We start from the raw sequence: 114623 nt of genomic DNA, 5'->3' as shown, positions 1-114623 counted from the left end.
CCATGCGTCCCATTCTTCTCACACCGTGGGTTGAGGAGCGACGGAGGAGCGTCTCGAAGCCCTCCCCCTGGGGTTTCGAGACGTCGCTTCGCTCCTCGACCCGCTTACTGCGGAAGCGTCCGCGGGTCGTCTTCGCCGTGCTCGGGGATGTCATGGTCGTCGCCGCCCGACAGGGGGTCGTGGTCGACGACCGCATCGACGTCGTCGGTCGGCACGTTGTCGGGCCTGGCGTTCTCGACGGACAGGGCTCCGGCTGACGCGTGCGGCCCGCGGCCCGAGGCATCCGCGTGCAGCCCCAGCCGTCGCCGCAGCCCGCGCACCCAAGCGGGCGGCGCGGCGACGATGCCGCGCTCGAGCGGCTCCTCGACCTCGAGCCCGTAGTACTCGCCGATGTGGTCGATGAACTGCGCCCGCTCGGCCTTCGCGTAGGCGCGGCGCTCGCGCGTGAACGCGATGATCGTCGACCAGCAGATGAGGAGCATCACGACGCTGAACGGCAGGGCGATGATGATCGCCGCCGTCTGCAGCGCCTTCAGCCCGCCCGAGAGCAGCAACGCGATCGCGAGCGCGGCGGTGATCGCGGTGAAGAAGGTGCGGATCCAGCGGTGCGGATTGAGCTTGCCGCCGGTGGCGATCATGCCCATGACGAGAGCGCCCGAGTCGGCCGAGGTGATGAAGAAGATGCCGATCAGCAGGATCACGCCCACCGTGAGCACCTGCGTGCCGGGGATGTGCTGGAGCATCTCGAACAGCGCTCCCTCGACGTTCACCGAGCCGTCTGCCTGGGTGAGCGTGCCCGGTTCGGCCAACTCGAGCGCGAGCGCCGAACCGCCGAGCACCGCGAACCAGAGGATGCCGAGGAGGGTCGGCACGAGGATCACGCCCATCACGAACTGGCGTACCGTGCGTCCCTTCGAGATGCGCGCGATGAAGATGCCGACGAACGGCGCCCACGAGATCCACCAGCCCCAGTAGAAAGAGGTCCAGCTCGCCTGCCACGCCTCGCCCGCCTCGCCCTGGAATGCGCTGACGTTGAACGACAGCCCGATGAAGTCCTGCACGTAGTTGCCGATGGACTGCACGAACTCGCGCAGCAGGAACTCGGTCGAGCCGAACACGAGCAGGTACAGCACGAGCAGGCCCGCGAGTACGAGGTTCGCCGTCGAGAGCCACTTCATGCCCTTCGTGACGCCCGAGAGCACCGACATCAGCACGAACACCGAGATGACGAGGATGAGCACGACCTCGGTGGTCTCGTTCGGCTCGAGGATGCCCGCCGAGTCGAGCCCGGCGCTGATCTGCAGCACGCCGAGGCCGAGTGAGGTCGCGACGCCGAAGAGCGTGCCGACGAGGGCGATGACGTCGATCACGTGACCCCAGCCGCCCTCGACCCGCTTGCCGAGGATCGGCTCGAGGGTCCAGCGGATCGAGATCGGCCGCCGACGCCGGTGGATCGCGTACGCGAGCGCGAGCCCGATCACGACGTAGATCGACCAGGCGTGCACGCCCCAGTGCAGGTAGGTCTGGCTGAGGGCCGCCTGCGCCAGTTCGGACGGCGTGCCCTCGACGCCGGGGCGCGGCGACACGTAGTGGCTGAGCGGCTCGCTGACCCCGTAGAAGACGAGACCGATGCCCATGCCGGCGGCGAACAGCAGCGCGAACCACGAGAGCAGCGAGAACTCGGGCTGGTCGTCGTCGCGGCCGAGGCGGATGTCACCGAAACGGCTGAAGCCGACGAAGAGGCTGAACGCGACGAAGAACGCGGCGATGAGCACGTAGTACCAGTTGAAGGCGTCGACGATGCTCGACTGGATCGCGCCGAACATGGTCTCGGCGGCCTGCGGCGCGATGAGCGCGAAGGCGACGAACAGGGCGATGACGATCGCGGCGGGCCAGAAGACCCATCGCTGCACGGGTGGAAGGGTCTTGCGGTCGAGGGTCGGTCGTTCGTTCGATGCGCCGCTCATCTGCCCACGGTACCGGGGATGCCGGTGGTCTGCCATGATCGGCGGTGTGGCCGACCGACTGATGCTCCTCGACACCGCCTCGCTCTACTTTCGCGCCTTTTACGGCGTGCCCGACTCGTTGAAACGTGCCGACGGCACGCCGGTGAACGCAGTTCGGGGGCTCCTCGACATGATCGCGCGGCTCACGACCGACTTCGAACCCACCGAGCTCGTGGCCTGCTGGGACGACGACTGGCGGCCCGGCTGGCGGGTGGCCCTCATCCCGAGCTACAAGGGCCACCGGGTCGAACGGGCGGTGCCCGGCGGCGTCGACGTCGAAGAGACCCCGCCCGGACTGGTGCGCCAGATTCCGCTCATCCGCGAGGTGCTCGGCCTCATCGGCGTGCCGGTCGTGGGAGCCGCCGAGCACGAGGCCGACGACGTCATCGGCACCCTCGCGACCGGTGCGCGCCGGCCCGTCGACGTCGTCACGGGCGACCGCGACCTCTTCCAGCTCGTCGACGACGAGGCATCCGTTCGCGTGATCTACACCGCCCGCGGCATGTCGAAGCTCGAACTCGTGACCGACGCCGTCGTCGTCGGCAAATACGGCGTGCTGCCGCAGCAGTACGCCGACTTCGCGGCGCTGCGCGGCGACTCCTCCGACGGGTTGCCGGGAGTCGCGGGCGTCGGTGAGAAGACGGCGGCCGGTTTGATCCAGCAGTTCGTCGACCTCGACGGCATCATCGAGGCGGCCGCGGATGCCTCGGCGCCGATGTCGGCCGGCGTGCGCGCCAAGCTCGCGGCGGCCGCCGACTACCTCGCGGTGGCGCCGCGGGTCGTCGAGGTCGTGCGCGACCTCGAGCTGCCCGAGGTCGATGCGCGGCTGCGCCCGGTCACGGGTGAGCGGCGCGCCGCGCTCGAGGCGCTCGTCGACGACTGGAACCTCGGCGGCTCGGTCGCGCGCGTGCTCACGGCGCTCGACGCGACCGCGCCCACTGCTGGTTGAGGAGCGAGCGCGGCGAGCGTCTCGAAACCGTGCTGCTGGTTGAGGAGCGAGCGCAGCGAGCGTCTCGAAACCGTACCGCTGGTTGAGGAGCGAGCGCGGCGAGCGTCTCGAAACCGTACCGGGCGCTCCTCAACCAGCGGTGCGGCTCACGCGGTCACCCCGAACGGCACCCGTTCGGGCGTGAACCAATGCACGGGGGCCGGCAGTTCGACGCCGCCCGATGCGAGCCAGATGGCGACGAACGCGTAGGCGGCGGTGAGCACGGCGAGCCCGCCGAGCACCCACGCAGTGCGTACCGCCCATGAGGTCTTGACGCCCGCTGCCCGATACCGCGGCACCGCCATGGCGGCGACCCAGATCGCCGCGCAGCCGAAGCCTGCGATCCATACGGTGCGCAGTGCGTCGCCCTCGAGCGGTGCGAACACGGCGATGACGAGCGCGCCGGCGCCGAGCAGCAGCCCGGTGTACGCGAACATGCGCGCGAAGCCGAGGCCGCCGAGGTCGTCGTCGCTGTTCCACCACGGCTGCGTCGGCTCGCTCATGCTCCGATCGTATGGCCACCCGCCTCGGTCTCGCGGGCTCGGGCTCTCCTGAGCCTCAGCCCTCGGATGCCTCGCCGCGCACCCGTGGCGAACGACCGAGCAGCGCGCGGCCGACCAGCCCGACCCCCGCGACGCAGACGGCGACCACGAGCGGCGGCACGACCAGGGCGGGGTCGGTGAGCGCCATCCCGAAGACGCGCCGGGCGTAGTCGAGCATCTCGGCTGGTTCGCGGGCGAGCACCCGCGTGCCCGCGGCGGCCGACACGGCCGTGATCAGGGCGGGCCCGACCCAGAGGATCACGAGGCTCGCGAGCGCGGCGGCCACCCGGCCGACCGTGCCGACTCCGCCCCACGCGATCGCCGCCCCGACGAGCACCGAGGGGACCCAGCGCACCGCCGCCCACAGCCAGGCGGGCTCGCCCGTGAAGACGGGGTCGGGAGCGAGCAGCGGGTGCAACCACCCCGAGATGAGCACGGCCGCGACCGCGAGGCCCATCATCGCGCCCGCGCGCGGTGCCCGCGCGATGAGCCAGAGCACGAGCACGGCGACGCCGAGCGCGAGGACGGCCACGGCGAGCACGGCCGCGAGGTAGAACTGCGACCACGTGTCGTCGCGGAGTCCTGCCGCGACGACCGTTGCGGTCTGCACGATCGCGACCACGTCGACGAGGAGCACCCCCGAGAGCAGCAGGGCGAAGCCGCCGCGGGGGCTGCGATCGCGCAGCGAGCGTGCGGTGATGCCCGCGGCCGCCGCGCCGACGACGAGCAGGGAGGCGATCATCGACAGCCGGTACTGGCTGAACGGCAGCAGCACGAGCGGCATGTCGTCGGGCATGGTCTCGCTCGCCCACAGGTTCTGCAGCGGCAGCCGCATGCCGGTGATGAGCCATGGCAGCAGACCGATCGCGGCCGCGGCGACGCCGATGAGGATGAACGGCCAGCGGGGCAGGGTCGCCGACGGCGGCGGGGTGGATGCCTCGTGGCCGTCGGCGCCGTGGGGGCCGTCGGGTACGGGGTCGGGCGTTGCGGGCGTCGTCGTGGACGGTTGCATTGGCCACCTCGTCGATCGATCGGGTCGGCCGACGCCGGCCGATTCGCCCACCCTACGCCCGGCCTCCGACAGCGCCTCATGGGTCGCGGTGCACCTAAGATATGGATTCCGGCTCGATGATTCGCCGGCTGTTCGGAGGGGTGGGTCTGGGCTTGTCGGGGTTGCGTCTGGTCGATGGCGGTCTGGTGTTGCGGATCGGGCTGCTGGCGGCGTCGGGGCCGGTGCGTGACCTGCACCTGCCCTTCGCAGCGTCGGGTTCGGTCGAAGTGGACGAGATGCTTCGCTCGGTCTCGCGTGGCCGGGAGGCGGCCGCTGAGGGTGTTTCGGGCGTGCTCGGGGTGGCCGGGCGTCGTTGACGGGGCTGGATGCTTCGTTGCAGGATCTGGATGCTGCGTTGGCTGCCGGGGTGGGCTGATGCCATGGTCGCGTGAGGCTCCGGGTGCTGGTGACCTGGAACAGATTATGCTGGCCGGTCGGGTGCGAGGGCGGCTGGCCGAGGACTTGTGGGCACACACGGTTGCCGGGATCGACCGCGTGATCGCCGAGACCCCGACGGTATGGGAGGGGCAGACCGCAGACGTGTTCGTCGGGTTGCTCGCGGGCGTTCGACCGGATGCAGTGGCGTTGGGCCGTGCGTCGGCGTCGGACGCGGACGTGTTGGGTCGGTACGCGGCTGAGGTGGCTGACATCCAGGAATCGGATCGGCTGCTCGCGACGCGCGCGGAGGAGGTCGAGTCGCGGTTGCGTGGTGCCCGGGCCGATTGGGCCGACGCGAGCGGGGCGTGGGCCGAGGTGTTCCCGACTGCGAGCATCGTGCCGGGCAGCGAACTTGAGCAGGCTCTGGCACGGGAGCGGCTGGCGGAGGTCGAGGCAGAGGCCGCGGTGCTGGAGCGCGAGCGCGATGTGCTCGTCGAGCGTCGAGAAGCGGCGGACCGGCGGTGCGTGGCCGGGCTGAGCGACCCGGCGCAGGGCGGGGACGTGGGTCGGGTGCTGGCCACTGCGGTTCCAAGTACCGGGTCGGTGCTGGGGATGCTGTCGGGGTTGAGCGCCTCGGAGCTGCTCGCGGTGCTGGAGGCGCGTCCAGGCCTCGTGGAGCGGTTACGGGCTGAGAATCCTGACGCGGTGCATGAGTGGTGGTCGGGCCTCGACCGGTCGGCGCAGCATGCGTTGGCGTTGGGGGTTCCCAACGTGATCGGCGGCCTGGGCGGGGTGTCGTACTGGGCGCGGGACCGGGCGAACCGGATCTTGTTGGACCGGGCGATCACAGATGCACGCACGGCTCCGGAGCAGGTCGGCAGGCTGACGGCGTTGGAAGAAATCCGCGACGCCCTGAAACCTCGTCGCGGGGTGGTGCGTCAGTTGACGGTTTTCGAGAACGGGGACCGACCCCTGGCTGCCGTGTCGGTGGGGGACTTGGACCAGGCGGTGAACGTGACGTACAGCGTGCCGGGGATGAATACCCGGGGTGCGGATATGCAGTTGTGGGCGCGCGGCGCACAGAACCTGTACGACGAGCAAGGCCTGGTCGGTGGGCCTTCGGCCCGGGCGGTGGTGGCGTGGATCGGGTACGAGACCCCGACCGAGGTCACGGTCGGGTCCGGGGATCTGGCGCGGGCGGGCGGTGACCGGTTGGTCGACGAGCTCGAAGGGTTCAACGCCACCCGAAACGGCCGGGACGTTGAGTTGCATGTGGTCGGGCACTCGTACGGGACCACGACTGCCGCGAACGCGCTTTCGGCCAAAGACCTTGGGGTGGCGTCGTTCACGATGCTCGGCTCAGCCGGGATCGAGCCGAGCATCGGCGGAGCCGACGGGCTGCATGCCGGGCAGGTGTTTGCTGGTCAAGCGCAGAACGTGTTTCCCGTGATCGAGGCCGGGAAGGGTGATGAATGGGCGCACGTGGGGCGAAGGGTCAGCGGCAGGGACAACCCGATGGAGCCCGGGTTCGGGGCCACATCGTTCGGGGTCGACGGCGAACCAGACAAAGACCTGCATCAAGTCACCGCGCATGATCCCCTCATGCCCTACGGTGCCGAGAACGGCTGGGGATACCTCGACAAAGACACCGAATCCCTCCAGAACACCGCATTGACCTCGACCGGGCAACCCGAACGACTCACCGGGTATGCCTGGCCGGGGTTGACTCAGGTGCAGGAAGGCCTGATCTACGGGCCCCCGAGTTTCGGCTCCCCCACGGAAGGCACCAGATGAGCACTCCCCGCCCCTGCACCCTGACCGCTGCGGCCGCCACCCTGACACTCCTACTGACCGGCTGCGCCGGCCCTACCGAACAGGAAGAGTCCATGACACAGACCGAATCGGAACATGCTCTCTCTGAGCTGATGACCTCGTCACGGGAAGTACTGGCGCTGCCGTCTGAAGGCTGGGACCAGGGTTACCCGCTCGTGCCGGACCCGTGCATCCTGTCGAACGGGGACCTCGGGGTGGACTACGTCGACCTCCGCACGTGGACCGGCGACACCGGCACTGAAGCGGACACCGACGCACTCCTCGAACGGGTCCGTGAGCACTGGGAAGCCCAAGGACTCACCACCAGCCTTGATGTGCGCGAGGGAAACCCCGGTGACGAGCCGTACCTGTTCTTCACGGGGCGGGGCGGTCCGGTACAGAACATTCGGGTATCGGTGATTCCGGGGCAGGTCACGCTCGATGGCGAGTCGATCTGTGTGGTGGACGCGGACGATCTGTTCCCCGACTGATCAGCCCAGCAAGCCAGCGCCCGAATGGCGCTTCACTTGCGAAGCGTGGCATTCTGGCCGGATGACTCGTCGCCATCATCGCGTCGCCGTGCTCGTGCTGCCGGGGGCGAAACCGCTCGACGTCGGCATTCCCGCACAGGTGTTCTCCACTCGCGCGAGCATGCCCTACGAGGTGCGCGTCTGCGGCGCCGCCCCCGGGCTCGTCACGGGCGGCGACGGACTCTCGTACCACGTGGCCGACGGCCTCGACGCGCTCGCGTGGGCTGAGACGATCTTCATTCCGGGCTACCGCCGCCCCGACCTCGACGACCCGCCCGCCGCGGTGGTCGAGGCGCTGCGCGCCGCGCATGCGCGTGGGGCCCGGCTCGCCGCCATCTCGACGGGCGCGTTCGCGCTCGCGGCGACGGGGCTCCTCGACGGCCGCCGCGCCACGACGCACTGGCACTACACGCGGGCGCTCGCCACGAGGCATCCGCTCGTGAACGTCGACGCCAACGTGCTCTTCGTCGACGAGGGCTCCGTGCTGACGAGCGCCGGCGCGGCCTCGGGCCTCGACCTCTGCCTGCACCTCGTGCGCCGCGACCACGGCGTCGCCGTCGCGAACCACGCCGCCCGGCGCCTCGTCGCCGCGCCGTACCGCTCGGGCGGGCAGGCGCAGTTCGTGCCGCGGAGTCTGCCGCCCGAGCTCGGCGCGGTGTTCGCCGACACCCGCGAGTGGGCGTTGCGCCGGCTCGACGAACCGCTCACGCTCGATGTGCTCGCCCGTCACGCGAACGTCTCGGCCCGTACCTTCTCACGCCGCTTCGTCGACGACACCGGGTACACGCCCATGCAGTGGGTGCTTCGCGCCCGGGTCGACATGGCGCGCGAGCTGCTCGAGCGCAGCGAGCTCGGCATCGATCAGATCGCGGCCCGGGCAGGACTCGGCACGGGGGCCAACCTGCGGCTGCACTTCAAACGCATCCTCGGCACCTCGCCGAGCGACTACCGCGAGACCTTCGCGCGGGGCGAGTAGCGCCCGCGCGGCCCGGTCACGCCAGGTCGAGCACGGTCCAGACGATCTCGCCGGCCTCCTTCTCGATCGCCGTGCGATCGCGCCGGAACCCGAGCTTGTCGAGCACCCGGAACGACGGAGCATTCCAGCTGCCGACCGTCGCCCAGAGGCGCTGCCGACCGGTCGCCCGCGCCGCCTCGACGACGGCCGCCGCCGCCTCGGTCGCGTAGCCGCGTCCGTGCGCACTGCGCAGCAGCTCGTAGGCGAGCTCGGGTTCGTCGATCGTCGAGCGCCCGATGACGAGTCCGCAGTAGCCGAGGAACTCGTCGCTGCCGCGCGGGTGCAATGTCAGCAGGTGGATACCGCGCGCCGGTGCGCTCTCACGTGCGCCCCGGATGTCGGCGAGCGCCTCATCGAGGCTCATCGGCTCGTCGACGTGCTGCTCGAGCCCACCCGTGCGCTCGGCGTGATCGCGCAGGCGCTCGACGACGAGCCGCCGGTAGCCCTCGGCGTCGGCCTCCTCCCAGAGCTGCAGGGTGAGGCGCTCGGTCTCGAGGGCGAAGGGCAGTGGCGCATGGGGCATGCGATCACGCTATCGGCAGCACGGACTGATCTTGGCGAGATCCTTTCGGGTACTGGCTTACGTGCCACTCGCGCGCGAGGCATCCGATCGCGAGAGTGGAACCATCGCGGACTGAAAGGACCCACCCCCGCCATGACCACCCGCATCGCCATCAACGGATTCGGCCGCATCGGACGCAACGTCGTGCGCGCACTCGTCGAGCGCGGCGCCGACTTCGAACTCGTCGCCGTCAACGACCTCACCGACCCCGCGGGCCTCGCGCGCCTCCTGAAGTTCGACAGCACCGCCGGCCGCTTCGGCTACCCCGTCGAGGTCGAGGGCGATGTGCTCGTCATCGACGGCCGCCGCGTGAAGGTGCTCGCCGAGCGCGACCCCGCGAAGCTGCCCTGGGGCGAGCTCGACGTCGAGATCGTGCTCGAGTCGACCGGTCGCTTCACCTCCAAGGAGGCGGCCTCGGCGCACCTCGCCGCGGGCGCCAAGAAGGTGCTCGTGAGCGCGCCGGCCTCGGGCGCCGACGTCACGCTCGTCTACGGCGTCAACACCGATGCGTACGACGCCGAGCTGCACACGATCGTCTCGAACGCGTCGTGCACCACGAACGCCCTCGCGCCGCTCGCCAAGGTGCTCGACGACCTCGCCGGCATCGAGCACGGCTTCATGACGACCATCCACGCGTACACGCAGGACCAGAACCTGCAGGACGCCCCGCACTCCGACGCCCGCCGCGCCCGCGCCGCCGCCGTCAACATCGTGCCGTCGTCGACCGGCGCCGCGAAGGCGATCGGCCTCGTGCTGCCGAACCTCGACGGCAAGCTCAACGGCGACTCGATGCGGGTGCCCGTGCCGGTCGGTTCGATCGTCGAGCTCAACGCGACCGTCTCGAAGGACGTCACCCTCGACGAGGTGCTCGCCGCGTACAAGGCCGCAGCCTCCGAGGGTCCGCTCGTCGGTGTGCTCGAATACTCCGAGGAGGCGCTCGTCTCGAGCGACATCGTCGGCAACCCGCACTCGTCGATCTTCGACGCCGAGCTGACCCGCGTCGACGGCCGCCACATCAAGGTCGTCGCCTGGTACGACAACGAGTGGGGCTTCTCGAACCGCGTGATCGACTCGCTCGGCCTGCTCGCGCGCTAGTCGCAGCGGCGCAGACCCCGCCGCCGCACGGTGCGCGGAACTGCGGCGCACCCCTGCCCCGCGCCGCAGCAGAACGGGCCCGCCTCTTCTCCTTGTCGGAGGAGGCGGGCCTGTTCGCGTCGCCGGCGTCCTGCGGCGCATGCGGCGCCCCGACGGTGGGCGTCGCTTCGGCGTCGACCCGGCCGCTCGAGTGGAGCACGCCTCTCGCGTCTGCCGGCGCCGCGTGACGAGTCGTCTGCACGCCGGTGCGACACGCCGCGAGGACCGGCGCGGCCTCGGCGGGTCGCCGCGGAGTGCTGACGACTCGTCACGGCAGCGTCGCCCGAGCGCTCAGTCGCCGACGACGATGCGCGTCGTCGGCACCCACTCGACCGCGACGGTCGCGGGGTCGATGCCCTCGGCCTCGAGCGAGGAACGGAGCGCGTCGATGTCGGGCACCGCGTCGCCGCCGGTCACGCGCACGACGTACCCGGGTGAAGCGGTCGCGATGCCGATGACCTCCAGGCCGAGGTCTTCGGCCCACGCTCGCGCGGCGCCGTCGACGTCCGACCCCTGAGTGGTTGTGGTGACGCTGCGGTACGTCGAGATCGTGAGCGGGATCGCGATGAGCACGAGCATGACCGCGATGGTGATGTGCGAGCGGCGACGGTTCACCACCCGTGTCGTGGTGGCGGCGCCCGCCGCCACGGGACCGGCCGCTCGAGGCCCGCCTGCGGCGGTACCGCCCGCACCGCCGGCACCGCCGGCGAACGAGCCCCAGCGCTGCACGCGGTAGAACGCCATCACGACGACGCCCGTGCCGAGGATCGCCGCGACGTTGGCGACGAAGAGCAGCAGGGCGCCGATCGACGCGGCGTAGTCGGCCGACTCGGCCGCGACGCCGACGACGACGAGGGGCGGCACGAGCGAGATCGCGATCGCGACGCCCGGCAGGGTGTCGGAGATGTCTTTCCGCACGAGCGCGATCGAGGCGACGGCCCCGGTCGCGAGCGCGCCGAACAGGTCGATGAGATCGGGCGTCGCTCGTGCGGCGATCTGCGAATTCGTGGCCGCGGTTTCGGGGACGAGCGCGAGCAGCGCGCAGGCGTAGCCGATGACGATCGCCGCGGTGGCCCCGGCGATCATCGTGATCAGCGACCGCACGAAGTTGACCCGTTCGCCGAGCACCGTCGCGAGCATCGTGCCCTGGATCGGCAGCATCATCGGGGCGACGATCATGGCGCCGATGACGGTCGCGGTCGAGTCGCCGATGACGCCGCTCGCGGCGATCGCCGACGAGAGCACGAGCAGGATCCAGAATCGCTGCAGACGACGCGCGCGGCCCGGATCGTCGAAGAAGACCGCGTCGCGCATGTGCTCGATCGTGTTCAGCGCGTCGGACGGCGGCGGGGGATACACGGGCTCGGCCATCTGCGGCTCCTTCTCGTTGCTCATGAGAGCGTAGAGCCGCAACGGGGTGATCCCGGGCACCGACGCGACCGGGCGCCGGCACCCCACCGGGGAGGTGCCGACACCCGGTTTCGTGCGCGTGCCGCCCGCCGCTCAGACGGCCGCGCGGAGCCCGTCGACGAGCGGGGTCGTCGGCCGGCCGATGAGGCGGGCGAGCGTGTCGTCGGAGTTCGCGAGCACGCCGCGACGGATGCCGTCGTCGATGCCCGCGACGAAGGCGGCGGTGCCGGCGTCGAGGCCCGCCGACTCGAGCGCCGCGACGTGCGCCTCGGGGGTGAGCGCCGTGTACACGACCTCGCGCCCGGTGATCTCGGATGCCGCGGCCGCGAGCTGCTCGTACGACCACGCGGTGTCGCCGGTGAGGTCGTAGGTCTCGCCGAGGTGTCCGTCGTCGGTGAGGAGCGCGGCGAGACCCGCGGCGAGGTCGGCGCGGGTGGCGCTCGCCACCAGGCCGTCGCCCGCGCTCGCCGTGATCACGCCCGTCTCGGCGGCACGCGCCACATCGGTCGTGTAGTTCTCGGTGTACCAGTTGTGCCGGGCGATGACCGCGGGAACGCCCGCGGCGGCGATCGCCTCCTCGGTGGCCTTGTGGTCGGGCGCGAGCACGAACTCGGCCGTCGTCGCCTGTGGCACGCTCGTGTAGACGAGCTTCGCGACACCCGCCGCGGCCGCCGCGTCGATGACGTTGCGGTGGCCCTGCACGCGCGAGCCGGGGGCGCTGCCCGAGATGAGCAGCACCGTGTCGACGCCGTCGAGCGCCGCTGCGATGGTCTCGGGGCGGTCGTAGTCGAGTTCGGCGGTGCGCACGCCCCGCGCCGAGGCATCCGCGAGCTTCGCCGTGTCGCGCGCGGTCGCGACGAGCTCGGCGGGGGCGACGCCGCGTTCGAGCAGTGCGTCGATGACGAGGCGGCCGAGCTGGCCCGAGGCGGCGGTGACGAGGATGGTCATGGGTGTTCCTTCCGTTGGGTTCACCGAGGGGTAACGGGATGCTGCGACCGCACCTTCCCTCGAAGAGGTACCCACTTTCGAGTAAGGTACCAACATGACGGTAAGTCTTGCGGAGATCCGGGAGCAGTCGGGTGAGGTCTTCTCCGACGGCTGCCCGACTCGCGTCGTGCTCGACCACATCATGAGCAAGTGGGGCGTGCTCGTGCTGCTCGCGCTGACCGACGGTACCCACCGCTGGGGCGAACTGCGGCGCGAGGTCGAGGGCATCAGCGAGAAGATGCTCGCGTCGACGCTGCGCACCCTCGAGTCCGACGGGCTCGTGGTGCGCACGGCGCATCCCGAGGTTCCGCCGCGGGTCGACTACGCGCTGACGGCGCTCGGTCGCGACCTCATGAAGCACATGCTGCCGCTCGTCGGATGGGTCGCCCGGGAGGCGAACGGCATGATCGGAACCCGCACGGCTGGTTGAGGAGCGAGCGCAGCGAGCGTCTCGAAACGCCGCGGTGCGTCTCACGGACCCGGCATGCGGCAGGATCGAGTGGTGCACTCCTTCCGCAGAACGATGCTCAAGTCCAAGATCCACCGCGCGACGGTGACGCACGCCGATCTGCACTACGTCGGCTCATTGACGGTCGACCTCGATCTGCTCGACGCGGCCGACCTGCTGCCCGGCGAGCTCGTCACGGTCGTGAACGTCAATACGGGCGACCGCTTCGAGACCTACACGATCGCGGGCCGGCGCGGCTCGGGCGTCATCGGGGTGAACGGTGCCGCCGCCCGGCTGGCCGCCGCGGGTGACCTCGTGATCGTGATCTCGTGGGCGTCGGTGAAGAGTTCGAAGGCGGCCGACCTCGTGCCGAGCATCGTGCACGTCGACGGCCGCAACCGCATCGTCGAAACCGGCGTCGACCCGGCGGAGGCTCTCGTCGGCGACGTCCTCTCGCCCCCGAACGCCATCGTCGGCTGAGCTCGGCGGCCGCTACTGCTGACGCCGCAACTGCGCCAGGAGCTCGGGCCCTCGCCGGTCGAGGGTCTCGCCGCCGTCGCGCACACCGATGACGAGCAGCACTGTTCCGAGCACGACGCCGAGCGCGAGTGAGACCCACCCGTCGACGACCTGCCCCGTTCGTGAAGCCGATGATCGCGAAGACGAGCTCGGGCAGCACGAGCACCGCGAGGATTCTCCACGTCGTGAGCATCGAAGGGGTCGGGCCGACCCCGCCGCCGGGCCCTCACGCCCGTCTGCGGGTGCAGTGCGGAAGCGGTGTTGTCGTACGACACATCAGTGGAGAGCAGGGCCCGGTGACCATCGGCACCGCACAGGCCCGCCGGCTGAGGGTGCAGCCGGCAGCGCGCCGCCGGCAGCGCGCCGCCGGGAGGTGCAGCCGGCACAGGCCCGCCGGCTGAGGGTGCCGCCGGCAGGGGCTCTGCCGGCGGGCCGTCGCCCGCTCACCCCGTGGTCGCCTGCTCGTCGCGCGGCGCGATCGCCGTGCCGATGAGGCCGAGCACCGCCGCAACGATCATCATCACGGCGATCGGCCACCAGTGCCCCGACCAGGCGAGCAGCGCGGTCGCCGCGAGCGGCGCCAGCCCGCCGCCGACGATCGCGCCCGCCTCGCGCCCGATCGAGATGCCCGAGTAGCGCACGCGGGTGTCGAACATGGCGGTGAAGTACGCCGGCTGCACGCCGTCGCTCGCCGAGTTCACGATGCCGATCGCGGCGACCACGACGCCGATGATGAGCGCCGCCGACCCGGTGTCGAGCACGAGGAAGAGCGGGGCGGCGAGCACGGCGAACGCGACGAGCGAGCCGACGACGAGCCGGCGCGGGCCGATGCGGTCGCCGAGCGCTCCCCAGAACGGGCACAGCACCGCGGCGACCGCGGCCCCGGCGAGCAGCGCGGTGAGGGTGACCTCGCGAGGCATCCCGACGACCGTCGACGCGTAGCTCAGGCAGAACACCGAGACGACGTAGAAGGTCGTGTTCACCCCGACGCGCACGAGGAACACGGCGAGGATGCCGCGTGGTCGCCGCAGCACTTCGGCGACGGGTCTCCGGGCCTGCCGGCGAGCCTCGAGCACCGCGGCGAACTCGGGCGACTCGTCGACCCCGCGTCGCAGCCACCAGCCGATCGCGACGAGCACGAGGCTCGCGACGAAGGGCACCCGCCAGCCCCAGTCGAGGAGCGCCTGCTCGTCGAGCACGGCCACGAGCACGACGAAGGCGAGGTTGCCGAGGATGAGCCCGACGTAGACCGCGCTCGAGATGAACGCTCCGCGGAACCCGCGGCGCAGCGGCGACTGCTCGAGGGCGAGCAGCACGGCGCCGCTCCACTCGCCGCCGGTCGCGAGGCCCTGCACGAGCCGCAGCGCGACGAGCAGCACCGGCGCGACCGCTCCGATCTGCGCGTGCGTCGGCAGCACCCCGATGAGGGCGGTGGCGACGCCCATCGTGAGCAGCGTCGCGACGAGCACCCGGCGTCGGCCGAAGCGATCACCGAGGTATCCAGAGACGAGTCCGCCGAGGGGGCGGGCGACGAACCCGGTCGCGAACACGGCGAAGGAGAGCAGCAGGCTCGTGAGCGCGTCGTCGCCGGGGAAGAACAGCGTCGGGAAGACGAGGGCCGCCGCAGTGCCGTAGAGGAAGAAGTCGTACCACTCGAGCACGGTGCCGAAGGCGGCGGCGCCGAGCGCGCGGCGCGCACGGCGCGGGTCGGCGGGCGGAGCGACGTCGGCGGCGGCCCGCTCGGCCGAGGCGGTGCTCATGCGGTCACCTCCTGTGCGGCCGAACCGGCGGCGGGTGCGGTCGCGACCTCGGTCTCGCCCTCGTGCTCGACCGGGTGCGCGACCCCGTCGGTGATGAGCGGCGCCGCGAAGAACGCCAACTCGTGCTCCGACGAGATGCGGAAGGCGCGCAGCATGAGGGCGCGCACCTCGGGCGTCGCGCGTGACGCCGCGTCGGTCACGATCGCGATCGCCTCCCGCGTGGCGGTCGCGAAGGCGGGGTCGCCATAGGTGGCGAGCCATGAGGCGTATGGATGCTCCGGCGCGAGCGCCTGCTCGCCGAACTCGCCTGCGGCGAGCCTCACCCCGAGATCGGTGTAGAGCCAGAAGCACGGCAGGAGTGCGGCGGCCAGCACGGCGTAGTCGCCGCGCGCGGCGGTCGCGAGCAGGTGGTCGAGGTACGCGGTCGTCGCGGGCCCCGGGGAGACGCGCGCGCCGTCGAGCCAGCTCTCGTGCAACTGCAACTCGCCGACGATCGAGCCGTGCGCCGAGTTCGCCCAGAAGGCCTGCGCCGAGGCATCCGGTGCGAGGCTCGCCGCCGCGGCCAGCACCCGGGCGTAGTCGTGCAGGTAGAGCGCATCCTGCGCGAGGTAGTACAGGAACGGGGCGCGCGGCAGCGTGCCGTCGGCGAGGCCGCTGATGAACGGCAGTGCGTCGATGCCGTCGCGGATGCCGCGGATCGACGCCCACCACTCGCCTTCGACCTCGGCGGGGGTGGGTGCGGTGCGGGTGCCGCCGCGCGACCAGAGCCCCGCGAAGTGGTTGATCGGGCCGTGCCCGCCGCCGACCTCGAGGGCCTCGCCGTGCCGCAGCGACTCGCGCAGCCAGCGGCGGGCCTCGGCGACGGCCGCGGGCCACGGGTCGACGGCGCCGGCGACGGCGCGGCTCACGCCGGTCGTTGCAGCTGCCCCGCCTGCGAGCGTCGCGATCGCGGAGGAGAGGGAGCATCCTGTGCCGTGCGTCGCCGTCGTGTCGATGCGATCGCCGCCGAACTCGACGAGCGTCGCGGTCGCGGCGTCGATGAGCGCATCGGGCGCGGTGTCGCCGCCGAGGTGCCCGCCCTTCGCGAGCACGCGAAGGCCGAAGCGCGCCGAGACCGTCTCGGCCTGGGCGATCGCCTCGGCCCAGCTCGTCGCGACCGGCTGCCCGGCGAGCACCGCGAGTTCGGCGAGGTTCGGCGTCACGAGGTCGGCGAGCGGCAGGAGCTCGAGCATCGCCTGTTCGGCGTCGGCGTCGAGCAGGCGATCGCCGCTCGTGGCGATCATCACCGGGTCGAGTACGACGACCGGCGGCCGGGTGCGGGTGAGCCACTCGGCGACGGTCTGGATGAGCTCGGCGTTCGCGAGCATGCCGATCTTCACGCCGTCGATCACGATGTCGTCGGAGACCGCGTCGAGCTGGGCCGCGAGGAAGGTCGCGGGCGGCACGTGCACGCCGCGCACGCCGCGCGTGTTCTGGGCGGTGAGCGCCGTGATCGCGGCCATGCCGTAGCCGCCGACGGCCGCGATCGCCTTGAGGTCGGCCTGGATTCCGGCTCCGCCCGACGGGTCGCTGCCGGCGATGCTGAGGACTCGTGCGGTCATCGTGCGTTCTCCTGCTCGGTGATGAGGTCGGTGAGGTCGGTGAGGTCGGTGAGGTCGGTGAGGTCGGTGCCGGACTCGGCGCCGAACTCCTCGGCGAAGGCGCGTGCGGCCGTCTCCGGCGAGTCGGCCGCGCAGATGGCCGACACCACGGCGACGCCCGCCGCGCCCGCGTCGCGGAGCGGTGCCACGTCACCGAGCCCGATGCCGCCGATCGCGACGCACGGCAGCTCGCTCGCGGCGGCGAACCGGGCGAAGCCGTCGACGCCGATCGCCGCCGGGTGGTCGGGCTTCGTCGCGGTGGGCCTGATCACGCCGACGCCGAGGTAGTCGACGGTGCCGCGCGGCAGCCGGGCGACGGCGTCGAGGTGGGCCTGGCTGTTCGCCGTGAGCCCGACGACCGCGTCGGCGCCCAGCCGTCCACGCGCGACGACGGCGGCCGCGTCGCCCTGGCCGAGGTGCACGCCGTCGAGGCGGACGCCCGCGGCGCGCACCGCGAGGGCGACATCGAGCCGATCGTTCACGAGCAGGGTCGCGCGCCCGTCGATCGCCTCGGCGACCGCCGAGATCAGGTCGAACAGGGCGGATGCCTCGGCGCGCTTGTCGCGCAGCTGCACGACCCGCACGCCGCCGTCGACGGCCCGGGCGACGACGTCGACGACGCCGCGCTCGCCGCAGAGCACGGGGTCGGTGACGAGGTAGAGCGAGAGGTCGAGCGCGGTGCGGGCGGTCATGCGCGGGCTCCGGCGCTGGCGGCGGGCAGGGCGTCGGTCGGGGCGGACGGTGTCGGTGCCGCGGCATCCGTCGGATCTTCGACCGATCCGGTGACCCGCGCCCGCTCGACGAGCGCCGCGGCGTCGACCGCCGCGAGCGCGTCGAGGAAGCGCGGCGCGAAACTGCCGGGGCCGTGCGCACCCTCGGCGGCGAGCTCCGCAGCGACCGTGTAGACGAGGTTCGCCGCGACGGTCGCCGTGAACGGGTCGTCGCTCGTCGCGAGGAACGCTGCGGTCACCGCGCCGAGCGCGCAGCCGCCGCCCGTGACCCGGGTGAGCAGGGCGTCGCCGTTCGCGATGCGCACGGTGCGCGCGCCGTCGGTGATGAGGTCGACCGGGCCCGACACGGCGACGATCGCGCCGAAGCGCTCGGCGAGCACGGCCGCGGCGCCGGCCGCGGCCTCCGTCGAGTCGGCGGCGTCGACCCCGCGACCGCCGGCCCCGCCGCCCGCGAGCGCGATGATCTCGCTCGCGTTGCCGCGGATCGCCGTCGGCCCGAACTCGGTGAGCTCGTGCGCGAGGGCCGTGCGGATCGGCAGCGCGCCGATCGCGACGGGGTCGAGCACCCACGGCGTGCCCGCCTCGCGTGCGGCGGAGACCGCTTCGCGGGAGGCATCCCGCTGCCCTGGATTCGGCGTGCCGAGGTTCACGAGCAGTGCGCCCGCGATACGCGCGAACGCGCCCGCCTCGCCGACGATGTCGACCATCGCGGGGGCGGCGCCCGTGGCGAGCAGCGCGTTCGCCGTGAAGTTCGTCACCACCGTGTTCGTGATGCACTGCACGAGCGGCGGGCTCGTGCGCAGTCGATCGAGCAGCAGTGCGCTCGTGTGGGCAGGGTCGTGCAGGCGCGCGCTCATGGCGACATCCCTTCGCTAGTCCGAACTAGATCAGGTTCGACGGGTGTGATCTCAGCCGCGCGAGTGCGGCACCCCGTGTCACTGCGAGCGAGCCTAGTGCAGCCCGAGGATGTTTCGGCGTGGATGTCGATCGCGGCCGTTCCCGTTCGACGTCAGAATGAGACGGAAATCCCGTCGCCACGAAAGGACACGTCATGCGCACCCTCATCGTCAGCGAGTTCATCAGCCTCGACGGCGTCGTCGACTCTCCCGGAGGCGGTTCGCACCCGCGTGCGGGCTGGACCTTCAAGGAGGTCCCGTTCGTCGAGGAGGCGTACGCGATCAAGGGCTCGGAGCAGCTCGAGGCCACGGCGATGCTGCTCGGCCGGGTCAGCTACGACGAGTTCGCCCCGGTCTGGCCGACCATGGTCGACGACTTCGCCGAGTACAACGCGATGCCCAAGTACGTGGTCTCGTCGACCCTCACCGAGGAGGCGCTCGTGCCCGAGTGGCAGAACTGCCACGTGCTGCGCACCCTCGACGACGTCGCCGAGCTCAAGGCGGGCGACGGCGGCCCGATCATCGTGCACGGCAGCGCGACGCTCGCGCAGGGGCTCGCCGCGGCGGGGCTCGTCGACCGCTACCACCTGCTCGTCTTCCCCGTGCTGCTCGGCAGCGGCAAGCGGCTCTTCGGCGACGACCCGGGGCTCACCACCAAGCTCGACCTCGTCGAGCACGAGGCCTACTCGAACGGCATCGTGAAGGCCGTCTACGACGTGGCGCGGCCGGTCTCCTAGCGAGGTCGGAGCGCCCCGAGGCGCGAGGGCCGGACGGTGCATCCCGCCCGGCCCTCGCGTCGGTTTCGAGATTTCTGCTGCGGCGACCCCCCTCTTCTCGCTACGTTGGGGGAATTGGTCGGCCTTCCGGGGCCGCGCGCGAGCACGGGTTGCGGCCGCGCGTCCATCGGAGGGCTCGATCGTTCTGTTGCAACGACGTAGTTCCAGACGAGATGAGGGCCAGCGATGAGATTCCACCACCGACCCCCGCGAGGGCGAACACGCGCGCTCGCCGCCGCCGGAGCGCTGCTGCTCGGCGCATCACTGATGACCGCCACCGCGGCGGTCGCCGACGACGACCCCCGTGTCGACCTGCCTGCGGGTCTCTTCGACGCCGGGCTCGCGACGAGCGGCATCGACCTGCTGTCGAGCTCGCCGGGCACCGGCCCGTTCGCCTCGGGCTCCATCAACTCCGACCTCGCATTCACCGGCGACCACGCGATCGTCGGCAGCTACAACGGATTCCAGGTGTACGACGTCTCCGAGCCGGCGGCGCCCGTGCTGCAGAAGTCGTTCCTCTGCCCGGGCGGCCAGGGCGACGTCTCGGTGTACGGCGACCTGCTGTTCATGTCGGTCGAGCAGACCCTCGGGCGCATCGACTGCGGCACCCAGGGCGCCGCGGGCTCGGTGAACCCCGAGCGATTCCGCGGGGTGCGCATCTTCGACATCAGCGACATCGACAACCCGGTGCAGCTGCCGGGTGTGCAGACCTGCCGCGGATCGCACACGCACACCGTGGTGGCCGATCCCGACGACGCCGAGAACGTCTACATCTACAACTCGGGCACGTCCGGCGTCCGCTCGCCGCTCGAGCTCCCGGGCTGCCAGAACGCAACGCTGACGGCCGACCCGGTGACCACGGGTGACCCGACGCAGTGGCGCATCGACGTCATCAAGGTGCCGCTCGACGCCCCCGAGACGGCCGCGGTCGTCAGCCAGCCGAGGATCTTCACCAACCCCGACACGGGCGCGTACAACGGTCTGCAGAACACCCTCGGCGGGCAGATGCACCCGAGCGGCACGGTCTACAGCCCGACGCCGAACACCAACACCTGCCACGACATCACCGCGTACCCCGAGATCGGGCTCGCGGCTGGCGCGTGCCAGGGCAACGGCATCCTGCTCGACATCAGCGACCCGGTGAACCCGGTCCGCATCGACGCGGTCGCCGACCCGAACTTCTCGTACTGGCACTCGGCGACATTCAACAACGATGGCACGAAGGTCATCTTCACCGATGAGTGGGGCGGCGGGTCCGGCGCTCGCTGCCGTGCGACCGACCAGCCCGAGTGGGGCGCGAACGCGCTGTTCGACATCGTCGACGGCAAGCTGGAGTTCGCGAGCTACTACAAGCTGCCGGTGCCGCAGACGGTGCAGGAGAACTGCGTCGCGCACAACGGCTCGCTCATCCCGGTGCCGGGTCGCGACATCATGGTGCAGGCGTGGTACCAGGGCGGTCTGTCGATCATCGACTTCACCGACACGGCGAACCCGACCGAGATCGCCTACCTCGACCGCGGCCCCATCAACGGGTCGTCGCTGGTGCTCGGCGGCTACTGGTCGACCTATTGGTACAACGGCAACGTGCTCGGCAGCGAGATCGCGCGCGGCTTCGACACCATGGCGCTCACCGCGAGCGACATGATGAGCGAGAACGAGATCGCGGCCGCCGGTGAGGTGCAGCTCGGTGAGTTCAACGCCCAGGCGCAGACCGCGATCGTGCACGAGCCGAGCTTCGCCGTGGCACGGTCGTACGTCGACCAGGCCGAGCGCGCCGGCACGCTGAGCGGCGCGGCCCTCGCCGAGGTGCGCAAGCACATCGACAAGGCCGAGAAGCTCGCCGACGGCCCGGCCGCCGGCCGTGCGGTCGCGGCCCAGCTCGACAACGCGGCCCGCAAGTCGGGCGCTCCGGCCGACTCGAACGTCGTGCAGGGGCTGACCGCGCTCGCGGCGACCTTCGGATGAACCGGTGAGGGGGCCGGGTGACGGCCCCCTCACCCCGAATGAGGCCCGGCGGTCGACGACCGCCGGGCCTCATCGCGTCAGGATCGCGTCAGCCCGCCCGCTCGGCGAGCATCTGCTGCATGCGGGCGATCTCGATGCCCTGGTCGGATTCGACGTGGCGGGCGAACTGGTCGGTCGCCGACTCCTGCCCGCCGCCCGCGGCGTAGAGCTCGTCCACCATCTGCACCGCGCCCTCGTGGTGCTGGATCATGTACACGAGGAACAACTGGTCGAACGCGTCACCGTCGGCACCCTCGAGTTCGGCCATCTGCTCGTCGCTGAGCATGCCCGGCATCGCGCCCTCGCCGCTCGCGTGCGCGTCGTGCCCCTGGTCGTTGACCGGCACGCCGCGGTCCTGCAGCCAGCTCACCATCAGCGTGCGTTCGTCCTGCTGGCTCGCCGACATGCGTTCGGCGAGCAGTTGGATGTCCCGGTCGTCGGTGCGCTGCTCGACGAGGGCGGTCATCTCGATCGCCTGGTCGTGGTGGTGGATCATGTCGAGCATGAAGTCCGCGTCGAGCTCGGTGTGCTCGGGCGCGGCGATCGAGCCGGCCTCGTCAGGCGCGAGGGTGTGGTTCGGCTCGCCCGGCGCGCCGAGCTGCACGACGGGGCTCGTCGGTGCGGGGGAGTCGGGCGTCGTCGTGCACGCGGCCATCCCGAGCGCGAGCGCGAGCGCCGTTCCGACTCCGAGGGTTCGCCGCATCGCCGTCATGTATCGACCTCGTCTTCGTTGAAGGGCACGTGGCATCCATCTAATCAGGTGCCTCGCCGATGTCGACGGTCGAGATTCAGCGAGCTGCTGTTACTCGGCGGCCGACGCCCGGGTCACGCGCGGCTTCTCGCGCACGTACACCTCGCGGCGCACGCGGGCGACGACGTCGCCGTCGCGGTCGGTGATCTCGGTCTCGAACCACTCGAGCACTTTCGCGCCGCCGCGGGCGCGCTCGCGCAGCTCGTCGGCCTTCGTCTTCGGCACCTCGAAGTGCGCGGTGAGCACGCGCCGGCCGGGCTTCACGAGCTCGATCTCGCCGCGGGTGTCCCACACGACGTAGTCGCGTCCGAGCTGATGCATGATCAGCATGAAGTAGTAGGGGTCGGTCATCGCCGACATCGAGCCGCCGAAGGCGGTGCCCACGTAGTTGCGGGTGATCGGGTTCACGTGCAGCTCGACGGTCGCGCTCGTCCAGTCGTCGGCGAAGCGCTTGACGCGGATGCCGCTCCACAGGTTCGGAGCCCACAGGCTCATACCGATGGCGAGTCGTCGGGGAGTCATGCGCATGCCCCGATTGTGTGCGATTCAGGATGCTTCGGGCGAATCACTTGTCGGAATCCTCAGGTCCAGTCACACGGTGCAAGCCGACGCCGTGCGTGCGGGCGAGATCAGTGTGCGTAGCGCACAATGGGAGGCGAGCGAGCAGTGCTCGACGCCCGATCGCTTCGGTTGCGGATGCCCTACTGTGCCACCACACCCCCAACCGCAGACCGAGGAGTCCCCGTGAGCAGCACCGTGGAACCAGCTGAGCGCAGCGTCGCGCCAGCGACCCTGGCATCCCTCTACGACCGTATGAGATTCGGCGGCGCGCACGTCAAGATCGCGATCGCCCTGTTCGTCGTCTTCGTGATCGAGTCGTGGGAGCAGCTCGCGCTCGTCTACGTCTCGGGCGACATCGCCGAGAGCTTCGACATCGACCCCGTGCAGGTCGGCTGGGTGCTCTCCGCCGTGGCGATCGGCATGATCCCCGGCGCCCTGATCTGGGGCCCGCTCGCCGACCGGTTCGGACGTAAGCCGATCTCGGTGGCGAGCCTCATCGCCTACGGCATCGTCGCCGCCCTCGTCGCGTTCGCCCCGAACTACGAGACGCTCTTCGCGCTGCGCGTGATCTCGGGCTTCGCGCTCGCCGGTGCCTACACCGTCACCTTCCCGTACTTCCTCGAGCTGATGCCGACGAGCGTTCGCGGGCGGGCCACCGTGCTGCTCTCGATCGGCTGGCCGATCGGAACCCTCGCCGCGCTCGGCGCCACGGTCGCCTTCGGCGATCTCGGCTGGCACGTCGTCGCCCTGGCCAGCGCACTCGCCTGCATCTGGGTCTTCGTGCTTATCGCCTGGGTGCCCGAATCCCCGTACTACCTCGTGCGGCGCGGGCGAGCGGACGACGCGCGCGCGGTGCTCGCCAGGCTCGGCGCCGAGACCGAGGCCGGTGCCGAGATCGTCGTCGACCACGATCCGAAGTCGGGTTCGCCGCTCGAACTCGTCAAGAAGCCCCTGCTCGCCCGCACGCTCCTCATGCTCGTCATCAACTTCGCGTTCAACTGGGGCTACTGGGGGCTGCAGGTCTGGCTGCCCACCCTCCTCCAGGAGCGCGGGCTCTCGCTCGACGCGTCGCTCGGCTTCGTTGCCATCAGCGCGATCATCATGATCCCCGGGTACCTCGTGGCCGCATGGCTGACGAAGCGCTACGGCCGCAAGAAGGTCTTCCTCGCGTTCGTCCTCGGCGCCATCGCCGGCGGCATCCTCTTCGCCTACTCGTGGGACCTCGGGTCGCTCTACACCGCGAACTTCCTGCTCTCGTTCTTCATCCTCGGCGGGTGGGGAGTCTGGAACACCTGGAACGGCGAGTTCTACCCCACCCGTGTCCGCGCGGCCGGCTACTCGTGGGCGACGTCGGCGCAGCTGCTCGCCAACGCGATCGCACCGTCGGTGGTCGGCGCGCTGCTCGCCGGCTCGGTGGCCTTCACGGTCACCGTGCTCTTCATTACGGCGTTCCTCGTCGTGACCTTCGTCGCGGCGCTGCCGCTGCCCGAGACCGAGGGCAAACCGCTCGACTAGGACGGCCGTCATCGGCCACGGAGAATGAACTCCATGAGGATCGGCATCGACGTCACCGCCGCACGACTGCGCGCGGTGGTCGTCGATGCCGATTCGGTCGTCTGGACGGGGCAGGTCGATCGGCCGCGCACGATCGCAAGCGGATGCCGCGAACTGCTGCGCCGAGTCGAAGCGGGAGTCCGCCGCGAGCTGACCGGTGCGACCCTCGCGCTGACGCCGTCCCCGGCCGACCTGCGCCTCGGGCGCATCGGCCTCCTGCGCGTCTCGCCGGCGGCGGTCCTCGGGCCCCTGAGCGGTTGGCCCGACGAGCGCCGCGCCGAGCTGGGGAGCCGCGTCGCGACCGTCGAGGGCGGTTCCGACTTCCTCGGCACGACGTCGGTCCATCCCGACGAGCAGGCCGTGCTCGATGTGACCCGGGCGCTCGTCGCCGACGGCGTCGAGCACCTCGTGATCGCCGCCGCCGGATGTCTCGCCGACCCCGGCGTGGAGCGACGGGTCGAACGGCTCATCCGGAGGAACCATCCCGAGCTCGCGGTCACCTCGACGCACGTGTTCGGCGGCATGGGCCTGCGCGAGCGCGAGAACAGTGCGCTCCTCGGCGCGGCGCTGAGACCCTGGGCGGCCACGCTCTCGTCGGAGCTCGTCGCCGCGTTCGGAGCGGTTCCGGTCTCGGTCGCCCGCGGTGTCGGTGGACACGTCCGGCTCGAGTACTTCGCGACGCATCCGTTCGGGGTGGTCGACGGGCGCCGCCGGGCCGCGGCGGCCGGTGCACTCGTGCTCGCGGCATCCGACGACCTGATCGTGGTCTTCGCCGACCACGACGAGGTGTGCACCATCGGCGTGTCCGGTGGGCGGGTCGGCCGGCGGGACGTCGCCGAGGCATGGGGGGTTCCGCACAACCACCAGCCGCTCGAGATGAGCGTCCGAGCCCGATCCGATCCCGCGGGACCATTGCCGGTCGACGACATCGACGCGGCGGTGCAGCGCCGACCGCGGCACGAGGTCGTCGTCGTCGGCGATTCCGACGACGAGCGGGCCCTGTTGCAGGGGGCGTTCGCGGTGGCGCTCGGCGCCGCACGCAGTGAGGTCGTGGTCGAGACCGAGCGCATCGTGACCGCAGCGCCGCAGCAGATGGCGGGCGCCGTCGCGACGATCGTCGAGGAGACCCGCTCGAGGGCGATCGTCGCCGGTGCCGATCCGCGTGCGCCGGGTCGGGTCGCCGTCGACGCAGTGCCGATCTCGTACGTTCCCGACGGCTCGCGATTCGTGCGCGTCTCGATCTCCGGGGAGGGCGCATGAGCCGCGCCATCAGCTCCCGCGACGTCGGAGCACTCGTCGACGGGGCCCGCCCGTTCTCGACCGGGATCGACAGCTCGGCCCTGCACGTGCTGCAGGACTGGGCCTCGCAGGCGGTCGGTGCGGGAGCGGTCGAGCTGCGCGAACTCGGCGAATGCGAGCCGGACGGCGGCTTCGTGGTCGTCAGCATCCTCGGGACTCCCACCGCGGTCGGCGAGAACCTTCCCACCGGCTCGGAACCGGCGCGCGCCCTCGCCGCGCTCGAAACGCACACCGGGCGGGCGGTGAGCGGGATCCTGCCGTTGAACACAGCCGGCGAGAACGCCGTGATCGCGCTGGCGGCGGCTGCGTCGACCGGTGTCGACCTCGTGGATGCCGATGGCTGCGGGCGAGTGCTCCCTCGCGTGGAGCAGTCGCTGTTCGGGCTCGCGGGCATCCCGCTCTCGCCGGCCGTCGCGGTGTCGCCGTTCGGTGAGACCACCGTCCTCGACGCTCCCGCGCACCGGGCTGCGGCGCTGCTTCCGAGGCTCGTCGCGGCGAGCGGCGGCTGGATCTTCTTCGCCGGGTACCCGATGACCGGGCGTCGGCTGACGGCGACGGCGAACCCGGGAACGATCTCGCGATTCCTCGACGCGAAACCCGATCGCCCGCTGGCGACGGTTCCGCATCGCGTGCTCGCGCGCGCGGCCATCACCTCGATCGGGGTGCCGAACGGGGCCTCGGGTGCGCGGATCAGCGTGATGCTGCGAGAGGCGAACGCGTCGGAACGGATCCTCCGTGCCGACGCCCACGACGAGTTCTTCCGCGTGACCGGCGATGGCGCGCCGCTCGCGACCGAGCCCGACGAGATCCTCCTCGTCAGCGAGGACGGCGAGGTGATCGACCCCGACCGGTGCGCGGTCGGGATGCGCGTCGACGTCGTCGTCGTCGCGGTCCCCGCCGCCTGGCACGAGAGAGGCATCTGAGATGGCGCGATCGCTCACCGTCGCCGACCTGGTCGACCGACTCGATCTGCCGGTGGTGCTCACCGGCCCGACCGACGCGCAGGTCGCCGGCGTTCGGATCGTCGACGGGCTCGACGCGCTGCACCTGGTCGAGCCCGCGACGGCCGTGGTGCTCACCGGCGCGGTCGCCGCAGAGCCCTGGTCGGTCGACCTGGCGGTGCGCATCGCCTGGGAGCGTGCAGCATCCTGCGTCGTCGTGACCTCGGCCGACGCGCACACCGAGGCGACGGGCGCGCTCGCCGTGCGACTCTCGATTGCCGTGCTGTCGGTCGATGCGGCGCCGCTCGATGCCGCGGTGCGGGTCGCCACGATCGTCGCGGCCGACGAGGCCTCGGCCGCGGGCACGCTCTCGGCTGCGGCGCGGGCGTTCGGCACGGCCGCGATCACGCCGAAGCGTGCGATCGCGACGCTGCAGAAGACCCTTCCGGCCCTGCGATTCGCCCTCGTCGACGCACGGGGCACGACGATCGCCGGCACGCAGGGCGCTGCACCGCTGCTCGAGGTCGCGGTGCCGTTCCCGTATCGCGCCGGCGCCGCGCGGCTGTTCGCCTACGCCGAGCGCGCCGGACAGGCCGGCGTCGTGGCCGAGCAGGTGATGCGCCTCGCGGTGCCGCCGCTCACCGCATGGGCGGCGCTGCGTCGACTCGACGACCTGCGATCCACCGCGGCATCCGCTGAGGTGATGCGCGAGCTGATCGCCGCTGACGGAGCGCCCGGCGGCAGGTTGCGTGCGGCGCTCGCCGCGCAGGGCTGGCCGATCGCGGGACCGTGGCGGTTCCTCGCACTCCTGCCCGCGCCCGGCGCGGACGCCGAGTCGTTCGGCTCGGCGGTGCTCCGCGCCGGCTCGTCGCACCGGGCCGTCGCCGGCGCGGCACCGTTCCGCGACGCCTGGGTGCTCGTGCTTCCGGAGAGTCGTGCCCGGTCGGAGGGGCAACTCGCGGCACTCGTCGACGCGCTCGTCACGGGCGAGGAGCAGCTCGCGCACGCGACGGCCGGCGTGTCGGCGGTCGTCGCCGAGGGAGAACCGCTGGTCAACGCCCTCGACGCCGCCCTCGCCGCGGCGAAGGTCGCCCGTGCGGGCACCGACCGGGTGCTGTTCGGGGATCGGATCGGACCGGCGGCCGCGTTGCCCGCGCTGCTGCCCGACGGCGCGCTCGACGCGGCGCGGGCGGCGCTCGGCCCGCTCCTCGAGGCCGATCGCGACGGCACGCTGCTGCTGACCCTGACGGTCGCGCTTGACCACAGCGACCGGCCGGCGGTCGTGGCATCCGTGCTCGGCGTGCACCGCAACACGGTCGCGGCCCGTCTCGAACGCGTACGGTCGCTCGGGATCGACCCCGGCGACCCGCAGCAGCGGCTCGCGATCCACATTGCCGCGCGCCGCCTGCTCGACGCGCGCGGTCAGGCCGCCGGCAGCCCGTAACCGCCGCCGCCGCCCGACTCGCAGCGCAGCACGTCGCCGCGCCGCACTCGCATCGCATTGGCCTTGAGCAGCGACTGCTCGTCGTCCCTGCCCGGGTTCAGCGTGACCCGCGGCGTCGCGCCCGCTTCACCGCCGAACAGGCCCCATGCCGGGGTCTCGGAGCGCTCCCACCACAGCGAGAGCTCCTGGTCGGCCTCGAAGACGTACTCGCGCACGACGCCGTCGCCGCCGCGGTGCGCGCCGGCCCCGCCCGAGCCGCATCGCACCTCGTAGCGTTCGACCCGCACGGGGAACAGTGTCTCGAGCACCTCGACGGGCATGTCGCGCAGCGACCCGTTGACGTTGTTGATCAGGCAGCTCTCGCCGTCGCCGTCGCTCCACGCGCCCCAGCCGCCGACCGTGGCCTCCTGCGAGAGGAACGGTCGACCGGTCCGGTGATCGGTGCCCATCATCTGCACGATGAGCGAGTCGCCGTAGCTGGCCGCGGCGACGGCGCGGGGCATCGCCTCGGACAGCGCCTTGGTGACGAGGTCGATCAGCAGCCCCAGGTGCGAGTAGTAGTACTGCACCGCGGCGGGCTCGACGGCGCCGAGCACGGAGCCGGGACGCACGTCCACATCGAGGTGACGGAACGAGCCGCCGTTCAACGGCACGTCGGGACTGAGCAGTGCCTTGTACGCCACGCGGCACGCGGCGACGGCCTGTGCGGCCCCGCAGTTGACGGGGCCGAGGGCCTGGTCGGCCGAGTCGGTGAGGTCGATCCGGATCCGGCCCCCGGAGACGCGCACGCTCACGCGGATCGGGATGGGCGTCGTGAGGTCGATGCCGTCGTTGTCGAGGTAGCCCTCGGCCGAGTACTCGCCGTCGGGCAGTTCGGCGAGCGCGGACGCCTCGAGCTCGGTCGTCTGGGCGAAGTACGCGTCGCGGGCCGCGTGGACCGTCTCGACGCCCCAGCGCGCGAACACCTCGCGAGCACGCTGGGCTCCGGTGCTCACGCAGGCGACCTGCGCGCGGAGGTCGCCGACGAGCGGTTCGGGGAACCGGGAGTTGTCCGCGATCAGGTCGATCACCGGCTGCACGGGCACTCCGCCGGCGACGATGCGGGTCGCCCCGAGGCGCAGGCCCTCCTGATGGATCGAGGTCGAGTCCATGGATCCGCCCGGATCCTTCGACCCGAGGTCGATCCAGTGCGCACGGCTGGCGGCGAACCCGATCAGCTCGCCGCCGTCCTCGCGTTCGAAGATCGGCGCGTACACGGTGACGTCGTTCAGGTGGGCACCCGCGACGTAGGCGTCGTTCAGCACCCAGACATCGCCCGGCTGCCAGACCTCGGCGCCGAAACGGCGCTCCGTGTGGCGGGTGCACTCCTCGAGGTTGCCGAGGAAGATCGGGAGGCCGCTCGACTGGCCGAGCACGTCGTGGTTGCGATCGAGGATCGCCACCGCGCAGTCCTTCGCCTCGTAGATGGTCGGCGTGTACGCCGACCTGATGAGGGTGGTGTTCATGTCCTCGGCAGCCTGCAACAGGGCGCAGCGGATGATCTCGGTGCGGACGGGGTCGATGGTGGTCATGCGTTCAACTCCAGGACGAGGTGGCCGGCGGCTTCGCGGCGGATCGAGGCGCGCGGCGAGACGACGGTCGTGGTGGTCTCTTCGACGACGAGCACCGGGCCGGCGATCGTCTGGCCGATCGGCAGCGCATCGCGGCGCAGCACCGGGGTCGGATGGCTGCGACCGTCGAAGACGATCGGCGCCGAGCGTGCGACGGATGCCGCGGCCTCGTGCCGTTCGCCGGTCAGATGCCCGAACGGGTTCACGCCGAAGCCGGTAACGCGCACGCTGACGAACTCGACGGGCGCCTCGGGGGTCGAATGCCCGTAGCGGGCATTGTGCTGTCGGCCGAAGCGCTCGGCGACGCGTTCGATGAAGTCGTCGCGCGCGGGCTCGGCGGCGTCGTCGAGGAGCACGGTCAGCGTGTAGTCCTGGCCCTCGTACCGCATGTCGACGGCCTGCTCGAACCGGCGCCGCTCGGCGGGCACCCGCTGGGCGCCGAGCTCGTCGCCGGCGCTCTCGATGAGACGCTGCACCGAGGCGGCGAGTTCACGTCGGTCGAGCTCGTTCTGGTGCACGTAGTGCTGGGCGCTGAGGTCGCGGCGCACATCCGATCCGAGCATGCCCCAGGCCGAGAAGGCGCCGGGGAACTCGGGGATGAGCACCTCGGTCACCCCGAGCTCGCGAGCGATCGCCTCGGCGTGCATCGGCCCGGCCCCGCCGAACGCGACGAGCGCGAAGTCGGCGGGTTCGCGTCCGTGCTCGACCGTCAGGGTGCGGATCGCCTGGGCCATCTTGGCGTTCGCGATGTCGAGGATGCCCTCGGCCATCGCCTCCGCCTCCATGCCGAACCCGGCGGCCAGCAGGCCGACCGCATCATGGGCGGCCGAGACGTCCAGGCTCATCCGTCCACCGGCGAACCAGTCCGGGTCGACTCGCCCCAGCACGGCGTTCGCGTCGGTCACCGTCGGCTCGGTGCCGCCGCGTCCGTAGCAGGCCGGTCCGGGCTGGGCCCCTGCCGAACGCGGGCCGACGCGGAGCGCGCCGGCCTCGGCGTAGGCGACCGAGCCGCCGCCGGCGCCGATGGTGTGCAGGTTCACGAGGGGCATGAGCACCGGGAAGCCGTCGGCTGTGCCGTCGCTCGAGATGTCGGGCCTGCCGTCGAGCACCAGCGACGCGTCGAAGGAGGTTCCGCCCATGTCGATGCAGATCGCGTCGTCACGGCCGAGCATGCTCATGAGCGCGGCGCCGCCGGCCGTGCCGCCGACCGGGCCCGACAGGAGCGTCTGCAACGGATGCTCCGCTGCGTAGCCGGCGCCGACGATGCCCCCGGAGGACTGCATCACCTGTACGCCGCTCGTGATGCCCTCGCGCACGAAGCGGTCCTCGATCCGCTCGAGGTAGCGGCGCACGACCGGCCCGGTGTACGCCTCGAGCACCGTCGAGGAGGTGCGCTCGTACTCGCGCCATTCGCGAGCCACCCGGTGCGACAGCACGATCACGACGTCGTCGCCGAGCTCCTCGCGCAGGATCCGCTCGACGGCGAGCTCGTGGGCCTCGTTCGCGTAGGCGAACAGCAGGCAGACCGCGATGGAGTCGTACCCTCCGTCGCGCGCGTTACGAGCGGCCGCGCGCACCGAGGCCTCGTCGAGCGGCCGGAGCTCGATGCCGTCGTGTCGCATCCGCCCGCCGACCTCGAGCGTGTCGTCTGCGGCGACGAGCGGCGTGGGCTTGCGGTAGTGGAGATCGAACATCCGGGTGCGGTTGCCGCGGGCGATCGTGTAGACGTCGCGCATGCCCTCGGTCGTCACCAGGAGCACACGGGCGCCGCGGCGTTCGAGGAGGGCGTTCAGTCCCTGCGTGGTGCCGTGGACGAACGACGCGATCTCGGCAGCAGGCACGTCGAGCTGCGCGATCGCCGCGAGGACCCCCTCGGTGAGGTCGCCGGGCGTCGTGTCGGCCTTCGACGCGCGCAGCACGCCGGTCTCGGTGTCGTGCACGACGATGTCGGTGAACGTGCCGCCGATGTCCATGGATACCCGGTATCGCATGCGATGCCTCCTTGCGTCTGGGGGGTGCTGGGCAGCAGCGTACGCGGGCCCGGACCGGGCCCGATGTGCGAGCTGCACAGGCGCAGGAGGTGAGGTGTGCGCGGCGTCGAAGAGCGCCCGCTATGCGCCGCTCAGACCGGGCGCGCGATCCGCGAGGGGGCCGCCCAGCGGCTGCCAGACGTCCTCGTGCAGGTGTGCGATGACGAGCCCGCCTGGCGACGGTTCGAAGACCGCGCTGTTGCGCGAGAGTTCGGGGAGGACGGGCTCGCCTGAGGCATCCGTGCCGTCGACGCGGAGCCACCACGTCGCGACGACGAGGTCGCTCAAGCGCCGTGTCGCGAGTTGGTGGACGGTCAGCGCGGTCTCGACGTTGCCGCTGTCGGCATCGGCGTGCTCGGCCCGGGCGGCGCGGAGCCGGGCCAGGTCGGCGAGCCCGTCGACGAGGTCGGGCGCAGCGGAGTCGAACATGGTGACCCGCTCACTCAGGTGCACATCGATCGAGTTCGTCGCTCCCGCGAGGTAGCCGCCGTAGATCGCGTCGAGGATCTCCTCGACCTCGGCTCGGGTCGACTCCTCGGTGCCTGGTTCAGTCATCCCCCGAGGCTAGTGGGCCGCGTATCGTGCAGACATGAGCAGTGCAGCAGAGGGCGCGCAGCGCCGGGTCCGTCAGCTCCGTCTCGTCGTCGAGGCCGAGGACTGGGAGGCGGCGGTCGCGTTCTACCGCGATGCGCTCGGCCTCACCGAGGAGGAGGCGTACGACGGCGACGACGGCGCCCGGGTGATGATCCTCGACGCGGGGCGGGCGACGCTCGAACTCTCGAACCCGGCCCAGGTGCGGCTGATCGACCGGGTCGAGACCGACGGGGTGCAGAGCCCGCACCTGCGGGTCGCGTTCGAGGTCGACGACACGGCCGGGGTGACCGACGAGCTCGTCGAGGCGGGCGCGGAGCTGCTCGCCACGCCGCGCGAGACGCCGTGGCGATCGATCAACTCGCGGCTCGCGGGGCCGGCAGGGCTGCAGCTCACGGTCTTCCAGGAGCCCGCCGAGGGCTGACGCGCCGGGCCGATTCGCACATCCTTCGCCGGGTTCCTCGTTTCCCGGCGGCGAACCGCTTAGCATCGGAGAGGCGTGCCGCACCCGAGCGCTCGCCGACCCCCGCCCGCCCCGGCGCCCACCCCCAGGAGCCAGATTGACGATCCCCGCAGACGATCAGTCCACGCCCGGGTCGCCTGGGGCGGCCGAACCCGAGTCGCGCGCGGCGCGTCGCAGCGCCGAAGCCGGCGGAACCCTGCGCCCGCGGCGCATGCCCGATCGTCCGAGTGTGTGGGCCCCGCCCCCGGTCGGGCTGGGTGGAGTCGCATCGCCCGCCGCCACGACGCCCGTACCGGCGCCGGTGGCGCCCGCCGCGCCCGCCGAGGTCGAGCGCTACTACCTCTGCTGCGAGGTGCCGAGCGGCGACTTCGTCGAGGTCATCCTCGCGGTGAGCGACGGCGGTCGTCGCCGCTACTTCACGACCAGCGACGGCGACCGCCTCGCCGAGGTCGACGAGTACTACTTCGTGCGCCGCAGCCTCGGCGACGCCCGATCGATGCTCGAGCTCGACGCCCGCGAGATGGCCGAGCTCGAGGCCGAGCTGAACTTCGTCCGCCCGCTGCGCGGCCGGGATCCGCTCGCCGAGCTCGCCGCCGAGGCGGCGGGCGCGGCGTCCGGCACCGAGACCGCGACGTCGGATGCCACCGAGCCGACGACGCTCGACGCGCAGGTCGACTCCGCAGCCGTCGACGAGACGCCCGCGCCGCTCGCGGTCGCCTCCGAGTCGACCGCGGCGCCCGAGACCGACGCCGAGGCGTGGGTCGAACTGCTGCGTCGTGCCGGGTTCGAGCCGCCCGAGCTGAACCTCGATGAGCTCGATCCCGAGCCGGCGGTCGATACCACCCCGAGCCAGCACCCCGAAGCACTGATGACTGAACCGGTGCTCATGCAGTGGGCGGAGACGATCGACCGTCAGCCCGAGCCCGCACCGGCGGGTGAGGCGCAGCCCGCGTCAAGCCCTGCGGTCGAGCCCGAGCCTGAGCCCGAGACTGAGACCGACCGCGTCGCCGAGTCGCCGCCGAAGCTCACGCTCGTGCCGCCCGCCGTGACGCCGGCGGCCTCGACGCCGCGGCTGACGCTCGTGCCGGGGCCCCCGCCCGAACCAACCAACCCTGCTCCCGCGCCGACCTTCCGGTCGGGCGCGGAGGCGATCCCCGAGGTCGCCCCCGCCGCGCATGCGGCACCGGCCGCCGACCCCGACTCGAACGAGGAGACGAACCCTGTGGCGATGATGACGAACCCGACGGACGCGCTTGCGCCCGCGGCATCCGTGACCCCGATCGCGGCGCCCGCCGCGTTGCATTCCGCGCCGGCCCCCGTGGTCGATGCCGACGCGGCGGCGCAGGTCGCGCTCGCGAAGGGCATCGCCTTCGTGGCGCACCGCGGCCAAGTCGACCAGGTGGGTGCCGACTACATCGACCACCCCGGCCGTGTGGCCGAGGCCTTCGATGCGACGAGCGAGCCGGTCGCGACCGCGGCCGCGTGGCTGCACGATGTGGTCGAGCGAAGCGCGGTCTCCGAGCAGGAGCTGCTCGAAGCGGGCGTGCGACCCGACATCGTCGAGATCGTGGTGCTGCTCACCCGAACGCCCGAGATGAGCGACGACGAGTACTTCGCGCGGATCCGCAGCAACCCGCTGGCTCGCCGCGTGAAGCTCGCCGACGTCGCCGACAACTCGTCGCCGTGGCGGGTGCGCAAGCTCGACTACGACGCCCAACAGCGTCTTGCCGCCAAGTACCGCCACGCCCGCGAGGCGCTCGGGTAGTCGCTCCGCGTTGAGCCTCGACCGTCACGCTCGTTCGTGCTTCGACCGGCACCTGGCGGGAGTTCTCTGCGCATGAGCGAGGCCCGAGGGATCGAACGGACGGACGGCACTACGTCACTGATACGCGCTCGGTATCACTGATACCGGAGACGGATCAGTGACGTAGTCGTCATGGGGTGCGGGAGTTCGGGAGTTCCGAACTGCCGCCCGCGCGATCAGCGCGCCGTCAGGTCCTTCGAGAACCAGTGGTCGGCGTACGGGCCGTCGTTGAACGGGGCCCCCTCGGCGTAGCCGAGCTTCGCGTAGAGCGCATGGCCGCGGCGGCCGCGAGACGCGGCGCGACCGACTCGTCCCATTCTCCACCCGGGATGAGGGCACCGTCACGATCGTCCCTCTGGCGAGGCATCCCCTCGACAGAGGTGTGGTCATGTGGTCGTGTGGTCGCCGCCCGCACAGCCGCCTCCAAGCCGCGCCCGTAAGATCAACGCATGGCCGGATTCTGGGGCAAGCGAAAGCGCGACGAGCAGGAGCTCCAAGCTCAAGACGCCGATCTGGCGAAGCGCGCAGGCACCGCCCTGGTCGCCGCCGACGAGCGCCTGCGCGTCACGGCAGACGAGCTCGCCTTCGCCGAGGCCGAACTCGGGCACGAAGCGACCGCCGAACTGAGCCAGGCGCTCGCCGCGGTGCGCGAGCACCTCGGCGAGGCGTTCCGGCTGAATCAGCTGAACTACGACGAGATCCCCGACTCCGTCGAAGAACTGCGCATGCGCAATGCCCGCATCGTGCAGCTGTGCGAGTGGGCCGAAGATCTGCTCGACGAGCGCACCGCGGCGCTGGCCGACAAGATCGCCCGTGCGCGGCGGGCTCCCGAGATCATCGCCGGGGTGCGAGCGGATGCCGCGCGCCTTCGTGACCGCATCTCGCACACTCGCGACACCATCGGGCGGCTCGCCGCCCGTTACTCGCGTGAGGCGCTCGCCCAGGTCGAGGCCAACCCGGCCGAGGCCGAGCAGCTGCTCGGCTTCGCCGAGCACGGCGCCGTCGTGGCCGAACGCCGCCGCGAGGCCGGCCAGCGCGAGCAGGCCAACCTCGCGCTCGAGGCGGCGACCGAGTCGGCGCGCCGCGCGGCGGCCCTGCTCGACGCGGTGGAGTCGTTCGAGATCGAGGCGCTGCGCGCCGAAGCCACCCTCGCGGCGATCGTCGAAGACTCGCGCGCCGACCTCGTGATCGCCCTGAAGGAGCCCGCGACAACCGGCGTCACCGCCGCGATCGCGACCCTGCAGGGCGCGCTCGCCGCACTGCCCGGGGCGGGCGTCAACACCGACCCGTTCAGTCAGCTGAACCGCCTGCGCGAGGCGAACGCCGGTTTGGATGCCGCGATCGCGGCAGCGCGCGAACGAGCGGCCCGCCCGATTCCCCCGCTCGAGCACGTGCACAACGCGATCGACGACGCCGACCGGCAGCTCGCCATCGCCCGAGATGTCATCGCCGGCCACCGAGGCTGGATCGGCGCCGACGCGCGCACCCGGCTGGTCGAGTCCGAACGCATCCGCGTCGACCTCGATCAATTCCTCGGTGCGCCCGCCGCGGCCGTCACCGTCATCGGCGACGATCACCGCGAACAGGCGATGCTCATGGCGCGTCGCGTCGCCCAGCTCGCGGCCGCGGCGCTGCAACTCGCGCAGCGCGACATCGATGCTTCACGCCCGCAGGGCGGGCCGGGCCAGTGGGGTGGGCAGGGCCAGTGGGGCGACCCCGGCTGGGGCGGCGGCCGGCGCGGCGGTGGCGGCGACCTCATGGGCGGCATCCTCGGCGGCCTCGTCATCGGCAGCGTGCTCGACGGCATCTTCGACTGACGTGCCGTCGGTCGAGTAGCGACGAAGGAGCGTATCGAGACCGTGGTTCGCGGCCCGCCGTGACGAACCCGGCAGCGCCGTAGCGGGGTCTGCGCGCCGATCGTAAGATCACCGCATGGCCGGGTTCCGGGTCAGGCGCCGACGTGCGCGGCCACCTGAGCACCGCGTTCCTCTTGAACCGGCTTCGATCGGATGCCTCGCCGCCCGCTATGCGCGCGAGGCACTCATCACGGTCGAGGCCGACGCTGCAGAGGCCGAGCAACTCCTCGCGTTCGCGGAGCACAGCCTGCGCGTGGCCGAGCGACGTGTCGCTCACCTGTGCATGGCGGTAGGAGTATCGGAGCGGTAGGAGTGGCCCAACTGTCCGCTGAGCCCGAAGTAGTGGCGGAAGTTGTAGATCAGGGGGCTCCATGTCACCGGGTCGATGTGGTTCGTGCCGGGGGCCACGATTTCGGCTGCGGCGTGAACCATGCTCACGGCGACTTCGATGATCACGAACCCGCCCGCGGCCCCCGGGGTGAGGCTGACAGCGGTGCCTTCCAACTGCAGCGGGCATTGCGCCACCCGTGGCGGAGTGACCGTTGCTGACGGCATCGACGTCAAGCCGGCAGCAGCGAACTTGTCTGCCTCGAATCGCATCCCCTTGGGCTTGGACGCCGGCACCGGAGAACGGCCGGTCAGCGGTGCGAGCCGTTCGACCTGCTCCCACATCCCCGGTGAAGGCACGTTCACGACGAGCTCGGGCCGCTCGCGGAGATTCGCAACAGTCTGTCCGTCGGAGCCGAGTCCGAGCACGAGCGTGTGGCCAAGCGCCCACGCTGATGAGATCGGGGCGAGGTTGGGCGTCCTGTCCGAGTTCATGGTCGTGATCAATACGACCGGTGTTCCGAAGTAGAGGATGCTCGGCTCGATTGCCATGAACCCGCGGGTATCGGTTGCTGCGCAGGTGTGGAGCGAAGGAGTCACCGAACGACGATACGGGCCAACCATTTCGGTCCGCACCGAACTATCGACGCGAGGGCGCGCCGGGTGCGGACATGGCAGGTTGAGGAGCGACGAAGGAGCGTCTCGATACCCACCCGAGCCGGCGGCTCAGTCCCCGTCGCCCCCATCACCGAGGTCGCCCGCCTCGACCGCCGACGGTTCCCAATCCTCGACCACCGAGGCGGTCGTTCCGCCGAGCGAATCTCCGGCCCGCAGGCTTGCCGCCTCGAGCGCCCGCTGAATCGCGAGGTCGGTCTCAGACGCCGGGTCGACGTGCTCATCGAATGACATGGTGCCCTCCCTGCGGCCCACCGTAGCCGTCGATCGGCCGCTCGACCAGCCCTCTGCACGAGCGCCGGTACATCGTCGCCTGTTCGATCGCCGAGGCGATGCGTTTCGCGCGGGCGAACGACCTCGAGATCGGTGTGCGATGCGGCGGGCACAGCATCGTCGGCCACGCCGTGCCCGATGGCGGGCTGATGATGGACCTGCGGCCGATGGGTTCGGTCGAGGTGGATGCCTCGGGTCGACGAGCTCGGGTGAAATGCGCTGTTCCGCCATGGGCGCGACCTGCGCGTTGGGGGCCCTCAGCGCTGGAGTTGTCGTTGTTGTGCGTGACGTGCGCGATTCATCGGAAACAAGCTCTGCCATTCGGCGTCGAAGCTTCCAGTGCCAATCACGTCGGCGCCGAGCGACGAAAAGAGCGTCGCCAACTGCCGCATGTCATCGCGCGGCAGCCCGGAGCGGCTTGATGAGCGAAGGCCAGCGATCACCGTCTGGAGTTCGCGCTCGTTCGAGACGACGTGCGTGAAGGTCGAAGCGGCGGTGTCACGTCGCTTTGCATGCACCTGGGCGAGGGGGTGCGAGTAATAGACGCACGTGTTGAAGAAGGGGCGCAGCCCGAGTCGGGTCTCGACCAGTTCACGAAGCCGCTTCGCCTGGAGACGGACCTGTCCGGCGGGTGCTTTGCTCTTCTGGTGGACACGCACCTTGATCGGTCCCGTGCTCGACGGGACGAGTTGAATCGCGAACGGCGATTCGAGCTGGTCCGCGTGATCTTCGCGCGACCGATCAACGAGGAGTCCGTACGAGCGGTGGATCTCGCGCGGGCGAACGCCGTCGAAGATGACCCCGTCCCAGTTCTTGCTCTCGATAATGAGGCAACCCCATTCGGTGAGGAGCACGTGGTCGATCTGGGCGGTGAAGAACTCGTCGTCCAGATCGACAGGCATGAAGACGACGTTCGTCGCGAGCACCGCATCGATCGATGACGCGTCGCACATGCGGACGATCGTCTCCCTGGAACTCGCCTCGTGACGGATCCCGCGCGATGCAAACGACCGGAGGCGCTCAGCCCGAACCCGCGACTCCTCGGCATCTTCTTCGCTGCGGCGCAGCTCGAAGGCGTGCGCGTCGCTCGCGGCGTGCAGGGAAGCGGCATGCGCCGTACGAAGCTCGCTCTCTCGCGCCGCGCGCGCTGCCTCGACGCTTGCGAGCCGTTCGGACCAGCGTGCCGTCGAGCGTCGGTGCGCGACCACGAGCGCAACCGTACTCGCGAGCAGCACGCCGGCAACGATCCAAAGCACTGCTTCCCCCATTTGCATTCGACGAGTAGAACACGTGCCGCCGACACGATGAGAGTGCGCTGACGCCAGCGTCAGCTGTCGTCGCTGAGCCCGGTGGCGAACGCGCGCGTCAGCTCCTCGCGCACGGCGAGACCCCCGACGCGACTGCCGAGCTGCCGAGCAAACATCGAGAGATCGCTTGCATCGAATGCCTCAGCGAGCTCGTCACCTCTGCCTGATGAAAGTTGACGTCGAATATCGCGACCGAGCAGGTGGGCGGTCGACAAGCGCTGGTCGAACTCGTATTGCTCCGTGAGGTGCATGTCGAGCGCGTCATCGAAGAGGCGGTCGGTGATGTTCGGCGAGCTCTCGTACCAGCGCAGCGCGACTGCCGGGTCCGCGGCGTCTTTGTACTCGTGGTCGATCGACCGATCAACCCAAGCCCGCGTCTTCAGTACGCCGTATCCGGGAGGCGAGGGGATGCGGATCTCATGTCCCTGGCCCGGCAGACGGATTCTCATCGCTCGCGCGAACACGTCCTCGAATCCGAACACGACGAGGCTCTCGCCGCGAGAGGCAGGGTTCGTGATCCCGTCAGGGCGCTCGATCGCAGCGCCGAAGGGCATGACATCGACGGGAAGCCCAGCGATGCGAAATCGAATTCCATTGTTCCCGAGCCGTGGAAATGCGTGATCGATTCGCTCGAAGGCCTCCCAGCTGTCGAGGGCCAGTCCGATATCGAGGTCCTCGGTTGCTCGAGTTGGTTCGGGCGCACCGAGTGCCGAGTGGATCGCGTCGCGGCAGCGGGCACCCACGAGCATGACCGAGGCCGGGTCGATCGCCGCGTGCGTCACGAGTGAGTCGACGACGTCGGCGACATCGTCGAGCAATCGCGGGTCAGTTCGCGCGAAGTCGAGCATGTTCGGACCGGTATTGCGCAGCGGCTTCCCGTTGCCGCGAATCTCCGCTGGCCATGAGATCGGCGTACACCAACAATGGCGGAGCGATACGCAAGCCTGAGATTCGTGCCTCGCCTAGCGCTTCAGCCGGATCGGTCCAGAAGCGCTTGCGTACGAAGATGTTCGGCTCGTTGGTGCGAGTGGTCCACCGACCTGCCATGGCTGCTTCGCGGGGAAGTGTGCCGTTCTCCGTGTAGATCGTGAACGTTTCGGGTTGACGGATCCATCGTGCGGCCGCCTCGCCGCTGAGGTCGACGGCGTCACTACTCGTTTCGAGCGCGGTTCGGCTGAGCTCGCCTTCGGCCAGCTTGGTGCGCGCGGGCGCACCCAGGCCGGTCGGGTACGCCGCGACCCAGGCGTCGATCATGGCATCGACCTGCTGAAGGCGTCGGTCTGTTCTCTTGGTGCCCGTCGCCACGATGAACGAAGCCTGCTCCATGAGTTGGAGCGTGGTTTGTGCTGCTCCGATGGAGACACCCGATACCGCCGCGAGGTCCTTGAGCACGGCGTTGACGAGGTCCGGCCACGAGATCAGCGCGAACATGACCTGCGCGCGTTTCGTGCTGAAGAGGTTCGTGCCGGTTGGCGTCAGCGCATACTTCGAGGAGTCGATCTCGCCGGTGCGGCCTCGGACGTCGATGAGCACGCTGTCGAACCGTACGTAGGCATTGCCGTTGGCGTCGAGGAAGTTCATGCCGAGGTCTCGGAGTCGTTCGGCTGTTCGGGTGCTCACGCGCGGAGCCACGATGAAGAGCTTGCCACCCGGCACGTGGTGTAGGAGGAGCGTCGAAGTGCGAACGTTGTCGGCGTAGATCACGTCGTAGGTCGCATGCGCGTCGCCGACTTTCAGAGTGACGTTCGGAACAACTTCGTCGGCACTGTCGAAAGCGTCGACGAGTCGCTCGAAGTCCTGAACGCGGATTCCGTAGTCGTTCGCGTGATCGACGATCTTGCGGATGATGTCGATGTCCACAACGATCCTCTTTTCAGTCGTCGTGTGGTTCTTGGAATAATAGAAACACACAAGTACTGGAAATAGGGGAGGCTGCGCAGAACTGACGAGGTTGTCTGCACGGGCTGACTGCACCCTTCGTCGTCGGGCTCGCTCTTGACGCCAGCGCCCGTCCGCGGCATCCTCAGGCGCGGAGCGAACGGGGGAGATCGCATGAAGACGCTCGAACCAGGTGACGACGGCTACGACGACGCGCGGCGCGTCTGGAACGCGATGATCGACCGCAGACCCCGGTACATCGCCGCCTGCTCGAGTGCTGAGGACGTCGCCGAGGCGATCGGCTTCGCGCGGGCGAACGACCTCGAGATCGGCGTGCGCTGCGGCGGGCACAGCATCGTCGGCCACGCGGTGCCCGACGGCGGGCTGATGATCGACCTGCGACCGATGGGTTCGGTCGAGGTGGATGCCTCGGCTCGCCGCGCTCGTGTGCAGGGCGGTGCGCTGCTCGGCGCACTCGACCGTGCGGCGCAGGCCCACGGCCTCGCCACGACCGCGGGCAACGTGTCGCACACCGGAGTCGGCGGGCTGGCGCTCGGCGGCGGCATGGGCTGGCTCGCCCGGCAGCACGGACTCACCTGCGACAACGTCGTCTCGTTCGAGATCGTGACCGCCGAAGGCGAGATCTTGCGGGTCGACCGCGACCATCACCCCGAGCTGTTCTGGGCGCTGCGCGGAGGCGGGGGCAACTTCGGCGTCGTGACCGAGTTCGAGCTCGTGCTGCACCCCGAGCCGGGCGACGTGCTCTCGGTCGAGTACCTCTACCCCGTGGCATCCGGCGCCGCGGCGATGCGTCGCTGGCGCGACGAGAGCACGCGAGCCGACCGCCGCGCGACCTACAACGCGACCATCTCCGACGGAACGCTGTCGCTCGGCTTCGTCTGGGTCGGCGACCCGGTCGACGGTGAGGCCGCGGCGGCCGCGCTCGCGACGAGTCTCGCCGACGTCGACGCCGCCTTCGAACGGGTGATCGCGCCGATGACGTACCTCGAGCTGCAGACCCGCGAAGACGACATCGAGGCGCATGCGTGGCGCCGGTACTGGAAGGGGCACTACTTCAGCGAGCTCGGCGACGCCGTCATCGACACGGTGCTCGCCCGTGACGGCGACGACGTGCCGAACGTGAGCCTGCAGCAGTATGGCGGGGCGATCGCCGACGTCGCTCCGGGTGAGACGGCGTTCTCGCGGCGCAACACGGCGTTCGAGTTCGTGTGCGCGTCGAAGTGGGTTGACCCTGCCGACGATGAGGCGCGGGTTGCGGAGGCTCGGCAGTACGCCGGGACGATGGAGCCGTTCGCAAGCGGTGCGTACGTGAACGCGCTCAGCGACGAAGGATCGGTGGGCGTGCGACGCGCGTACGCGCCCGAGCACCTCGCGCGGCTGACCGCGGTGAAGGGCGCGTATGATCCGGTGAACGTGTTCCACCTGAACCAGAACATCGTGCCTTCAGTGGGTTGAGGAGGAGCGAAGCGACGTCTCGAAACCCGCCCACGTACTACTCGGTCGACTGCCAGAGTTTGTCGACCGGCATGACATGAAGCCGGTCTTCGAAGGTGTACGAGCGCTCGCCGAGATAGAGGGTGACCCCCGCGGTGAACGTGTCGCCGAGTCGATCTCGGAGCCTGCGGAGCGCACTGAAGTCGCCGCCGCTCACCCTGGTACTCGCTTTCACCTCGATCGCGACAACGGTGCCGTTTCGTCGCTCGGCGATGAAGTCGACTTCGTCGCCGTCGTAGGTGCGCCAGTGGCCGACTCCGGCCACGTCTTCGGTCCACGACGCTTGTCGAGCGAGTTCTCCGACGACGAATGTCTCGAGCAGGTGCCCGAACTCGGTCAGGGCCGCAGGGTCGCGACGAGCGAGTCGTTCTTCGCTCAGACGCAGGAGATGCGCTGCGATGCCCGAGTCGACGATGTGGAGCTTCGGCTTGTTTCCGGAACGGGCTGTGAGCGTGGTGCCCCAGGCTTCGAGGCGTTGCGTCAGGAACACCGCCTCGAGGATGCGCGTGTAGCTCTCGACCGTCGCGGGGGCGAGATCGATCGATTCGCCGATCTCGGCGAGGTTGAGCAGCTGAGCAGTTCGCGCGGCGAGCAAGGTGAGAAGTTTCGGGAGGGCAGCCGCCTGTCGCAGCTTCGCGAGTTCACGCGCATCGCGCTCGAGCGTAAGCCGAAGATAGTCGTCGAACCAGCGCGCCCGCGCCCGCGCCGTCTCACGCTCGATCGCAAGGGGAAAGCCGCCCCGAATGATCCGACGGATGTACTCATCGCGAGGCGTCGTCGACCGCTCGGTGGAGATGAGCGACCGGGCATCACGATGCAGGAGGTCGAGGAAGTTGTTCGTCACACCATCGATCTCGGCCTGAGTGAATGGGCGCACTGCTACGCGGCTGAGCCGGCCGGTGAGGGACTGTGCAGCTTGCGGCAACGTTTCGTACCGCGTCGAGCCGGCAATGACGAACCTGCCCGGAGTCGTCGATCGGTTGAGCTCGGCCTTGATGGCATCGAGTACGAGCGGGACCTTCTGGTACTCGTCGATGCAGATCGGGGGTGCGCCCGAAACGAACAATGCGGGGTCGGCGGCGACGGCGTCGCGTGTGGCGAGGTCGTCGAGATCGAAGACGGAGGCGCCCGTCGCTTCCGCGATGTGACGCAGGAGGGTGGACTTGCCGACGCTGCGTGGGCCCTCGAGCAGGAGAACCGGCTCGTCGAGCATGAGCTCGGCGATGAGTGCCGAAACGCGCCGTTCAACGGGATGCATGTCGGCAAGCCTACGCCAAATGGAGATTTTCGAGGCTGTCTATTGACGATTTTCGAGGCCATCTATTGAGGATTTTCGAGGCGCTCTATCGACGATCTTCGAGGGAGCCCGGCCGCACGCCAGCAAGCCTGGCGCTGGAACCAAGTTCCGGCGCCTGAGCCAAGTACGAACTCGGCTCTGGCGACAGAACGTGGGTACGACTTGGCCTTCGCGGCGGCCTGCGCGTTCCAGTCGGGAGCGACGTGGTCGACCGCGAACGCGACTCACAGATCGCCCGGACCTAACTACGGGGGCGGCCCACCGCCGTCATCTGTTGCCGGAATGGAGGAGACGGTGACGGGCCTCGAGACGCTTCGCTCCTCGACCCGCGAACAGGGGCCGCCGGCCCGCCTGTCGGCGCTCTGTGCAGCGTTCCACTACCGTGGCTCGAATGGGGGAGACCTGGGGAAGCGTCGCGGAATGGATTGCCGCCGTGGCAGCGATCGGTGCGCTCGTCGCCGCCGTCGCGGCAGGAGTCAACGCCGGCAAGCTGTTCGGAATCGAATCCGGCCGCGACACGGTGAGCCGCAATTCGCGCGAGCAATCCCAGGCGGAGGCGGTCTCCGTCTGGATCGCCGCGTGCATCGGTGACCGAGCACCAGGCTCATATGGCGTCGTGATCAAGAACGCGTCGACGAACGTCGTCTACGACGTCGAGGTCGCGGTGCTCGGGGCGGGCGGTGCCGAGTTGCCGACGATCACCCTGACCGTCCTGCCCCCGGGCTCGTACTACTTGGCGGAGTCGGCCAGCTCCTACGGCTGGGAGTTCGCGTCCGAAGTCTCGAACTTCGACGCCGAGATCAGGCCCGTTGCGAAGTCCAAAGACCGACGGGTGATGGTGCTTCGATTCCGCGACGCAGCGAACCTCCGCTGGGAGCGATTGAAGAACGGGCCGCTCCAGCAACTCGAACGGGTCGAGGCGCCGATCGGCTGACGGCGGTGCGGTATTCGCCCAGTCGGATCAACACGCCGCAACCTGCTCAGCCCGCACCCCGAGCACCGCCTCCGCGAATAGCCGCCCGCCGCGGTTCGGCGCCCCGTTCCCGCCGATCCGCGGGCGTGCGGGGTCGTCGTCGAAGCATCCGAGTGCACCGAACAGTCGCCACGTGTCACGCACCAGTTCGATGCCGTCGCGGCTGTCCAACGGCAACCCGTTGCGCAGGCCCCAGCCGAGCGCGTCGAGACCGGTCGCGACCGCGCGGCCGTACGCGGACAGATTTCCGGGAGTGCCGCACGCCACCTCGATCGCGGCCAGCAGCACGGCGTCGTGCGCTGATGCCGAGCCGGCGCGGTCGACGACGGCGCCAACGAGGTGCCGCCAGAGCGCGACCGGGTCGCGCTGCAGTCTCGTGCCGAGCGCGGTGCGCAGCAGGCGGCCCTTCGCGACGCGCACGAGCCCGAAGCGGCGTGCGGCCGCCCGCAGTTCGCGAATCGGCGTGGTGATGTCTTCACGGTTCGCCTTGCCGACCCAGTCCTCGATCCAGCCGAGCTCGGTCATGCCCTCGGTGACGGCGGCCGGCGGCATCCAGCCGGCCTGGGTGAGCGCCAAGCCGCGGTCGCCGATGCGCTCGCCCAGCCACAGGAACGGCCGCACCATGCGGGCCGCCTCCTGCTCGATCTCGGCCTCGAGCATCTGCGGCGCAACGACGTCGAGGGCGCCGGCCGTGCGCAGGCGTCGCAGCACCGGCGCCCGGTAGGCGGGAGGCATCCGTTGGAGAAGCGTCGCCAGCGGGACATCGGGCGAGACCGGGCGCGCGTCACCCGCAGCGGCACCCTCCTCGAACCGCGCCGCGAGGGCGCGGTCGACGGCGCCGTGGTCGAACGCCTCGGGGTCGAAGCCGTCGCCGAGACCGTACCGGTCGGTGCCGGCGTCGATGCCCGGGTCGCCGGGCCATGCCGTCTCGCGCACCCACTCCAGGGCGTCGCGATGGCCGGGCGCCGATTCGTCGGCGAGGCGCTCGCAGAGCTCGGCGTAGCCGTGCACCCCGCCCGAATCCTCGAGCGGCCCGCGACGCTCGCCCCGAACGAGTTCGACGCGCCGTCGCCACGGCGGCTGCGAGGCATCCGGCGCATCACTGCGCTCGCGTTCGATGAGGTCGATGCGATGCCACCAGTCGTCGCCGAAGTCGTACCAGTAGTAGAGGGGCGCGTTCATGAGATCGAAGACGGATGCCACGTCGGCGGCCGACTCGTCGAGCAGTTCTTCGTGGTGGTCGAGGTGCTCGGCGCCGTGCGCGGCCTCGTCGAGCTGCTCGGCGGGCAGCCAGCGGCGCTGCGGGCGGCCGATCGTCGGCAGTCGCCGTGCGGTCGGCCACGGCTCGCGCTCGCCGAACTCGTGCAGATGCACGTCGTGCCAGCCGAACGCGATCTGGATCGCGTCGTGCAACTCGTCGAGCGTCAGTCGCCCGTCGACGTCGAGGGTGCGCCAGATCTCGGGCTCGCTCTCGACGAGCGAGATGCGCAGGCGGAAGCGTTCGGTTGCGGTCACCGACCCATTCTCGTTGATCTGTCGTCGCCCTTACGCGGCCAGATCGTCGTGCAGACCGACCTGGGCAAGTTCGATCGCACCATCGGGGCAGACCCAGTAGTGCAGGCGCCGTGCCCCCGGAACCTCACGCTCGATCGCACAGCGCCAGGCCTTCGCGCCATCGCTGCGCTGACGTTGCGGAGCACCCGGCAATCCGTCGCGCAAGGGGTGCAGGTCTCGGCCCGGCAGATCTTTCGCCCGATCGGTCAGCACGTCGACGATCGCCTTCATCGCCTTGTCGAACTGCGCGGCATCGAGCTCGAGCAACGACTCGGCGAAGCGATCGCCGACGCGGTGCTCGCGGAGCGGATGATCAGTCTGCTCGTAGGGCTCGACACGGGCCGCCCACGCGGCGGAGATCTCGTGCGCGAGCCATGCCGTGCGACTCGCCCATCGCGCGGCGCGGTCGCGCGGCGACGTCGTCTGCACATCGCTTCGAGGTGACTTCGACCGGGCGCGCAGCAGCCGTGACGATTCGCGCCGGTCGCGTTCGAGATCGGCGACCCGGTGGCGCAACGAGCCGAGCTCCGCAAGGGCCTCACGGGCGCGCAATTCGTGGAACTCAGCCTGCGCGCGCAACCGCGCAAGATCGGAATCGCTCGACGCGCTTTCGTGCAGTCGACGCTCGAGCTCGGCCGCGCGGGCCCGTTCTGCGGCGAGGGCGAGCTGCGCCGACTGCAATGCGCTGCGGCCGCCGTGGCCCGCTGCCGGCGTCGGCGCAGCCTCAGCGGGGCCGCCTGCCACCCGGTGGGCTCCGGGCCCGGGTTTCGGTGCGGGGCTGGGGCCCGCGCCGGGCACCGGCCTGGGTGCGACCGCCACCTCGGGTGCGACCGCCACCTCGGGTGCGACCGCCACCTCGGGTGCGACCGCCACCTCGGGTGCGACCGCCGCCGGTGCGTGCCGTGCGACCGCGGCCCCAGCGGAGCGTTCGTCGGTCTCGTCGTCGCCGGCCGATTCGCACGACCGACCCTCGATGAGCCACGGGTCGCCGCCGTCGAGCAGCGCCACCGCCGGCGCGATGGGCTCGTCGTCATCGACGTCGTGCAGGCGAAGGTGCAGCCCGCCCGTCGAGAGGTGCACGACGCGCACGCGCACCACCTCACCCACGCTGAGCAGCAGGTCGACGCGGTCGAGCGGATTCGGCGAGACATCCTCGCGCGATACCCGCAGCCGCACCGCCGGGTGCAGCGCCAGCTCGCCCCGCTCCGCGGTGACCTCCGTGACGAGCGCGAGCGTGACGACGCCGTGCCCGAAACGTTCGGCGATCTCGGTGACCGAGGTGGTCGCGGCGTCGAGCAGCAGTCGCCGTGTCGACGGGTCGAGCCGGCCCGAGACCCGCTGGCCCGGCGCCAGAACCCAGTCGAGCGGAGTCGGCGAGAACGTGAGCTCTTGCGCGACCGTCGCCATGCCGTCGCCGTCGAGGTGCACGATCGCACGGCCCGCGGTGATGAACTGCACGGTACCGGATGCTTCGCGGCTGGCCACCCCCGCCTGGCTGAACAGGCCCGCCGCATGGGCCTGGCCGAGCGCGTCGGCGATGATCGCATCGGTCAGGCGTTCGCGCTGGTGGGGAAACCGCAGCGGCGACCGCCTCGCGTCGGCCGCGCCGTCGCCCGAAGCGGTGATCCCGGGCGGGTAGACGCGGGCGGCCCCGCCGTACACCTGGAGGAGCGCGGGCAGCAGGGCCTTCAGCTGCCAAGTGGGGTCGCCGGTCTCGATGACCACGATGTCGGCGATGTCGCCCGCCTCGTCGAGCACCCGGTCGACGTCGAGCGGGAGCTCGCCCGGACGGGTGCGATCGCCGAAGGTCGTCGACGCGACGACGATCGGGCGGGTGCGCGCGGGATCGCGCAGGCGCGTGGCGAGCTGCGTGATCTCACCCTCGGTGAGCGGGTGCTCCACCCGGCGAGCCGAGCCCGCAGGAGTTGCGGCGGTCGTGGCGGCGGCGGTGAGTGGCACGGGCTCCTCCGGGCGTCGTCGTCTGGTCTGGTGCGTCGAGCGTAGCCGGGCCTCCCGACGTGCTGACGGAGGCATCCCGCACGCGATCGGAGGTGGCCTTCAAGAAATCGGCGGCGGTGCAGAGTTGCGGTGCGCCTTTGCGGAGCGACGCCCCTGCCCGGGGTGCCGCCGAATCGAGTCGCCGAGCGAGTGTCGCCTACCGGTGCACGTGCGACGGCTCGCCGGTGATGCCCGAGATGTCCTTCTCCGTCGTGTGCCGAAGCCGCTCGGCCAGATCGCGCAGCGCTCGAGCCACGGCGAGTTCGTCACCGATTGCGGGCACGTTAGGGTCGAGCGGATTTCGGTCGGCCTTGCCCACGCCGGTCACTTCCCGGCCGGTGGGCGTGCGGATGTCGGCACGCGCCAACGTGGTGTTCTCTTCTTCGTCGATTTCGACGGTGACGCTCCACTGCTTCGTTGCGGGCATGGAACTCACCACCCTCCTGAGCAGGTTGTGCATCCAGCGTACCGACCCGACGCGCGAGCGGCGAGGGGTCGGGATGCGCTCCACAGGATCGGCGCCGTTGCGGAGTTGCGGCGCGTCGTCCCGAAGCGGAGCCGCTCGCGCTCACGCCCCGGTCGTCTCCCCGATCCAGTCGGCTGCGATGCGGTCGTAGATCTTCGCACCCTCGGTGCGCTCGGCGGCGGGGTTCTCGGGCCACGCAGCGAGCGCGTGCGCGACACCGTCGATGTAGCGCACCTCGCCGATGCCGAGTCGCTCGAACTCGCGAGTCGACTCGATGAACGCCGGCTCGTCGTCGGCCCCCTCGATGACGAGGAGGTGACCGTGGGCGAGCTCGGGCGCCCTGGCGACGAAGTCCATGCGCGCGGCCACCCCATCGGCTGCGGGGTGCCACGAATACGGCGTCGGCAGAAACCCGGCCGTCGCGTCGATCATCGGACGCAACCGCAGCATCGGATTCAGCAGCACGCACCCGGCGATGGCGTGCGACTCCCGGTGGGTCGCGTACACCTCGGCAGCGACGGATGCCCCGGCAGAACCGCCGAGCACGGCGAGCGCCGCGTCGGCCGAGGCGCCGAGCGTGCCGCGCAGCTCGGCGAGGGCCGCCGGAAACTCGGCGAGCGCCTGTTCGTGCATCGGGCCGAAGTACTCGGTCACCATGTCGATGCCGCTCATGAGCAGCGCCTCGAAGTCGGGGTGCAGCGCCCGCTCGCCGCTGAGCGGCAGGCCGAGGTACACCACGTGCCGGTCGAGCCCGTCGAGCGGCAGCGCAGCGGCGAGCGCCGCGGGCGTCGACGGCGGATCGAGCAAGTGCCAGCCGACGACGATCGGCGCCTCGGGGCGGGTCGCGGCGCGAGCCGTGTAAGGCACGCCGGTAGAGGTGGTTCCGTGCATCCAGTCCATGGCCGCGAGGCTAGCGCGTGCGGGCAGGCGCGGCCAGCGGGCGACCCGGCGGGGCACTACGATCGATGCGCAGCGCGACGACGCGCACCCACCCGACGGAGACCCAGTGACACTCGACCCGAGCCCGGCGCCGCAGCCCGCCGCGCCGCAGCCGCAGGCGCCCCAGCCGCAGGCGCCCGCCCCGCAGCATCCCGCCCGCCCGAGAGGGCTCGCCGGCGCGCTCACCGCCGCGATCATCGTCTCGGCCCTGCCGATCATCGGGCTGCCGCTGTTCTTCGTCTGGTCGTTCGCCGTGATCTTCGACCAGGTGTCGACCGACAGCTCCGCGCCCTCGGTCGTGGCCGCAGAGGCAGAGGCCGAGCAGGAGGAGGCGCGGTCGAACAGCACCCTCGTCGCCGACATCCCCATCGACCTGCCGTGGGACGCGCGCCTTGGCGGCGACGCCTACACCTGGCTGGTCGACTCGTTCCCCTCCGACCCCGAATGGGTGCTTGCGGGCGAGCCGAGCGAACCCGACGTCAACTTCACGAACGTCGCGTACGAGAACGTCGAGACCGGATGCAACGTCTGGTTCGCGAACGGCCCGCTCTCAGGTCTCGATGTCACCCACGGCGACCGGGTCGCGAGCGTCGCGCTCGTGCAGTACGCACTCGAGCGCGAGTTCGCCGATGGCGAGGTGATCGACGGCTCCATCGCGACCGTCAGCGCCGACGGCGCCCAGGCCGGTGTCACCGACGCGGTCGAGGTCGACCTCAGCGCCGACGGTTGGTCGGGGGTCGCCGTCGCGCGGGCATTCCCGAGCATCGGCGAGGGGGTCGTCTTCACGGTCGGCTGCCCCGGCGACGTGCAGCTCGACACCGCCCGAGCCCAGGTCGACGAGCTCCTCCAGCTCTCGCTCACCCCGACGCACTGATGAACGGAACGACCGACATGCTCCCCTTCGCTGTGCAAACCCCCGCCGCTGACGTCTTCGCCTGGTTCGTCCCGTTCCTCGCGATGTACGGCTTCCTGATGCTGTGCGCGGCTCTCGCCTACGTGCTCAACGGCATCTTCCTCTCGAAGATCTTCGTGAAGACCGGGGCCGAGGGCTGGCCCGCCTGGGTGCCGATCTACAACACCTGGCGTCTGCTCGAGATCGGCGGGCAGGCCGGCTGGCTCTCCCTCCTCGGCCTCGTGCCGGGCGGAGGCATCGTCACCCTGGTATTCGTCATCATCGCCGTCAACAACATCAACCAGGGCTTCGGCAAGACCACCGGCTGGACGATCCTGTACTTCTTCCTGCCCCTGATCTGGAGCGCGTACCTGGCCTACGGCCGCACCGAGCGCTGGCGTGCACCCGCGCCAGCCGATGCGTGGGCGCAGCCGGTCTGACCCAGCTCAGGTAGCGCCAGTCAGGATGCCTCGCCCTGCGGGCCCGGCGGCCGCTCGCGCAGCACGCGGAACTCGTGCCGCCGCAACAGCTGGAGCACCCATGAGGCCGGCACGCCGAAGGCCCGCAGGCCAGCTGCGGTCTCGATCGGCTCGACGCCCACGACCGTGAACTCGCGGCCCTGCCAGACGACCGTCGCCCGGTTCGCCGCGACGACGTTGCGGTACCAGTTCACCTCTGGGCCGTAGGTGAGTTCGGCGACGAAGCCCTCTGGCACCCGCGCGAGAATGAGGGGAGTCTCGAAGGAGCGCCCGCTCTTGCGCCCGGTGTGCCGGATGAGCGCGAACGGGCCGAGGCCGCGGCGGGCCATCCGGAGCGCGAGCGGGTTGAGGGTGTGCTTGATCAACCCGAGCCAGCCGCGCTTCACCCTTCCCATCGCCATGCTTCGTTTCTACCGATCCGGCGGGCAGGTGTGAAGCCCCAGGCTGTGGAGAGCGGCGATCGCGGGCTCGACGATCTCGTAACCTGTCCGCATGTCCGATCGCTCACCGTTCGATGATCCCGAGTTCCGCGCGCAGCTCGAACAGTTGGGGGTCCGCCACACTCCCGGGCTCGCAGCGCAGATGATGGACCAGCTCGCCCCACTGCTCGCGGCCGAGGGCGTCGACCTCGACAACCTCGACCTCGAGGCCACCGACCTCGATGCCGTGAACAAGGCGCTCGCCGCAGCGACCGAGCAGCACAACCTCATGCTCTTCACGCCGATCGGGGCGCCGCGCGAGTCGGCGTACGGCGTGCTTCGTGCCGTCAGTCGGGCACTCGCCGACGGCGACGCCGAACTCGCACACATCGCGCTCGCCGGGCTCGAACCCGAGCCGGGTGCTGACCGCGCATCCGTCGCGCACGTCACCGGTGTCGCGCTCGGCACCCTCGATCGATGGCACTCCGACCCGGCCCTTCGCGGCGCGATCAGCGCAGCCCGTGTGCCCAAGTGGCGCGACAAACGCTCGCGAGCGGCCGCCGTCGACGTGCTCGCGCTGGCGTCGAAGCGGCGTGCGTTCGACTCGCTGCACAGCCTCATCGTTCGTCACGGCGGGCTCGCACTGCTCGAGGGATCGGCACTCGCCGTCGCGGCCTCCGTCATGGCGCAGGCCGCGGTCGAGAGGCTCGTCGTCGATGATCTGATCGACGAGGTGCTCGCCGGCGAGTCGGGTTCGGCGACGCCGGCTCGGCGGCCGAGCCGACAGTCCGGGTTCGGAGCGTCGTTCGTGCGACCCGCCGGAGCATCGGCGAGCTCGTCGAATCGGCAGCAGCGCCGAGCCGCGGCATCCGGCGACCGGCGCACGCTTCGGGAGTTCCGCGCGTGGATCGAGCAGGACCCTGAGATCTCCGCGGCCGACGCCGCCGAAGACGCCGGGCTGTTCGAGGCGGTGCTCGGGCTGGCACGGAGCCGCGGACTCGACCTCAACGAGCCCGACGACATCGAGCCGCTCGTCGCGGTGCTCCTCGACCTCGGCGAGTCCGGTGACCCCGAGTCGGAGGGGGCCGGCGACGACGCGCTCGCCGTGCTGCACGACTTCGTGCACTTCAAGCTCGAAACCGATCACCGACCCGGCGACTGGGAGGCGGCGCACACGGCCGTCGAGGTCGCGACCGACGACGGCAGCTCGGCGATCGAGCTGCTGCGCGAGGTGATCGAGGAGGCCGATCTCGTCGGCTCAGACGAACGTCGGCGGGCGCTCGCCGCGCTGCCCATCGTCGGGGCGGTTCGCGAGCTGCTCAGCTGGATCGGCACGAGTCGTCCGATCACGTCGTCGGGCGGGCTGCGGCGAGCCGACATCGCACCGGTCGCCGCGATGATCGGTGTCACGGCGCAGGGCGTCGCGAAGCGACCCGTTGGCGGTGACGCTGTTGACGGCGTGGTCTACGCACAGTCGATGTACGACGTCGAGTCGCTCACGGCGTGGTGGGAGGCGCTGGTGACCGCCGACGTGATCGATCGGTCGGCGACCCGGGTGCGCCCCGGTCCCGAAGCGGCCGGCTGGCTCGCCGGCGGGATGCCTCGGCTCGACACCGCCGAGATGCTCGCCGGGTTGTTCGTGGCCGACCTGGTGAGCAGCCTTGCACCGTATGGTCCGGCGGTCGTCAGCGAGCTGTATCGGCGGCTCATGCAGGCACTCGTTCCCGACGAGGAGCTTTGGTCTCCGCCGGTCGCGGCCGGGCTCGACTTCTTCGCGGTGTCGCTCTCCGAACAGCGGATCGCTCGGCTCGCCGAAGCAGGACTGCTCGAGAATCCTGCCTCGGAAGGGCCGGTCGTTCATGAAGCGCTCCGCGGCACCGTCGCGCGGGGTCTCATCATGGCCATGTCCTATTTGGCCGCCGGTATCGTCGACGACGAGTGACCCGACTGATCGTGACCGGCGCGATGACCGCGAATCCGCCCGAATGTCGGACGGTGCCTCTAGTGTCGTGATCTTCGGCTCAGCCCGGAGTCACTTCAGGAGACGACCATGGGGTTCGACTCTTCTCGCACGGTTCCGTTGGCGGAGCACGCTCGCTTGTCGCCGACCGCCGCCGAGCTCGTCGCGACCGCCGCGCGGCTCGCGGCCACTCCGCGCCACCGCGCCGATGTCGCTCGGTTCATCGCCGATGTCGAAAGCCTCGAGCTGCGCCTCGCGATCATCGACGATCGGTTCGAGCGTTTCGCCTCGCGCCCCGACGAGGACTACCGGGTCTGGCGTCGCGACCTCGTCGGGCGGCTCCGCTCGCTCGCCGCGAAGGCCGGTGAACTCGAAGCAGCGGGTGCATTGGAGCCGCGCCACCGCGACCGCGTCGCGGCGCTGCTGCTGACACTGCGCCACCGTCTCGGTGCGGTCGATGCTCGTCGGTCGGCGCTGCGCCGGCGCCGTCGGTGAGGTCGTCGCTCCAGGCTGTGACCTGCCGGTCGGTCGTACCGGAGTCCGCTTGTCGACAGCTTTCACGACGAGCGCATCGATGTCGAGCCGGCCGCCTCAGACGAGCCCGGCGACGAACGCCCGCACGCGGGCTGCGAGGTCGTCGGGCACCTCGGCGGCGGCGAAGTGTCCGCCGGACTCGAGCCGGTCGAACTCGCGCAGGTCGAGGTAGTGCCGCCGCGCGAGCGACTCGGGGTAGCCGGCCTCGTGCCGCTGGATGAAGACCGCCGCAGGCACGCTCGTCGGCGGGATGGGCCCGTCGCTCTGGCCCTCGAAGTACGGCCGGAAGGAGGTCGCGACCGACTGGGTGACCCAGTAGATCATCGCCTCGGTGAGGATGCGCTCGCGCGAGATGCGGCGCTCGACGACGCGCGGGTCGCCCCGCGGGGTGTCGCTCCATCCGACGTACTTCTCGGCGATCCACGCGACGAGGCCCGCGGGGGAGTCGTTGAGTGCGGCCGCGAGCACATCGGGTCGGGTGGCCTGCACGTGGGCGTACCCGCCCTCTGGCCACTCGCGCTCGGCGAGCGAGGCGAAGAACTCCTGCTCGTCGGGATCGGTGAGGGCGGTGCGCTCGTCGGAACTCGGGAAGTGCGCGTGCGTCGCGACGATGCCCGCGACCTGCCCCGGATGATTCGCGGCGATGAGGTCGCTGACGTTGGCCGAGACATCTTCGCCGTAGGTGATGTAGCGCTCGTAGCCGAGCACCTCGGTCATGAGCGTGTGCATCGTCGCCGCCAGGCGCGCCTCGGAGAGTGGGCCGTCGGCGTACGGCGACGAGAACGCGAAGCCGGGCAGGCTCGCGACGACGACGTCGAAGTCGTGAAGCCGGTCAGCGAAGTCGAGCTGCAACGCGAAGGTGTGCGGCCAGCCGTGCATCACGAGGAGGGCCGGGGCGTCGGGCTGCGCCGACCGGAGGTGCGCGAAATGCACCGCGGCGCCGTCGATCGAGGCGATGAACTGCGGGTGCGAGTTGAGCCAGGCCTCGCGCGCCCGCCAGTCCCACGTCGCCCAAGACCCGACGAGCTCGCGCAGGTACGCCGCGCTCATGCCCGAAGTCGGGGTGCGCGGCGAATCGTCGAGGAGGCGTGTGCGGCGGAGGCGATCGTGCAGATCATCGAGGACGGCGTCGGAGACGTGGAGTTCGAATGGTTCGGGGACATTCATGCGCCGAAGCTACCGGCCGCCACCGACGCCGTGAGGTGCGACGGCCTGCCGGGTTCGCCACCGCGCTCGGCCGGGTGTTGTCGCGGCGGCGGCACCCGGTACTTCGGTACTTCGGTACTTCGGTACCGCTCGTGCGGGAGGAACGGTCGCCGCCCGGCCACCTGAGGTACCCGGGCGCCCGCGCCCGACGTGCGGCGCCCGGTACTTCGGTACTTCGGTACTTCGGTACCGCTCGTGCGTGAGTAACGGGTCGCCGCCCGGCCATCTGAGGTACCCGGGCCGGCGAAATAGGGCACTCGCCCGATCTGCCCGCCCCACCTCAGCGAGGAGCCTGAGCGGAGGCAGCCATCACGGCGCCGAACCGAAGGGAACCGGGACATGAACCTCGCAGTCGGCTACATCGCACAGACGCTCCAGACCGCCGACGAGCGCGAAGCCGCGATCGTGAACGAGCGCCGTCGCCGCGCCCTCGAACGTCGCCTCGACGAAGCCGAGCGCTCCGAACGGGTCGAGGGCGCCGAGCGCGCCGGCCGCGCCGGCCGCGCCGAACGCGCGGCGGGGCGCCGAGGCATCCTGCACCGCACCGCCTGAGCCCGACCGCCTGAGCCGACCTCGGGGCTCGACCACGTGAGCGAGCGCGCGCGGTAGGGTCGTCTCGCCGATTCCGGCGCGACCCGACCCGACCCGAACAGGACCCTTCCCCGATGACCCAGCTCATCCTCTCCGGCGACGACCAGCTGACCGTGCCGGTCGTCATCTCGATCGCCGAGGGCCTCGGCTACACGGCGACCACCCCGTCCGAGGGCAGTATCAAGCTCGAGCGGGGCAGCCTGCAGAAGACTCTGTGGCTCGGAGCGATGGCCGGCAAGGGCTTCCACATCTCGTTCACCTTCGCGATCGGCGTCGACCAGTACGGCAACACCTGGCTGCGTTTCGACGAGAAGGGCGGCCTCGGCGCGGTCAAGGGCGGCGCGATCGGGTACGCGAAGAGCAAGGCGGCGTTCGACGAGTTCATCGCGGCGGTCCGCGCGCAGACCAGCGAACGCGGCATCCTCATCGGCGAGCAGTAGACCGGACGAGATTGCACCATCCCCATTTCTCCATCGATGTGACAAACTCGACGGTGGAGCGCTTGCGCGCGCCGACGACGGTGGGAGGGAGCGGCGGATGACCGGTACGGCACCCCCTGCCGCCCGTCGTGGTACCAACCTCCCGCGTATGGGCGACTTCAACCGCTCGGTCATCTTCGATGCCATCAGGCGGGCGCCTGAAGGCTGCAGCCGGGTCGAGCTCGTCGAGATCACCGGGCTCTCGACGCAGACGGTGTCGAACATCGCGCGACGCCTTCTCGACGACGACTTCATCGTCGAGGCGGGCAAGACGAGCGCAGCGGGACTCGGCAAGCCGCGCACCATCCTGCGTCTGAACCCGGTGGGGCTCTACGCCGGCGGCGTCCACATCGACCCGGCCGTGATGACCTTCGTGCTGCTCGACCTCACCGGGCAGGTCGTCGCCCACGCGCGCCACCGCACGCCGAAGGCGAGCGACCCCGAGCACGTGATGAGTCGCATCCGCGACCACGTCGAGCGCCTCGTGGTCGACTCGGGCATCGCCCGCGAGAAGATCGTCGGCCTCGGCCTCGCCGCGCCCGGCCCCATCGACCAGGAGCGCGGCACCATCGTCGACCCGCCGAACCTGCACGGCTGGCACCGCGTTCCCCTGCGCGATGCGCTCGAGGACGCCACGGGCCTGCCGGTCCTCGTCGACAAGGACGTCACCGCCGCCGCCGTCGCCGAGACGTGGGCCGGCGGGGCGAGCGGCACCGGGTCTTTCGTCTTCCTCTACCTCGGCACCGGCATCGGCGCGGGGCTCGCGCTCGGCGACGAGCTCATGCGCGGGGTCTCCGGCAACGCCGGCGAGATCGGCCACATCGTCGCCGACCCCGACGGCCCGCCCTGCGCGTGCGGGCAGCGCGGCTGCATCGCGGTCACCATCACCCCGCAGGCGATGGTCGAGGAGGCCGAGCGGCTGGGCGTGCTGCGAGCCGCCCCGCACGAGTCGGCACCCGAGATCGACGTGCAGTTCGCCCGGTTGTGCGCGTCCGCCGACGCGGGCAACGCGGTGGCCCGAGGCATCCTCGACCTCGCGGCCGACCGTACCGCGCGGGCCGTCGCCGTGATCACGAACCTGCTCGACGTCGACCGCGTCGTGTTCGGCGGTCCGTTCTGGGCGCGACTCGAGGCGCGATACCTCGAGCGGGTGCCGCCGCGACTCGCGGAGTACAGCGCGACCATCGCGCTCCGCGAGCTGGAGGTCGTCGGCACCGGCGTCGGTGACGATGTCGCTGCGGTCGGCGCGGCCAGCCTCGTGCTCGAGCGCACCTTCGCGCCGACGGCGAACCGCCTACTGCTCCAGGGGTAGCGCCCACCGGCTGCGCCTGCCGCGCCTTGCCTTGCCGTGCCGCGCCTTGCCTTGCCTTGCCTTGCCGGATCGGGAGGAGATCGCGCGATCGGGAGGACTCGTCGCGGAGATCGCTCCTCCCGATCGCGCGATCTCCTCCCGGGCGAAGGCGGACCGGCCCCGACCGGCGAGTCACGATCTTTGGGGTTGCCGAGTAACTCCATTCGATTTACTATGTGGAGCGTGGGGATTGCGATCGCCCCGCGGAGCGCGGTTCGGGGGAGCCGGCTTGCTCCGCGGGGCGGATCGCGTCTTCGCCCGAAGCGGAGCACCCGCACTGCAGTACTCGAGCAAAGGAGCACGAGCACCATGCAACGAACCCGCGCCACTCTCTCGCTCGCGGTCATCGCCGCGGCTTCCGTCTCACTCATCGGCTGCAGCGCCGACGACGGCGGCGGTGACGACACGATCCGCATCGTTTACCAGAAGACCGACGCGTTCGTCGCCCTCGACGACCTCTTCACGAAGGTGAAGCCGGCCTTCGAAGAGGCGAACCCCGGCATCACCGTCGAGCTCGAGCCCATCGTCGCCGACGAGGGCGACTACGCCACGAAACTCGCGCTCATGCAGCAGAGCCCCGACACCGCGCCCGACGTCTTCTACGAAGACACCTTCAAGGTGCGCAGCGACGTCGAGGCCGGCTACCTGCTGAACCTCGACGAGTACCTCGCCGACTGGGAGGACTGGTCGAAGTTCAACGAGGGCGCGAAGGAGGCCGGTCGCGCCGACGACGGGTCCGTCTACGCCGTGCCGCTCGGCACCGACACCCGCGGCATCTGGTACTCGAAGTCGGTGCTCGAATCGGCCGGCGTCGCCGTGCCGTGGGAGCCGAAGAGCTGGGACGAGATCCTCGACACGGCGCGGAAGGTGCACGCCGCCGAGCCCGACAAGGTCGCGTTCAACGTGTACGCGGGCAAACCCGCGGGCGAAGGCTCGGTCATGCAGGGCTTCGGCATGTTGATGTACGGCACCGACGACGAGCTCTACGACGCCGACGCGAAGAAGTGGGTCACGGGCTCGCAGGGCTTCATCGATTCGCTCGCGTTCATCGAGACGCTCTACGGCGAGGGCCTCGCGCCCGCACCCGACGTCGCGCTCGACGGCTCGATGTGGCAGAAGCTCTTCGGCGAGTGGTTCCCCGGCGGGCAGATCGCCGGCACGATCGAGGGCTCGTGGTCGCCGTCGTTCTGGATGGAGGGCGGCCAGTACGCCTGGCCCGAGTACGTCGACGACATCGGCGTGGCTGCGTTCCCCACGCAGGACGGAGGGGGCGACGGCGCCGTCAGCCTCTCGGGCGGGTGGACCCTCGCGGTCGGCGCGAACAGCGGCAACCCCGACGCCGCGTTCGACTTCCTCGCGATGGCACTGAACCAGGAGAATTCGCTGCAGTACAACATCGCGAACTCGCAGATCGCGGTGCGCACGGATGTCGCGGAGGACCCGGCCTACCTCGACGCGAACCCGTTCATCGGCTTCTTCACCGACCTCGTGACGTACACCCACTTCCGGCCGGCCACTGCCGACTACCCCGAGATCTCGGCCGAGATTCAGGCGGCCACCGAGGCCGTCATGACGGGGCAGATGACGCCGGAGGATGCGGCCGCCGCCTATGACGAGGCGGTGGTCGGGATCGTCGGCGAAGAGAACGTGACCGGCTAGGGATGGTCGCGGTCTCGTCGCCCCCGATCGAAGGCGACCGGCCGACGCGGGAAGACCCGAACTCCCGCGCCGGCCGGCGACCCCCTCGGGCGGGGCGGCGATCGATCGCACGCCTGCTGCCGATCGCCCCGTCGATCGTGCTGCTCGCCCTGTTCATGGCGGGCCCGGTGATCTGGGCCGTCGTCATCTCGTTCACCGACACCGCCCTCACGGGCCGTTCGGCCCGCGAGCCGCAGTGGGTCGGACTCGACAACTACGTCGACCTCGTCACCGACCGCGACTTCCCCGTGTCGCTCCTGCTCACCGTCGTGTTCGTGCTCGGTTCGGCAGTGATCGGGCAGAACCTCGTGGGGCTCGGCCTCGCGCTGCTCATGGCGAAGGCGAATCGCACGGTGCGCGCGGTCGTCGGCACGACGGTCGTCGCGGCGTGGGTGCTGCCCGAGATCGTCGCGGCCTTCGCCGCCTACGCCTACTTCGCCGACGACGGCACGCTCAACCAACTGCTCGGCGCGATCGGCATCGACGGGGCGAACTGGCTGTACGACTTCCCGATGCTCGCCGTGATCCTCGCGAACGTGTGGCGCGGCACCGCGTTCTCGATGCTCGTCTACGAGGCCGCCCTGAACGACGTGCCGCCAGAGATCACCGAGGCCGCGGTCGTCGACGGCGCGAGCGGCGCGAAGCGCCTCTGGTGGGTGACGATCCCGATGATCCGCCCGTCGATCGCCACGAACCTCATGCTCATCACCCTGCAGACCCTCGCCGTGTTCACCCTCATCTGGGTGATGACGAAGGGCGGGCCCGGCATGGCGAGCTCGACGCTGCCGGTCTTCGCCTACCAGGAGGCGTTCAAGTTCCAGCAGATCGGGTACGGTTCTGCGATTGCGGTCGTCATGATCGTCGTCGGCGCGGCGTTCTCGATCGCGTACATCAGGATGCTCCGCCCGGAGCGCCGCTCGTGAGCCTCGCGTCGCCGCGCCGTGCCGTGGCATCCACCGCTCGAAACCTGGCCCTCGCCCTCATCGGCGTGTGCTTCCTCGTGCCGCTCGCCTGGCTCGTGCTCGCCTCGATCGACACGAACCCGAGCCAACGCACCGAGCTGCCCGAGGGGCTGACGCTCGACCACTACGCCGCCGTGCTCACCCCCGAGGGCACCCTGCTGCCGCTGTGGAACTCGACGCTGCTCTCGACGGGGTCGGCCCTCGTCACGGTCGTCGTCGCGGTGCTCGCCGCGTACCCGCTGTCGCGGTACCGGTCGCGGTTCAACACGCCCTACCTCTACGCCATCCTGTTCGGCACGTGCCTGCCGATCACCGCGATCATGGTGCCCGTGTACAGCCTGTTCGTGCGGCTCGGCTACCTCGACAACCTTGCCGCGGTGACGTTCTTCATGGCGGCGACGAGCCTGCCGATGGCGATCTGGATGATGAAGAACTTCATGGACTCGGTGCCCGTCTCGCTCGAGGAGGCCGCCTGGGTCGACGGGGCCTCGGCCATGGGCACGCTGCGTCGTATCGTCGTGCCGCTCATGCGGCCGGGCATCGCGGTGGTGTTCATCTTCGTGTTCATCCAGGCGTGGGGAAACTTCTTCGTGCCGTTCATCCTGCTGCTGAGCCCGGCGAAGCAGCCCGCCGCGGTCAGCATCTACAGCTTCTTCGGGCAGTACGGCACCGTCGCCTACGGCGAGCTCGCAGCCTTCTCGTTGCTCTACTCGCTGCCGGTCATCGCGCTGTACGTGCTCGTCTCGCGCGGCATCGGCGGTTCGTTCGCGCTGCAGGGCGCGGTCAAGGGATAGGAGCCCGCATGCACGACGACTCAGCCCTGGTCGAGACGCGCATCGCGCGGTTCGTGCGCGAACGGCTCGAGCCCGCACGATACCGCGATCGGGTGCCCGCGACGATCGAGCGATGGGATGCCCCGGGGGAGCCGGTGCCGTTCGCCGAGGCGGTGGCGCAGGGCTTCGAGCCCGTGTTCCCCGGCACGCCGTGGGGGCGCGCGTGGGGTACGACGTGGTTCCGGGTGACGGTGTCTTCCGGTGGTCGAGTAGCGCAGCGTATCGAGACCCGCGCACCGGGTGTCGAGACGGTCGCTGCGCTCGCTCCTCGACCAGCTGGGGTTCGCCCCGAGCTCGTCGTCGATCTCGGGTTCTCGTCGGTGACGCCGGGGTTTCAGTGCGAGGCGCTCGTGTGGCGGCCCGACGGCACGATCGTGAAGGCGGTCGAGCCGCGCAACCGGGCGGTGCCGCTCGAGTTGATCGGGGCGGGTTTCGAGACGCGTCCTCCTTCGTCGGGCGCTCCTCAACCAGCGGTGGTGTACCTCGAGGCGGCGTCGAACCCCGACGTCTCGCAGGGCTGGACCTTCGCTCCCACGCTCCGCGGCGAGTGGGAGACCGCGGGCGACGAACCGCTCTACGTGCTCGGCGCGGTCGAGCTCGCGCTGCGCGACGAGACCGTCGACGAGCTCCTGCACGACGTGCGGGTGCTCCGCCAGCTCGCAGCCCAGCTGCCGGCCGAGTCCTCGCGCCGCGCGCAGATCGTTCGGGCGCTCGAGCGCATGGTCGACGCGATGGATCCCGACGACGTCGCGGGAACCGCGGCGGAGGGCCGCGGCATCCTCGCGCCGGTGCTCGCCGCGCCCGCCTGGGCGAGTTCGCACCGCGTGCATGCCGTCGGCCACGCGCACATCGACAGCGCCTGGCTGTGGCCGGTGCGCGAGACGGTGCGCAAGGTCGCCCGCACCTTCTCGAACGTCGATGCGCTCATCGCGGAGCATCCCGGATTCGTCTTCGCCGCCTCGTCGGCGCAGCAGTACGCCTGGCTCAAGCGCGACTACCCCGAGCTGTTCGAACGGGTGCGCTCGCGCGTGCGCGAGGGCTCGTTCGTGCCGGTCGGCGGCATGTGGGTCGAGTCCGACACGAATCTGCCGGGCGGCGAGGCGCTCGCGCGCCAGTTCGTCGCGGGCAAGCGCTTCTTCATGGAGGAGTTCGGCGTCGAACCCCTCGAGGTGTGGCTGCCCGACTCGTTCGGCTACTCGGCGGCGCTGCCGCAGCTCGTGCACGCGGCGGGGTCGCGGTGGTTCCTCACCCAGAAGATCTCGTGGAACGAGACGAACCGCTTCCCCCACCACACCTTCCGATGGCAGGGGCTCGACGGCACCGAGGTGTTCACGCACTTCCCGCCGGTCGACACGTACAACGCCGAGCTCACCGGCGAGGAGCTCGCGCTCGCCGAGCGCCAGTACGCCGAGAAGGGCGTCGCGAACACCTCGCTCGTGCCGTTCGGCTACGGCGACGGCGGCGGCGGGCCGACCCGCGAGATGCTCGCCTCGGCGCATCGCGCGGCCTCGCTCGAGGGGTCGCCGCAGGTGCGGCTGTCGTCGCCGCGCGAGTTCTTCGAGGCAGCGGAGGCCGAGTACCCGGCGCCGCCGGTGTGGGCGGGCGAGCTCTACCTCGAGTTCCACCGCGGCACGTACACCTCGCAGGCGCGCACGAAGCGGGGCAACCGGCGCTGCGAGCACCTGCTGCGCGAGGCCGAACTGTGGGCGACGACGGCCGCGGTGCGCGGCGCGGCGCAGTACCCCCGCACCGAGCTCGACGAGGCCTGGCAGACGGTGCTGCTGCAGCAGTTCCACGACATCCTGCCCGGCTCATCGATCGCCTGGGTGCACCGCGAGGCCGAGCGGCGCTACGCCGAGGTCGCCGAGGTGCTCGAAGAGGTCATCGAGCGCTCGGTGCGTGCGCTCGCAGGCACGGGCGATCGGATGCTGCGCCTGAACGCCGGGCCGTACGCGGTCTCGGGGGTGCCGGGGCTGGGCGGTGTCGAGGTCTCGAGTGAGCGGGTTGAGGAGGGAGCGCCGGCGACCGTCTCGAGTGAGCGGGTTGAGGAGGGAGCGCCAGCGACCGTCTCGAAACCGGCCCAAGCGAGCGACGAGGTTTCGAGACGCTCCTTCGTCGCTCCCCAACCTGCGGGGGTGACGGGTGGGGTTTCGAGACGCTCCTTCGTCGCTCCTCAACCTGCGGAGGCGACTCGAATCGGCGAGCGCATCATCCTCGCGAACGCTCATCTCGAGGCGGTGCTCGACGCCGAGGGGCTGCTCGTCTCCCTGCGGCATCGCGAGCCCGACGGGCGACTCGGCCGCGAGGCGATCGCGCCGGGCCGCGCCGGAAATCTCCTCCAGCTCTTCCGCGACACCCCCAACCAGTGGGACGCCTGGGACATCGACGCCCATTACGCCCGCAACGTCGTCGAGCTGCGCGAGGCGGAGTCGATCGAGGTCGGTGTCACGGTGCGGATAACGCGGCGCTTCGGGGCATCCGTCATCGTCGAGACCGTGTCGCTGGGTGCCGACTCGCGGGCCCTCGAGCTCGAGTTCGAGATCGACTGGCACGAGCGGCAGAAGCTCCTGAAGCTCGCCTTCCCACTCGATGTGCACGCCGAGCGGGCGACGAGCGAGATCCAGTTCGGGCACATCCATCGGCCGACGCACGCGAACACCTCGTGGGACGCCGCCCGCTTCGAGACCGTCGCCCACCGCTGGGTGCACGTCGGCGAGCCGGGCTACGGCGTCGCGATCGCGAACGACTCCACCTACGGTCACGACGTCCGCCGCGACGCCGACGCCGCGCGCCCCGGCGCGACCGTGACGACCGCGCGGCTCTCGCTGCTGCGCGCCCCGCGCTACCCCGACCCCGAGGCCGATCAGGGCGAGCACCACCTGCGCGTCACGATCATGCCGGGCGCCGGAATCCCCGACGCGGTTGCCGAGGGCTATCGTATGAACTTGCCGCTGCGCGAGATCGACGGCGTGGATGCCTCGTCGATCGCCCCGCTCGTCGACGTCACCGGTGCGGTGGTCGAGGCGGTGAAGCTCGCCGAGGGTGCCTCGGGCGACGTGATCGTGCGCCTGTACGAGCCGCACGGGGCACGTTCGCACGGGCGGCTCGAGGCGTCGTTCGATGCGGAAGCAGTGTCGACCGACCTGCTCGAACGGCCGTTCGACGCAGCCGACCCGACCGGCGGCGGCGTCGGCGTCGCGCTCGCCACGGCCGGCCCGAATGCGTGGGAGTTCGAGCTCCGCCCGTTCCAGATCGTGACGTTGCGGCTCGCCGCCCGCCCCGTGCTCAGCACCCCGGTGGTCGAGTAGGCGGCTGCGTGACTACCGGCTCTCGAAGACCGGTCGAGTGCTCCCCGAACCTGTCGGCGTCGTGACGGGCGCCGCGCTTGACGGGACTACGTCACTGATATGCCGGTGGTATCGCTGCTTCATTACGTCACTGATATGGCGGTGGTATCAGCGAGTCGGTTGAGTCACTTCAGCGAGGCACTACGTCACTGATACCGCTGACGTATCAGTGACGTAACGCTTCGGTACCGTGGGTGCCGTGAGCGGTCGGTCAACGGCCTACCTGAGGGTCGCGGCTGCGATCACCTCGTGGTGCAGCGCGAGCAACGCAGCAGTGCGTTCGGCCGGCCCGCGGCCGAAGCCGCACTCGGTGCCGATGCCGAACGACGCCACTCCTGCGCGGGCGAAGGCCTCGCGGGCCGGGGCGATGCGCGCCAGCGCGCCCTCGACGCCGTCTTCGTGGTGCACGAGTCCGAGGTAGGGGGTCGTCGCGGCGGGCAGTGACCACTCGGCGAGCGGTGCGAAGTAGTCGGCGTCGGTGCGCTCGATCGGCACGGGAAGGTGCACCCAGTCGATCGGGCGCTCGATGTTCGCGTCCAGCGCGTTCGCGACGGCGACGAGCTTGCCGGCGTCGGTCGGTTCGACGAAGTGCTTCTCGCCGACGTCGCCGTAGCAGAGATGGAATCCGAGCTGCGCCGCGTCGGGCACGTGCTCGGCGAGCTCAGCGGCGTGCGAGGCGATTGCTGCGACGAGCGCCGGGGCATCCGCGCCGCCTTCGGTGAAGAACGCCTCGAGCGGGCCGCCGCCGAGGCTCACGCCCTCGAGATAGGCGAACTCGGTCGCGAGGTCGATCTGCACGGCGAGATCGCGCGCCGACACGAGCTCCGCGATGCGGTCGAGCTCGCCGGCGAGGGCCGCGGCGTACGCCGGATACACGGCGGCGCGATCGGTCGGGGCGACGAACGTCGTGATCGGTGCGAGCGGCGACGGCAGACACACCTGGAAACGGGTGCCGTCGACGATGACGCCCTCCTCGCGCAGGCGCACGAAGTCGGCGTAGCTCGCGGCCGCGGCGTCGGCATAGCCGAGCGGGCCGAAGGCGAGCGCCCCGGCCTCGACGGTGCCGTCGAGCACGGTCGGGCGCAGGTCGAACCCGGCGACGACGATCGGATCGATCGGCACTCGGCTGAGTCCGGCGACCGCGTCGAAGGCGGCGCCCTGGAAGAGGATCCAGTGGAACCGCTCGCCGACCTCGCCGTCGGGAAAGCGGGCCAGGTCATCGCCGAGTTCCGCGGCGACGACGCGGAACGTCGCCTCTGCGCTCGGCTGGTTGATCGATCCGACGAGGTGCGCGCCGGCGACGCGGGGGAGTTCGGGCATCCAGCAATCGTAGATCAGTCGTCGTGCACGATGAGCTCGACCTCGATCTCGTCGCCCTCGCCGATCTGCTCGGCTTTCAGCACCGCGCGCTTCAACGGGAGCGCATACGTGCCGCCCAATGGGAAGATCGACGTGCTCCACGTCGTTCCGCCGACGGTCGCGGTGACGCGCGCGGAGTCGAAGCCCCGAGGCATCCGCGGTCGATCGGAGATGTCGGCGCTCGGCTCGGGCGGCACATCGACGAAGAACCAGTTGCGCCTGGCCGACCACTCGTAGATCACGGCGGTGAAGTCGACGCGCATGCCGGCGGCCGGGCGGGGATCACGCATGCGGCCATCCTAGGTCGCATCACCGTCACGGCTCCGAGTTCCGTCGCGGAGCAATGCGCGACGAGGTCCGATTCCCGCTGCCGAAAAGGCGATGTGCATCGGCTTCTCCGGAGGAGGATGGAGGCATGTCCCGCCGCCACGCCACCCTGCCGACGCCGCTCGGCGAGCTGCTCGTGGTCGCGGAGGGCGAGGCGCTGGTCGGCATCTACTTTCCGGGCCACTGGCACCCGCCGGCCGCCGGCACGATCGGCGTCGAAGTCGCAGCGCGCGTCGACGGGCTGATCGCCCGCTTCGGCGTCGAGCTCGACGAGTACCTCGCCGGTGCACGAACCGAGTTCGACCTGCCGACCGCGCCCGACGGCGACGAGTTCCAGCACCTCGTGTGGGGCATGCTGCGCGAGATCCCGCTCGGCGCGACCGTGACGTACGGCGAACTCGCGGTGCGCCTCGGCGACCGCAACCTGGCGCGACGTGCGGGCAACGCCGTCGGCCGCAATCCGCTCAGCATCATCGTGCCGTGCCACCGAGTCGTCGGTGCCGACGGTTCGCTCACCGGATACGCGGGCGGCCTCGAGCGCAAGCGGCAACTGCTCGAACTCGAGGGCGCCGCGGTCGTCGCGCAGGGTCGGCTGTTCTAGGGAGAGCTTCCGCCCGGTACGGCGCCTGACCCTCCATCGGTCGAGGAGGGAGCGCCAGCGAAGCGTATCGAAACCTCTGGCCTCGATTCGCTTCGCTTCTCGGACGCCGAAGCGTCAGTCGAGCAGGTGATCCAGCGCCCGGCCCATCCAGTCGGCTCGAGTCGCGGCATCGGAGATGCCCTCGAAGCCGAAGCCGGTCATGAGCGAACCCGGGGTCGCCACGACCGCCGCCTCGGGGAACCCGGCGGCCGTCGTGATGATGAAGTCGTTCGGGTTCGGGGCGCTGCCCGGCGGCGGACCGGGGATCACCCATCCGCCGGTGTCGCCACCTTCGAACGACGTCGAGCCCTCGCCCGTCGACACCTCGATGTCATCGACGAATACGCCGAGCCCTTGGCTGGACCAGTCGCTGAGGTACGCAATGGAGAGCTCGACCGAGCCGCCGGCGTACGCCGACAGGTCGACCGACCACTGCTGCCAGCCGCCCGAGTTGCCGGAGGCGGCCCACCACTCACCGGTGGTACCGCTGGGGGTGCAGCTCGTGTCATCGACGAACGTCTGGTAGAAGTCCACCTGGGGGTGGAGTTCGTTCCAGCCCGCCGGACAGCTCTCCCCGGTGCTCTGCGTCGTGTTCCCGTTGAGATCCTCGAGCGTCGTCCAGTCGCCCCCGCCCGCGGTGCGGGCCTCGACGGCCACGTGGTCCCAATCGGCTTCGGTGTCGTACGACGTCCAGAAGGACATCGTGGCGCCGCCGGCCGGCACATCGATCGTGTTCGTCAAGCGCTTGTACGACACGTCGCCGATCTGCGAGTACGCGTACGCCTCACCGGTGCGCGGCTCGAACGGTCCGCCCTCGCGATCCCACCTGCCGGCGACCCAGCTCTCGAACTGCGGGTACACCGCCGGGTCGAGGATGCCGCTCGTCGTGATGAACGAGTTGCTGTGGTCCTGGTTGTCGGCACTGTCGGCACCGTTGAAGCTCCAGTCGATGCCGGTGAACGGGGAGTCGACGCCGAGGGCGTCGAGGAGGCTTCCGTCCTCGGCCGTGCCGGCATCGTCGACGATGAGATAGGCGCCGAGCCAGTACTGCAGCGTGTCGTTCATACCGTCGCCCGACCCGCCGAGCGGCCGGCACCGCTCGAGGATGCCTTCGCTCGTGCGGCACGGTGCATTCGCCGCCGTCGGGTCGTACAACTGGTTGCCGGCGAGACCCGCGGCCGCATACTGGGTGCCGGCGTACTTTCCGGTGTAGAGCACCTGGCCGCCCTCGTTGAGGAAGTCGCGGATCTCGAGGGTGTTGTCCATCGCCAGTCGGGAGGCGTTGCCGCCGGCCCAGCCGGGTTCGCGGGTGACGAGGTCCTCGCCGGTGTACCAGATGACGGCGTCGTAGTGCGAGAGCACCCCCAGGGCGTCGGGAGCCGTCCGGGCCCGCGCGTCGACGTCGTAGACGTCATATCCGGTCCCGTTCGCATCGAGCGCGTCCTGGTAGTAGCCGAGGTGGTTCGGTCCGCCGGCCTGCACCGGAGAGGCGCCCGTGTAGTCCTCGGCGGCCATGATCAGCACGTCGTCGCCGGACTCCTCGACGGCCTGGTACGTGAACGAGTCGCTGGTCTCGCCGCCGCCTTCGAACCAGACCTCGACCTCGTCGCCCGGTTCGGTTCCCGTGACGACACCGCTCATGATCCGGTAGTGCACGCCCGTCGTGCCGCCGTAGCGGTCGCCGCCGGCCCACTCTTCGGTGGTCACGCTCACCGCGGGGTCTCCGTTGATCGAGTAGTTCAGCGTGACGTCGCCCAGGCTGCGCCGTGCGATGACGCGCACCTCCTGCGGGTCGCCGTAGGAGTAGTCGAACGTGAAGTCCGCGAGCGGCAGGCCCGCCTTGTACGTGTCATCGCTCTCCAGGTAGAAGGGCTTCGTCTCGAGGCCGAGGTGCGACACGGGTTCGGTGGGGTTCGCCGCGGATTTCGCGACGTCGAGTGAGAACGGCAGGATGCGCTCGAACTCCGCCTGCACCTGCGCCTCGTCGTCGGGGAACACGAACCCGCCCCCGGCCGGAAGGCCTTCGCCGAGCTCGGGCGTCCAGGCGAGCGCGCCCCGCTGGGCGTGGGCGTAATCGGTCGTCTCGCCGTTGGTCACGTACAGCACGTCCGACGACAGTCCCGGCTCGAAGTCGGGGATGGCCGGGTTGTCGCGGTTGCCGGACAGCGTCGAGTAGATCGGGTCATCGGCGGTCGGCGTTCCGGTCTGCCAGCCCTCTGCGTACAGCAGCCACTGCCCGAACGAGTGGTAGTTGATCTGGAACGAGAAGTCGGCGCGGTCGAACAGCGAGATCATCGCCTGCGTCTCGGGTTCGGATCCTGCCGATGGGCCGCGATAGGTGTCGCTCGAGATCTGCGACGACGAGCCTTCCTCGTCGTAGCCGAAGTGCTCGGGGTAATTGCGGTTGGGGTCGACCCCGTCGGCGCGCGTGATCTTGCCGTCGCCGTCGTTGTCGCGCAGGTTCTTGCGCCAGAGCCGCTCGTGGTCGAACGTGTACTGGTAGCCGTCGGGGTTGGCCACGACGACGAACCACATCTCGTTGTTGCGCAGCAGGTCCCGGATCTCCTTGTCGTTGGCCCGCCACCGGTCGATGTACCAGTTCGCGAGCCTGCGATTGACCTCTGTGGAGATCCACTCGCGAGCGTGCTGGGTCGAACTGTGCAGCACGCCAGGTCGGGCCCCGTCGGCGATGCCCCTCGCACCCTGGGTCAGCTTCAACGCGATGATCTCGCGACCCTCGTAGGTGTGACCGAGCACTACGAGCTTGACCAACTGCGGGTTCTCGGACGCGAGTCGGTAGAGCTCGTCGCGGATGCCGCCGTCCTCGTCCCAGGATCGCCAGACGTTGTAGCCCGACGCGGCCTGCTCGGCCGCCAGCTGACGGGCGGACTTGCCGTCCTTGTTCTTCTTGACCGCGACGTCGAGACCGCGGGCCTTGAGGCCCTTCGCCTCGCCGGCCGTGAGGACGAGGTCGACGGTCACACCGGATTCGGTGACCGTGCGGTTCGTGACGTCGAACCCGGCCGCGGCGAGCTCGGCGGCTTCCGTCCCGCTGACCTCGGCCGTGTACATGTCGAGTGCGCCGTCGTCCTCGGCGGCGCTGGCGCCGACGGGACTCAGCATCGTGAGCGTCAACGCGAATGCGGCGACGACGAAGCCGACGCGAGTGCGAATGGAGCGGTTTCCGGGCATGAGCGGACTCCTTCGGCCCGTCTCTCGGCCGAGGTCGGATCGTGATGACCTCGTCGTGCGACGGCCTGATCATCACGCCCCTGGCGCTCTCTGCGGACCCTAGGGCATAGCTTTCCGCGACCCGCGCTCGGCTGTCAAGATGATCTTGAGGATTGCTCGCCAAGGGCTTTCTTGTGCGTCAGTCCGGATCGCGGTCGCGACCTCCCCGACGCCGCCGCGGCTCGTCGAGCCCCATCCGCACGCGCGTGCGCCGCCGCTCGACGACGATGAAGGCCGTCCCCACCATCCACAGCGGCACCTGCATGAGGAACGCGAGACGGAACGCCTCGAGCGAGTACGTCTCGGGGGTTCCGGCGCCCTGCGCATCCATCGCCACTCCGATCAGGAAGATCGCGATGAGCCCGGCGATGAACCCGCCGCCGTTGACGATGCCCGTGGCGGTGCTGAGCCGGTGGCTCGGGTTGTGGGTGCGGGCGTGATCGAAGGCGATCATCGACGCCGGCCCGCCGGTCGCGAGCGCGAGCGCGAGCGCGAACAGCAACCACAGCGGGGCGGGGCCCGGCCAGGCGATGACGACGAGCCAGACGACCGCCTGGATGGCGATGGTCGGCAGCACCAGCATGCGCGAGCGGCGCAGCGGGTGCCGGCTCGAGAGCGCCCCCATCACCGGGCCGACGAGCATGCCGAACACGACGAACGCGCTGAGCACGAGCGACGCCATCGCGGGCGTCAACCCCTCACCCGCGGTCAGGAACGGGAACCCCCAGAGCATCACGAACGCCGTGCCCGCGAACGGCGTCGTGAAGTGCGACCAGAACGCGAGCCGGGTGCCCGGGTGCCCCCACGACTCGCGGAACCCCTGGCGCAGGTCGGCCGAGGAGCGGACGACGGCGATCGCTCCGGTCTCGGTGTTCACCGAGACATCCGCATCGCTCGTCGGCGGGTGGTTGCGCACGATCGCGAACGTCAGGATCGTGAAGAGCACGCCGAGGCCGGCGAGGCTGCCGAACGCGACCGTCCAGCTCGTCGCGTGCAGGAGCGCCGCCATCGGGAGAAGCGCGAGGAGCTGCCCCGTCTGCCCGAGGATGCCGGTGAGTTGGACCATGAGCGGCGCGCGCTGCTGCGGGAACCAGGTCGCGACGACACGCAGCACGCTCGGGAAGATCGCGGCATCGCCCGCACCGAGCAGCACGCGCGCGATGATCGCGGTGCCGACATCGGTCGACAGCGCCATCACGAGCTGGCCCGACGCCATGAGCGCCATGCCGGCCGAGACGATCGGGCGCGCTCCGAAACGGTCGAGCAGGATCCCGACCGGGATCTGCATGCCGCCGTACACGGCCAGCTGGATCACCGCGAACATCGACAGCGTCGAGGCATCCGCGTCGAACCTGACCGCCGCGTCGGCGCCGACCGCCGACAGGGAGGTGCGGTTCGTCACCGAGACGACGTACGCGGCGACGCTGACGCCCCAGACCAGCCATAACCGCCACGGGCGGACCGGCTGGGGAAGGAGCGTCACCGTTCCATTCTCCCCCTCCGCGACGCGGCGCAAGACATGATGAGCGGATGCCCCGTGGGGCACCCGCTCATCGTGTCGCCGTGTTCGGACTACTCGATCTCGTCGGCCATCTCCGCTTCGATGCCCTTCAGAAGACCCGCCTGCGGCTCGGCGTCGGACGCGGTGACGACCGTTCCGTCGCCGAGCGCCTGCTCGGCGTCGAGGTCGGTCGCCGCCTGCTCGAACTGCGAGTTGTAGAGGCGGTAGTACGCGCCCTTCGCGGCGATGAGCTGCTCGTGGTCGCCCTGCTCGACGATGTCGCCGTGCTCCATCACGAGGATGAGGTCGGCGTCGCGGATCGTCGAGAGACGGTGCGCGATCACGAACGAGGTGCGACCCTGGCGGAGCGCGGCCATCGCGTGCTGCAGCAGCAGCTCGGTGCGGGTGTCGACCGAGCTCGTCGCCTCGTCGAGGATGAGCACGCTCGGCTGGGCCACGAACGCGCGGGCGATCGTGATGAGCTGCTTCTCACCCGCCGACACGTTCGAGGCGTCTTCGTCGAGCTTCGTGTCGTAGCCGTCGGGCAGCGAGTGCACGAAGCGATCGACGTAGGTCGCCTTCGCCGCGGCGAGCACCTCGTCGTCGGTCGCCGTCTGGCGTCCGTACCGGATGTTCTCGCGGATCGAGCCGGCGAACAGCCACGGATCTTGCAGCACCATGCCGGTCTTCGCCCGCACGTCGCGACGGGTGAGCTCGGCGATGTTCTGGCCGTTGAGCAGGATGCGCCCGCCGTCGAGCTCGTAGAACCGCATGATGAGGTTCACGAGCGTCGTCTTGCCGGCGCCGGTCGGGCCGACGATCGCGACCGTCTGCCCGGGCTCGACCCGGAACGACAGGTCGGTGATCAGCGGGTGCTCGGGCGAGTACGAGAACGCCACGTGGTCGAACACGATCGTGCCGTCACCGTCCACCGGTGCCGGGGCGTTCTTCGCGTCGGGCTCCTGCTCGTCTTCGTCGAGCAGTTCGAAGACGCGCTCGGCCGAGGCGGTGCCCGACTGCACGACCGCCGCCATGCCGCCGAGCTCCGAGAGGGGCTGGGTGAACTGCTGCGAGTACATGATGAACGCCTGCACGTCGCCCAGTCGCAGCTGGCCGCTCGCGACCATGAGGCCGCCGAGCACGGCGATGCCCACGTAGGTGAGGTTTCCGATGAACATCATGCCGGGCATGATGATGCCCGAGAGGAACTGCGCCTTGAAGCTGGCCTCGTAGAGCTCCTGGTTCTCGGCCTTGAACGCCGCGCGCGAGGTCTCTTCGCGACCGAAGACCTTGACGAGTGCATGGCCCGAGAACGACTCTTCGACCCGGGCGTTGAGCCGCCCGACCTTGCGCCACTGGATGCCGAAGGCCTTCTGCGACTTCGGCCCGATGATGCCGAAGATCACGGCCATGAGCGGCAGTGACACGAGGGCGACGAGCGAGAGCTGCCACGAGATCGAGAACATCATGATGAGCACGCCGACGACGGTGAGCACCGAGGTGACCACGGTCGAGAGCGACTGCTGCATCGTCTGGGTGATGTTGTCGATGTCGTTCGTGACGCGCGAGATCAGCTCGCCGCGCTGCACCTTGTCGAAGTAGCTGAGCGGCAGGCGGTTGATCTTCGCCTCGACCGACTCGCGCAGGCGGTACATCGTCTTCACCATGATGACGTTGATGACGTAGCCCTGCAGCCAGGTGAGCACCGAGGCGAGGAAGTACAGCCCGAGCACGAGGATCACGACCTGGCTGAGCCGCACGAAGTCGACGCCCGCCCCGACCTGGAAGTTCTCCATCGCGGCGACCATGTTCGCGAAGTCGGTCTGGCCGGCGGCGCGCAGCGCCTCGACGACCTGCTCCTGCGAGGTGCCGGCGGGGAACTGCTGCCCCAGCGCGCTGGAGGCGGCGCCCTCGAAGACGAGGTTCGTCGCCTCGCCGAGCACCTTCGGCGCGAGTACGGTGAGCACGACGCCGAGGGCGCCGAGGATGGAGACGAAGACGAACGCGAAGGCGTGCGGCTTCAGGAGGCCGACGAGTCGGCCGAAGCTCTGGCCGAAGTTCTTCGCCTTGCCGGGCGCGACCGCGCCCGACCAGTCGTCGGCGTTGATGCGCGCCTGCTCGCCGAGCTCGATCTCGAGGCGCTCCTCTTCGGTGAGCTCGGGTTCGGGCTTGGCCTTCTTGTTCGCGTCTGCTGTGCGGGAGCTCATGCGCCGGCCTCCACTCCGAGCTGGGATTCGACGATCTCGCGATACGTCTCGCTCGTGGCGAGCAGCTCGTCGTGGGTGCCGAGGCCGACGATGCCACCGTCGTCGAGCACGACGATGCGGTCGGCGTCGGTGATGGTCGAGACGCGCTGCGCGACCACGATCTTCGTCACGTTCGGCAACTCCCTCCAGAGTGCTTGCCTGAGTCTGGCGTCGGTCGTGAGGTCGAGCGCCGAGAACGAGTCGTCGAAGACGAGGATGCCGGGGTTGTGCACGATCGCGCGGGCGATCGCGAGCCGCTGCCGCTGGCCGCCCGACACGTTGGTGCCGCCCTGCGAGATCTTCGCGTTGAGCCCGCCCTCCATCTCCGCGACGAAGTCGCGGCCCTGGGCGATCTCGAGCGCGTGCCACAGCTCGTCGTCGGTGGCATCCTCACGACCGAATCGCAGGTTGGATGCCACGGTGCCGGTGAACAGGAACGGTCGCTGCGGCACGAGGCCGATCGTCGCCCACAGATGCTCGAGGTCGACCTCGCGCACGTCGACGCCGCCGACCTTCACGCTGCCGCCGGTCACGTCGAACAGGCGGGGGATGAGCGAGACCAGCGTCGTCTTGCCCGCGCCGGTCGAGCCGACGATCGCGACGGTCTCGCCGGGGGCGGCCCCGAAGGTGATGCCCGAGAGCACCGGGTGCTCGGCGCCCGGGTAGGTGAACTCGGCGTCGGTGAACTCGATCGTGCCGGGCGCCGGGAACTCGGTGATCGGGTTCGCCGGGCGCATGAGCGACGTGTCGGCGTCGAGCACCTCGCTGATGCGCTCGGCGGAGACCGCGGCGCGGGGGATCATGATCGTCATGAAGCTCGCCATGAGCACGCCGGTGAGGATGAGCATCACGTACTGCATGAACGCGAACAGCGTGCCGATCTGCACGGTGCCCGCGTCGACCTCGATCGCGCCGAACCAGACGACGCCGACGACGGTGACGTTGAGCACGAGCATGAACAACGGGAACAGCAGCACGAACAGCGAGCCGACCTTGCGGCCGATCACCATGATGTCGGTGTTCGCCCCGCTGAAGCGCGCTTCTTCGATGGGCTCGCGCACGAACGCGCGCACCACACGGATGCCCGTGAGCTGCTCGCGCATGATGCGGTTCACGTTGTCGAGCTTGTGCTGGTAGCTGCGGAAGAGCGGCACCATGCGGCTGATGACCACGACCGCGATGAGGAGGAGCACCGGAACGGCGACCGCGATGAGCCACGAGAGTTCGACGTTCTGCCGGAGCGCCATGATGATGCCGCCGACCGCGAGGATCGGGGCGGTCACGAGGAACGTGGCGCCCATCATCGCGAGCATCTGCACCTGCTGCACGTCGTTCGTGTTGCGGGTGATGAGCGAGCCCGGGCCGAACTTCGACACCTCGCGCTCGGAGAAGCTCGAGACGCGCTCGAAGACGTCGTCGCGGATGTCGCGGCCGGCCTGCATCGCGGCCTTCGCTGCGAAGTAGGTGGCGATGATCGACGCGGTGATCTGACCGAGCGAGATGGCGAGCATCAGCATGCCGGTCGACCAGATGTAGTCGGTGTCGCCCTTCGAGACGCCGTTGTCGATGATGTCGGCGTTCAGGCTGGGCAGGTTGAAGGTCGCGATGGCCGAGGCGAACTGGAACACCAGAACGCCGACGAGGAGCAACCAGTAGGGCTTGAGATATTTGAGTAGGAGTCTTCCGAGCATGTGATCTCCAGGAATCGGCGAAACAGCGGATGCCTCGGCCGCGGCGCATTCGTGCGCGCTCGACCGATGCGGAGATGGTGTCTCCTCCGCCCGAACTGCATCGTCGCACCCCCGTCCGACATTGCAGCGTTACAGCCAAACACGGTGCTGATCAGGAATCAAGCGCGCCGGGTCATCCGACCCATGGCGTTCACCGAGGGCGAAATCGAGGCGACTGAGGGCGGCTTCATGGCTGAGGGTGGATGTCTCGGTCGAGTCCACCGCGCGGAAATCGATGTTCCCCGCCAAGGAGCCCGGTACTTCGGTACTTCGGTACTTCGGTACAGACCTTGCCGGGAGCCCGTGCGCTACCCCTGTGGATAACCGACCCGATCGGGTGCGCCGCTCACTTATCGTGGACCCCATGTCGATCCCGAGCACGCGCGTCGCCGCGCTGGCCGCAGCAGGCGCGCTGTCCCTCGTGCTGAGTGCGTGCACGCCCGCGGCCGAGCCCTCGCCCGAGCCGACGCCGCCCGCGAGCGAGTCGCCCATCTTCGCCTCCGACGAGGAGGCCCTCGCCGCCGCAGTCGAGGCGTACGAGCGCTTCTTGGATGTCTCGACCGCAGTGAGCAATGACGGAGGCCGTGGTGCTGATCGATTGATGAGTGTTGCGATCGGGCAGGCGCTGCAGGACGAAGAAGCGGCCGCCAGAGAGTTCGCTGATGAGAAAATTCGCACTCAGGGCGATGCAACTTTCACGGTTCAAGAGCTGCAATCGGTTGAGCAGAGTGAAACGGCAACGGTAACGATCTACGTTTGCGACGACATCGCGGAATTGGATCTCCTTGACGAAGCTGGCGTATCCATTGTGAAAAGAGGTCGAGTCACGGATGTCCCGTACACGGTCGTCGCAACAGGCGAGTCAGGCGACGGCCTAAAGGTCAGTCGGAGAGATCTATGGGAACGCGAAAACTACTGTCTGGCATAGGTGTCGCGGTTGTCCTCTTGTTGATGTGGTGGTTACCCGAGGGCGCGGCATGGGCAAATACAGCACCGTGCAGCAAGGCGGACATTATTGCAGGGAGTTGCACAGTTGAGAGTCTCATCGACGATGGAGGTGTCCGGCTGGGTGCGGAGCAAGAAGGGGACGGCCGTGGAGAAGAGTCAGGCGGCGCAGAGAGCGATAGTGCACCTGCTGAACCAGCCCCACCACCCGGCGAGGCCGACGTCTGGTCAGGCGACGACTGGGCGCGGCTGTGCGACGCGAATTTCCTGGTGACGTGCGAACGCGCCGAGGCGACGCCCGCGCCGGCGCCGCCCGGTGCGCCCACCACGATCACGCTGCGGGACATCGCCTCGTTCCGGCCGGCGAAGCCGGGCAATGAGATGGAGCCCGGCGGCTGGGCGGTCGCGGGGCTTCCGGCAAACTTCGTTGCCGACGCCCCGGCGGAGGTCGTGGCCGGAACACTACTCGGCCGGCGGGCGGAGGTGCGGTTCACGCCGGTCGGATTCCGGTGGGTGCACAGCGACGGCACCACCGTGACGAGTTCGACATCGGGCGCGAGCTGGGAGCGGCTCGGACTCCGCGAGTTCAGCCCGACCGAGACGAGCCACGTCTACGCCGAGCCGGGCGAGTACACGGTGACGCTCGAGGTCGCGCTCGCCGCGGAGTACCGCTTCGGCGGATCCGCGTGGCAGGCCATCGCCGGCACCCTCGCCGTCGCGGGCGAGCCGCAGCAGGTGCTCGTCGGCGAGGTCGACACCGTGCTCACGACGGACGACTGCCGAGCGAACTCCGCCGCGCCCGGCTGCTGACGACGAACGAACTCTCGGCGTCCGACCGAGGCACCTCCGCGGCGCGTCGGCTTGGCCAAATCGGCTGTGCCAGTTCCCCCTCATCGCGGGATCGAAACCCATGGCGCCCGAACGAGACCCGCTCCCAGTCGATCTCCACAGCTCGAAATGGAACCGATCGCAGATCCATCCGCCGTTCAAGCTGCGTACGTTTCCCCTGGGCCGCCCCTCGCGATGAGGGGGAACTGGCACAGCTCGAAATGGAAATACCCTCGCCAGCGCCAGCGCCAGCGCCAGCGCCAGCGCCAGCGCCAGCGCCAGCGCCAGCGCCAGCGCCAGCGCCAGCGCCAGCGCCAGCGCCGGCAGCACCAGGGGCACGCGGCGGGCAGCGGGCAGCGCTACGAGGCGGATCCACCGCCCGCCCGCGCGCTCAACGCCAGAGGAACGGCGGATGCCCCGCGGGCACCTCGCCGGCGGCGAGGAGCCGTGCGAGCCGCACGGCGCCGTCGAGCGGCGTCGCCCGTGCGACGACGAGCGAGGCGTCGGGGGCGAGGCGGGCGAACTCCGCCCTGAACGCCGCCGTGAACTCGCCGCCGGCGGCGAACACCCCGCCGACGCCCGCGGCGCGCGGGGGAAGTGCGGGATCGAGGGCTGCCGCGAGGGTGCCGGCGACGAGGGTGCCGGCCGACGCCATGATCCGTGCGGCGACGGGGTCGCCGAGCGCGGCGAGCCCCGCGACATCCGCGGCGAACCCCGCGAGCACCGAGCCGCGATCGTCGCGGGTGTAGAGCTGGGCGGGCCAGCTCGGCGCCGGCCCGAAGCGCGACTCCGCCGCCGAGAGCAGCGCCGAGGCATCCGCGGTGACGCCGTCGTGGGTCTGGATCGCGGCCTTCAGTGCTTCGATCCCGATCCATGCGCCCGAGCCGCGGTCGTCGTAGAGGTGCCCCCAGCCCCCGACGCGCCGCCAGACCTCGTGCAGATCGGTGCCGAGCGCGATCGTGCCGGTGCCGACCGCGACGACCGCGCCGGGCTCGCCCTCGAGCGCGCCGAGATGCGCCGTCACCGCATCGATCGCGAGCGCCACCGGCGCCCCGTCGGCCGCCGACGACAGGGCCGCGAGCGACGCGGCCGGATTCGTGACGAGGGAGGCGACGCCGGTCGCGCCGATCGCGACCGCGACGATGCGGGAACCCGGCCGTGACGCCTGCACCGCGGCGCGCGCCTCGTCGACGAGCGCCCGTGTCACGACGAGCGCCGAACTCCCGCCCGACGCGATGGTCACCGGCGGTCCGCCGAGCAGCACGCGTTCCGCCCCGAAGGGGGCTGCAAGCGGCTCGAGGGCGGCCCGGCCACCGGTGCCGCCCACGTCGATGCCGAGCACGACTTCCGATCGTTCGGAAGTTTCTTGCAATCTTCGCGCCATTCCCGAATACTACTTCCAGAGAGTCGATCTGTTCGCGGATCACGTCTGTCCAGAGAATCACAGCCAGGGCCCTGCGCCCACGACAAGTTTCAACGAGGAGACCACCCTGATGAACAAGCGCTTCCTCCCGATCGCCGCGCTCGGCGTCGCCGCCGCGCTCGGCCTGACCGCCTGCTCGGGCGCGTCCGGCGATAACGGCGACGGCGGTACGAACGCCGAAGGCCAGACCCTCACCGTCTGGATCATGGAAGGCACCAACCCCGACTCGGACGCCTACTTCGAGGAGGTCGCCGACGCCTTCACCGAGAAGACCGGCGCCGAGCTCGACGTCGAGTTCGTGCAGTGGGCCGACGCCCACGACCGCTTCGTCACGTCGATCGCGGGCGGCACCACGCCCGACGTCGCCGAGACCGGCACCACCTGGACGGCCGAGTTCGCCGACGCCGGCGCACTCGCCCCGATCGACGACTACGTCGATGGCGACGACCTGGCCGCCGACCTCGTCGAGGGTCTGGTCGTCGCGGGCACCTACGACGACCAGCTCTACGGCATGCCCTGGTACGCCGGCGTCCGCTCGCTCGTCTACCGCTCCGACATCTTCGAGGAGCTCGGCCTCGAGGCCCCGACCACGTGGGACGAAATCGTCGCCGCGGGCGACGCCATCAAGGCCGCTCACCCCGACATGATGCCGTTCGCCGTTCCCGGCGACGCCGAGTTCGGCGTCTACCCCTGGGTCTGGGGCGCGGGCGGCGAGGTCTCGACGCTCGAGGGCGACCAGTGGGTCTCCGGCCTCGCCGGCGACGAATCGCAGGAGGGCATCGGCTTCTACACGGGCCTCGCGACCGAGCACGGCTTCTCGTCGGCCGGTGCCACCACGTGGAAGGAGACCGACGTGCTCGACAACTTCGCACAGGGCAACGTCGCCATGGCCCTGATGGGCTCGTGGACCCCTGCCGCGATCGTCGAGAAGAACGCCGAACTCGAGGGCAAGTTCGCCGCCACCCCGATCCCCGGCAAGGACGGCGGCATCGCCCCGTCGGTGCTCGGCGGCTCGCACCTCTCGATGTTCGAGACGGCGAAGAACAAGGACCTCGCGTGGGAGTTCATCAAGCTGATGACCACGGGTGACTTCGCCAAGCAGTGGGGCGACGAGACCGGCTACTTCCCCGGTCAGACCTCGCTCCTCGACGAGGCGATCGCCTCCGACGACCCGCTGGTGCGCCCCTTCGCGCAGCAGATGGTCGAGGGTGGCGGCACCCCGCCGGTGACCCCGAAGTTCGGCGCCGTCCAGGCGAAGAAGACCACCAACACCGCCATCCAGGCGATCCTCTCCGGGCAGAAGTCGGTCGAGCAGGCGCTCACCGACGCCGCCGCGGAGATGGACGAGATCATGAACGGCTGACCTCGTGTCGAACACCCTTCAGGTTCCGACGGCCGCGCCGGGAGCTTCGGCTCCCCGCGCGGCCGGCGGGGCCGCCCGCAAGACCCTCCTCACTCGGAGCCGCCCCTGGCTCCTGCTCGCCCCCGCGCTCGCGGTGCTCGCCGTGCTGCTCCTGTGGCCGCTCGTGCGAGTGCTCCTCTTCTCCCTCCAGGACTACGGCCTGCGCGAGATCGTCTCGGGCGAGCCGAACTGGATCGGCCTCGCCAACTACGGCGAGATCTTCACGAGCCCCGAGCTCTACACCGTCGTGCTGCCGAACACGGTCGGCTTCGCGGTGTTCGCCGTCGCCGGCACCGTCGCCCTCGGTACCGCCGTCGCGGTGCTCATGGCGAGCCTCGGCAGCTTCTGGCGCACCGTCGTCGGCAGCGCCATCATGATCGCCTGGGCGATGCCCGCGGTCACCGGCACCTACGTCTGGATCTGGATCTTCGACGCCGACCGCGGCATCGTCAACGAGACCCTCCAGGCTCTCGGCCTCCAGGACGAGCCCGTCAACTGGTTCACCAACCGCTACACGTTCTACGGCATCGTCCTCCTCAACGTCATCCACCACGGCTTCCCGTTCGTCGCCATCACGATCCTCGCGGGCCTTCTCGGCGTGCCGAAGGAGATGCTCGAGGCGGCGGAGATGGACGGCGCCGGACCCTGGCGCCGCTTCTGGCGCATCATCGTGCCGAACCTGAAGCAGGTCTTCGCGGTCGTCATCATCCTGTCGACCATCTGGGACTTCAAGGTGTTCGCGCAGGTCTACCTCATGCCCGGCGGCGCCGGTTCGAACCGCGAGGCGCTGAACCTCGGCGTCTGGTCGTACGTCGAGTCGTTCGGCCAGAACCGCTACGGCTTCGGCTCGGCGATCGCCGTGCTGCTCACCCTCGTACTGCTCGGCATCACCGTCGTGTACGTGCGCACCATGCTGAAGGAGGAGGAGCTGTGAGCACCGTCACCACGAATGAGCGGTCGGATGCCTCGCGCAGCACCCGCTCCGAGGCATCCGCCGATATCGCGCAGCTGCGCAAGGGCCGCAAGTCGGGGCGCAAGGTGCGCATCGCGGGCGGCAAGGCGGTGCTCGTCGTGCTGCTGCTCGGCTTCACGCTCTTCCCCGCGTTCTGGATGCTCTCGAGCGCCTTCGATGCGCAGGCCGGCGCGGGCGGGCAGCAGATCCTGCCCCGCGAGTGGTCGCTGTCGAACTTCGAGTACGTGCTCACCGAGGGCGGGTTCGACGTGTTCCTCCGGAACTCGGCGATCGTCGCGGTGGTGACGGTGCTCGCGAGCGCCCTGCTCGCGCTCCTCGCCTCGGTCGCGGTGGCGCGCTTCCGCTTCAAGTTCCGCACGGCGATGCTCCTCATGATCCTCATCGTGCAGATGGTGCCGCTCGAGGCGCTCGTCATCCCGCTGTTCGTGCAGGTGCGCGACCTCCAGTTGCTGAACACGCTGCTCGGCCTCATGGTCGTCTACGTCGCGCTGTCGCTTCCCTTCGGCATCTGGATGCTGCGCGGCTTCGTCGCCGCGGTGCCCGTCGAGCTCGAGGAGGCCGCGTACATCGACGGCGCCAGCTGGGGCCGGATGTTCCGATCGGTGCTGCTGCCCCTCGTCATGCCCGGACTCGTCGCGACGAGCGTGTTCTCGTTCATCACCGCGTGGAACGAGTTCATCTTCGCCATGACCCTGCTCGGCGGGGCGACCGAGAACTACACGGTCGCGATCGGCCTCAAGCAGTTCTTCGGCGAGCACTCGAACGAGTGGGGCTACATCATGGCCGCCTCCACGATCATCACGATCCCGGTCATGATCTTCTTCGTCATCGTCCAGCGTCGCTTGTCGAGCGGCCTCGTGGCCGGCGCGGTGAAGGGGTGACCGCCGCGGACGATCCCGCCATCAGGGGGTTGGTGGGCGGAGTGCTCTGGCCGGGCTTCCTCGGCCGGAGCATTCCGGACTGGCTTCGCCGCGAGCTCGACGACGGGCTCGCGGGGGTCGTGCTCTTCGCGCACAACCTGTACGTCCCTCAGCGGGTCGAGGAGGGAGCGCAGCGACCGTCTCGCGGTGTGCGGGTTGAGGAGGGAGCGCAGCGACCGTCTCGCGGTGTGCGGGTTGAGGAGGGAGCGCAGCGGCCGTCTCGCGGTGTGCGGGTTGAGGAGGGAGCGCAGCGACCGTCTCGAAACCCGGCGTCGGCCGCTCCTCGACCAGCGGACTTCGCCCACCCGCTGCTCATCGGCATCGACGAGGAGGGCGGCAACGTCACCCGCGTCGACGCAGCCCTGGGCTCGACGCTGCCCGGCGCGGCGCAGCTCGGCTTCGTCGACGACCTCGCGGCGACCGAGGCGGTGGGCGAACGGCTCGCCGACCGGTCGATCGCCGTCGGGGCGAACGTGGTGCTCGGGCCGGTCGCCGACGTGAACACCGACCCGCGCAACCCGGTCATCGGCGTGCGCTCCTTCGGCTCCGACCCCGAGCTCGTCTCACGTCACGCCGTGGCGCAGCTCCGCGGCATCCAGCGTGCCGGCGCGGCCGCGTGCGTGAAGCACTTCCCCGGGCACGGCGACACGCACCTCGACTCGCACCACGCGATGCCCGAGCTGACGATCTCGCTCGACGAGCTCGAGCGCATGCACCTGCCGCCGTTCCGCGCGGCGATCGCCGCGGGCGTCGCCGCCGTCATGACGGCGCACATCATCGTGCCCGAGTGGGGCGCCGCACCGGCGACGCTGAACCCGATCGCGCTCGCCCACCTGCGCGGGCTCGGCTTCGAGGGCGTCATCATCACCGACGCGCTCGACATGGCGGCGGTGCGCGAATCGGTCGGTGCGGGGCCGGGGGCCGTGCAGGCGCTCCGGGCCGGGGCCGACCTGCTCTGCATCTCGAACCCGACGAACCAGGGTGCGGCGGCCGCCGCCGATCAGGACGTGCGCGACTTCCGCGAGGTCCAGCAGGCGATCTTCGCCGCGCTCGACGACGGAACGCTCGAGATCGCGACCGTCGAACGCGCCGCCGAGCGGGTGCGGCGGCTCGCAGTCTCGCTCGCCGAGGTTCCGTCGAGTGAGCGGATGCCTCTCGACCCGCGCCGGGTCGCCCGCGAGGCGATCACCGTGGACGCCGAGATTCCGGCACTGCCCGGGGCGCGCGCGGTGCTCGACGTGCGCGGGCGCTCGACGCTCGCCGTCGACAGCGACGCCGATTATGTCGAGCGGGTGCTGGCCGCCGGCGGCGAGGTGCTGCGCGGGGACGCCGCAGTTCCGGTCAACGGCTCGCTCGTCGTGATCGTCGACGCCGTCGGCGCACCCGGGCCGCAGCGCGACCGCGTGGCCGGCATCGCGGCGCTTCGCCCCGATGCCGTGGTCGTCGACACCGGCCTTCCGGGCGAGCACCTGCCCCTGCCGACGCTGCACACCCGTGCCGCGAGCCGACTCGCCGCCGAGGTCGCGAGCGAACTGCTCGAGTCGGGGGCGGGCGCGTGATCGTGCTCTCCCTGCAATCGGGCACCTCGGCCGACGGCATCGACGTCGCCGTCGTCGAGATCGCGCCGGTCGGGGGTGGGGGGTTCGAGACGGTCGCTTCGCTCCCTCCTCAACCCGCTCGGGTGCGCATCTCGGTCGTGCACAGCGAGACCGCCGAATGGGAGCCCGCGCTCCGGGCGCGGATCCTGGCGGTCGCGGCCGGGGAGGCGCTCGACGCGGGCGGGTGGACCAGGCTCACGACGGAGCTCGGCCAAGCCTTCGCCGAGGCGGCGGCACGCGGCATCCATGCATCGGGCGCGACGCCCGAACTCATCGTCTCGCACGGCCAGACCGTGCATCACTGGGTCGAAGGGGGGCACGCCCGCGGCACCCTGCAGCTCGGGGAGCCCGCGTGGATCGCCGAGCGAGCGGGCGCACCCGTCCTCTCCGACGTGCGCATGGCCGACATCGCTGCAGGCGGCGAGGGCGCCCCGCTCATGGCCTTCTTCGACCGGCTCTGGCTGGGCGACGAGGTCCGCGCCGCCGGGCGCGCGATCGCGACCGTGAACCTCGGCGGCATCGCGAACGTGCAGCTCGTCGCCGCCGACGGCACCGTGACCGCGTTCGACACGGGCCCCGGCAATTGCCTCATCGACGCCGTGGTCGACCGACACTCTGCGGGCGCGCAGGGCTTCGACGACGGCGGGCGGCTCGCCGCCGCCGGGCGGGTGCACGAGGGGCTCCTCGCCGCACTGCTCGCGCATCCGTACTTCGCGGCCCCGCCGCCCAAGACGACGGGCCGTGAGACCTTCGATCTCGGGGTCGTCGATGCGGCGGTCGCCGCGGTGTTCGGCGAAGACGGGGCCGGCGGGGCCGGCGGGGCCGAGGTGGGAGATGCGCTGCCCGTCGCCGACCTCGTCGCGACCCTCACCGAGCTCACCGCGCGCACGGTCGTCGATGCGCTCGCCGACGCGGTGCCGGCGACGCTCATCTGCTCGGGCGGCGGAGCTCTGAACCCGGTGCTGCTGGCCGGCATCGCCGAGCACGCGACCGCCCGCGGCATCGCCGTCGAGTCGAGCGCCGCGCGGGGGCTCGACCCGGCGTTCAAGGAGTCGCTCATGTTCGCGCTCCTCGGGTACTGCAGCCTGCACGGCGTGCCGATCGACCTCGGCTCGGGGCCTCGAGCCGCTCGCGTGCTCGGGCGGTTCTCGCCCGGGCCCGAGCCGCTCGAGCTGCCCGCACCGATCGCCGGCGTGGCATCCATCACCATCGAACACCGCACCATCGAACACCGCACCGACGGGGGAGCAACACCATGAGCGGTCACGCACCGCAGCAGTCGGCCGAGCATCGCGCGCTGCGCGAGCTGCTCGGCGAACTCTCGACCGAGCAGGTCAACGACGCGCACGCCGGATTCGACCTTCTCTCGACCGAGGCGCAGCTCGCCGCGATGCAGGCCGAGAGCGCCCTGGCCGTCGCGGCGGTCACCGAGGCGGCCCCGCAGATCGCCGCCGCCGTCGACGCGATCGTCGCGCGCCTGCGCGGCGGCGGCCGCCTGGTGTACGCCGGCGCCGGCACCGCGGGCCGCATGGGCGTGCTCGACGCGAGCGAGATCCCGCCGACCTTCGGCACCGATCCCGCGCTCGTGGTCGGGCTGATCGCGGGCGGCGAGGGGGCGCTCCGTTCGGCCGTCGAGAACGCCGAGGACGACACGGCGCTCGGCGCCGCCGACCTCGAGGCGATCGCGCTCGGACCCGGCGACGCGTTCATCGGCATCTCGGCATCGGGGCGCACGCCCTACGTGCTCGGCGCCATCGAGTACGCCAAGCGGGTCGGCGCGCTCAGCATCGGCTTCGCCTGCAACGAGAACTCGGCGATCGGCGAGGCCGCCGACCTGGCGATCGAGACCGTCGTCGGCCCCGAGATCGTCGCCGGCTCCACCCGGCTGAAGGGCGGTACCGCGCAGAAACTCGTGCTCAACGCGATCTCGACGATCGCGATGGTGCGGCTCGGCAAGGTGCACGGCAACCTCATGGTCGACGTGCAGGCCACCAATGCGAAGCTCCGCGCGCGCGCCGAGCGCATCGTCATGCAGGCGACGGGGGTGGATGCCTCCGCGGCATCCGCGGCCCTCGCCGCCGTCGACGGCCAGGTGAAGGCCGCGATCCTCGTCACCCTGACCGGAGTCGATCCCCAACTCGCGCTGGCGCGCCTCGCCGCCGAAGATGGAGTGCTGCGCGATGCTCTCTCCAGTGTGCGCGACACGACCGTCGACTAGGGGCGGCCGCCATCACGAGGAGAAGGAACGGAAGGCTGGAGATGTCGGCGAACGTGCTCTCGACCGTGCGTGAGGCGTTGCCGCGCCTGAGTTCGTCCGAGGCGCGCGTCGCCGAGGCGATCATCGCCGACCCCACGCTCGTGGTCGACCTCACCATCACCGATCTCGCGCGCGTCTGCGGCACCTCGCTGTCGACGGTCGCCCGGTTCTGCCAGACGCTCGGCTACTCTGGCTACCGCGAGTTCCGCATGGAGGTCGCGAGCGCCGTGAGCCGCGAGGCGGCGGAGCGCGACCGCTTCGGCATCGCGAACGCCGATATCGACCCCGACGACACGGCGGCCGAGGTGGTGGCGAAGATCGCCTTCCACGAGGTGCTGGCCATCGAGCAGACGGCGGGCGCCCTCGACACGACGGTGCTCGACGGCGTCGTCGACGCGATCGTGGCCGGCGCCCACGTCGACCTCTACGGCTTCGGCTCGAGCGGGCTCACCGCCCAGGACCTGCAGCAGAAGCTCGCCCGCATCGGCATCTCGGCGTTCTGCTCGGTCGACGTGCACCTCGCGCTCGTCTCGGCGGCGCTGCGGAGGCCCGGGGATGTCGCGATCGGCATCTCGCACTCGGGCCTCACCGCCGAGACGAACCACGCGCTCGAGGTCGCTCGCGAGGGCGGCGCGACGACCGTGGCCGTGACGAACTCGCCCGACTCGCCGATCGCCGAGCTCGCCGAATTCGTGCTCACGACGCATGCCCGGGAGTCGAGCTACCGGGTCGGGGCGATGTCGAGCAGGATCGCGCAGCTCGCCGTCGTCGACTTCCTCTTCGTCCGGGTCGCACAGCGACTGGGCGACTCGGTCTCGGCCCCGCTGCAGCGCACCTTCGAGGTCACCGCGAGCCACCGGGTCGCGCCGCGGCGCCGCTCGGTCTGATCGGGGTCGGTGCCGGCGCGCCGGTGTGCCGGTGCCCGTGAGCCCGTGTGCCGGTGGCCCGGTGGCCCGGTGGCCCGGTGGCCCGGTGGCCAGGTGGCCAGGTGGCCCGGCGCCGCCTCAGCCCTCGGCCGTGAACGTCGACGCGTAGAGCTCGGCGAGCGCCGGCATCCCGCCCGATGCGAAGGCCGCGCGCTGCCGCGCCCCGCCCGTGCCCTCGTCGAGCAGCCGTGCGAGTCCCGTCGTGACGAGCTCGACGTCGCCGCTCGCCTCGAGCGCGGGAGCGAGCACCGACCGTGCCCGATCGAGCACCTCGTGAGCCGAGCGGAGTTCGCCGAGCACGGGGTCGAGCACCAGCGCATCGAGCCCGCTGTGCGCCGCGTGCAGGAGCGCGGCGTTCAAGAGCTCGGGCCCCGGGGCGGCTTCGGCGCTCGGCACGACGGCGGCCGAAGCACCGAGAGAGACATCGACGACGCTGTCGACGAGCGCCCGGCACAACGCCGCGATCAGCACGGCCGACCACGCCTCGAGCTGCGCATCGGCGACCCTGATCTCGACGGTCGGCACGTGCGTCGAGAGCCGAGCCGCCCACATGATGATCGCGTGGTCCTTCATGCCGCCGATGCCGACGAGCCGTTCGATGCGTCGCTCGTAGTCGGCGGCGTCGCGGAACTCGGGCGGGCAGCCCGTCGTCGTCCAACGGCGCTGACCCACGTTGCGCCAGCTCTCGTAGCCCGTGTCGTGCCCGCGCCAGATCGGCGAGTTGCCGGTCAGGGCCGCGAGCAGCGGCAACCAGCTCCGAATGACGTTCAGGGCGCGCACGCCCTGATCGGCGTCGCCGATGCCGACGTGCACATGCAGCCCCTGGATCTGATGGTCGGCGATGACGCCGGCCATCTCGTGGACGATCCGCAGGTATCTGGGGGTGGCGGTGATCGTCGGGAAGGGCAGCGCATCGGGTGGGCAGCCGACGCTCGCGGCGAGCACTCCCGCCCGGCCTGCTTCGGCGGCGACCTCGCGGCGGAACCCGACGAGCGCCTCCTGCGCCTCCGTCATGATCGAGAACACCGCCGACGCATGCTCGACCTGCGCCGCGAGGAACTCGCGGTGGGTGAGCGGCTTCCACCGCGGGTCGGCAGCGAGGTGCGTGAAGGCGGCGTCGGCCACGTCGGCCGGGCGGAGCGTCTCGGGGTCGAGGAAGACGAACTCCTCCTCGATGCCGAAGGTGGTCATCGCGATCCTCTCGATGCTCACACTCTCCTCAGCGCGGCACCGCCCGTCAAGGGATTGCGGTGTCTCGCTCGCTCCCTCGTGCAGCGTCAGACGAGCAGCAGCATCGCGACGCTCGACGCGAGGGTCACGACGAGCGAGCCGGCGATGAGGGCGGCGACGACGATCAGCACCACCCGCCCGCGCGGGAGGCGATCGTCCGAGCGCACCGGCCTCGTCGCGAACGGCGATGCGGATGCCACGGCGTGACCGAACGGGGTCGGCACGGTCGTGTGCTCGGGCACGAGACGCATGGTCTGCATGAGGGGTTGGGCGAGCTCGTCACCCCGCTCGCCGCTCGCCGGAGGGGTGGGCGCGGCCGTGGGCACGAAACGCGTGGGCGCGGGCACGAAACGTGTGGGCGCAGGCACGGAAGACGCGGGCGCCGGCACGAACGCTGTGACGGGCCCGGGGGCGAGTGCCGGGGCGGCCGCCTTGTGCGCCGTGTGCGGAGTCCAGCCGCGGCCGTCCCAATAGCGCAGCCACGTGGCATCCGACTCGTCGTCGTACCAGCCCGCCGGGCGCTCAGCCATTCGCGGCCGCGGCGTCGGGAGAGGTCATCCGCCCACTGTAGGGCCGCGCGTCAGGCTGCGCGATCGGCAGAACTCCCCATGGCGGCGAGCACGTGGTCGTGGTCGTGCGATGCCTCGGTGTCGAGCTCGCGCGGCGTCGCGGGGGCGAGGTCGTGCGGCGTCGCTGGGGCGAGTGCCGCCGTCGGCGGGACGACCTCGGAAGCGGCGACGGCTCCGGCCCGGCGCACCCCGCGTGCCGCCTGCACGAGCACCACGCCGAGCATCGCCCCGGCCGTGTTCATGACGAGATCGCGGGGGTCGGAGATGCGATCGGGTTCGGGAACCTGGATGAGCTCGATCACGGTCGTGAAGGCGAGGCCGGCGAGCAGGGCGAGCGGCCAGACCCGTCGCGGGAGGAGCAGCGCCGCGAGCGCGCCCACGGGGATGAACAGCGCGACGTTGAACGCGATCTCGGCCAGGTAGCCGGTGGTCCACGTCACCTGGGCCGTCCATGCGTCGACGTTCAGGATGCCGCCCTCGACCTGGTTGCCGCTCGTGCGCCACGGAGCCGGACCCACCGTCACCCAGAGGACGAGCGCCGCGTAGGCGGCAGCGACGAGACCGAGGGGGCGGCGATCCATGCCCCCGATTCTCCTCCGTTCGAGCTGCGAACGGGCTGGAATTCCACAGGGTGTCCGATCCGAACGTCACAATCCGGTAGCGACCGGTGTGCTGCGGCGAAGAAATCGATAGTGTATCTTCACTGATTCCTCCATCAAGCGGGCGCCTGCCCGCGCCTCCATTCGATTGCCCGGAGGCGGACCGATCCGCGTGGCATGACCCGATACGAGACGGCGGATGCCTGCATGGCACACCGCCCCTCGCCCCCGCTCCGTCTGGCAACCCGCCGTGCGGGGCAGCGATCGACCGTCGATCGCATCGGGCCCGCGACAGCGGCCCATAAGGACAGAAGGACAGCAGTATGGCAACTGGAACCGTCAAGTGGTTCAACGCCGAAAAGGGCTTCGGCTTCATCGCTCCCGACGACGGCTCGGCCGACGTCTTCGCGCACTTCAGCGCGATCTCGGGCAACGGCTACCGCTCGCTCGAAGAGGGCCAGAAGGTCGAGTTCGACGTCGCGCAGGGCCCGAAGGGCCTGCAGGCGGAGAACATCCGCGGCCTCTGAGTCATCGGCAGTCGAACGCCGTCGCAGCGCGAGCTGCGGCGGCGTTCGTCGTATCCGGGCCGTATCACAGCTTGACCGTCTAGTGTGGTTTCTGCGACCGTCGTCATCTGCACGAACGGCCGCGCGCTCCCCGCGGCGGACATCGTCGCAGGGAACCCGCACGACTTGGGAGTCGTGCACGTCGCAGTCGCCTCGGCGACGCGGCTCTACAGAAGGAAATGAATATGGCAACCGGAACCGTCAAGTGGTTCAACGCCGACAAGGGCTTCGGCTTCATCGCCCCCGACGACGGCACGGCCGATGTCTTCGCGCACTTCAGCGCGATCGCGTCGGGCGGCTACCGCTCGCTCGAGGAGAACCAGAAGGTCGAGTTCGAGACCGCCCGCGGCCCCAAGGGCCTGCAGGCTGAGAACATCACCGTCATCGGGTAGTTCTCCCAGCGCGTTTCATACGATGGATGCCTCGGCGCCCTCCCGTTCGCGGGAGGTGCGCCGGGGCATCCGTCGTCTGCGGGTGCCCCGCAGCGTCTTCAAAGCTTCGCTGCCTACGATCGGAACCACATCGACCCCGGCCGCGGTCGGCCCCGAAGGAGGAGCCCCCCATGCAATGCCCCAGTGACGGAACCGTGCTCGTGATGAGCGAGCGCAGCGGCATCGAGATCGACTACTGCCCGACGTGTCGCGGGGTCTGGCTCGACCGCGGCGAACTCGACAAGATCGTCGAGCGGGCGGGCCGGGAGTTCGGGGGTGCGCAGGCCGCACCCGGCGCACCTGCCGCACCTGCCGCACCGCAGGCGCCGCCCGCGCCGCCGCAGCCGGCCTACGGTCAGCAGGCCTACCAGCAGCCCTACGACAACCGCGGATACGACAACCGCGGGTACGGCGATCAGGGCTATCGCCGCAAGAAGAAGGAGAGCTGGCTCTCCGAACTCTTCGACTGAGCCGCCACGGCTCTTCGACTGAGCCGCCACGGCTCTTCGACTGAGCCGCCACGGCGCTTCGACTGAGCCGCCACGGCGCTTCGACTGAGCCGCCACGGCATTACAGGACAATTGGGGCTTTACAGGACGTTCGAAAGCGTTGGCGTCCTGTAAACCCTCATATGTCCTGCAAACAGGTGGCGACGTCGCCTGGATCGGCTCAACCCTGCCCGGGGCCGCCGATGTTGACCAGCCAGGTGACGCCGTAGCCGTCGGTGCACATGCCGAACGCGTCGCCCCAGGGTGCGACCTCGAGCGGCACGATCTCGGAGCCCGAAGCCCGGAGCTTCTCCCAGTACCCGCGCAGCGTCGCGTCGTCCTCGTGACCGCCCGAGAGCGACACCGAGATGTTGCTCGTCTCGGGTGCGGGCGGCATGTGGCTCGGGGTGTCGGCGGCCATGAGCACGATGCCGCCTTCGCCCTCGAGCTGACCGTGCATGACCTTGTCGGCGTCGGCGGGGTCGTCGGCCTGGCCGAACTCGGCGAAGGTGCTGACGGTGAGTTCGCCGCCGAACACCGAATGATAGAACTCGAGCGCCGCGCGCGCGTTGTCCTTGAGGTTGATGTAGGGGTTGAGGCGTGCCATGGTTCGTTCCCTTCGACTGGATGAGCGGTCGGTGCCGATGATTCTCGCCCGCACGGCACGCCGCAAGCCCTGAACGGGGTCGCTCTGCTCGCGCGACTCTCCGCCGAGTGGGCGAGTTCGGCGCAGTGTTCGCCGCGGCGGGCGCCAAGATCGTCGACGCGATCGGGACCGTCCGCGAAGAAGTACTTGACCGCGACATCCGGCAGTCCTATTCTTTAATCAACCAAACAGTTGATCAATGAACAGGTTGAGGAGGGGTGATGATCGTGGACCCGAGTGCGGACGACCGACTCGATCATGCGTTCATGGCCCTCGCAGACCCGGTCCGCCGGCGCATCATCGCCCGGCTCAGCCGGGGGCCGGCGACCGTCAACGAGCTCGCCGACCCGTTCGAGATCACCAAGCAGGCCGTCTCGAAGCACATCCAGGTGCTCGAGCACGCCGGCCTCGTCACGCGAACGCGCGACGCCCAGCGACGCCCGGTGCATCTCGACCCGGCGGCCCTCGAAGCCCTCACCGCGTGGATCGACCGATACCGGCTGATCCACGAGCAGCAGTTCCGTTCGCTGGACGCGCTGCTCGCCGACCGCGGCGGCCGTGCCGCAGCATCAGATACCACCGGGGCCGGCCGGCCGGCCGGCCCCCGCAAGAAAGCGACAGAATCATGACCAACGCCGTCACCATCACCGCCCCCGAGGGGCTGCCCTTCATCGATATCGAGCGCGAGTTCGACGCTCCCGTGGCCGCCGTGTTCGAGGCCCACCGAGACCCCGCGCTCGTGAAGCAGTGGCTCGGGCCGGACGGCTACGAGATGGCCGTCGAGCGGTGGGACTTCGTGCCGCAGGGCGGGTATCGCTACGTGCACACCGACACCGACGGCGCGAAGTGGGCCTTCAACGGCACCTTCCACTCGGTGCGCGAGAACGAGATCGCGATCCAGACCTTCGAGTTCGAGGGGTACCCCGACGTCGTCGCGCTCGAGACGTTGCGCTTCGAGGACCTCGGCGACGGACGCACCCGCCTCAACATCCACTCGGTCTACCCCGATGTGGCGAGTCGCGACGGCATGGTCGCGAGCGGCATGGAGACCGGCCTGACCGAGGGCTACGCGCGCCTCGACGCGCTCGTCGCCTGACACCGGCCCACAATCCGAAGGAGTACATCATGGACTGGACGCTCGAAGTCGTCATCGTCCCCGTCGCCGACCTCGACCGGTCGATCGAGTTCTACCGCGATCGCGTCGGGTTCGATCTCGACCACGACACCCGCAACGAGCACGTGCACATCGCCCAGCTCACGCCGCGCGGTTCGGGGTGCTCGATCGTGATCGGCTCGCTGCCGGCGCAGAACGAGATGGCGCCCGGTTCGCTGAAGGGCCTGCAACTCGTCGTCGCCGACGCCGAGGCGGCTCGCGCCGAACTCATCGAGCGCGGGGTCGACGCGAGCCCGATCCAGGTGATCGACCCGCGCGACGGCGGCACCTTCTTCGGCTTCGCCGACCCCGACGGCAACACCTGGGCCGTGCAGCAGATCAAGGCGAGGGCTGAGCGCCCGCTCATCCCGGTCGAGGCGCGGCAGCGCTTCGGCGCAGAGCAGGAGGGCTGAGCCGGATCGCTCCGCCGCCACAACCTCGGGCATCGCCACGATCTCGGACGCATTCGCGAGAATTGCCCCGATCTTGTGGCGGTATCCGAGGTTGTGGCGCGCGCGGGTGTGGCGCATGCGGGTGTCGCGCGGGTGTGGCGCGCGGGTGCGTGGCATGTGGTGTGGGGCTCGCGGGTGCGGGGCATGCGGGTAGGCGCGCGGGTGCGGGGCGCGAGTGCGGCCGGGCGCGGGTAGGCGCGCGGGTGCGGGGCGTGAGTGCGGCCGGGCGCGGGTAGGCGCGCGGGTGCGGGGCGCGAGTGCGGCCGGGCGCGGGTAAGCGCGAGGGTCGCGGCTCAGCTGCGGGCGACCGGTTGCCGCAGGATCGTGCGAAGCTTCTCGGGCGCGGAGCGCCGCGGGTCGCCGAAGTAGACCTCGTGGTGACGCCCGTTGAAGCGCAGGCCCTTCGCCGGCATGAACTCGTCGTGCAGGCGGGCGAGCGTCGGGCCCTCGTCGTCGTAGGCGCCGCGGTGCAGCGTCTGCACGCAGAGTCCCTCGTCGAGTGTCTCGAAGCGCAGCCGCCGGGCGGCCGGTGCCTTCGGGAGGGCTTTGGCGACCGCGGCCTCCTGCACCTCGGGGGTGAGCCAGTCGGGCTGCCAGATCATCATGGTCCAGTGCCAGGCGGACTTCTCACGGGTCACGAAGGTCGACGGGTCGGCCGCGCTCCACAGGCCCTCGAGCGGGCCGACCACGTAGTCGCGGTCGAGCTCGAGCTTGCTCTGGAACTTCGCCGCGTACGAGACGGCGAAGAGGGCCTCGACCGCGACGGCGTACTCGGGCACCGTGTTGGGATCGCCCTCGCCGTCGATCATCGCGTAGCGCAGCGGCGGTACCTCGACGAGGTCGAAGCGGTCGTGCGCGGCGGTGTAGCTCGGGATCTCGCGTTTCGGATCGAACTTCGTCGTCGCCATCACGTCATCATCCCGCGACCCGGTGACACTCCGCGTCCCATGACCCGGCGACCCTGCGACACCCCGCGACCCGGTCGCGCCCCGCGACCCGGTCGCGCCAGAACTTCGGGGAAAACCGCAGTCTCGGACGAAGTCCGCGGTCCGCGACCGATCGGGTGGCGATCTCCGGCCATGCGGTGCGGCGCCTCAGGCGTCGACGGCTGCGCTCGGCGTGGCCGGCGTGGCCGGCGCGGCCGGCGCCGCTTCGGCCGGGGCGGGCCGACGTCGCGCCTGCCCGGCGACGGCGAGGCTCAGGATGATGACGGCACCCACCACGAGCAGCGCCGAGCGCGCACCGACCTCGTCGGCGAGCAAGCCGAACAGCGGCGGGGCCGCGAGCGACGAGATCGTCGAGAAGGAGGTCACGACCGAGACGCGCTGGCCGGCCCGCGCGGGGTCGTCGGAGGCCGCCGAGATCGCGATCGGATTGCCGAGCGCCGTGCCGCAGCCCCAGAGCACGAGGCCGACCCAAGCCCAGGCGAGATCGGGGCCGAACACGAAGAGGAGGAGACCCGCGAGCGACGAGAGCCCCGAGGCGCGCAGCACCGCGACGCGTCCGAACCGGTCGATGACCCCCGTGCCGACGAAGCGGAACACGGTCATCGCCCCGACGAAGGTGCCGTAGGCCATCGCGCCCGTCGCCTCGGCGGCGGCGAAGCCGTCGACGACCGCGAGCGAGATCCAGGTGGTGGCCGCACCCTCGGCGAGCGAGGCCGCGAGCAGGACCACCCCGAGCAGCAGTGTGCGCGGTTCGAGCCACGCGCCGAGCGCCGATCGCACGGCGTCCCGGTTTCGCGCGCCGGTCGAGGCCGCGTCGACCGATCCGGTCGCGGTGGTGACCGGGGTCTGCCGCGTGAGCGTCGTGGCAGGCGCGACGAGAATTGCGCGCAGCACGGTCACGATGCCCGTGACGATCACGATCTGCACTGCGACGTGCACCCCGGCGAAGGCGAAGCCCGCCGCGACGAGCGCGCCGAGTGCTGCGCCGATCGAGAACGCCGCGTGGAACTGCGGCAGCACCGCCTTGCCGAGGCGCTGCTCGACGGCAGCGGCATTGATGTTGATCGGCACGTTCACGAGGGCGCCGCACACGCCGTTGACGGCCATTCCGGCGATGAAGAATCCGAGTCCGTAGCCGAGCAGCCCCGCGGCATCCAGGCCGAAGCCGATGACGTTGCCGACGACGCCGGCGATGAGCACGTGGCGGCTGCCGAAGCGCGCGATGATCGCGCCGACGGTGAGCGCGCCGATGAGCGAGCCGACACCGCCGATGATCAGCAGCGAGCCGAGCTGCAGCGAGCTGAGTTCGAGGGCGTCGCGGATCGACGGCATCCTGCTCATCCACGAGACCTGGATGAGGCCGAACAGGGCGAACTGGGCCATGAGCGCCCAGCGGGCGGAGGAGACGGTCGGCATCCGTCGAAGATAGCAGTAAAGATTCCTTACCCGACGGCGGCTTTCGGCCATCGAGGCGGGACATCCTGCCGATAGGCTCGAGAGCCATGGCATCGGTCTTCACGGGGTTCGCGGTGATCGCGCTCGCCGTCTTCGTGGGTTGGCTCGCCGGTCGCACCGGGGTCGTGGGGCCCGAGGCGCGCCCCATCCTCGCCCGATTGACCTTCAACGTCCTGGCACCGTTCCTGCTGTTCTCCGTGCTCGCGACCGCCGACGTCGGCGCCCTGTTCTCCGTGCTGCTGCCCGTCTCGGCGCTCGCCGCCGTCACGATGATGCTCGTGTTCGCCCTGATCGCGATGCTCCTCTGGCGGCGCAGCCTCGCGCGCAGCGTCATCGGCTCGCTCGCCTCGGGCTACGTGAACGGCAACAACTTCGGCATCCCGATCGCGGTGTACATGCTCGGCGACGCCGCGTACTCGGCGCCCATCGTGCTGCTGCAACTGCTGCTCTTCGCCCCGGTCGCCCTCGCGATCCTGGGCGCCCGCGTCGAGGGCAGGACCTCGGCCGGGCAGATCGTGCGCGGTACGTTCACCAACCCGATCATCGTCGGCTCGCTCGCGGGGGTCGCGGTCGCGGTGTCGGGGGTGGAGCTGCCGCCGATCGTGCTCGAACCGGTCGAGCTGATCGGCCACGCGGCCGTGCCGCTCATGCTCATCTCGTTCGGGCTCTCGCTGAACGGCCAACGGATGCTCGCCGCCGGCAGCGGGCGCCGCGAGGTGCTGCTGGCGTCGACGCTGAAGCTCCTCGTGATGCCCGCAGTCGCCTGGCTGCTCGGCCGCTTCGTGTTCGGGCTCGACGACACCGCACTGTACGCCGTGACCGTGCTCGCGGCGCTGCCGACGGCGCAGAACGTGTTCAACTACGCGCAGCGCTACGACACCGCCGAGATCCTCGCACGCGACACCGTGTTCATCACGACGCTCGGCTGCCTGCCGGTTCTGCTCGGCCTGGCGTTGCTGCTCGGCTGACGTCGGCGGCGCGCGGCATGATGGGTCGCGAGCCGAGGAGGTCGCATGCCCTTCCACACCGACGACGGTGATCGCCTCGACGAGCTCGGCCTCGCGCAGCGACCGGCGGATGCCGCGAGCTTCGAGCTGACCGCGGCGCTCGTCTACCTCGACCCCGAGACGGGCCGCCGCTACCGGGTGCCGGCCCGCGGCGAGGCATCCGCCGCCCCGAGCGATCTCGCCTCGGTGCCGACGCCGCTCTGGGGGCTCATCGCGAGCTACGGACGGCAGTCGGCGCCCGCCGTGCTGCACGACGCCCGGTCGCGCGAGGCGGCTGCGCTCGGCGACCGCAGGGCGGCCCTCGCGCAGCGGCGCGAGGACGACCGGGTGTTCCGCACGGCGCTCCGCGAGCAGGGCGTGCCGCGGCTGCGCGCGCGGTTGATGTGGGCGTGGGTGTCGGCCGATCGCGAGCGCGAGTTCGGCGGCGCCGCCGGATGGCTCGTGCTCGCGCAGTCGGCGATCGGGGCGCTCGTGCTCGTGGGCGCTGCCGTCGCGGCGTTCTCGAATCCGTTCTGGCTCGTCGTATGGCCGGTCGTCGGGCTCGCCTCGATCCTGCGGGGGCGGCTCGCGCCACTCGTCGCGACGCTGAGCTTCTCGCTCGCCCTGCTCGGCCCCCTCGTGCTGGTGCAGATCGCCGCGCTCGTGCCGTTCCGTCTCGTCGAATCGGCGGTCGAGCTCGTCACGGGCGGCCGGCCGGGCGACGTCTGGCGGCCGACCGCGCGAGTCGGCGGCGAACGCAGCGGAGAAGTTCAGGGTTAACCCTGATCCTTCGGCGCACCGGGGCCAATACCTTGGGAACCGATCGCCGCCCGTGCACCGCAGGGGGAACTGTCAGCGCGGAACCTCGGTGATCCCAGGCCGGCCAGCACCTCGTACCCGAACACGAGGTGCGGCCGGCTTCCCTGTTCCACCGGGGCACGATCCCGGTTCGCGCACCTGCCCGAGCGAACGAGAGGATCGGCATGGCCGAGTGGATGACCGCGCCCGTCCGCGCCGAGCGGCTCCCGAACGACGACGGGCACCGGCCCGCCGACCTCTTCCTGGTCGCCGTCGCCGCGATCGGCGCGAAGCGTGCCGAGCACGACTGGATGGGCGAGCCCCGGGGGCGGCACGAACGGCTCGGCGACGGCCAGCAGTACCTGCGCCGATTCGACGGCGGAGCGGTGTGCTGGTCGAGTCGCACCGGTGCGCACGAGGTGCACGGGCCCGTCGCCGAGCGATGGGAGGCGCTCGGAGCAGAGGCCTCGCTCCTCGGCTTCCCGATCACCGATTCCGCATCGCTCGTCTGGCCCGACGGCACGCCCCGCCCCGGCGGGCATGCCCACTTCGAGGGCGGCTCGGTCTACTGGACCCCCGAGCACGGCGCTCGCGTGGTACGCGGCATGGTGCGCGACATCTGGGCGCTCCTCGGCTGGGAGCGTTCTGCGCTCGGCATGCCCGTCGGCGACACCGAGACCGGCGACGACGGACTGCTGTCGGCTCGCTTCGAGCACGGCCGCATCGCCTGGTCGTCGGCCGCGGGCCCGCTCGTGGAGATCAGGCGCGCCGAGGCATCCGCGAGCCGACCCGGGGCGAGCTGGGCGCCGGATGCGCCAGGAGCGCTCGACCCGGCGACCGAGCGCCGGCTCGGCAGGCTGACGCCGAGCTTCGCCCCGCGCGAGTGAACCGGCGCGCGACCGCGCGCGTGACAGACTCGACGGGTGACCCAGCCCCTCCTCGACCGTGCCCCGCGCCCGTACGACGCCGATGCGATGTACGACGCCTTCGTCGAGTGGGCCGACGACCGGGGCTTCGCGCTCTACCCCGCGCAGGACGAGGCGATCATCGAGATCGTGTCGGGGGCGAACGTGATCCTCTCGACGCCGACGGGCACCGGCAAGTCGCTCGTCGCGGTCGCCGCGCATGCGACGTGCGTCGCGCGCGGCGGCCGCTCGTACTACACGGCGCCGATCAAGGCGCTCGTGAGCGAGAAGTTCTTCCAGCTCGTCGAGATCTTCGGCGCGCAGAACGTGGGTATGGTGACGGGCGACAGCTCGGTGAACTCCGACGCGCCGATCATCTGCTGCACGGCCGAGATCCTCGCGAACCTCGCCCTGCGGCACGGCGCCGACGCCGAGGTCTCCCAGGTCGTGATGGACGAGTTCCACTTCTACGGTGACCCCGACCGGGGCTGGGCCTGGCAGGTGCCGCTCATCACCCTGCCGCGCGTGCAGTTCGTGCTGATGTCGGCGACGCTCGGCGACGTCGATGCCATCGCCGACGACCTCGCCCGTCGCACCGGTCGGCCGACCGCGCAGGTCACGGGCGTCGAGCGGCCGGTCCCGCTGCACTACTCCTACGCGAAGACGCCCGTGCAGGAGACGGTCGAGGAGCTGCTCGAGACCCGCCAGGCGCCCGTCTACATCGTGCACTTCTCGCAGGCCGCCGCGATGGAGCGCGCGCAGGCGCTGTCCTCGATCCGAGTCGTGACGCGCGAGCAGCGCGACGAGATCGCCGAGGCGATCGGCGGGTTCCGCTTCAACACGGCGTTCGGCAAGACGCTCTCGCGGCTCGTGCGCGCCGGCATCGGCGTCCACCACGCCGGGATGCTTCCGCGCTACCGCCGGCTCGTCGAGACTCTCGCGCAGCGAGGGCTCCTCAGGGTCATCTGCGGCACCGACACCCTGGGCGTCGGCATCAACGTGCCCATCCGCTCGGTGCTGATCACGGCGCTGTCGAAGTTCGACGGGCAGCGCATGCGGCAGCTCAGCGCTCGCGAGTTCCACCAGATCGCCGGCCGTGCCGGTCGCGCCGGCTACGACACCGCCGGCACCGTCGTCGTGCTCGCGCCCGATCACGAGATCGAGAACGAGGTCTCGGTGCGCAAGGCCGGCGACGACCCGAAGAAGCTGAAGAAGATCGTGCGCAAGAAGGCGCCCGCCGGTTTCGTGACCTGGAGCGAAGTCTCGTTCGACCGGCTCATCACGGCCGTGCCCGAGGCGCTGACCCCGCACCTGAAGCTCACCGCGGCGATGCTCATCAACGTGATCGCGCGGGGCGGCGACGTCGTCGGAGACATCCGCTCGCTCGTGTTCGACAACCACGAGTCGCGCGCGCGACGCTTCGAGCTCGCGCGACGGGCGCTCGAGATCCTGCGTACGCTGCGCGACGCCGAGGTGGTGGTGATCGCTCCGAGCGCGGATGCCACGGCGCATCCCCTCGGCGTCGAGTTGCACCTCACCGTCGACCTCCAGCCGAACTTCGCGCTCAACCAGCCGCTGTCGCCGTTCGCGCTCGCCGCGATCGAACTCCTCGACCCCGACGCGGCCCCCGGCACCGGGATCGCGACCGGGCACTACGCGCTCGATGTCGTCTCGGTCATCGAGTCGACGCTCGACGACCCGCGGCCGATTCTCTCGCAGCAGCAGTTCAGGGCACGCGGCGAGGCGGTCGCCGCGATGAAGCAGGAGGGCGTCGAGTACGAGCAGCGCATGGAGGCCCTCGAGGAGGTCACCTGGCCGAAGCCGCTCGACGAGCTGCTGCATCAGGCGTTCGAGACGTTCGCCTCGAGTCAGCCGTGGGTGCGCGACTTCGCGCTCTCGCCGAAGTCGGTCGTGCGCGACATGTTCGAGCGCAGTATGTCGTTCGGAGAATACGTCTCGCAGTATCAGCTCGCCCGCAGCGAGGGCCTCGTGCTGCGGTACCTCTCCGACGCGTTCCGCGCCGTGCGCCAGACGGTGCCCGACGACGCGAAGGACGAGGAGCTGCTCGATGTCATCGAGTGGCTCGGCGAGCTCGTGCGCCAGGTCGACTCGAGCCTCGTCGACGAGTGGGCCGAGCTCATCGACCCATCGGCGCACCTGCCCGAGGACGAGCAGGCCGTCGTGCCGCCCGCACCGCCGTCGGTCGTCACCAATCGGCGGGCATTCACCGTGCTGGTGCGCAACGAGCTGTTCCGCCGGGTGCAGCTCGCCGCCCTGGAGCGCGACGACGAGCTCGCCGAGCTCGACCCCGAGGTCGACTGGCCGGGCGCGCTCGACCGCTACTACGCCGAGCACGACGAGATGGGGGCGGGCGCGGCGGCGCGCTCGCCTCGGCTCATCGAGATCGACGAGACGGATGCCTCGAACGGAATCTGGCGGGTGGAGCAGACGATCGACGACCCGGCGGGCGACCACGACTGGCGCATCCGAGCCGACGTCGACCTCGAGGCCTCGGCCGAGGAGGGCGTCGCGGTGGTGCGGGTGACCGGGGTCGTCAGGCTCTGAGCCGGTCGCCCGGTCGGCGCGTCAGCCGCTCGCCCGGTCGCCGCATCAGGCGACCGCGAGCATGGCCGCCGAGGCCAGGGCGAGCACGAGGCCGACCCACTGCACCGGTGCGATGCGCTCCTTCAGCACGATCGCGGCGAGCAGGATCGTGCCCGCCGGATACATCGCGCCGAGCACCGCGGCGACCGCCAGCTCGCCGGCCCGGATCCCGAAGAGGATCAAGGCGTTCGCGGCGGCGTTGACGAAACCGCCGACGGCGGCGAGGCGGATGCCCCGTGCCCGGTCCCGAGGGGCGGGGGCGGCATCCGGCGACTCGTCGGGGCGTGGCATCCTCGACCGCTTCGCCCGGGCGCGGAGCGCGAGCCCGCCGACCACGGCGAACATGACGACCGCGGTGACCGCGGAGTTGACCGCGAGGGGCGCGAGGCCGCTCTCGTCGCTCGTCTGGTCGATCAGGATGAAGAAGCCGCCGATCGCGGTACCCGAGCCGATGCCCATGACGATGCCGGCGAGGCTCGGCCGCACGGCGCCCCGCTCGGGCACGAAACCGACGAGCACGACCGCGACGAGCGCCAGGCCGAGCGCCCAGGGGGCGAGGGCGCCGAGCTGTGCGCCCGTCGCAAGGTCCCAGAGCATCGGGACGATCGCCGAGACCACCGCGGTGAGCGGCGAGAGGATCGACATCGGGCCGATCGCGAGGCAGGCGTAGAGGAGCCCGATCGCGACCGCGCCGACGACTCCCGCCGCAGCGCCCCACCAGAGGTCGGCGGCGGTCCATTCGCCGCCCGACAGGGGGGTCGCGACCGCCAGGCCGACGAAACCGGCGAGTGCGGCGACCGCGGTGGCGAGCACGGCGCCGATGCGCTTCGCGGCGAGCCCCCCGAGGAAGTCCGCCGCTCCGAACACGAATGCTCCGGTGAGCGAGAGGACGGCGGTGAGCATGGTGCTGATCAGCGTATCGGGCGCTCTCCGCTCACTGCTCCACTGCTCATTCGTGCGGAGGTCACGGGCTGACCTGCTCATCTGAGCAGGCCGCGTGAACTCCGCGTGAAATCAGGGCGAGCGGGTGATGGAAAGCCCTTGGCATGGGCACACGCCGGTCATAGGCTACGGAGCAATCGCCCCGCCGCCGGCGTGCTCGCTCCGACGTCGAATCCGAGGTGGGGAGTGGTCGTTCGATGAGGAGAGTCATGCAACGTCTCACCAGAAACTGCCTGTCCGCGGTGGCCCTCGCCGCTGCGGGCACGCTCGTCGCCGGGGTTCTCGGCGCCGCGCCCGCCCTCGCCGCGGTCGACGGCTCGGGGGTCGTGATCAACGAGGTCTACTCGCGCGGCGGCAGCACGGGCCAGCCCTTCCAGAACAAGTTCGTCGAGCTCTACAACCCGACGAACGCCGACGTCTCCCTCGCGGGCTGGTCGATCCAGTACCGCTCCGCCTCGAGCACCGGCGCGCCCGCCTCGAACGGCGTCGGCGCGTTGAGCGGCACGATCGAGTCGGGCGGCTACTACCTCATCGGTCTCGGCAGCAACGGCGGCAACGGTGCCGCACTGCCCGCCACCGATGCGTCCTTCGGGATCCAGTCGAGTGGAACCGACGGGTCGCTGTTCCTCGCGAAGACGGCCACCGCGCTCAACCCCGGAACGGGGTCGATCGTCGACCACCCGCAGGTCGCCGACTACGTCGGCTACGGCTCTTCCGGCAACTACGAAGGTGCGGCCGCGAATTACCCGGGCACGAACACGACCACTCCCGGCAGCATCGCGCGCACCGACTTCACGGACACCGACGACAACTCGAAGGACTTCAGCTTCACGTCGACGCCGACGCCGCAGAACTCCGGATCCGGCGGCACGCCCGCCCCCGTCGCCAAGACCATCGCCGAGATCCAGGGCACCGACAAGGCCGAGAGCCCGTTCGTCGGGAAGGCCGTCGTCACCGAGGGCATCGTGACGGCCGACCACCGGGTCGGCGGCTTCGACGGCGTCTACATCCAGACGGCCGGTTCTGGCGGCACGGCGGATGCCACGCCCAAGGCCTCGGACGGCGTCTTCGTCTACCTCCACGGCGAGAACCCCGCGGTCGCGATCGGCGACGAGGTGCGCGTCACGGGCGTCGTCGAGGAGTTCAACGGCACGACCCAGATCAAACCCGAGAAGGCGGCGAACGTCGAGCTCGTGGAGGCCGGGGTCGGTGTGCCCGCGGTGACCCCGCTGCCCGCCACCGCCGTCGGCAGCGGCGCTCGTGAGGCATTCGAGGGCATGCTCGTCGCGCCGAGCGGCACCTACAAGGTGGTCTCGAGCCACAATCTCAACCGTTTCGGCGAGCTGTGGCTGAACGCGGGCGCTGCGATGCCGGTGAAGTCGACCGAGACGCAGCGCCCCGGCTCGAAGGGCGCGAGCGACGTCGCGGCCGCGAACCGGGCTAGTCGCATCCTGCTCGACGACGGCTACAGCATCGCCGTGCGCAACTCGAACGGCACCGACAACCCCGCCCACCCCGGCGACCAGCCGTACTTCACCAAGGCCGTGGCCGTCCGCAACGGCGATGTCGTGAAGTTCCCGACCGCGGGCTACGTGCTCGGCTTCGGCTTCAACGAGTGGCGTCTGCAGCCGACGCAGCCGATCAACGACGCGAGCTCTGCGGCACTGAAGCCCACCTTCACCGTGGCGAACCCGAGGCCCGCCGCGGCACCCGCCGTCGGCGGCGACATCACCGTCGCCGCGTTCAACGTGCTGAACTACTTCACGACGTTGACCTCTGAGAACCCCGAGGCGCGCGGCGCCGACACCGCCAAGGAGTTCGCGGTGCAGAAGGCCAAGATCGTGACCGCGATCAACGGGCTCGACGCCGACGTCGTCGCGCTCCAGGAGATCGAGAACTCGGTCGCGCTCGGCGAAGCGCCCGACGAGGCGCTCGCCGACCTCGTCGACGGGCTCAACGACGCTGCGGGTGCCGGCACGTGGAAGTACGTGAAGACGCCCGAGGCGCTGCACGACCCCGCGATCGTCGACGTCATCACGAACGCGATCATCTACAAGCCCGCCGCGGTCAAGCCGAGCGGCGAGGCGCAGACGATCATCGACGAGACCGTGTGGGACATCGCGCGCGAGCCGATCGCCCAGACCTTCAAGCACGGCAAGCAGTTCGTGACCGTGATCTCGAACCACTTCAAGTCGAAGGGCGGCACCGACCCGTCGCCGCAGCCCGGCCAGGACGCCTTCAACGACGAGCGCACGGCGCAGGCCGAGTCGCTGCTCGCGTTCGCGAACGAGCTCTCGGAGGGGCGCAAGAACGCGATCTACCTCGTCGGCGACTTCAACTCGTACGCCAAGGAGGACCCGATCAAGGTCTTCACCGACGCAGGCTGGAACGACCTCGTCTTCAGCAAGGCACGAGGCCAGTACACTTACACCTTCGACGGCGAGCTGGGCTCGCTCGACCACGTGATCGCCTCGCCCGCCGCGAGCGACCGCGTGACGAAGACCGCGGTGTGGTCGATCAACTCGCCCGAGTGGTCGGGCCGTGAGTACTGGGGCCCGGCCGCCGAGACCGTCGACGAGGCGACCGAGTTCCGCTCGAGCGACCACGACCCGATCCTCGTCGGGGTCGGTCCCGAGGGTGTTCCCGGCACGGTCGACATCGACCTCGTGACGGTGAACGACTTCCACGGCCGCATCGAGCAGTCGCCGCCGTCGGGCGGCATCGCCGCGCTCTCCAGCGCGGTCAAGCAGGTCCGTGCCGAGAACCCGAACACGATCTTCGCGGCCGCGGGCGACATGATCGGGGCCTCGACGTTCACCTCGTTCATCCAGCAGGACAAGCCGACGATCGAGGCGCTCAACGAGGCCGGGCTCGACGTCAGCGCGGTCGGCAACCACGAGTTCGACCAGGGCTTCGCCGACCTCACCGACCGGGTGATGCCGCTGGCGCTCTGGGAGTACCTCGGCGCGAACGTCTATGAGAAGGGCACGACCACGCCGGCCCTGCCCGAGTACTTCACCAAGACGTACGACGGCGTGACCGTCGGCTTCATCGGCGCGGTCACCGACGAACTGCCCTCGCTCGTCAGCCCGGCGGGCATCGAGGACATCACGGTCGGCGACCCGACCGAGGCCGTGAACCGCGTTGCGAACCAGTTGAGCGACGGCAAGAAGCAGAACGGCGAGGCCGACATCATCGTGCTCCTCGTGCACGAGGGGGCGGCGACGACCGACATCGCGTCGGCGACCGACCCCGAGTCGCGATTCGGCAAGATCGTGCTCGGCGCGAACGACAACGTCGACGCGATCGTCTCGGGTCACACCCACCTCGCCTACAACCACGTGATCGACGGCCGACCGGTGATCTCGAGCGGTCAGTACGGCGAGCGCTTCTCGCGGATGGACATCCAGTACAACCGGGCGAAGAAGACGTTCACGATGACGAACGAACTGCACAGTCTGATGGACGGCACGACGGCGCTCTACCCGAACGACCCGGCGGTGCAGCCCATCGTCGACGAGGCCGTGAAGGTCGCCGACGAGCTCGGCAGCGTGGTGCTCGGCGAGGCGAGCTCCGACTTCGGTCGGGCCGTCGCGTCGAACCCCGACGGCGCGTCGTCGTTCCCCGAGAACCGTGGCGGCGAGTCGACCCTCGGCAACCTCGTGGCCGACGTTCAGCAGTGGGCGCTCAACGCCGACGGCACGCGCTCGGTCGACATCACCTTCATGAATCCGGGGGGCCTCCGCGCCGACCTGGCGTCGGGTGAGGTCACCTACCGCGAAGCGGCGAACGTGCAGCCGTTCGCCAACACTCTGGTGACGGTGAACCTCACCGGTGCGCAGGTCAAGAAGGTGCTGGAGGAGCAGTGGCAGCCCGCGGGCGCGTCGCGTCCGTTCCTGAAGCTCGGCGTCAACAAGGAGCTCGTCTACACGTACGACCCGACCGCCGCGGCCGGATCGCGCATCACCGAGATTCTGCTGAACGGCGAGCCGATCGACCCGGCCGCGACCTACCTCGTGGGTGCGAACTCCTTCCTCGCGGCCGGTGGCGACAACTTCACCACCCTCGGCCTCGGCACGGGGCGCGCCGACACCGGCAAGATCGACCTCGAATCGATGGTCGACTACTTCGAGGTGAACCCCGAGATCACGCCCGACAACGCCCAGCGTGCGGTCGGCGTCGACATCGAGGGAGACGGCGTGTACGCGCCGGGCGAGTCGGTGACCGTGAAGCTGTCGTCGCTCGACTTCAGCCGCAACGAGCCGGCTGCGGGCACGGTCGTCGTCTCGTTCGGCGGCACCCAGCTCACGACGGCCGCGGTGAACCGGGCTTACACGCCGACGGTCGACGAGATCGGCAAGGCGACCGTGACCTTCACGGTGCCGGCGGGCGCGAGCGGGCCGATGCGGTTCGACCTCACGGTGCCGTCGACCGGCACGGTGAGTGCGTTCACCCTGAACGTCGGCTGACCGAACGAACGGGGCCGGGTGCGCCGCACCCGGCCCCGTTCGCCCGCCACAGCTTCGGCGATCGCCACAGTTTCGGGTGGAAACGGCTGTTGCGTCCGATCGGGTGGTGATCTCCGGAGTTGTGGTGCGGGGCCACCGGTGCGGTGCGCCGCGGTGCGTCGCGCCCGGCCCCGTTCGCCCGCCACAGCTTCGGCGATCGCCACAGTTTCGGGTGGAAACGGCTGTTGCGTCCGATCGGGTGGTGATCTCCGGAGTTGTGGTGCGGGCCACCGGTGCGGTGCGCCGCCGGGTGGCGCCGGGCGCCACCTCTTCCGCAGGCGGCGGATGCTTCGGGCCGGCGCCGTCGCCGGCGCCCAGGGCTGCGCGTCGCCGGGGCTCAGTAGACTCGTCGGGTGAGCAGGAACGCGGAACCGGAGTGGGCCGACGAAGTCCCGTTCGACCTCGACGAGCTCGCCCCGCCGCCCGACGACGAGTGGGCCGCGCCCCCGCCTCCCGACGAGTACCGCGGCGGCGCCGTCGCATGGGGCTCGGCGACGGGGTCCGGCTCATCGGCGACTGGTTCCACCGCCCCCGAGACAGGCCCTCGCTCGCCGGCGACTGGCGGTGGGCGGCCCCCGGCCGGCCGCTCGCCCGGCGGCCACGCGGCATCCGGCCTGCAGCGCCCTGCGGTCGCCGCGCCGGCGCGGTTCGCGACCGCGCACGAGGCGCTGCACACCGTGTTCGGTTACGACGCCTTCCGTGGTGAGCAGGCCGAGATCATCGAGCAGGTCGCGGGCGGCGGCGACGCCGTCGTGCTCATGCCGACCGGTGGCGGCAAGAGCCTCTGCTACCAGATCCCGGCGCTCCTCCGCGAGGGCACGGGCGTCGTGGTGTCTCCGCTCATCGCGCTCATGCACGACCAGGTCGACGCGCTCGTGCGCAACGGCGTTCGTGCTGCGTACCTCAACTCGAGCCAGCAGGCGGGTGAGCGTGCCGCCGTCGAGCGCGCCTACCTCGACGGCGAGCTCGATCTGCTCTACATCGCCCCCGAACGCCTGAACACCGAGGGCGCGAAGCAGTTGCTCGCCCGTGGCGCCGTGTCGTTGTTCGCCATCGACGAGGCGCATTGCGTGGCGCAGTGGGGCCACGACTTCCGCCCCGACTATCTCGCGCTCGCCGAGCTGGCCGAGCGCTGGCCCGAGGTGCCCCGCATCGCCCTCACGGCGACCGCGACCGAGGCGACGCATCGCGAGATCACCGAGCGGCTCTCGCTCGGCGGGGCGAAGCACTTCGTCTCGAGCTTCGACCGACCGAACATCCAGTACCGTATCGCCCCGAAGCTCGAGGTGCGCCGGCAGCTGCTCGACTTCGTGCGCAGCGAGGGCGTCGACGCCGAGGGTCGACCGGTGCCGGGCATCGTCTACGCGCTCAGCCGCGCGACCACCGAGAAGACCGCCGCCTTCCTCGCCGCGAACGGCGTCAACGCGCTGCCGTACCATGCGGGGCTCGACCCCGAGCTGCGCCGCTCGACGCAAGATCGCTTCCTCCGGGAGGACGGGGTCGTCGTGGTGGCGACCATCGCCTTCGGCATGGGCATCGACAAGCCCGACGTGCGATTCGTCGCCCACGTCGACCTGCCGAAGTCGGTCGAGGGCTACTACCAGGAGACGGGGCGCGCGGGCCGCGACGGTGCCCCGGCGACCGCGTGGCTCGCCTACGGGCTCCAAGACGTCGTGCAGCAGCGTCGCATGATCGACGACAGCCCGGGCGATCTCGCGCATCGCCGTCGGCTGTCGGCGCACCTCGACGCGATGCTCGCGCTCTGCGAGACCGTGCAGTGCCGCAGGCAGAATCTCCTCGCCTACTTCGGCGAGGCGAGCGAGCCGTGCGGCAATTGCGACACCTGCCTCGAGCCGCCGGCCTCGTGGGACGGCACGGTTCCCGCGCAGAAGCTCATGTCGACGATCGTCCGACTGCAGCGTGAGCGTCGCCAGAAGTTCGGCGCCGGCCACCTCATCGACATCCTGCGGGGCAAAGAGACGCCGCGGGTTCGCCAGTACGGCCACGACTCGCTCTCGACGTGGGGGCTCGGCGCCGATTTCAGCGACCAGCAGTGGCGGGGTGTGGTTCGCCAGTTGCTCGCCCAGGGCCTTCTCGCGACCCACGGCGAGTACGGCACGCTCACGATCACCGACGTCGCGGGCGAGGTGCTCTCGGGGCGCCGCAGCGTGATGCTGCGCACCGAGGTCGAGCGCGCATCCCGTTCGCGAGGCGGGGCCAAGGCGGCGCCCGCGGCGGCCGACCTCGAGCCGGCCCAGGCCGAGCTCTTCGAGCAGCTGCGCGCGTGGCGCGCGGGCGAGGCGCGCGAGCAGGGGGTGCCCGCCTACATCGTGTTCGGCGACGCCACGTTGCGGGCGGTCGCCGTCGCGAAGCCGGCGAGTCTGGGCGAGCTCGACGGCATCACGGGCATCGGCGCCAAGAAGCGCGAGGCCTACGGCGAGGCGCTGCTCGCGGTGGTCGCCGCGGCCTGAGCCGGCCGCCCCGGGGTCGGCGCCTCGGCGCCGTGAAGCGCGAGGCCTACGGCGAGGCGCTGCTCGCGGTGGTCGCCGCGGCCTGAGCCGGCCGCCCCGGGGTCGGCGCCTCGGCGCCGGTCGAAGCGCCGAGATCGCCGAGATCGGCGTGGTCGGCGTGGTCGGCGACGCACCCCGGCACCACGAGTTCTCGGAAGTACGCGCGCAGGTGCGCTCCGACGTCGATCGAGTGATCGTACGACCACTGGATCTGGAGGCCGTCCCACACCGCGGGCAGCCACGCGGATTCGTGACCCGGGTCGCGATCCTCGCGCAGGGTGCCCTCGTCGCGCATGCGACGGAGGAGGCTCAGGAAGTAGCGTCGGCTCTCTCGGAACCGGCGGGCGAAGTAGTCGTGCGCCGGATGCCCCGGTGTCGCCCCCTCGCACGAGAGCACCGAATACAGCCCGATCAGTCCGGGTTCGTCGCGGGCGGTGCGGTCAGCCGCGTCAGCGAGGGCGAAGAGGTGCTCGGCCGCCTGTTCGGCTCCGGGCGGCTCGGGCGTGATCGTGCGCCGGTCTCGCAGGCGCAGCACCGCGGTGAGCAGTTCGTCCTTCGTTCCGATGTGGTGCACGAGCGTCGACTTCGAGATGCCGGCACGCTCGGCGAGCTCGCGCAGGCTGGTGCCGTGGTACCCGTCGCGGGCGAACAGCTCGATCGCGCTCGCCGCGATGCTCGCTCGGCGCTCGCGGCCGAGCCGGCCCGCCGGCTCCTCCTCGACGACCACCGTCGGGGGGATGGCCTCGGCCGGCGCGGAGCGTTCGCCCGGATCGACGGGCGGGGGGTCGCCGAGGAGGCGCCGCTCGTGGCGTTCGAGGTGGGCGACGAGGTCGAGGGAGGGAGCGTAGCGTTGCTGCAGCTGGAGGCCGTCCCAGGCTGCGATGAGGAGCGTCGCCTCGGTGGCCGGAACGAGGTCGCCGCCGAGCGGCAGCGCTGCGAGCTGCTCGGTGATGGCGGCGCGCACCCGCGCGTAGCGCTCGCGCAGGTGCTCGTGGGCCGGGTGGGTCGGGCTCGTGGCCTCGCCGGCGAGCGCCGTGTAGAGCTCGAGGTAGCCCGGTGTGCGGGCATTGCGCTCGGCGAGTGCCGCCATGCCGAGGGTGCCGGGCGCGGGCTCGACCTCGTCGATCCAGTCGGTGTTCGCGCGGTCGAGGCGTTCGACCACGGCGCCGAGCAGCGCATCCTTCGAGGCGAAGTGACGGAGCAGCCCCGGGTGGGTGACCCCGGCGAGACCCGCCACGTCGCGGAGCGACACCGCGGCGATGCCGTCGCGGATGAAGGCGGCGGTCGCGGCGTCGAGGATTCGCGTACGGGTCTCCGCGGATCGCGCCTGCCGGGTCGGTGCGGCGGCGCCGCCGAATCCGGCCGCGCTCATCGGGTCATCCTCATCGTTCTCGAGGCTACCGCCGCCGTCGATCGAAATTTTGTTACCAAGCGGTCGAATCTGCGCTAGGCTCCCTGCAATCGCACCCCCACCCGATCCGAAAGGTCACCGGACAATGTCGTCTCGTCGTTTCATCCGCCTCGCCGCGGCCGGCGCCGTCGCCGTCGCCCTCTGCTCGCTCGCCGCCATGTCGGCGCAGGCGGTCGAACCCGTCGCCAAGAAGCCCAAGGCCCAGCCCGTCACGATCTACCTCACCCGCCACGGCGAGACCATGCTCAACGCGCTCGAGCGCGTGCAGGGCTGGTCGGACTCGCCGCTCACCGACGAAGGGCGCGAGGTCGCCGAGCACCTCGGCGCCGGGCTCGCCGAAGCCGGCGTCGACTTCGACGCCGCGTACTCGGCCGATATGGTGCGGCACTGGGAGACGGTGTCGCTCGCGCTCGACGAGGTCGGCTACCGCGGCGAGGCCGTGCGCGACGAGCGCCTGCGCGAGATCGCCTTCGGCAAGTACGAGGGCAGCGACGGCCTCGAGACCTGGAACGAGATCGCCGTCGAACTCGGCTACGCCCATGTCGGCGAACTCTTCGAAGACCCCGAGTTCGACATGAACGCGGCGCTCGACGCGATGGCGCGTCTCAACGAAGGCTCGGGCTACACGGCCGAGACCTCGGGCGAGGTCGCCGACCGGGCGGTCGCCGCGCTCGAGGAGATCGCGGAGGGGCAGTCGAAGAAGGGCGGCAACGTGCTCGTCGTCTCGAGCGGCATCACGATCATGGCTGCGCTCGAGGCGCTCGGCGCCGACCTCGGCGAGGTCACTGCGGGCATCGAGAACGGCGCGGTGTCGGAGCTCGTCTACCGGGGCGGCGAATGGACGGTGCGCACCGTCAACGACCTGAGCTACGTCGAGGCCGGCTCCGACTGAGTCGATATGGGAATCGTCTCCGAACGAACCGAGCGGCCTTCAATCCCGAATGTCGCTCGGTTTATGATCAGAGGGTGCGGCCATCGCGGCGCACCCAGCCCCCAGCATGAAGGAGTGCCGGCATGACCGAGCTGCAGAACCGGGATGCCGCGGCATCCGCCGACGACACCGCCCCCATCGACGCGCGATACCGCGACGCGAGCCTGCCGATCGCCGAGCGCGTCGAGATCCTGCTCGCCCAGATGACGCTCGAAGAGAAGGCGGGCCTCTTCTTCCAGACGGTGATCGGCATCAACCCCGACGGCACCCTCGCCGAGGAGGCGGGTGTGGCCGGTGGCGGCTCGACCGACGCGTTCGTCAACGGGCTCAAGATGAACCATTTCAACATCCACCAGGCGCCCGCCGACCCGGGTGCCTTCGCCGAGTGGCACAACCGGCTGCAGGAGCTCGCCGCCGCGACGCGGCTCGGCATCCCGGTGACGATCTCGAGCGACCCGCGCAACTCGTACAGCGACAACCCGCTCGCGGCCCTGTTCGCCGGCGCCTTCTCGGTCTGGCCCGAGCCGATGGGCCTCGCGGCGATCGGCGACGAGGCGACGGTCGAGCGCTTCGCCGACATCGCCCGTCAGGAGTACACGGCCGTCGGCATCCGCGTCGCCCTGCACCCGCAGATCGATCTCGCGACCGAGCCGCGCTGGTCGCGGGCCCTGCAGACGTTCGGCGAGGACGTCGAGCTCGCATCGCGGCTCGGCGCCGCCTACATCCGAGGCTTCCAGGGCGAGACCCTCGGCCACGACTCCGTCGCGACGATGACCAAGCACTTCCCGGGCGGCGGTCCCCAGCAGGACGGCGAGGACCCCCACTTCGGCCACGGGCGCGAGCAGGTCTACCCCGGCGGCGAGTTCGAGCTCCACCTGAAGCCGTTCGAGGCGGCGTTCGAGGCCGGCACGAGCCAGATCATGCCGTACTACGGCATGCCCGTCGGCACGGAGTACGAGGAGGTCGGCTTCGGCTTCAACAAGTCGGTCGTGACCGGGCTGCTTCGCGAGCGCTACGGCTTCGACGGCATCGTCTGCACCGACTGGGGCCTCATCACCGACGACGAGATCATGGGCGAGCCGTTCCCCGCGCGTGCGTGGGGCGTCGAGCACCTGAGCCCGCGCGAGCGGGTCAAGAAGGTCATCGACGCCGGTTGCGACCAGTTCGGCGGCGAGGCGTGCCCCGAACTCCTCATCGAGCTCGTGCGCGACGGCGAGATCGCCGAAGAACGGGTGGATGCCTCGGCCAGGCGCCTGCTCCGGGAGAAGTTCGTGCTCGGGCTCTTCGAGCACCGCTTCGTCGACGTCGAGCGCGCGAAGCGCGTCGTCGGGTCCGCGGAGTTCGTCGCCGCGGGCGAGGCGGCGCAGCGCGCGGCGATCACACTGCTGGTCAACCGCGAGCGCACGGATGCCTCGGGCGCTGCCGCGCCCACCCTGCCGCTCGCTCGCGGGCTGAAGCTCTACGTCGAAGGCGTCGTGCCCGAGGTTGCGGGCGAGTACGGCGAGGTCGTCGCAAGTCCGGCCGAGGCCGACGTCGCGATCCTGCGTCTCGCCGCGCCGTTCGAGGAGCGTCCGACGTTCTTCGAGAACTTCTTCCACTCGGGGTCGCTCGACTTCCCCGAGGAGCGCCTTGCGCACCTGCGCGAGATCGCGGACGCGGTGCCGACCGTCGTCGACGTGTTCCTCGACCGGCCCGCGATCCTCACGCCGATCGTCGACGAGGTCGCGGCGCTCACGGGCAACTGGGGCGCGAGCGACCGGGCCCTGCTCGACGTGCTGACCGGGGCCGCAGCGCCCGAGGGCCGCCTGCCGTTCGACCTCCCGCGCACCATGGCCGCGGTCGAGGCGAGCCGTCCCGACGTGCCCTTCGACACCGTCGACCCGCTCTTCCCGCACGGGTACGGTCTCCGCTACGAGGGCTGAACCCGCCGCCCGAACCGTCGCAATCGGTCGATCTTCATGACCGGATCTCGCCGATTGCGACGGTTCGCGGTGCGCTTCGGCGTACACGGGGCTAGCATCGCGCCATGACCGCGAAACGACCCGCCGGGGTGACGCTCGTCGCCGTGCTCACGTGGATCTCGGGACTGTTCGACATCATCGGCGGCAGCATCCTGCTCTTCCAGACGAGCGTCGCGTCGACGGTCGAGATGTTCGGCGGGGCGAGTCAGCTCATCACCTCCGCCATCCTTTCGATCGTGATCGGCGCGGTCGTGATGATCGTCGGTACCGGCCTCCTCCGCGGCTCGAGCGGCGCCCGCCTCGTGATCACCGTGTTTCAGATGCTCTCGATCGGGGCGTCGGTCTATCTCGCGATCGTCTACCCGCCGGGAGCGATCGGCGAGTACTTCAGCGCAGCGATCTCCCTGGTCGTCATCGGGATGCTGTGGTCGGGGAGGGCGCGCGACTTCTTCGGCAGCTGAGCCGTGGTCGCCGCGCCGCGGGTGAAGTTGTGGATGCCCCAATGATTCCGTCGCTCGGCTTTGTAGATGGCGCACAGTTGACGTCGAGCGCCCTCCGTGCGTATTTGTAGAGGGAGAACGCACTGTTTCGGACTCGCAGGGCGTCGTCCTACCGTGGAATGAGGCGTGCTCCGCACGCGCCCGGACCGCAGACGAAGGACGAGACCGACGATGGTTGACACGGCACCCCGCACCTCGAAGCAGAGCCCCGCGCCGACGCGCGCCCCCGCACCCCCTTCGCCGACGGCATCGGAGGCGGCAGCGAAGACGGCCTCGGAGCCGGCCGAGAGCACGGCATCCTCGCCCCGTCTCGATGTGGCGGCGCTCGGCCGTCAGCTTCTCGGCACCTGGCCCGAGGTGCGCCTCGCGGCGCGCGAGCGCGCCGCCCGACCGGAGTTGCAGCGCATCGAGGGGCTCACGATGGCCGAGCACCGCGAGCGGGTGCTCGGGCAGTTGAAGATCCTCGTCGAGGAGGGCGCGATCCAGCGCGCCTACCCGACGTCGCTCGGCGGCCTCGACGACCACGGCGGCAACATCGCCGCCTTCGAGGAGCTCGTCATCGCCGACCCGAGTCTGCAGATCAAGTCGGGTGTGCAGTGGGGTCTCTTCGGCGCGGCGGTGCTGCACCTCGGCACCGCGCCGCACCATGAGAAGTGGCTGCCCGCGATCATGTCGCTCGAGGTGCCCGGCGCCTTCGCGATGACCGAGATCGGGCACGGCTCCGACGTCGCGTCGATCGCCACGACGGCGACGTACGACGAGGCGACGGAGGAGTTCGTCATCCACACGCCGTTCCGTGCGGCGTGGAAGGAGTTCCTCGGCAACGCCGGGCTCCACGGCAAGCACGCGACCGTCTTCGCGCAACTCGTCACCAAGGGCGTCAACCACGGCGTGCACTGCTTCTACGTGCCCATCCGCGACGACGAGGGCGAGTTCCTGCCGGGCGTCGGCGGTGAGGACGACGGCCTGAAGGGCGGGCTCAACGGCATCGACAACGGTCGGCTGCACTTCACGAACGTGCGCGTCCCGCGCGAGAACCTGCTCAACCGCTACGGCGACGTCGCGGCCGACGGCACCTACTCGTCGCCGATCGAGAGCCCCGGCCGCCGCTTCTTCACGATGCTCGGCACCCTCGTGCAGGGCCGCGTCTCGCTCGACGGCGCCGCGACCACCGCAAGCGCCATGGGTCTTGCGATCGCGATCACCTACGGCAACCAGCGCCGCCAGTTCACCGCGTCGAGCGACACCGACGAGGAGGTGCTGCTCGACTACCAGCGCCACCAGCGTCGCCTGCTGCCGCGCCTCGCCACGACCTACGCGCAGGTCTTCGCGCACGACGAGTTCCTCGTGAAGTTCGACGCGGTGTTCAGCGGCAAGGCCGACACCGACGACGACCGCCAGGACCTCGAGACGATCGCCGCCGCGCTGAAGCCGCTGTCGACGTGGCACGCGCTCGACACCCTCCAGGAGGCGCGTGAGGCCTGCGGCGGCGCCGGCTTCATCGCCGAGAACCGCCTCGTCGGCCTCCGGCATGATCTCGACATCTACGTGACCTTCGAAGGCGACAACAACGTGCTGCTCCAGCTCGTGGCGAAGCGCCTGCTGACGGACTTCTCGAAGCAGTTCAAGGACGCGGACGCGGGCGCGATGGCCCGCTATGTTGTGGCGCAGACCGCCGA

The 114623-nt window shown here is 70.5% G+C and carries 101 protein-coding genes, 1 pseudogene and 1 riboswitch (2 of these 103 cut by a window edge); of the genes and pseudogenes, 58 read left to right on the top strand and 44 right to left on the bottom strand.

Annotation, left to right across the window (positions count from 1 at the left end; all coding sequences use genetic code 11):
• Positions 1-4, bottom strand: the start of a protein-coding gene (locus H516_RS0105085) for an FUSC family protein (RefSeq protein WP_022888638.1). It extends 1034 nt beyond the left edge of the window; 4 of the gene's 1038 nt are visible here — the first part of the coding sequence; it begins with the start codon at positions 2-4; its stop codon lies beyond the left edge, outside the window.
• A gap of 100 nt (positions 5-104) precedes the next feature.
• Positions 105-1967, bottom strand: coding sequence for a BCCT family transporter (locus tag H516_RS18435; protein WP_033196871.1), 1863 nt, complete (start codon positions 1965-1967; stop codon positions 105-107).
• A gap of 61 nt (positions 1968-2028) precedes the next feature.
• On the opposite strand from H516_RS18435, the gene H516_RS0105075 reads away from it, so the two are divergent.
• Positions 2029-2955, top strand: coding sequence for a 5'-3' exonuclease (locus H516_RS0105075; protein ID WP_026378445.1), 927 nt, complete (start codon positions 2029-2031; stop codon positions 2953-2955).
• A 146-nt stretch (positions 2956-3101) separates the two neighbouring features.
• On the opposite strand, the gene H516_RS0105070 is transcribed toward H516_RS0105075, so the two are convergent.
• Both H516_RS0105070 and H516_RS18430 read right to left on the bottom strand, forming a co-directional pair.
• Positions 3102-3497 (bottom strand): hypothetical protein, encoded by a 396-nt coding sequence (locus H516_RS0105070; RefSeq protein ID WP_022888635.1) that lies wholly within the window; start codon positions 3495-3497, stop codon positions 3102-3104.
• 55 nt (positions 3498-3552) lie between these two features.
• Positions 3553-4548, bottom strand: coding sequence for a hypothetical protein (locus tag H516_RS18430; protein ID WP_022888634.1), 996 nt, complete (start codon positions 4546-4548; stop codon positions 3553-3555).
• 101 nt (positions 4549-4649) lie between these two features.
• Here H516_RS18430 and H516_RS0105060 point away from each other — a divergent pair, with 101 nt between their 5' ends.
• The 4 genes from H516_RS0105060 (at position 4650) to H516_RS0105045 (ending at position 8283) form a co-directional block, all read left to right on the top strand.
• Positions 4650-4904 (top strand): hypothetical protein, encoded by a 255-nt coding sequence (locus tag H516_RS0105060; protein ID WP_022888633.1) that lies wholly within the window; start codon positions 4650-4652, stop codon positions 4902-4904.
• 178 nt (positions 4905-5082) lie between these two features.
• Positions 5083-6759: an alpha/beta hydrolase gene (locus H516_RS18425; protein WP_157432154.1), complete on the top strand. Its 1677-nt coding sequence runs from the start codon at positions 5083-5085 to the stop codon at positions 6757-6759.
• Positions 6760-6851: 92 nt separating this feature from the next.
• Positions 6852-7268: a hypothetical protein gene (locus H516_RS0105050; RefSeq protein ID WP_157432153.1), complete on the top strand. Its 417-nt coding sequence runs from the start codon at positions 6852-6854 to the stop codon at positions 7266-7268.
• A gap of 61 nt (positions 7269-7329) precedes the next feature.
• Complete coding sequence (locus tag H516_RS0105045; protein WP_022888630.1) at positions 7330-8283, top strand: GlxA family transcriptional regulator; 954 nt, start codon at positions 7330-7332, stop codon at positions 8281-8283.
• 16 nt (positions 8284-8299) lie between these two features.
• On the opposite strand, the gene H516_RS0105040 is transcribed toward H516_RS0105045, so the two are convergent.
• Positions 8300-8845, bottom strand: a complete 546-nt coding sequence (locus H516_RS0105040; protein WP_022888629.1) for a GNAT family N-acetyltransferase — start codon at positions 8843-8845, stop codon at positions 8300-8302.
• A 132-nt stretch (positions 8846-8977) separates the two neighbouring features.
• On the opposite strand from H516_RS0105040, the gene gap reads away from it, so the two are divergent.
• Positions 8978-9979 carry a type I glyceraldehyde-3-phosphate dehydrogenase gene (gap, locus tag H516_RS0105035; RefSeq protein ID WP_022888628.1) on the top strand — a complete coding sequence of 334 codons (1002 nt, stop codon included), beginning with the start codon at positions 8978-8980 and terminating at the stop codon, positions 9977-9979.
• A gap of 330 nt (positions 9980-10309) precedes the next feature.
• On the opposite strand, the gene H516_RS21180 is transcribed toward gap, so the two are convergent.
• Entirely contained in the window at positions 10310-11389 is a 1080-nt protein-coding gene (locus H516_RS21180; protein ID WP_169513499.1) for a DUF389 domain-containing protein, read from the bottom strand.
• Positions 11390-11521: 132 nt separating this feature from the next.
• Positions 11522-12376, bottom strand: a complete 855-nt coding sequence (locus H516_RS0105025; protein ID WP_022888626.1) for an NAD(P)H-binding protein — start codon at positions 12374-12376, stop codon at positions 11522-11524.
• Positions 12377-12470: 94 nt separating this feature from the next.
• Here H516_RS0105025 and H516_RS0105020 point away from each other — a divergent pair, with 94 nt between their 5' ends.
• Positions 12471-12845 carry a winged helix-turn-helix transcriptional regulator gene (locus tag H516_RS0105020; RefSeq protein WP_022888625.1) on the top strand — a complete coding sequence of 125 codons (375 nt, stop codon included), beginning with the start codon at positions 12471-12473 and terminating at the stop codon, positions 12843-12845.
• 54 nt (positions 12846-12899) lie between these two features.
• Entirely contained in the window at positions 12900-13343 is a 444-nt protein-coding gene (gene panD / locus H516_RS0105015; protein WP_022888624.1) for an aspartate 1-decarboxylase, read from the top strand.
• 482 nt (positions 13344-13825) lie between these two features.
• Here the strand turns inward: panD and H516_RS18415 are convergent, their stop codons facing one another.
• The 4 genes from H516_RS18415 to thiM form a co-directional block, all read right to left on the bottom strand.
• On the bottom strand, positions 13826-15142 hold the full coding sequence (locus tag H516_RS18415) for an MFS transporter (RefSeq protein WP_022888622.1): 1317 nt from the start codon (positions 15140-15142) through the stop codon (positions 13826-13828).
• Complete coding sequence (locus tag H516_RS21600) at positions 15139-16743, bottom strand: bifunctional hydroxymethylpyrimidine kinase/phosphomethylpyrimidine kinase (protein ID WP_084620360.1); 1605 nt, start codon at positions 16741-16743, stop codon at positions 15139-15141. Before H516_RS21600 ends, H516_RS18415 begins: the two co-directional genes overlap by 4 nt.
• Entirely contained in the window at positions 16740-17474 is a 735-nt protein-coding gene (gene thiE, locus H516_RS22860; protein ID WP_084620358.1) for a thiamine phosphate synthase, read from the bottom strand. The genes H516_RS21600 and thiE overlap by 4 nt, the downstream gene beginning before the upstream one ends.
• Entirely contained in the window at positions 17471-18370 is a 900-nt protein-coding gene (gene thiM / locus H516_RS18405; protein WP_022888621.1) for a hydroxyethylthiazole kinase, read from the bottom strand. The genes thiE and thiM overlap by 4 nt, the downstream gene beginning before the upstream one ends.
• Positions 18361-18456, bottom strand: a riboswitch (TPP riboswitch). It overlaps the preceding gene by 10 nt.
• 108 nt (positions 18457-18564) lie before the next feature.
• On the opposite strand from thiM, the gene H516_RS0104985 reads away from it, so the two are divergent.
• Both H516_RS0104985 and H516_RS0104980 read left to right on the top strand, forming a co-directional pair.
• Positions 18565-19146, top strand: coding sequence for a dihydrofolate reductase family protein (locus H516_RS0104985; RefSeq protein ID WP_022888620.1), 582 nt, complete (start codon positions 18565-18567; stop codon positions 19144-19146).
• Positions 19147-19452: 306 nt separating this feature from the next.
• On the top strand, positions 19453-21150 hold the full coding sequence (locus H516_RS0104980; protein ID WP_211217070.1) for an LVIVD repeat-containing protein: 1698 nt from the start codon (positions 19453-19455) through the stop codon (positions 21148-21150).
• Positions 21151-21238: 88 nt separating this feature from the next.
• Here the strand turns inward: H516_RS0104980 and H516_RS0104975 are convergent, their stop codons facing one another.
• Together H516_RS0104975 and H516_RS0104970 are read right to left on the bottom strand one after the other, a co-directional pair.
• The gene (locus tag H516_RS0104975; protein WP_026378441.1) at positions 21239-21892 is read right to left on the bottom strand and encodes a DUF305 domain-containing protein; all 654 of its coding nucleotides are present in this window, start codon (positions 21890-21892) and stop codon (positions 21239-21241) included.
• Between the two features lie 99 nt (positions 21893-21991).
• Positions 21992-22468, bottom strand: a complete 477-nt coding sequence (locus H516_RS0104970; protein WP_022888617.1) for a PaaI family thioesterase — start codon at positions 22466-22468, stop codon at positions 21992-21994.
• Positions 22469-22684: 216 nt separating this feature from the next.
• On the opposite strand from H516_RS0104970, the gene H516_RS0104965 reads away from it, so the two are divergent.
• The 4 genes from H516_RS0104965 to H516_RS0104950 are packed head-to-tail and all read left to right on the top strand — an operon-like array spanning position 22685 to position 27739.
• Positions 22685-24016: an MFS transporter gene (locus H516_RS0104965; protein ID WP_245561729.1), complete on the top strand. Its 1332-nt coding sequence runs from the start codon at positions 22685-22687 to the stop codon at positions 24014-24016.
• Between the two features lie 33 nt (positions 24017-24049).
• Complete coding sequence (locus H516_RS0104960) at positions 24050-25315, top strand: hypothetical protein (RefSeq protein WP_157432151.1); 1266 nt, start codon at positions 24050-24052, stop codon at positions 25313-25315.
• Positions 25312-26277, top strand: a complete 966-nt coding sequence (locus tag H516_RS0104955; RefSeq protein ID WP_022888614.1) for an S-methyl thiohydantoin desulfurase domain-containing protein — start codon at positions 25312-25314, stop codon at positions 26275-26277. The genes H516_RS0104960 and H516_RS0104955 overlap by 4 nt, the downstream gene beginning before the upstream one ends.
• A gap of 1 nt (position 26278) precedes the next feature.
• On the top strand, positions 26279-27739 hold the full coding sequence (locus H516_RS0104950) for a helix-turn-helix domain-containing protein (protein ID WP_022888613.1): 1461 nt from the start codon (positions 26279-26281) through the stop codon (positions 27737-27739).
• On the opposite strand, the gene H516_RS18400 is transcribed toward H516_RS0104950, so the two are convergent.
• The 3 genes from H516_RS18400 to H516_RS0104935 form a co-directional block, all read right to left on the bottom strand.
• Positions 27718-29310, bottom strand: a complete 1593-nt coding sequence (locus tag H516_RS18400; RefSeq protein ID WP_022888612.1) for a hydantoinase B/oxoprolinase family protein — start codon at positions 29308-29310, stop codon at positions 27718-27720. The genes H516_RS0104950 and H516_RS18400 overlap by 22 nt on opposite strands.
• Entirely contained in the window at positions 29307-31340 is a 2034-nt protein-coding gene (locus H516_RS0104940) for a hydantoinase/oxoprolinase family protein (protein WP_026378440.1), read from the bottom strand. Before H516_RS0104940 ends, H516_RS18400 begins: the two co-directional genes overlap by 4 nt.
• A gap of 120 nt (positions 31341-31460) precedes the next feature.
• Positions 31461-31934 carry a hypothetical protein gene (locus H516_RS0104935; RefSeq protein WP_022888610.1) on the bottom strand — a complete coding sequence of 158 codons (474 nt, stop codon included), beginning with the start codon at positions 31932-31934 and terminating at the stop codon, positions 31461-31463.
• Positions 31935-31968: 34 nt separating this feature from the next.
• Between H516_RS0104935 and H516_RS0104930 the strand changes: the two genes are divergently transcribed.
• Together H516_RS0104930 and H516_RS21590 are read left to right on the top strand one after the other, a co-directional pair.
• Complete coding sequence (locus H516_RS0104930) at positions 31969-32394, top strand: VOC family protein (RefSeq protein ID WP_022888609.1); 426 nt, start codon at positions 31969-31971, stop codon at positions 32392-32394.
• A gap of 136 nt (positions 32395-32530) precedes the next feature.
• Positions 32531-34198 (top strand): hypothetical protein, encoded by a 1668-nt coding sequence (locus tag H516_RS21590; RefSeq protein WP_157432150.1) that lies wholly within the window; start codon positions 32531-32533, stop codon positions 34196-34198.
• A 215-nt stretch (positions 34199-34413) separates the two neighbouring features.
• Here the strand turns inward: H516_RS21590 and H516_RS21585 are convergent, their stop codons facing one another.
• Positions 34414-34554 (bottom strand): hypothetical protein, encoded by a 141-nt coding sequence (locus tag H516_RS21585; protein WP_022888607.1) that lies wholly within the window; start codon positions 34552-34554, stop codon positions 34414-34416.
• Positions 34555-34686: 132 nt separating this feature from the next.
• Here H516_RS21585 and H516_RS0104915 point away from each other — a divergent pair, with 132 nt between their 5' ends.
• On the top strand, positions 34687-36054 hold the full coding sequence (locus H516_RS0104915) for a coiled-coil domain-containing protein (RefSeq protein ID WP_022888606.1): 1368 nt from the start codon (positions 34687-34689) through the stop codon (positions 36052-36054).
• Positions 36055-36366: 312 nt separating this feature from the next.
• Here H516_RS0104915 and H516_RS0104910 read toward each other — a convergent pair whose 3' ends face one another.
• Positions 36367-36972, bottom strand: a complete 606-nt coding sequence (locus H516_RS0104910) for a flavin reductase family protein (RefSeq protein WP_022888605.1) — start codon at positions 36970-36972, stop codon at positions 36367-36369.
• 174 nt (positions 36973-37146) lie between these two features.
• Positions 37147-37329 (bottom strand): hypothetical protein, encoded by a 183-nt coding sequence (locus H516_RS0104905; RefSeq protein ID WP_022888604.1) that lies wholly within the window; start codon positions 37327-37329, stop codon positions 37147-37149.
• 98 nt (positions 37330-37427) lie between these two features.
• Between H516_RS0104905 and H516_RS22660 the strand changes: the two are divergent.
• Positions 37428-37583, top strand: a pseudogene (locus tag H516_RS22660) (FAD-binding protein); the annotation flags it as partial.
• A 42-nt stretch (positions 37584-37625) separates the two neighbouring features.
• On the opposite strand, the gene H516_RS22655 reads toward H516_RS22660, so the two are convergent.
• Genes H516_RS22655 through H516_RS0104890 form a run of 3 tightly spaced genes read right to left on the bottom strand, consistent with a single transcriptional unit; the run spans position 37626 to position 40535 of the window.
• Positions 37626-38636, bottom strand: a complete 1011-nt coding sequence (locus tag H516_RS22655) for a nuclease-related domain-containing protein (protein WP_245561728.1) — start codon at positions 38634-38636, stop codon at positions 37626-37628.
• Positions 38637-38695: 59 nt separating this feature from the next.
• Positions 38696-39523: a nucleotidyl transferase AbiEii/AbiGii toxin family protein gene (locus H516_RS18395; protein ID WP_022888602.1), complete on the bottom strand. Its 828-nt coding sequence runs from the start codon at positions 39521-39523 to the stop codon at positions 38696-38698.
• Entirely contained in the window at positions 39501-40535 is a 1035-nt protein-coding gene (locus H516_RS0104890) for a type IV toxin-antitoxin system AbiEi family antitoxin (RefSeq protein WP_022888601.1), read from the bottom strand. Before H516_RS0104890 ends, H516_RS18395 begins: the two co-directional genes overlap by 23 nt.
• A 192-nt stretch (positions 40536-40727) precedes the next feature.
• Here H516_RS0104890 and H516_RS0104885 point away from each other — a divergent pair, with 192 nt between their 5' ends.
• A complete protein-coding gene (locus tag H516_RS0104885) occupies positions 40728-42029 on the top strand; it encodes an FAD-binding oxidoreductase (protein WP_022888600.1) in 1302 nt (433 codons plus the stop codon).
• Positions 42030-42066: 37 nt separating this feature from the next.
• Here the strand turns inward: H516_RS0104885 and H516_RS0104880 are convergent, their stop codons facing one another.
• Positions 42067-43326 (bottom strand): ATP-binding protein, encoded by a 1260-nt coding sequence (locus H516_RS0104880; protein WP_022888599.1) that lies wholly within the window; start codon positions 43324-43326, stop codon positions 42067-42069.
• A gap of 472 nt (positions 43327-43798) precedes the next feature.
• Between H516_RS0104880 and H516_RS0104875 the strand changes: the two genes are divergently transcribed.
• On the top strand, positions 43799-44299 hold the full coding sequence (locus tag H516_RS0104875) for a hypothetical protein (RefSeq protein WP_022888598.1): 501 nt from the start codon (positions 43799-43801) through the stop codon (positions 44297-44299).
• A 27-nt stretch (positions 44300-44326) separates the two neighbouring features.
• Here H516_RS0104875 and H516_RS18390 read toward each other — a convergent pair whose 3' ends face one another.
• The 4 genes from H516_RS18390 to H516_RS18385 form a co-directional block, all read right to left on the bottom strand.
• Positions 44327-45853, bottom strand: coding sequence for a plasmid pRiA4b ORF-3 family protein (locus H516_RS18390; protein ID WP_022888597.1), 1527 nt, complete (start codon positions 45851-45853; stop codon positions 44327-44329).
• A gap of 30 nt (positions 45854-45883) precedes the next feature.
• The gene (locus H516_RS0104865) at positions 45884-47851 is read right to left on the bottom strand and encodes a hypothetical protein (protein ID WP_157432148.1); all 1968 of its coding nucleotides are present in this window, start codon (positions 47849-47851) and stop codon (positions 45884-45886) included.
• 196 nt (positions 47852-48047) lie between these two features.
• Entirely contained in the window at positions 48048-48350 is a 303-nt protein-coding gene (locus H516_RS0104860) for a DUF1876 domain-containing protein (protein WP_245561726.1), read from the bottom strand.
• 108 nt (positions 48351-48458) lie between these two features.
• A complete protein-coding gene (locus H516_RS18385) occupies positions 48459-49256 on the bottom strand; it encodes an alpha/beta fold hydrolase (RefSeq protein ID WP_022888594.1) in 798 nt (265 codons plus the stop codon).
• Positions 49257-49362: 106 nt separating this feature from the next.
• On the opposite strand from H516_RS18385, the gene H516_RS0104850 reads away from it, so the two are divergent.
• Both H516_RS0104850 and H516_RS21175 read left to right on the top strand, forming a co-directional pair.
• On the top strand, positions 49363-50169 hold the full coding sequence (locus H516_RS0104850; RefSeq protein ID WP_022888593.1) for a hypothetical protein: 807 nt from the start codon (positions 49363-49365) through the stop codon (positions 50167-50169).
• Positions 50170-50186: 17 nt separating this feature from the next.
• A complete protein-coding gene (locus H516_RS21175) occupies positions 50187-50627 on the top strand; it encodes a DUF5684 domain-containing protein (RefSeq protein ID WP_157432147.1) in 441 nt (146 codons plus the stop codon).
• Positions 50628-50647: 20 nt separating this feature from the next.
• Here H516_RS21175 and H516_RS18375 read toward each other — a convergent pair whose 3' ends face one another.
• Positions 50648-51067 (bottom strand): nitroreductase/quinone reductase family protein, encoded by a 420-nt coding sequence (locus H516_RS18375; protein ID WP_022888591.1) that lies wholly within the window; start codon positions 51065-51067, stop codon positions 50648-50650.
• A gap of 91 nt (positions 51068-51158) precedes the next feature.
• Here H516_RS18375 and H516_RS0104830 point away from each other — a divergent pair, with 91 nt between their 5' ends.
• Positions 51159-53027: a hypothetical protein gene (locus H516_RS0104830; RefSeq protein WP_022888590.1), complete on the top strand. Its 1869-nt coding sequence runs from the start codon at positions 51159-51161 to the stop codon at positions 53025-53027.
• Between the two features lie 156 nt (positions 53028-53183).
• Positions 53184-53540 (top strand): hypothetical protein, encoded by a 357-nt coding sequence (locus tag H516_RS0104825; protein WP_022888589.1) that lies wholly within the window; start codon positions 53184-53186, stop codon positions 53538-53540.
• Positions 53541-53636: 96 nt separating this feature from the next.
• Here H516_RS0104825 and H516_RS0104820 read toward each other — a convergent pair whose 3' ends face one another.
• Positions 53637-54746: an epoxide hydrolase family protein gene (locus H516_RS0104820; RefSeq protein ID WP_022888588.1), complete on the bottom strand. Its 1110-nt coding sequence runs from the start codon at positions 54744-54746 to the stop codon at positions 53637-53639.
• A gap of 378 nt (positions 54747-55124) precedes the next feature.
• On the opposite strand from H516_RS0104820, the gene H516_RS0104815 reads away from it, so the two are divergent.
• From H516_RS0104815 to H516_RS22335, 7 genes are all read left to right on the top strand, one after another.
• Positions 55125-55337 carry a hypothetical protein gene (locus H516_RS0104815; protein WP_022888587.1) on the top strand — a complete coding sequence of 71 codons (213 nt, stop codon included), beginning with the start codon at positions 55125-55127 and terminating at the stop codon, positions 55335-55337.
• 113 nt (positions 55338-55450) lie between these two features.
• On the top strand, positions 55451-55816 hold the full coding sequence (locus H516_RS0104810; RefSeq protein ID WP_022888586.1) for a hypothetical protein: 366 nt from the start codon (positions 55451-55453) through the stop codon (positions 55814-55816).
• 148 nt (positions 55817-55964) lie between these two features.
• Positions 55965-57167 carry an ROK family protein gene (locus tag H516_RS0104805; protein WP_033196819.1) on the top strand — a complete coding sequence of 401 codons (1203 nt, stop codon included), beginning with the start codon at positions 55965-55967 and terminating at the stop codon, positions 57165-57167.
• Between the two features lie 348 nt (positions 57168-57515).
• The gene (locus H516_RS0104800; protein ID WP_022888584.1) at positions 57516-58865 is read left to right on the top strand and encodes an extracellular solute-binding protein; all 1350 of its coding nucleotides are present in this window, start codon (positions 57516-57518) and stop codon (positions 58863-58865) included.
• 2 nt (positions 58866-58867) lie between these two features.
• Positions 58868-59827 carry a carbohydrate ABC transporter permease gene (locus tag H516_RS0104795; protein ID WP_022888583.1) on the top strand — a complete coding sequence of 320 codons (960 nt, stop codon included), beginning with the start codon at positions 58868-58870 and terminating at the stop codon, positions 59825-59827.
• Positions 59824-60660 carry a carbohydrate ABC transporter permease gene (locus tag H516_RS0104790; RefSeq protein ID WP_022888582.1) on the top strand — a complete coding sequence of 279 codons (837 nt, stop codon included), beginning with the start codon at positions 59824-59826 and terminating at the stop codon, positions 60658-60660. Before H516_RS0104795 ends, H516_RS0104790 begins: the two co-directional genes overlap by 4 nt.
• Positions 60661-60668: 8 nt before the next feature.
• Positions 60669-64007 (top strand): alpha-mannosidase, encoded by a 3339-nt coding sequence (locus H516_RS22335; protein WP_022888581.1) that lies wholly within the window; start codon positions 60669-60671, stop codon positions 64005-64007.
• Between the two features lie 258 nt (positions 64008-64265).
• Here H516_RS22335 and H516_RS0104780 read toward each other — a convergent pair whose 3' ends face one another.
• Together H516_RS0104780 and H516_RS0104775 are read right to left on the bottom strand one after the other, a co-directional pair.
• Positions 64266-65366, bottom strand: coding sequence for a hypothetical protein (locus tag H516_RS0104780; protein ID WP_022888580.1), 1101 nt, complete (start codon positions 65364-65366; stop codon positions 64266-64268).
• A gap of 14 nt (positions 65367-65380) precedes the next feature.
• Positions 65381-65695 carry a DUF1905 domain-containing protein gene (locus H516_RS0104775; RefSeq protein WP_022888579.1) on the bottom strand — a complete coding sequence of 105 codons (315 nt, stop codon included), beginning with the start codon at positions 65693-65695 and terminating at the stop codon, positions 65381-65383.
• 125 nt (positions 65696-65820) lie between these two features.
• Here H516_RS0104775 and H516_RS0104770 point away from each other — a divergent pair, with 125 nt between their 5' ends.
• Positions 65821-66333, top strand: coding sequence for a methylated-DNA--[protein]-cysteine S-methyltransferase (locus H516_RS0104770; RefSeq protein ID WP_022888578.1), 513 nt, complete (start codon positions 65821-65823; stop codon positions 66331-66333).
• Positions 66334-66447: 114 nt separating this feature from the next.
• Here H516_RS0104770 and H516_RS0104765 read toward each other — a convergent pair whose 3' ends face one another.
• From H516_RS0104765 to H516_RS0104750, 4 genes are all read right to left on the bottom strand, one after another.
• Positions 66448-69564 carry a M14 family metallopeptidase gene (locus tag H516_RS0104765; RefSeq protein WP_022888577.1) on the bottom strand — a complete coding sequence of 1039 codons (3117 nt, stop codon included), beginning with the start codon at positions 69562-69564 and terminating at the stop codon, positions 66448-66450.
• Between the two features lie 178 nt (positions 69565-69742).
• Positions 69743-71086 carry an MFS transporter gene (locus H516_RS0104760; protein WP_022888576.1) on the bottom strand — a complete coding sequence of 448 codons (1344 nt, stop codon included), beginning with the start codon at positions 71084-71086 and terminating at the stop codon, positions 69743-69745.
• An 89-nt stretch (positions 71087-71175) separates the two neighbouring features.
• Positions 71176-73311 carry an ABC transporter ATP-binding protein gene (locus H516_RS18370; protein ID WP_022888575.1) on the bottom strand — a complete coding sequence of 712 codons (2136 nt, stop codon included), beginning with the start codon at positions 73309-73311 and terminating at the stop codon, positions 71176-71178.
• Complete coding sequence (locus tag H516_RS0104750) at positions 73308-75041, bottom strand: ABC transporter ATP-binding protein (protein WP_022888574.1); 1734 nt, start codon at positions 75039-75041, stop codon at positions 73308-73310. Before H516_RS0104750 ends, H516_RS18370 begins: the two co-directional genes overlap by 4 nt.
• A gap of 403 nt (positions 75042-75444) precedes the next feature.
• Between H516_RS0104750 and H516_RS21170 the strand changes: the two genes are divergently transcribed.
• Together H516_RS21170 and H516_RS18360 are read left to right on the top strand one after the other, a co-directional pair.
• A complete protein-coding gene (locus H516_RS21170) occupies positions 75445-76008 on the top strand; it encodes a hypothetical protein (protein ID WP_157432146.1) in 564 nt (187 codons plus the stop codon).
• A gap of 287 nt (positions 76009-76295) precedes the next feature.
• A complete protein-coding gene (locus H516_RS18360) occupies positions 76296-76835 on the top strand; it encodes a PKD domain-containing protein (RefSeq protein WP_022888572.1) in 540 nt (179 codons plus the stop codon).
• 409 nt (positions 76836-77244) lie between these two features.
• On the opposite strand, the gene H516_RS20880 is transcribed toward H516_RS18360, so the two are convergent.
• Positions 77245-78195 (bottom strand): N-acetylglucosamine kinase, encoded by a 951-nt coding sequence (locus H516_RS20880; RefSeq protein ID WP_051138704.1) that lies wholly within the window; start codon positions 78193-78195, stop codon positions 77245-77247.
• A 151-nt stretch (positions 78196-78346) separates the two neighbouring features.
• Here H516_RS20880 and H516_RS0104730 point away from each other — a divergent pair, with 151 nt between their 5' ends.
• The 7 genes from H516_RS0104730 to H516_RS18345 all read left to right on the top strand — a co-directional run bounded on the left by H516_RS0104730 (position 78347) and on the right by H516_RS18345 (position 86313).
• Complete coding sequence (locus tag H516_RS0104730; protein ID WP_022888570.1) at positions 78347-79639, top strand: sugar ABC transporter substrate-binding protein; 1293 nt, start codon at positions 78347-78349, stop codon at positions 79637-79639.
• A gap of 4 nt (positions 79640-79643) precedes the next feature.
• Positions 79644-80612, top strand: a complete 969-nt coding sequence (locus tag H516_RS0104725) for a carbohydrate ABC transporter permease (protein WP_022888569.1) — start codon at positions 79644-79646, stop codon at positions 80610-80612.
• 104 nt (positions 80613-80716) lie between these two features.
• The gene (locus H516_RS0104720; protein WP_425393474.1) at positions 80717-81532 is read left to right on the top strand and encodes a carbohydrate ABC transporter permease; all 816 of its coding nucleotides are present in this window, start codon (positions 80717-80719) and stop codon (positions 81530-81532) included.
• Complete coding sequence (locus tag H516_RS18350) at positions 81529-83130, top strand: glycoside hydrolase family 3 protein (protein ID WP_157432145.1); 1602 nt, start codon at positions 81529-81531, stop codon at positions 83128-83130. The genes H516_RS0104720 and H516_RS18350 overlap by 4 nt, the downstream gene beginning before the upstream one ends.
• Positions 83127-84428 (top strand): anhydro-N-acetylmuramic acid kinase, encoded by a 1302-nt coding sequence (locus H516_RS0104710; protein WP_022888566.1) that lies wholly within the window; start codon positions 83127-83129, stop codon positions 84426-84428. Before H516_RS18350 ends, H516_RS0104710 begins: the two co-directional genes overlap by 4 nt.
• Positions 84425-85387, top strand: coding sequence for an N-acetylmuramic acid 6-phosphate etherase (gene murQ / locus H516_RS0104705; RefSeq protein WP_022888565.1), 963 nt, complete (start codon positions 84425-84427; stop codon positions 85385-85387). The genes H516_RS0104710 and murQ overlap by 4 nt, the downstream gene beginning before the upstream one ends.
• 41 nt (positions 85388-85428) lie before the next feature.
• Positions 85429-86313, top strand: a complete 885-nt coding sequence (locus H516_RS18345) for a MurR/RpiR family transcriptional regulator (RefSeq protein ID WP_022888564.1) — start codon at positions 85429-85431, stop codon at positions 86311-86313.
• Between the two features lie 117 nt (positions 86314-86430).
• Here H516_RS18345 and H516_RS0104695 read toward each other — a convergent pair whose 3' ends face one another.
• From H516_RS0104695 to H516_RS18340, 3 genes are all read right to left on the bottom strand, one after another.
• Entirely contained in the window at positions 86431-87543 is a 1113-nt protein-coding gene (locus tag H516_RS0104695; protein WP_026378428.1) for a carboxylate-amine ligase, read from the bottom strand.
• 86 nt (positions 87544-87629) lie between these two features.
• On the bottom strand, positions 87630-88112 hold the full coding sequence (locus H516_RS21990; RefSeq protein WP_022888562.1) for a DUF2510 domain-containing protein: 483 nt from the start codon (positions 88110-88112) through the stop codon (positions 87630-87632).
• Between the two features lie 50 nt (positions 88113-88162).
• Positions 88163-88732, bottom strand: a complete 570-nt coding sequence (locus tag H516_RS18340; RefSeq protein ID WP_022888561.1) for a VanZ family protein — start codon at positions 88730-88732, stop codon at positions 88163-88165.
• Between the two features lie 341 nt (positions 88733-89073).
• Here H516_RS18340 and H516_RS0104680 point away from each other — a divergent pair, with 341 nt between their 5' ends.
• The 3 genes from H516_RS0104680 (at position 89074) to H516_RS0104670 (ending at position 90217) form a co-directional block, all read left to right on the top strand.
• Positions 89074-89277 carry a cold-shock protein gene (locus H516_RS0104680; protein WP_022888560.1) on the top strand — a complete coding sequence of 68 codons (204 nt, stop codon included), beginning with the start codon at positions 89074-89076 and terminating at the stop codon, positions 89275-89277.
• 224 nt (positions 89278-89501) lie between these two features.
• Complete coding sequence (locus H516_RS0104675) at positions 89502-89708, top strand: cold-shock protein (RefSeq protein WP_022888559.1); 207 nt, start codon at positions 89502-89504, stop codon at positions 89706-89708.
• A gap of 170 nt (positions 89709-89878) precedes the next feature.
• A complete protein-coding gene (locus H516_RS0104670) occupies positions 89879-90217 on the top strand; it encodes a TFIIB-type zinc ribbon-containing protein (protein WP_022888558.1) in 339 nt (112 codons plus the stop codon).
• A gap of 199 nt (positions 90218-90416) precedes the next feature.
• Here the strand turns inward: H516_RS0104670 and H516_RS0104665 are convergent, their stop codons facing one another.
• Positions 90417-90842: a VOC family protein gene (locus H516_RS0104665; protein ID WP_022888557.1), complete on the bottom strand. Its 426-nt coding sequence runs from the start codon at positions 90840-90842 to the stop codon at positions 90417-90419.
• 107 nt (positions 90843-90949) lie between these two features.
• Between H516_RS0104665 and H516_RS22810 the strand changes: the two genes are divergently transcribed.
• From H516_RS22810 to H516_RS0104650, 4 genes are read left to right on the top strand one after another with little or no spacing between them, the layout of a single operon-like run.
• On the top strand, positions 90950-91084 hold the full coding sequence (locus H516_RS22810; RefSeq protein WP_281166811.1) for a hypothetical protein: 135 nt from the start codon (positions 90950-90952) through the stop codon (positions 91082-91084).
• 18 nt (positions 91085-91102) lie between these two features.
• Positions 91103-91510, top strand: a complete 408-nt coding sequence (locus H516_RS18335) for an ArsR/SmtB family transcription factor (protein ID WP_022888556.1) — start codon at positions 91103-91105, stop codon at positions 91508-91510.
• On the top strand, positions 91507-91977 hold the full coding sequence (locus H516_RS0104655; RefSeq protein WP_022888555.1) for an SRPBCC family protein: 471 nt from the start codon (positions 91507-91509) through the stop codon (positions 91975-91977). Before H516_RS18335 ends, H516_RS0104655 begins: the two co-directional genes overlap by 4 nt.
• A 29-nt stretch (positions 91978-92006) precedes the next feature.
• Positions 92007-92447: a VOC family protein gene (locus H516_RS0104650; protein WP_022888554.1), complete on the top strand. Its 441-nt coding sequence runs from the start codon at positions 92007-92009 to the stop codon at positions 92445-92447.
• A 332-nt stretch (positions 92448-92779) separates the two neighbouring features.
• Here the strand turns inward: H516_RS0104650 and H516_RS0104645 are convergent, their stop codons facing one another.
• Both H516_RS0104645 and H516_RS18330 read right to left on the bottom strand, forming a co-directional pair.
• Positions 92780-93394, bottom strand: a complete 615-nt coding sequence (locus tag H516_RS0104645) for a GyrI-like domain-containing protein (RefSeq protein WP_022888553.1) — start codon at positions 93392-93394, stop codon at positions 92780-92782.
• Between the two features lie 186 nt (positions 93395-93580).
• Entirely contained in the window at positions 93581-94849 is a 1269-nt protein-coding gene (locus H516_RS18330; protein WP_022888552.1) for an MFS transporter, read from the bottom strand.
• Positions 94850-94935: 86 nt separating this feature from the next.
• Here H516_RS18330 and H516_RS0104635 point away from each other — a divergent pair, with 86 nt between their 5' ends.
• The 4 genes from H516_RS0104635 (at position 94936) to H516_RS0104620 (ending at position 100142) form a co-directional block, all read left to right on the top strand.
• Entirely contained in the window at positions 94936-95856 is a 921-nt protein-coding gene (locus H516_RS0104635) for an AEC family transporter (protein ID WP_022888551.1), read from the top strand.
• A 45-nt stretch (positions 95857-95901) separates the two neighbouring features.
• Positions 95902-96654: a DUF1353 domain-containing protein gene (locus H516_RS21165; RefSeq protein ID WP_022888550.1), complete on the top strand. Its 753-nt coding sequence runs from the start codon at positions 95902-95904 to the stop codon at positions 96652-96654.
• Positions 96655-96857: 203 nt separating this feature from the next.
• Positions 96858-97559, top strand: a complete 702-nt coding sequence (locus H516_RS18320; protein ID WP_022888549.1) for an LGFP repeat-containing protein — start codon at positions 96858-96860, stop codon at positions 97557-97559.
• 36 nt (positions 97560-97595) lie between these two features.
• On the top strand, positions 97596-100142 hold the full coding sequence (locus tag H516_RS0104620; protein ID WP_022888548.1) for a DEAD/DEAH box helicase: 2547 nt from the start codon (positions 97596-97598) through the stop codon (positions 100140-100142).
• 45 nt (positions 100143-100187) lie between these two features.
• Here H516_RS0104620 and H516_RS0104615 read toward each other — a convergent pair whose 3' ends face one another.
• Positions 100188-101084 carry an EamA family transporter gene (locus H516_RS0104615; protein WP_022888547.1) on the bottom strand — a complete coding sequence of 299 codons (897 nt, stop codon included), beginning with the start codon at positions 101082-101084 and terminating at the stop codon, positions 100188-100190.
• Between the two features lie 248 nt (positions 101085-101332).
• On the opposite strand from H516_RS0104615, the gene H516_RS20875 reads away from it, so the two are divergent.
• On the top strand, positions 101333-105592 hold the full coding sequence (locus tag H516_RS20875; RefSeq protein WP_022888546.1) for an ExeM/NucH family extracellular endonuclease: 4260 nt from the start codon (positions 101333-101335) through the stop codon (positions 105590-105592).
• A 392-nt stretch (positions 105593-105984) separates the two neighbouring features.
• Positions 105985-108102, top strand: coding sequence for a DNA helicase RecQ (recQ, locus tag H516_RS0104605; RefSeq protein ID WP_022888545.1), 2118 nt, complete (start codon positions 105985-105987; stop codon positions 108100-108102).
• A gap of 46 nt (positions 108103-108148) precedes the next feature.
• On the opposite strand, the gene H516_RS18310 is transcribed toward recQ, so the two are convergent.
• A complete protein-coding gene (locus tag H516_RS18310; RefSeq protein ID WP_022888544.1) occupies positions 108149-109513 on the bottom strand; it encodes a TetR/AcrR family transcriptional regulator in 1365 nt (454 codons plus the stop codon).
• Between the two features lie 124 nt (positions 109514-109637).
• Between H516_RS18310 and H516_RS18305 the strand changes: the two genes are divergently transcribed.
• The 4 genes from H516_RS18305 to H516_RS0104580 form a co-directional block, all read left to right on the top strand.
• Entirely contained in the window at positions 109638-110444 is an 807-nt protein-coding gene (locus H516_RS18305; protein ID WP_022888543.1) for a histidine phosphatase family protein, read from the top strand.
• 122 nt (positions 110445-110566) lie between these two features.
• Positions 110567-112405 (top strand): glycoside hydrolase family 3 protein, encoded by a 1839-nt coding sequence (locus tag H516_RS0104590; RefSeq protein ID WP_022888542.1) that lies wholly within the window; start codon positions 110567-110569, stop codon positions 112403-112405.
• A gap of 104 nt (positions 112406-112509) precedes the next feature.
• Complete coding sequence (locus tag H516_RS0104585) at positions 112510-112905, top strand: DUF7144 family membrane protein (protein ID WP_022888541.1); 396 nt, start codon at positions 112510-112512, stop codon at positions 112903-112905.
• 210 nt (positions 112906-113115) lie between these two features.
• A protein-coding gene (locus H516_RS0104580; protein WP_022888540.1) for an acyl-CoA dehydrogenase family protein crosses the window boundary here: on the top strand, positions 113116-114623 show its 5' portion. It continues 631 nt past the right edge of the window; the window shows 1508 of its 2139 coding nt (coding positions 1-1508); it begins with the start codon at positions 113116-113118; its stop codon lies off the right edge, out of view.

This window comes from Agromyces italicus DSM 16388, assembly GCF_000421545.1.
Lineage (GTDB): Bacteria > Actinomycetota > Actinomycetes > Actinomycetales > Microbacteriaceae > Agromyces > Agromyces italicus.
The sequence above is the reverse complement of the archived record's forward strand: the minus strand, read 5'-3'. Positions and strand labels throughout refer to the sequence as shown.

Bases quoted from the DNA above. Each gene is read 5' to 3' on its own strand.
- H516_RS0104950 (WP_022888613.1), top strand. From the start codon at position 26,279: ATGGCGCGATCGCTCACCGTCGCCGACCTGGTCGACCGACTCGATCTG.
- thiE (WP_084620358.1), bottom strand. From the start codon at position 17,474: ATGACCGCCCGCACCGCGCTCGACCTCTCGCTCTACCTCGTCACCGAC.
- H516_RS21175 (WP_157432147.1), top strand. From the start codon at position 50,187: ATGCTCCCCTTCGCTGTGCAAACCCCCGCCGCTGACGTCTTCGCCTGG.
- H516_RS18435 (WP_033196871.1), bottom strand. From the start codon at position 1,967: ATGAGCGGCGCATCGAACGAACGACCGACCCTCGACCGCAAGACCCTT.
- H516_RS21990 (WP_022888562.1), bottom strand. From the start codon at position 88,112: ATGGCTGAGCGCCCGGCGGGCTGGTACGACGACGAGTCGGATGCCACG.
- H516_RS0104805 (WP_033196819.1), top strand. From the start codon at position 55,965: ATGGGCGACTTCAACCGCTCGGTCATCTTCGATGCCATCAGGCGGGCG.
- H516_RS21165 (WP_022888550.1), top strand. From the start codon at position 95,902: ATGCCCTTCCACACCGACGACGGTGATCGCCTCGACGAGCTCGGCCTC.
- H516_RS21585 (WP_022888607.1), bottom strand. From the start codon at position 34,554: ATGGGACGAGTCGGTCGCGCCGCGTCTCGCGGCCGCCGCGGCCATGCG.
- H516_RS0105075 (WP_026378445.1), top strand. From the start codon at position 2,029: ATGCTCCTCGACACCGCCTCGCTCTACTTTCGCGCCTTTTACGGCGTG.
- H516_RS0105025 (WP_022888626.1), bottom strand. From the start codon at position 12,376: ATGACCATCCTCGTCACCGCCGCCTCGGGCCAGCTCGGCCGCCTCGTC.
- H516_RS18400 (WP_022888612.1), bottom strand. From the start codon at position 29,310: ATGACCACCATCGACCCCGTCCGCACCGAGATCATCCGCTGCGCCCTG.
- H516_RS0104980 (WP_211217070.1), top strand. From the start codon at position 19,453: ATGACCGCCACCGCGGCGGTCGCCGACGACGACCCCCGTGTCGACCTG.
- H516_RS21600 (WP_084620360.1), bottom strand. From the start codon at position 16,743: ATGACCGCACGAGTCCTCAGCATCGCCGGCAGCGACCCGTCGGGCGGA.
- H516_RS0104955 (WP_022888614.1), top strand. From the start codon at position 25,312: ATGAGCCGCGCCATCAGCTCCCGCGACGTCGGAGCACTCGTCGACGGG.
- murQ (WP_022888565.1), top strand. From the start codon at position 84,425: ATGAGCGGTCACGCACCGCAGCAGTCGGCCGAGCATCGCGCGCTGCGC.
- H516_RS0104670 (WP_022888558.1), top strand. From the start codon at position 89,879: ATGCAATGCCCCAGTGACGGAACCGTGCTCGTGATGAGCGAGCGCAGC.
- H516_RS0104960 (WP_157432151.1), top strand. From the start codon at position 24,050: ATGAGGATCGGCATCGACGTCACCGCCGCACGACTGCGCGCGGTGGTC.
- H516_RS0105050 (WP_157432153.1), top strand. From the start codon at position 6,852: ATGACACAGACCGAATCGGAACATGCTCTCTCTGAGCTGATGACCTCG.
- H516_RS18370 (WP_022888575.1), bottom strand. From the start codon at position 73,311: ATGAGCTCCCGCACAGCAGACGCGAACAAGAAGGCCAAGCCCGAACCC.
- H516_RS18340 (WP_022888561.1), bottom strand. From the start codon at position 88,732: ATGGATCGCCGCCCCCTCGGTCTCGTCGCTGCCGCCTACGCGGCGCTC.
- H516_RS18310 (WP_022888544.1), bottom strand. From the start codon at position 109,513: ATGAGCGCGGCCGGATTCGGCGGCGCCGCCGCACCGACCCGGCAGGCG.
- H516_RS0105020 (WP_022888625.1), top strand. From the start codon at position 12,471: ATGACGGTAAGTCTTGCGGAGATCCGGGAGCAGTCGGGTGAGGTCTTC.
- H516_RS0104820 (WP_022888588.1), bottom strand. From the start codon at position 54,746: ATGAATGTCCCCGAACCATTCGAACTCCACGTCTCCGACGCCGTCCTC.
- H516_RS0104910 (WP_022888605.1), bottom strand. From the start codon at position 36,972: ATGGCAATCGAGCCGAGCATCCTCTACTTCGGAACACCGGTCGTATTG.
- H516_RS18330 (WP_022888552.1), bottom strand. From the start codon at position 94,849: ATGCCGACCGTCTCCTCCGCCCGCTGGGCGCTCATGGCCCAGTTCGCC.
- H516_RS18305 (WP_022888543.1), top strand. From the start codon at position 109,638: ATGTCGTCTCGTCGTTTCATCCGCCTCGCCGCGGCCGGCGCCGTCGCC.
- H516_RS20875 (WP_022888546.1), top strand. From the start codon at position 101,333: ATGCAACGTCTCACCAGAAACTGCCTGTCCGCGGTGGCCCTCGCCGCT.
- H516_RS0104860 (WP_245561726.1), bottom strand. From the start codon at position 48,350: ATGCACAACCTGCTCAGGAGGGTGGTGAGTTCCATGCCCGCAACGAAG.
- H516_RS0104765 (WP_022888577.1), bottom strand. From the start codon at position 69,564: ATGCCCGGAAACCGCTCCATTCGCACTCGCGTCGGCTTCGTCGTCGCC.
- H516_RS0104975 (WP_026378441.1), bottom strand. From the start codon at position 21,892: ATGCGGCGAACCCTCGGAGTCGGAACGGCGCTCGCGCTCGCGCTCGGG.
- H516_RS0104675 (WP_022888559.1), top strand. From the start codon at position 89,502: ATGGCAACCGGAACCGTCAAGTGGTTCAACGCCGACAAGGGCTTCGGC.
- H516_RS0104940 (WP_026378440.1), bottom strand. From the start codon at position 31,340: ATGCGATACCGGGTATCCATGGACATCGGCGGCACGTTCACCGACATC.
- H516_RS0104730 (WP_022888570.1), top strand. From the start codon at position 78,347: ATGAACAAGCGCTTCCTCCCGATCGCCGCGCTCGGCGTCGCCGCCGCG.
- H516_RS18375 (WP_022888591.1), bottom strand. From the start codon at position 51,067: ATGGCGATGGGAAGGGTGAAGCGCGGCTGGCTCGGGTTGATCAAGCAC.
- H516_RS18430 (WP_022888634.1), bottom strand. From the start codon at position 4,548: ATGCAACCGTCCACGACGACGCCCGCAACGCCCGACCCCGTACCCGAC.
- H516_RS0104775 (WP_022888579.1), bottom strand. From the start codon at position 65,695: ATGCGTGATCCCCGCCCGGCCGCCGGCATGCGCGTCGACTTCACCGCC.
- H516_RS0104930 (WP_022888609.1), top strand. From the start codon at position 31,969: ATGAGCAGTGCAGCAGAGGGCGCGCAGCGCCGGGTCCGTCAGCTCCGT.
- H516_RS0105070 (WP_022888635.1), bottom strand. From the start codon at position 3,497: ATGAGCGAGCCGACGCAGCCGTGGTGGAACAGCGACGACGACCTCGGC.
- H516_RS0104750 (WP_022888574.1), bottom strand. From the start codon at position 75,041: ATGCTCGGAAGACTCCTACTCAAATATCTCAAGCCCTACTGGTTGCTC.
- H516_RS0104615 (WP_022888547.1), bottom strand. From the start codon at position 101,084: ATGCTCACCGCCGTCCTCTCGCTCACCGGAGCATTCGTGTTCGGAGCG.
- gap (WP_022888628.1), top strand. From the start codon at position 8,978: ATGACCACCCGCATCGCCATCAACGGATTCGGCCGCATCGGACGCAAC.
- H516_RS18345 (WP_022888564.1), top strand. From the start codon at position 85,429: ATGTCGGCGAACGTGCTCTCGACCGTGCGTGAGGCGTTGCCGCGCCTG.
- H516_RS21170 (WP_157432146.1), top strand. From the start codon at position 75,445: ATGTCGATCCCGAGCACGCGCGTCGCCGCGCTGGCCGCAGCAGGCGCG.
- H516_RS0104905 (WP_022888604.1), bottom strand. From the start codon at position 37,329: ATGTCATTCGATGAGCACGTCGACCCGGCGTCTGAGACCGACCTCGCG.
- H516_RS0104770 (WP_022888578.1), top strand. From the start codon at position 65,821: ATGTCCCGCCGCCACGCCACCCTGCCGACGCCGCTCGGCGAGCTGCTC.
- H516_RS18395 (WP_022888602.1), bottom strand. From the start codon at position 39,523: ATGCTCGACTTCGCGCGAACTGACCCGCGATTGCTCGACGATGTCGCC.
- H516_RS0104665 (WP_022888557.1), bottom strand. From the start codon at position 90,842: ATGGCACGCCTCAACCCCTACATCAACCTCAAGGACAACGCGCGCGCG.
- H516_RS0104655 (WP_022888555.1), top strand. From the start codon at position 91,507: ATGACCAACGCCGTCACCATCACCGCCCCCGAGGGGCTGCCCTTCATC.
- H516_RS18385 (WP_022888594.1), bottom strand. From the start codon at position 49,256: ATGGACTGGATGCACGGAACCACCTCTACCGGCGTGCCTTACACGGCT.
- H516_RS18335 (WP_022888556.1), top strand. From the start codon at position 91,103: ATGATCGTGGACCCGAGTGCGGACGACCGACTCGATCATGCGTTCATG.
- H516_RS0104650 (WP_022888554.1), top strand. From the start codon at position 92,007: ATGGACTGGACGCTCGAAGTCGTCATCGTCCCCGTCGCCGACCTCGAC.
- H516_RS0104885 (WP_022888600.1), top strand. From the start codon at position 40,728: ATGAAGACGCTCGAACCAGGTGACGACGGCTACGACGACGCGCGGCGC.
- panD (WP_022888624.1), top strand. From the start codon at position 12,900: ATGCGGCAGGATCGAGTGGTGCACTCCTTCCGCAGAACGATGCTCAAG.
- H516_RS0104680 (WP_022888560.1), top strand. From the start codon at position 89,074: ATGGCAACTGGAACCGTCAAGTGGTTCAACGCCGAAAAGGGCTTCGGC.
- H516_RS0104585 (WP_022888541.1), top strand. From the start codon at position 112,510: ATGACCGCGAAACGACCCGCCGGGGTGACGCTCGTCGCCGTGCTCACG.
- H516_RS0104815 (WP_022888587.1), top strand. From the start codon at position 55,125: ATGAACCTCGCAGTCGGCTACATCGCACAGACGCTCCAGACCGCCGAC.
- H516_RS0104800 (WP_022888584.1), top strand. From the start codon at position 57,516: ATGCAACGAACCCGCGCCACTCTCTCGCTCGCGGTCATCGCCGCGGCT.
- H516_RS22655 (WP_245561728.1), bottom strand. From the start codon at position 38,636: ATGGGGGAAGCAGTGCTTTGGATCGTTGCCGGCGTGCTGCTCGCGAGT.
- H516_RS0104795 (WP_022888583.1), top strand. From the start codon at position 58,868: ATGGTCGCGGTCTCGTCGCCCCCGATCGAAGGCGACCGGCCGACGCGG.
- H516_RS22335 (WP_022888581.1), top strand. From the start codon at position 60,669: ATGCACGACGACTCAGCCCTGGTCGAGACGCGCATCGCGCGGTTCGTG.
- H516_RS0104695 (WP_026378428.1), bottom strand. From the start codon at position 87,543: ATGACCACCTTCGGCATCGAGGAGGAGTTCGTCTTCCTCGACCCCGAG.
- thiM (WP_022888621.1), bottom strand. From the start codon at position 18,370: ATGAGCGCGCGCCTGCACGACCCTGCCCACACGAGCGCACTGCTGCTC.
- H516_RS21180 (WP_169513499.1), bottom strand. From the start codon at position 11,389: ATGGCCGAGCCCGTGTATCCCCCGCCGCCGTCCGACGCGCTGAACACG.
- H516_RS0104970 (WP_022888617.1), bottom strand. From the start codon at position 22,468: ATGCGCATGACTCCCCGACGACTCGCCATCGGTATGAGCCTGTGGGCT.
- H516_RS18320 (WP_022888549.1), top strand. From the start codon at position 96,858: ATGGCCGAGTGGATGACCGCGCCCGTCCGCGCCGAGCGGCTCCCGAAC.
- H516_RS0104590 (WP_022888542.1), top strand. From the start codon at position 110,567: ATGACCGAGCTGCAGAACCGGGATGCCGCGGCATCCGCCGACGACACC.
- H516_RS0104635 (WP_022888551.1), top strand. From the start codon at position 94,936: ATGGCATCGGTCTTCACGGGGTTCGCGGTGATCGCGCTCGCCGTCTTC.
- H516_RS18415 (WP_022888622.1), bottom strand. From the start codon at position 15,142: ATGAGCACCGCCTCGGCCGAGCGGGCCGCCGCCGACGTCGCTCCGCCC.
- H516_RS0104880 (WP_022888599.1), bottom strand. From the start codon at position 43,326: ATGCATCCCGTTGAACGGCGCGTTTCGGCACTCATCGCCGAGCTCATG.
- H516_RS0104810 (WP_022888586.1), top strand. From the start codon at position 55,451: ATGACCCAGCTCATCCTCTCCGGCGACGACCAGCTGACCGTGCCGGTC.
- H516_RS0104830 (WP_022888590.1), top strand. From the start codon at position 51,159: ATGTCCGATCGCTCACCGTTCGATGATCCCGAGTTCCGCGCGCAGCTC.
- H516_RS0104780 (WP_022888580.1), bottom strand. From the start codon at position 65,366: ATGCCCGAACTCCCCCGCGTCGCCGGCGCGCACCTCGTCGGATCGATC.
- H516_RS0104935 (WP_022888610.1), bottom strand. From the start codon at position 31,934: ATGACTGAACCAGGCACCGAGGAGTCGACCCGAGCCGAGGTCGAGGAG.
- H516_RS0105060 (WP_022888633.1), top strand. From the start codon at position 4,650: ATGGATTCCGGCTCGATGATTCGCCGGCTGTTCGGAGGGGTGGGTCTG.
- H516_RS0105040 (WP_022888629.1), bottom strand. From the start codon at position 8,845: ATGCCCCATGCGCCACTGCCCTTCGCCCTCGAGACCGAGCGCCTCACC.
- H516_RS0104915 (WP_022888606.1), top strand. From the start codon at position 34,687: ATGGCCGGATTCTGGGGCAAGCGAAAGCGCGACGAGCAGGAGCTCCAA.
- H516_RS0105045 (WP_022888630.1), top strand. From the start codon at position 7,330: ATGACTCGTCGCCATCATCGCGTCGCCGTGCTCGTGCTGCCGGGGGCG.
- H516_RS0104985 (WP_022888620.1), top strand. From the start codon at position 18,565: ATGCGCACCCTCATCGTCAGCGAGTTCATCAGCCTCGACGGCGTCGTC.
- H516_RS0104645 (WP_022888553.1), bottom strand. From the start codon at position 93,394: ATGGCGACGACGAAGTTCGATCCGAAACGCGAGATCCCGAGCTACACC.